Below are 115,343 nucleotides of genomic sequence, written 5' to 3' on the forward strand. Positions count from 1 at the left end.
ATGGCGTGTTGACGAACAGCGCCTTGGTGCGCGGCGTCACCGCAGCCGCAATCTTGTCGACATCGCAGGACCAGCCATTGCCCGACTGGTCGAGCGTGACCGCAACCGGGGTAGCGCCGGAAATACCGGCGGCGGCGGCGAAATTCGGCCAGGCCGGGGAGAGATAGACCACCTCGTCGCCGCTGCCGGCGACCGCGGCTAATGCCAACTGAATGGCATGCATGCCGGAACCGGTGGCGATGAATTCCTCTTCGGCGAAGCTCTTGCCGAAATGCCTGGCATAGTAGCGAGAAAGCGCTTGCCTCAGCTCCGGAATGCCTTTCTGCCAGGTATAGAAGGTCTCGCCATTGGCGAGCCCCTTGGCGGCGGCTTCCGAAATGAAGGCAGGCGTCGGCAAATCGCCTTCACCGGCCCAGAGCGGGATCATGCCCTCGCGCGTACGGCCGTAATTGACGACGGCGACAATGCCGCTTTCGGGGGCGGCCACCGCTTCGGCGCGCAAGCTATCGATCAGGGTCATGAACAGGTCCGTTTTGATGTCTGCTTTGATGCATGTCATTATCCAGAACCGCTGCGCACTTATGGGCGACATGCATTGGCGGATGCTCTTAGCAGATACGGCAACAGAAAACCCCGGCCGCGAACGACCGGGGTTTTGGTCCAGAAATCTGGCCTTGTCTATTTCCTGGCGAGGAGATCGCGAATTTCGGTGAGCAGTGCGACGTCAGCCGGCGGCGGAGCCGCAGGTGCGGCCGGCTTCTCGCGCTCGAGCCGCTTGCGCATGTTGTTCACGGCCTTGACCATAAGGAAGATGATGAAAGCCAGGATGACGAAATTCAGCGCCACGGTGATAAAATTGCCGTAGGCGAACACCGCGCCTTCCTTACGCGCTTCGGCAAGATTGGTCGAATGCACTGTTGATGAGAGGCCTATGAAGTAGTTGGAAAAGTCGACGCCACCAAGTGCGCCGATGAAAGGCATGATGATGTCATTCACAAGAGAATCGACGATCTTGCTGAAGGCCGCGCCGATGATGACGCCGACCGCAAGGTCCATCACATTTCCTTTGGAAATGAATTCCTGGAATTCTTTCAGCATTCGACCCTCCTTGTCATGACGGACCGCGCTGCCGCCGTCCCTCCGGCGTCGGCCCGTGCGCACCATAACAAAAACCTGCGGTTGCAACAGAAGCAAAAGCTGGAAAACACCGCTTTCTCCTTACCTTAGGTCACGGTTCGACAGGGCGGCGTCGCGGCCATGCGCCGGAAAGCCGCGATGGACTTGACCTTAGAGCTGTGATTGCCTCTGGGCAGGCCGGGGTGAAAGCTGGCCTAGGAGGATTTTCGGGCCGTGCAGGGCTGGTTCATCGTCATCATTGCGGTCGCCTATGTAACGCTGCTGTTCGTCATCGCCAGCCTCGGCGACCGGCGTTCAACGGCGTTGGGACCCGGCCGCGCCCGGCCCTTCATCTATGCGCTCAGCCTCGCCATCTACTGCACCTCCTGGACCTTCTTCGGCTCGGTCGGCCTGTCGTCCGAACGCGGCCTCGAATTTTTGGGCATCTACACCGGGCCGGTGCTGGTGTTCGTGTTCGGCTTTCCGCTGCTCAATCGCATCGTGCGGCTGGCCAAGAGCGAGAAGATCACCTCGATCGCCGACTTCCTCGGCGCGCGCTACGGCAAGAGCTTTGCCGTCTCGGCGATCGCCACGCTGATCGCCACCATCGGCGCGGTGCCCTATATCGCACTGCAACTGAAGGCGATCTCCGGTTCGGTCGGCCTGATGGTCGAGCATTATACGGGATCGCCGCCCTCCTTCGATCCCTTCGTCAGCGACATCTCGCTGGTGGTGGCCATGCTCTTGGCGCTGTTTGCGGTGCTGTTCGGCACCCGCCATGCCGACGCCACCGAGCACCAGGACGGGCTGGTGCTGGCGGTGGCGGTCGAAACCGTGGTCAAGCTCGCCGCCTTCCTGGCGATCGGCCTGATGGTCACCTTCCTGATCTTCGGTGGCCCGGGCGACATGATCGACAAGCTGGCCGAAAACAGCCAGGTGCGGCAAGCCATGGGCTACAACACCTCGCTCGCCACCTGGCTGGTGCTGACTTGCCTGAGCGGCTTTGCCATCATCATGCTGCCGCGCCAGTTCTACGTCACCATCGTCGAGAACCGCGGCGAGGCCGAACTGCGCACCGCGACCTGGGTGTTCCCGCTCTATCTCGTGGCGATAAACCTGTTCGTGCTGCCGATCGCCTTCGCCGGCCTGGCGCTGGTCGGCACCAAAACCACCAGTGACCTCTATGTGCTGGCGCTGCCCTTGTTCGGCGGCCATGACTTCCTCGCCATGGCCGCCTTCATCGGTGGGCTGTCGGCGGCGACCGCCATGGTGATCGTCGAAAGCGTGGCGCTGTCAATCATGATCTCCAACGACCTCGTCATCCCGCTGTTCCTGCGCCGCCTGCTCAAGACCACGACCTCGGAGAATGAGGATTGGTCGACGCTGATCCTCAACGTGCGGCGCGGCGCCATCTTCATCCTGTTGTTCATTGCCTTCCTCTACTACCGCGAAAGCACCAACTCGGCGCGGCTGTCGTCGATCGGCCTGATGTCGTTCGCGGCAATCGCCCAATTCGCGCCGGCGCTGATCGGCGGGCTGATCTGGCGCGGCGCCAATGGCCGCGGCGCGGCCCTTGGCATGGTCGCCGGCATCCTCGTCTGGGGCTATACGCTGCTTTTGCCGTCGCTCTCGGCAGCCGACGCGGACATCGTCGTGCAGGGGTTGTTCGGTTTCGAGGCGCTGCGGCCGCAGGCTCTTTTCGGCACCGTCGCCGAACCGTTGAACCACGGCGTGCTCTGGAGCCTGTCGGTCAACACGCTGTTCTTCGTGCTCGGCTCGCTGTCGCGCGCGTCAGTACCGCTGGAGCGTATCCAGGCGTCGATCTTCGTGCCGCGCGAATCCGGCCCGATGCCCAGCCTGCGCCGCTTCCGCACCGCCATCACCGTCAACGTGCTGAAAGACACCATCTCGCGCTACCTCGGCGTCGAGCGCACCGAGCGCTCCTTCCAGTCCTTCGAAAAGAGCACTGGCGTCTCGCTGCACGGCAATGAGCAGGCCAGCATGGATGTCATCCGCTTTTCCGAGCAGCTGCTGGCGAGCGCGGTCGGCTCGTCTTCGGCGCGGCTGATCCTGTCGCTGCTGTTTCGCCGCAACGACCGCGAGTCCAAGGACGCCTTTCGCCTGCTCGACGACGCCACCGAAGCGCTGCAGCACAATCGTGACCTGCTGCAGATCGCGCTCGACCAGATGGAACAGGGCATCACCGTCTTCGACCGCGATTTCCGCCTGATCTGCTGGAACAGACAATATCGCGCGCTGTTCGACCTGCCCGACGAGATGGGCCAGGTCGGCGTCTCGCTCGACCGCATCCTGCGCCACCTCGCCGAGCGCGGCGATATTCCGGCCGACCAGCGCGTGGCGATGCTCAACCGGCTGACCAGTTTCGTCAGCCCGTGGCAGATGGAGTTGAAGACCAGCGGCCGCATCCTCGAACTGCGCTCAAACCCGATGCCGGACGGCGGAATCGTCGCCACCTATGCCGACATATCAGGACGCGTCGAACAGGATTTGGCGCTGAAGCGGGCCAATGAATCGCTGGAGCAGCGGGTCAAGACGCGCACCATCGAACTGACTAGAGTCAACGAGGAGTTGACCCGGGTCAATGAGGAGCTGGCGCAGGCGCAGATGCTGGCCGAGGAGGCTAATCTGGGCAAGACGCGCTTCCTCGCCGCCGCCGGCCACGACATCCTGCAGCCGCTGAACGCCGCCCGTCTCTACTGCTCGTCGCTGATCGAAAAGGCCGGCAAGGGCCCGGCCGGGGAGGCTGCTATCAACATCGAATCCTCGCTCGAATCGGTCGAGACGATCCTGGGCGCCGTGCTCGACATTTCCCGCCTCGACGCCGGCGCGATGAAGCCGGACGACAGCGCCTTCCGCCTGGACGGGCTGCTGCGCCAGATCGGCAATGATTTTCAGCCGCTCGCCGCCGAAAAGAAACTCGATCTGACGATCATAGCCTCGTCGCTCAGCGTGTTGACGGACCGCAACCTGCTGCGCCGGCTGATCCAGAATCTGGTCTCCAACGCCATCAAATACACCCCCCATGGCCGCATCCTGGTCGGCGTGCGACGGCGCGGCGAACTCGCCGAAATCCAGGTGATCGACACTGGCATCGGCATTGCCGGCGACAAGCTGAACACGGTCTTCAACGAGTTCACCCGGCTGGACGAAGGCGTGCGCGAGGCCGAAGGTCTCGGCCTTGGCCTGTCCATCGTCGACCGCATCGCGCGGGTGCTGCGGCTCGAGATCCAGATCTTTTCCAACCCGGGCAAGGGTACGCGCTTTTCCGTTATCCTGCCGGTTGCGGCGGTTGAGGCGCCGCGGCGCGAGGTCGAGCCGAAGGCGCCTGCCCGCACCGCGAATTCGCTGGCCGGCCTGCGCGTCATGTGCATCGACAACGACGCCCGCATCCTCGACGGCATGCGGCTTCTGCTCGTGGGCTGGGGCTGCAGCATCGGCACGTTTTCGGGTTCGGAGGATTTCGCGAAGGCCGATCGTCCCGACATCGTGCTTGCCGACTATCATCTCGATGGCAGAAGCGGCCTCGACATCATCGCCCGCCTGCGTGACATCCATGGTTCCGACCTGCCGGCCGTGCTGGTCACCGCCGACCGCTCCACCGAGGTCCGTGCCGCTGCCGCCGCGCTCGACGTGCCGGTGATCAACAAGCCGCTGAAGCCGGCGGTGCTGCGTTCGATGATGGCAAGGGTCAGGCCGCTGGCGTCCGCGGCCGAGTAGAGTTTCTATCTTTTTGTTTTACGCAATTCCCAAGGGAAAGCGCTACGCACTTTTCCTGGAATAGCTTTAGCCCGCCGGCTGCAGCGGATCGCTGCCGATCTTGGACAGCTGGATCACCGCCTGGGTGCGGCTGTCGACGCCGAGTTTCTGCAGGATGGCCGAGACATGCGCCTTTACAGTCGCTTCGGAGACGCTGAGCTCGTAGGCGATCTGCTTGTTGAGCAGGCCTTCGGCCAGCATGCCGAGGACACGCGTCTGCTGCGGCGTCAGCGCCTGCAGCCGCTTGATCAGGTCGGATATTTCGGGGTCGCGCTCGACGCCGAGGTCGATGCCGACGGGCGCGGCGATATCGCCTGCCAGCACCGATTGCACAGCGCTGCGGATTTCCTCCATGCTGGCCGATTTGGAGATGAAGCCGGATGCGCCGAGATCGAGCGCACGCCGGATGGTCACCGGGTCGTCATGCGCCGACACCACCACAAGGGGCACCGCCGGGTGGATGCCGCGCAGCGCGATCAAGCCGGACAGGCCGCTGGCGCCCGGCATCGACAGATCGAGCAGCACGAGGTCGACATCCTCATGGGCCACGACCAGCGCCTTGGCGCTTTCGAAATCGCCGGCCTCGTGAATGGCGGCGACATCGCCGACGCCGGCAAGCGCCTCTTTCAAGGCGCCGCGGAACAGCGGATGGTCGTCGGCAATGACGAAGGTGTAGCCCGACGGCAAATGTTCCTCCCCAAATCCCTTATTGATTATCGGCTTTTACGGGACCGGACGATTATGCGGCGAAGCGCTTTGTTTCAAGCGGCAATGGCGGACGGGGCATTTCCCCGCCGGGCAGTTCAGGTCTTTTTCGAATTGAGATTGGCGCCGTCATCCTTGTCCATTTCCTTGACGATGCCCATGAAGCCGCGCAGCATGCGCTCCATATAGCTCATCGTCTTGTCGAAATCCTCCTCGCTCGGCAGCTTCGATTCGAGGCGGGCGGACAGCGAGTTCTCGAGCTTGGCGACGCGTTCGTCCATTGCTTTCATCGAGGCCTGCAAACGGTCGACTTCGTCCTGGAAGGCGGCGCGTTCGTCGGCGGCCATCTTGCAGACGAGCTGGCCGGAGCGCTCCTCGCAGATCGACATGGCGCCGGTCCGGGTATCCATGCGGACATAACCGTTGGCGGATTTTTCCAGCCGGTAGCGGTCGGTCTCTTCGGACCAGGCCGATGCCGCAACCAGCGAGACCAGTGCGGCGGGGATCAGTATGTGCTGCAGACGCATGTTCCATCCTCCACGAGCCAGTATGCGCAACCTATCACAGCTTTGCGCCGTAAATGCGGACGAGTTGCCCTTCCCCGCATGATCGGTTCGGATTATAGCGCAACAATGTCTCAGATCATCTACAAGATCGCGCCCGAAGCCCTTTGGCGCGAGGCCGAGAAAAACGGCCGCTTCACCGGCGCTCCGATCGACGTCGCCGACGGCTTCATCCATTTCTCCACTGCTGATCAGGCCAGGGAGACGGCGGCGAAGCATTTCGCCGGCCAGACGGATTTGCTGCTGATCGCCATCGACGGGGCGCTGCTCGGTGACGCGCTGAAATACGAGGTCTCGCGCGGCGGCGCGCTGTTTCCGCATCTCTATGGCGTGCTCGATATGAGCGCCGTGCTGTGGGTGCGGCCACTGCCGCTCGGCGCCGACGGCCCGCACCAGTTTCCGGCGCTGGAGGCCGAATGAGCGTGTTCGACCGCATCGGCCAGAAACTGCTGTTCACCTTCGATCCGGAAACGGCGCATGGCATGTCGATCGCTGCGCTGCGCTGCGGCCTGCCGGTCGGCGCGCGGCTGGTGCGCGACGAAAGGCTGAAGGTCAGCCTCTGTGGCATCGCCTTCCCCAATCCGCTCGGCATGGCCGCCGGCTACGACAAGAACGCCGAAGTGCCCGACGCGCTGCTTGGCCTCGGCTTCGGCTTTGCCGAAGTCGGCACCGTGACGCCGCTGCCGCAGGCGGGCAATCCGAAGCCGCGCATTTTCCGGCTGACGGAGGATGACGCGGTGATCAACCGGCTAGGTTTTAACAATGGGGGCCACGAAGCGGCCGAGATGCGCCTTGCCGCCCGCAAAGGACGCGTCGGCATCGTCGGCGTCAACATCGGCGCCAACAAGGACAGCGCCGATCGTATCCGTGACTATGAGCTCGGCGTCTCCCGCTTTGCGAAATACGCCAGTTATCTCACCGTCAACATCTCGTCGCCCAACACGCCCGGCCTGCGCACCATGCAGGCGCGCGAACAGCTCGGCGAACTGTTGTCTCGGGTCATGGCGGTGCGCGCAGCAGCTTCGGCGCAGCCGCCCCTCTTCCTCAAGATCGCGCCCGATCTGGTCGAGGCCGAGCTGGAGGACATCGCCGCCGAAGTCAGCGAGAAGCAGATCGACGGCGTCATCGTCTCCAACACGACGCTGGCGCGGACCGGATTGCGTAGCACAAGCGGCGAGACCGGCGGGCTCTCGGGAAAACCGCTGTTCGAGCGCTCGACCATCGTGCTGGCCAAGATGCGTCGGCTGCTCGGGCCGGAGCGCGCCATTATCGGCGTCGGCGGCGTCGATTCCACTGATGCCGCGCTGGAAAAAATCCGCGCCGGCGCCGATCTCGTCCAGCTCTACACCGGCATGATCTATGCCGGGCCGGCGCTGCCGGGGCGCATCCTTGCCGGGATGGTGCGATTTGCCGACAAGGAGCGGCTGAAATCATTGCGCGAACTGCGCGACAGCCGGCTCGATCAGTGGGCTGCCAGGCCGCTCTAAAACGCCGTGCGCAACCGGAGCCGCAGGATGGCCAGCAGGCTGAAGCCGCGCACCAGCAGGAAGACGTGCAGCGCCGCCCACAGGCCGTGATTGCCGAGAGACGGCGCCAAGCTGAACAATGCGGCGCTGAAGGCCAGGAACGACACCAGCATCATGTTGCGCATCTCGCGCGACCAGGTAGCGCCGATGAAGACGCCGTCCATCTGGAAGGCCAGCACGCCGCTCAGCGGTGTCAGTGCCGCCCACGGCAGATAGATGTCGGCAACAGCACGAACATCCGGCGACGTGGTGATCAACGAAATCAGGCCGGCGCCGCCGAGCCAGAAGATCAGCGTGGCGGTTCCGGCGAGGCCGAACCCCCAGAATAAGGTCAGACGTACCGCCCGGCGGAACGCCGTCTCGGCACGTGCGCCGATCGCGCGTCCCGCCAACTGTTCGGCCGCGGTGGCGAAACCGTCGAGAAAATAGCCGGCGACGAGGAAGAAGTTCATCAGCACGGCATTGGCGGCCAGCGTCAGCGTGCCGAACTGCGCGCCCTGGCGGGTGAACAGCGCGAAAGCGGCGAGCAGCGAGAACGAGCGGATCATGATATCGCGGTTGAGCGACAGCATGCGCAGGAAAGCGGGCATGTCGAGCAGGCGATGCCGCGGCAGGCGGGGTGCGGCCCGGAAGCGCCAGACAACGATGGCGAGACCCAGCAGCATGGCCAGACATTCGCCGGTGACGGTCGCCCAGGCCACGCCGGCGACGCCCCAGCCAAGCTTCAGGCCGAGCAGGATGCAAAGCACGATGTTGATGCCGTTGAGCACCGCCTGCAGCATCAGCCCAAGCCCGCCCTCGCCGCGTCCAAGGACATAGCCGAGGATGGCGTAGTTGATCAGCGTGAAGGGGGCGGCGAGCATTCTGATGTGGATATAGACGCCCATCGCCTCGCCGACGCGCGCTTCGCCGCCGATGAATTTCTGGCCGGCGATGGCGATCAGCGGCGCAAGGACGACAAGCACGATGCCGGCGGCGACCGCGATCAGCACGGCGCGCCAGAACACCGCCTGCTCCTCGGTTTCGTCGCCGCGCCCAAACGCCTGGGCGACGAGGCCGGTGGTGCCGGAGCGCAGGAAATTGAAGGTGCTGAAGACGACGTCGAAGACCAGGGCCCCGGCCGCCAGGCCGCCGAGCAGGGCGGCATCGCCGAACTGCCCGACCACCGCCGTGTCGACGATGCCGAGCAGCGGCGTCGTCAGATAGGCGAGCGTCATCGGCACGGCGATGGCGAGCACCGAACGGTTGGTGACGGCGAAGGGTCTCGCGTCGGCTGGGGTTGCACCCGTGTCCAGGGGATTGCTGCCTTGCTGGTTGCGGCTTGATCGAACAGCCGATGTGCCCCATTTTCCGGCCACCGCGCAATCACTCTTGCCGTGACGGCCAACCGAAATGTTCTTCTGGCGCGAGCCCGCCGGACCCGAGTATTGGTTTTAAGCAATTCCCAAGGGGAAGCGCTACGCGCTCTCCTGCGAAAACCGCTGCACACTTTTGCTGGAATTGCTTTAGCCATGCCCCTGCAGATCGTCCATCACCCCGACTACGATGCCGGCTTCGCCGTCAATCATCGCTTTCCGATGAGCAAATATCCGCTGCTGATGCAGGCCTTGCATATCAGGGGTCTGATCCACGCCGATGCGCTGTCGATGCCGGAGCCGGCGCCGGCCTCCTGGCTGAAGCTCGCCCATGCGGCTGATTATGTCGACCAAGTCATCACGTGTTCAGTGCCTGAAAAGATCGAGCGCGAGATCGGCTTTCCCGTGGGTCCGCGCGTTTCGCTCAGGGCGCAACTCGCCGCCGGTGGTACGGTGCTGGCCGCACGGCTGGCGCTTATCAACGGCATTGCCTGTAACACTGCCGGCGGCAGCCACCATGCGCGGCGCGCGCAAGGCGCGGGCTTCTGCACCTTCAACGATGTTGCCGTCGCTTCGCTGGTGCTGCTAGCCGAAGACGCGGTGAAAAACATCCTGATCATCGATCTCGATGTGCATCAGGGCGACGGCACCGCGGACATCCTGAAAGACGAGCCACGCGCGTTCACCTTTTCCATGCATGGCGAGCGCAATTATCCGGTGCGCAAGATTGCCTCCGATCTCGACGTTGCCCTGCCGGACGGCACCGGCGATGGCGCCTATCTCGAACGGCTGGGTGTCCTCCTGCCGGAGCTCTCGGCCAAGGCGCACTGGGACATCGTCTTCTACAATGCCGGTGTCGACGTGCATGCCGAGGACCGGCTCGGCCGGCTGTCGCTCAGCGATGACGGCGTGCGTGCCCGCGACGCCATGGTGATCGGTCATTTCCGCGCGCTGGGCATCCCGGTCTGCGGTGTCATCGGCGGCGGCTATTCGACCGATGTCGCAGCGCTCGCCGCGCGCCACGCCATCCTGTTCGAGGTGGCGTCGTACTTTGCCTAAGTGGCCTTGGTTTGAGCATGATCTTTTCCGAAAACCGGTTGCCACTTTTCGGGATCATGCTCCGCTTCACTTGCGGTAGTTCGCGACCCTGAGCAGGATGAACACCGGCACGACGATCGCGGCGCCGAGCAGGATATAGCCCAAGAAGCGATAGACCGCGTTGAAGCCAAGATTCCACAGATCGATGAAGAAACCCTGGATGCGGTAGAAGACGTCCATCGGCGTCCAGCCGAACGCATTCATGACCAGGCCGACGAGGAACGACACGACCAGCAGCTTGATGATCACCCTGACGGGCGAGTCACCGAGAAAGCGCGTCACTGTGGACAAGGGCCTGCCTCCAGATTGGTGTGCCCGGATTCGGGGTACAAACCCACGAATACGCACTTGCTGCGCCCGCATCAAGGCAGGCGGACCGGCGCAATCGGTCGGGTTTCCAACAGCCGTTTCCGAAGAGCTGTCCAAGGGCGATTGCCCGAAGCATGCCCATCATGATATCGAGAGGCCGACGCGGGTATGATGTAATGGTAGCTTGTCAGCTTCCCAAGCTGAACGCGCGGGTTCGATTCCCGCTACCCGCTCCAATACTTAGCCCCCGACTCGGCACAATTTGGCACTGTTTTGGCACGCTTGAGCCAGAAATATGGTAGTCGGGGCTAGTGCAACGCTTTACAGCGAACCCAGGAACGCTATGCCGCTGTAGAGATGCAGTCTGAAAATCCGCGTGTCGGTGGTTCGAATCCGCCTCTTGGCACCATTTTTCTCTAATTATATCAGATATTTAGCCGCCGTTAATGTCTTCGAGGAATCTAGCAAGGTCGTACTGGGTAACGTTCTGGGTTTCAGAGAGAAGATTGCATGCTCAGCGGCCGTAGCTTTAGGTAGAGTTCGGCTTGAACTTGGCCTGTCGAACGTTGTTGCGAATGGCAACTTCGTCCGTGAGGGATACGGCTAGAGGTCTCGAAATTCTGCCTAGTGCCCCCTAGGCATCTGAGGCGTAGCCTCACGCTACGCCTCTTGAGCGGGGGGCTAGATCTTTACCGCCGCCCTAGCCTCTTTCTCACTGGCCGACCCCCTTGCCCACTGCCATGGCGTTCGCGCCTTGCGGGCTTTGGCCAGTTCAGGGAATTTCTTCAAATCCCGAACGGCGGCACGAAGGCGTTCACGGGATTCGCGGGGATCAAGTTTCAATTCGGCGCAGAGTTGCTTGAGGGTCGTGATTTCGGTCGTCTTATCAGACATGATCGTCTCCTTCGAGTTCAGACGATCGTTCTAATAAGATGACCAAGATGGTTTGTAAGGGAAAAGCCTCAGGCTATCGCCGGGATTTCGAAACCAGCAGATCGACGAAGCCGGCGAGAAGTGCGCGATCATGCTCGCCAAGCAGTCCTGACTTATTTGCAATCGCCGTCATCAGCGGATCACGCGCCGGCGGCGCCGCAGCGGTGGAGAAGAAATCGGCGACCGCACAACCAAGATGACGGGCGAGTTCATGGCCATGTTTGTCGCAACTGTTCGACGGATGTCGTGAAGCCGCCAATCGGTTGCCCCAACAACCTTGTCGAGACGATCCTTCAAGCGACCGAAGCCTGAGATTTCGGACGTTCCAGTTGTCGTAAAAACAAAGTCTGAGTTCAGAAATCGCGGTAACGCTTGAAGGACTTCGACAGCGAAGAGAGGAACCGTGTGCATTGTGGCATTCTTCGTACGCTTTGCCGGCGTCGTCCAATTGGCTTTTTCAAGGCTGAGCTCAGACCAGCGCATGCCTGCGACCTCGCCGCGCCGCTGCCCGGTGAGAATTAGCAATTTGGCAAAGGCGTCGAACGGGAAGGCTTCCGCCATCGCCGCTTTCCAACACGCTATCAATTCGGTGTCTTCCAACACGCGGTCCCGGGCAATTTCCTTCGTTGGCACCTTCAGACCGGCTAGCGGATTGTACTCGATCGTGCCTCGATCAACACACCACGCAAACAGCTTCTTCAGGGCAGCAAGCGCGCGATTGGCGCGAACAGATGTTCCGTCGGAGACCATGCCATCCAGGACTTTGACGACGTCTGCGCGCTTGATAGTGTCGATCGTCTTCGGAAAGATGGTGTTGAATTTTTGGAGGATGCTCGCTTTGCCTTTCCAATCACGATTGCGGGTTTTCGCATATAGCTCGATGAACTGGGGGACGATTTCGCCGAGGGTCATAACCGTTATCTCGGGCTCCCGCTCTCGCTTCTGAAAATTACCGAGTTGGATGTCGCGCAAGATTTCGCGTGCCTTTTCACGTGCGTCAGCAAGTGAAATGATCGGATATGCCCCAATCTTGATTACGCCTTGCGACGCCGTCAACACGTGTTGCGACATAGAACACTTTTGCGCCGGTGGACGACACGCGGATATGAAGTCCCGCTAGAAGCTGATCGCGAATCTCATATCGCTTGCCTTCGGCTGCTCGCAGGCTCTCGATCGATTTAGGAGTAAGCTTCTTACGCACACATAACGAATACGACAGAAATGTCTGCGTGTGGGGGTATGAATTGGAGCTAGTTGGAGAGGGATGCGGTGCCAAGGCGGCGACAGCTTTCACGTCAAGAATGATTGATCGAATGCACTGACCGCTAGACTGCTACCCGTTATTTCGAATACCTTTGGCGCGAGCGAGGAGATCAAGCGTTGATGGCATCGGAACAACACCAGGCGGGCCACCTCTCTGTGGAGTTATTGCTGTCGGTCCTTCACCAGATAACGACCAAGTACAGCGTTAGTTTCGATGTACGCCACGCCGCGGAGAGCATAGATAACTCCAATTCCCTCTATGGCATATGGCGAAGACCGGCCACCTGCGTTCGTGAACTGCCGAGCGTACTCGTTAGATTGGCTCCGACCTACGTACATTTAGCTGCATTTGGCCCTGACATCGAGCAACATGTCCCCTGCCCAGAATGTTTTGATCGTCGTCATATTTCGATGCTTACGACACCTGAGCAGGCGTCACTACAAATCGGATTTTACTATAATGTCAAACAATTCACCTATTTTCTGCCGCCGATATTAGATAAGATCGCACTTATTGCGAACTTCATCTTGGAAAGGGAAATCGACTACAAGACGGTGACCGTATACTCGCTCGAATGTCTTTCGCAAGAAATCACGGTCTCTCAACTTTTGACTGATTCTTTCTGTCTCCGATGCAGTCAGATCGACCCTATAAGCCCAGTCGACTCTCTGGCACCAAGCGATACTCCAACCATTGCTCCGGTCCCAAGGTCCCGCCTCAAACCGCTTGAGGAATTCAAACTCCCGCATCGCGCGCTGTTAAATCCCGTCTGCGGCGCTGTTGGCAGTTATACAGTTACCGGTGGTCCGAACTCAATTACGACAGCAACATTCTCCGGTTACGTTCAACGTGCATTTGAGGCTGCTCCGCGCATCGTAACCTGGAGTGGCATTTCAACGCGACTCGCCGACAGCCGCACTGCCGGATTGCTTGAGGCTTTAGAAAGACAGGCGGGGATGTTGGCGCCGCCAGAAAGCGTGGCCGAGGTTGCACCGTACAATGATCTTGTTGGCCGAGCGATGAACCCATCTTTGTCGTTTCGGTATACGGACACAGCATACGACTCCGGCCGAGGGCTATCCAGGTACGCAGCTAACGTCCCCTTGCATTGGTGCGCGGGTCATTCCCTTGTCACCGCTTCTCCTGTTCTTGTTCCTGCCCAGCTTGTTTATTACGCTCGCCTCCCACCCAGTGCCCTGAAGCTCGTGGAAAACAATTCGAATGGATGTGCCGTAGGTGCTTCCTATCAAGAGGCCGTTCTCCGGGCGTTGCTGGAACTCATTGAACGAGATAGCTTTTTTCTTGCCTGGTATGCAGGAATTAGCTTCCAACAAATTGACCAGGAAAGCATACTTGATAGACAATCCCGGCTAGTGCTCGCGCGCCTGCGACTTCTGAATATTCAAGTCTCACTTCTCGATGCCAGGCTCGATGTTGATGTACCGACCGTAATAGCGGTCGCTAGGAGCGACAGGCAAAATGGTGCAATGACAGTCGGCGCCGCCTGCTCATTGGATCCGGTCGAAGCAGTTCGAAGCGCTCTATTCGAGGTTGCAAGCTCGATAGTCGAGCTCCCAGTGTTGTTCGCTAAGAATAGAGCGCGAGCGTTGCATTTATTTGAGGATTTTCGGAGAGTTTCAACCGTCGCAGACCACTCCCTTCTATACGCGCTATCGGAGATGGCCGATATGACGAAGTGGCTAGACGGGAGTAACGTAGTCAAACCGTTCCGTGAAATCTATTCAACTGACATTCGATCGTATCGGAGCGATAGCTTGCTTGGCGACTTGACGTATGTATCGGCCGAATTGGTACGAGCGGGGATTGCCGATGTGGTTGCGGTCGACTTGACCACACGCGAGTTGCGTAAACTCGGCTTGAGGGCGGCGCGAGCCATCGCACCAGGATTGGCGCCTATTGATTTCGGGTTTCCGGAGAATCGCGTCGAGACTTTACCGAGGCTACGGATTGCCAGGGCCAAGTTAGGGTCTAAGATGGTGTCCAGTTCGGTGCCAATACCGCACCCGTTTCCGTGAGCTGGCGAGGTGACCATGTCTAGGCATTCGCCGAAGGGTCTTGACAACTCCTCGGGTGAGCAGAAGATCCTTGACTACGCGCGACGCATTTTCGCGAGGGCCGACGGCCTCGAAGATGTCGTACCGAGCGACTTTAAACCTGACTGGCGTGCGCGCCCTGGCCATATATCGCCACCGGATGGCTCAATACCCATTGCGTTGCCAATTGTTGATCGGTCAGAGGCGGCTGAAATACAGAACGCGCAATGTGCGGTGGTTAACCTGCGGGCACTTTCATTCGTGCTTCATTGCACTTTAGGGTTTTTATCAAAACGATTCGACCTCAACTGGAACGTTCGTGATTGGCGTGTTTCATCCAATGTGCAGGATTACGCCCGCGGAGCCGCATCTGGAGGTGGCCTCTATCCTACTAACATGTATTTCATCTCTTCCGGCATAGACCATTTTCCCGCCGGCGTGTATTGGTATTCAGCCTCGCATCACTCGTTATATTTAACGAAATATGGGGACGTCACTGGCACGGTCGGGGCAGCATTGAGGCCGGGCGCCACCCTTTATACCTCATACTTTGTTTTCTCCAGTGTATTCTGGGTGAACTACTTTAAGTACAATAATTTCGGGTATCATGTTTGCACCCAGGACTCCGGCATTGCGCAATCTACGGCAGCACTGGCTTTAAAGGCCCTCGGCATACCCCATGGCACTTATCGCCTTTTTTCTGATCATCAGGTCAATTCGGCGATTGGGGTTGACGGAGAGCATGAGAGCGTTTTGGGCATCATGGGCTTCGGCTCTGCGCTCCCGACCGATGATCCAGCTACTCAAAGTAGAGGATTGAACGTTCCTGTTCGTTCCGGGCTAATGTCCAGGAAAGGAGTGATTCCGGACTTGGCGAGGGAAATTCATAAGTTAACTATGCTTGATGTTGACGACCTTGAGGCCGTCTCTTCGACGAAAATGGACGCACAACCTCCAGGATCCCGAACTGCCGAGCCTGCATTTTTGCGACTAATAATTGCTGGACTGCCTCAAATCCTGAGGTCTAGGAAATCGGCGTGGAACAGCTTACGTGGCCCTAAATCTCTGATTGACGTCGTTGACATCGCTGAACTTCTACGTACGACTTGCTTCTATCCAATACCCCAGTCGGATGAACGCATCCCTCACGACGGCATTGGAGTTTATCTCTGTGCATCACAAGTAGATGGTTTGTCTGATGGCTTCTATCGTTGGGATAGTATCCATGAACGCTGCGAGTTTTGGAAACCTCGCCCGATCTCATGGAGAACAACCTACGGCATGGATAACTACAACGTCGATGAAGCGGCCTGCACTTTATATATTACTTGTCATCTAAAAAACTTTATCTCAATGTACGGCCCTCGCGGCTATCGACTGTTGAACGCACGAATAGGCGAGATGACGCAATTGGCATATTTATCGGCAGCCGTCCTCAAGTTGGATTGTGGCGCAGCATTGGGAGTGCGAGCGCAGGTGATGAAAGAGCTTCTGGGTCTTGGGCAAGGCGAAGAAGTAGTTTTGGCCTTTTACCTTGGCACCATGCAACGACCGTGTTTTCTCTTTGATTTTCGGCTGGGCTAGGGATCGCCTAGATGAACTTTGATCACAGTGCAGCAGGTGTCTTTATTTCTCCTATATTTATGATTCGCTTGGCGACCTTGCCGATTGGGTTTTCCACTCAGTTCCGGGCACCGGCGGTGGTAGCCGCTGTTGGTCAATCACTTGCAGCGGTCCAAGAGATGGGGGACAGTGCCAAAGGTCTCGCTGGGCGGCTATTTGACTGCATTAAGGCCGCCGGCGGATCAAGAGTGGGTCGAGGTGTCTTGCTGGCGATTAAGCGAGACATCTATAATTGCCGAAGTCCTTCCCCAAAAAACTTGGCGGCGGCACGCGAGTACATCCCGACAGCGCTTTGGGAGGCATTGTGTGACTGGATCGAGTTGGTGGAGAGATCTGCGTTGTGTGACCGCGAGGGTGCCTTGACCCTCGAGACGTGGGTGACGGCCAATCGGTCGCAACTCAAGAAGGTAGCCGCCGATCCGCTTTTCAAACGAAGTGTCTTGCTTGCAAGTCAAGCGTTCCACGCACCCCTGGATTCCTATCTTGCATCGGCAGATCAAGTTCTCAGCAAGCGCGACAAGCGAACAGAGCGTACTCTTCTGTCCTATTTATTGCGGGCGGTTCACAAGACATCACCTTTTGCCCAGTTTACGGCGGTGTCATTTGGCGTGTTCGCAGACGATTGCGTCAGCAAGTTGCCCCTCCAAAATTCAAGCCCGACGTTCTTCAGCCGCTCTCGGCCCAACCTTGAGGTTCTGTCATTGCTTAGGGCAGCAATCGAGGGACAAGTTGGCGGCCATCCTCATTTACTTCTCTCTCTCGGCAGTACATTTGATCTCACCGACGGGCACTATCGCTTTCTGCGTCGTGTGGAGTCTAAACAACAGCTGCGCGGAGGCACAACAGCGATCGTTGAATTAGGGGAGTTTCGACTCCTCGCTACACAGTTACTGGACAAGGTTGTCGAGACCGTTGGAGCTTGTGGCTCAATATCAATCGGGGACCTCAAAAGCGAGCTGACGTATTCTCTCTCGATATCCCCGCCCGTTGTTGACCGATACATACAGTCCTTGGTGGAAACCGGCTTTCTGGTTGTGAAAGGTTTGCGGCCTTGGGTTTTGGATACAGATTATTGGCTACGTTTTGCGAACCAATTATCGACCTTCAAAGGTGACATTGCCACACATCGTTCGGCGAGCGCGCTTCTCAATGTGTTGCGATCTGCTCAGTCTTTTAATGATTCCACCGGAGAAAGCTCTTTTGCCACGCTCACAGCGATTAGGTCCGCTGCCTCCGACGCCCTTCTTCAGTGGCAAAGCACCGACCGTCTACCTGAAACAATTATCTACGAGGATACAGGGCTGGTAGGGCAGCCACTGCGCGCAAATCGTTCATTTTGGGTTCGCGCGTTACAACCTTTTGCCCCGATCCAACGGCTTCTCTCACTTTTCGACCACACCCTGGTTTCACGACTTGCGCTGTCGGCACTATTCGTTCAGCGTTACGGACCTGCCGGCGTCTGTGATGACGTACAAGCGTTCGCAGAATACTTTTTAGACGTATTTTTTCGTGAGTTCGTTGCTACTGCCACCGAAGGATGGCCGCGTTCAATACGTCGTGCCGCGATAGGCGGCGTCACTGAAGTCGACGCGGCACGTGATCGTTTTGTTCAATGGCACAGTGCAGCTTGTAGGAGCGCGGATAGAATTGCCATAGTTCCTGACACTTTGATTGATGAAGTTGGCTATTTCTCTTTTGAGCACTATGACCTGCTTTCAAATTCAGTCTACTTCCAGGCACTAGTGACGAATGACCTACCGACCATTATCTTGAATCACGTATATGGTGGCTCCGGAGCGTCCTTTGCTCGATTCTTGCATTTGGTTGGCGACCGTCCGGAGATAGAAGGTCGTATGCGGCAATCTATTATTGAAATGAATTCATTTGATAGCACTTTAGTTGCCGAACTTCAGGGCGCCTATCACAACAACCTCAATAACCGACCTCCAATCGCTCCCTTCGAAATTGTTCTTCCCAATGAGTCAAGTCGTCGTGCACCGCGATGCAGGTTGTCACTTTCCGACCTGATCCTCCGCCACAATCAGGCTGACGGCAGGATTTCCCTTCATCGTAAGCGGGATGATCGGCGGGTCGTCCCTGTTTACACAGGATCGCTCTATCCGCCCTTGTTGCCTGATCTCTGTAGCTTTTTGTTGCATTTTGGCCCCCCGCATATCTTGGACGGCCATGTCGCCTTGAACAAACCAACCTCGGCTGTGACGGCAAATCACAGACCGCGGATAACTTACCGCAACATCGTAATAGAGCGTGAGGCCTGGCTTCTGGAAGATTCATTTAGGAGGGCGCTGGCACAAGCCGATGGTGATTATGCTTTTATCGTGGAACTAAATAGATGGCGGATTAAGAATGGCGCACCCAGTGAAGTGTTTGTTCACATGCTGCCTGGATTTGGAGGTGACAACGTGAGCCGGGTGGTATCCGGCGGCCAGGCGCTCCGCAAACCATTCTATCTAGATTTCGACAACCCTTTATCCACAAACCATTTTAGGTCGCAGCTATCAGCATTTGACGGTGCTTTGCGCTTTACCGAGTGTCTTCCTAGTAGTCGTCAGGCCGATCAGGCCAGCAGTGGGCTCTCGCGTGTCTCTGAGTATGTTGCCGAAGTAGTTCAGACGTCGCGGAATCTGAGATAGTTAAATGTCACAACAATACATAAGCATGCACGTATTCTACAATGTCGACGACCTTCGCACGATAATTAATGAATGTATTCGACCAACTGTGGAAGAATTACTCAATTCTGGTCTTGTTTCAAGATTTTTTTTTATCAGATATTGGGAGGGAGGTACGCATATCCGTCTCCGTCTTCTACCTTCGTCTGACGCGATGCGCGATGCGGTGATGCATCAGGCTGCCGGCCGTGTCCGCTTATATTTGGATAAATACCCCTCCCTCTTTGAGCCCGATCCTAAAGTGATGATCCCTGCGATGCGGCGTTTGTTTGTCACGGAGTACGGCACGGCCAGCTATTCGATGCGATATGGTGAGGCCGACATTCCTCTAAGACCAAACAACGCCATTTCTTTTGAAACCTATGAGCCAGAAGTCGCCCGCTACGGCGGCAAATACGGAGTTTCCCTGGCAGAGCAGCATTTTCACATTTCGAGTCTCACGGCGTTGAAAATCTTAATGGTTCCGAATAATCGTCGTCGCTCAAGCCTGCTCGGTAATTCTTTTTTGCTGATGCTGCATTTTGCACTTGCCTTCTATGGGGATTTAGGCCGCACTGCTAGTTTCTTTTCAGGCTATAGGAGCACCTTTCGAGAGCTTGAGCTGGATGCGTCTGCGGAGGTTGTGTATATGGATCACTTTCATCGACAACGGTCGCTCTTTCCCACAAGCGTCGTTGAACTTTTGGAGATGAATAGCTATCTGCGGTCCGACACTTCATCTTCTCTTAGCGGTTTAATTGGTCATGCAGACTGGCTTCGGGAACAGGTGAAAGATCTAATTGATCGGGGTCATTTGTCATTTGGCTCGGAGCTACTGTCGCCTGACGCCATGGCGAATCATATGCTCGGGCATTTCCTTCATATGTGGAATAATCGGATCGGTGTTCGAATTTCCGAAGAACTATATATAGCTCACATGATCAGAATTTTGATCTTGCAGCTTTTGGGCGTCCCGGCGCCTCTGTCGAATTCTTCCGTGGTCGGGTAGAATGCATCCAATCGAGGTGACGAGTCTGGAGGTGTCGAATTGCGCGATTATGGATCGTTGACTCCTATTGGTGGGCTTGTGGCTACTAGTTACAGTGATGTGATCACAGCGCTGCCAGACAGAAAGGTATTCGTTGCCGACCTTACTTTAGGCGCATGGAGGCCGCATAGCGTCGCTCAAGAATTCTTGGCGCAGCTAAATCTTGCCCTGCCGCCTCCACGACCGCGAATTGCTTTTAAGCCAGGCACGTTTGACGCGGAGGTGGGGTATCTGGTCGACTTCGAAACGACCGGGGATAACGCTTTTCTGCGCCCTTACGAGTTGGCCCAGAGCGTCTTAGCGGCCTCAGCTGTATCTCTACCCAGCTGCTTCTTAGTGCTCATACCCAACCCGGGGGGGAGATGGGGCGGCGAGAACATAATGTTCCTGGAGGTTCTCTCCCGGTGCTGTGAGGGAACCGATGCCTCAGTTATTCTGGTGGCGGCCGACGTGGAGAGGGTCGAACTTCCGGAGGGCTGGAATGTCAGCTGGCGTATTCTAAAGCCGGCCATGCCCTCGCGGCAAAGCCCCTCGCCTGTGACCCGCCTATTGCCGGGGATAATCACTCCGACAGTCGCATGCTACTTTCCTTCAGATGAATGTTTCCCATTGGCGGGAGGTTGCTGGTTGGTGCCGCCAGAATTGCGAAGCAAAACAAAGCCCCATGACTGGGCTCACTTTCCCCCCTCAAGTGACTTGCCATCGTGGCTGGAGTTCTATCTTGTGAAGCGTCACGTCCGGGTCCCGGACCCGGACCGAACCGGCCTTAAACAATTTGTTTGGCAATGCTTCTTTGAGGGGGCGGACGACCTCGCGAATGAAGTGGCGCGCGTCGCCTATCCGGAAAACCTTCGCGAACTCGCGACGGGGGGCGCTGCCGGCTACAACGCTGTGGCTGAGGTTCAGGGTCTGAAGTTTGCCTTGAACCGCTTTTCCGAACTGGCGCAAACTCCCATTCCTCCCACCGATCTGAGAGGGGCACCTCGCGATCTGCTCCTTCGGCTGAAGGCTTGGGGATGTTTATCCCTAGGAAAGCTACAAGCGGCAGATAAGTTTTTTACCGAAGCGGAAAATGGCGACCGGGCATCGTCCAATACTTCCAGTTTTCAATATCTTCTCAATAGTCATGCGCTTTGCCGTCTAAAACTTGGAGATATTAATGGCGCGATGATCATCGAGGATAGAATCTCATCGTGGATTTCGGATCAAAAGTTCGTTTCTGACCAACTCTTTTACATCAACAAATTGAATACCGCTCGCCTGAAGCAGATATTGTCCTTCCATGAGGAAGCTGACGCCCTGTATCGTGAAGCGTTTTCAACAGCAGACGGTATATCAACGGACACCGATCTCATCTACGAGAATTTTGTTAGAAGTCGAAACTTTCGCAGGCACAGCGCAAAGCAATCTCTGACAATGTTTTTGAGGGCGTGTATCTGTTGGCTTGCCTCTGCCTCCCCCGAAGCGCTTTCGCCGCGCTCCGCTCATTCAATTGCGGGTACCGTCACGACACCCACCACCAGAGTAGAAGTGGTATCAGCTAAACTATTGTCTTTGCTGGAGAATTTTGCGAGTGAACCTGACTTAGGTTTAGAATATTTCGGTGCGTTTAAACGAGGCTGCAATTCGACGGATGATTGCAGCATAGGGTTTGCAAGCGCCTCGAGTACTGCAGAAAGTGTAGTATGGATCCGCCCGCTCGCGGGGGGACTCGGGATATCTCGGGAAACGCGATCGCCCTCAGTTAGATCGCCGTCTTACGACTGTTTAACAGCGGCCGTTCTTTCGCTAGTTCAAGTTGATCTTCCTTTTCGACTAAACTATGAAACGGGCCGACTTATTCTCGTCGACAGATCCGCAGAGGGAGCCTTTCCTAGTACCCCTCAATCCCTGATGCGAAGCGCGGTTCGCATGGCAGCGAAGTCGCTGTTTTGCTATCACGGGAAGCAATACCTCCGGGTTGACTTATCGCCAGAGGCACGTGAGCACATATGGCTCGACAGTATTATCTCGATTTCCCTTGCTGTATCGGGCGTGTATGTCGATTCGAACGAAGGCGCGCTAGTTACGTTCAGGCGATACGTTGATCCGCTCAGAGTCGGACCTGCCGAGTCGGAATTAATTCTAAAAATACTTCATCAAAAGCAGTCTCGACCTTGGCGAGTCCGCGATCTCTCGTCGATGCAAGTCCTTCATGCTCGCCTCCTGATTGCTCAGCACGTTTTCGAGGTCAGCTGCGATCCGAATCTTCTCCGATCAATTCCCACCTCCGCGGCAGCCCAATTTGTAGGCCGCAACGCGTAGCAAAGGTGGCATCGAGGCGAGCTAAAAGAGCTCCATGATTTGCTAACGTGAAACGGCCAATCCCCGAACAACGCGAAACGTGGCGGTGTCGGCGACATCCGGGGGGGTGATGTCACAGTAAAGAAATCTCTCACGGTCCCCTAAAGCGGAAAGAAGCGCAGCTCTGTCTGGTGTTTGGCTATCTTCAACCCGCTCCAGCCAATGATCTACGTTGGGCCGGATATCAAAGACAGCGGGCCGCGCGATCAGTCCTGCAAAGGGCGGGCCATTTATGCCCACCGATTGCACCTGAGCCAAGCAGCACGACAGCAACCGCTTAATTGCCAGAAGTGGTGTAAGACCCGGACAGATCGTGACACTTGTCGAACCCGACGACTGCGTTGGCAGAGTCATCGCTATAGTTGCTCCGTTCGTAACGGAGCTGACAGCCACTGCCGGTGGCCTGGTTCCCAGCACGTCAAACGAAGAGGCGAGAAAGTCAATTTCCGGGTCCCGACTAAAAGCTGCTGGCTTTATCCCGATAACTGATAGTGTACTCTTAAGCACCTCTTGAACAAGCACCTCTCCGCTTAACGATAGAAGAGCGTCATCGATCGCCTCGTCGATGCCAAGCCCTATTCCACATCCCACCGGGCAGAGAGCAAAACATCCAAAACTATCCAGCAAATGATGAACAGCACCTGACGGAACAAACACGTTAGATCTATTTTTTAAATCAGTACATCTGACGTAGTCAGTAATAACGTGATCGTCGTCGCTGCCCACGAATCCGTGGAGCTGGCTAGGGCGCAACCTCACACAATCGTCTTGCGAACGATCTTTCTGCCTCAGATGCCCAGGATATTCCTGCGCTGCTTTTGCCAGGATGGCGTTTGCAATGGCATTGGTCCGAGCCTCATCGCTACTCGTCATGCTCCAGCCTATGGCCGACGCCGTGTAGGTGCTTCCAGCGCCAGATTGGGAGGAAAAAAACACCCTGGAAAGGCGCAAGGGAACTTGTTCAATCAATTCATCGTCAAATCTCTGAAAAATGCCGAAGAGTTCATCGAAGCGGTTCTGCCAAATGTTAAGGGCGCCCACCGCCGTAGTGCGGAAGCCGCCGTCATCAGGAGCAAGACCCATTTCTTGGCTTGCACAGAGAGGGCAAGCAGGATGCGCAAACACTTCCCTTACACTTGTCTCGAGATTCAGCAAATTTTGAGCTATAATCTTTGAATGAGACTCCGGATCTGGACTGTCGACACGCAGCTTAAATGCCTCTAGCGCAACAGTATTTCCCATAATTTTTGCTGCCACCGTCGATGTGCCTAAGCGTTCGACTGGGTGGACCGGACCCAACACCACCTGGCGCCAAAAGTCTGCCGAAATTGAGGGAGGATTGTTATCGAGAAACCTCAACATCGCGCACTGCCAGCAAGGGAGCCCGTTCTTGGCAACTATCGGCCCAACTAAACTGTATCCAGAAAACATAACGGCTGGCAGGAACTGACCGCTGCCCCTTTGGTCGTTCAAGTATTTAACGAGCCTAAAATCTGGCGACTCAGATGCGTAAATAACTAAATCGCATTGCGTGACTTCATCCAAGGAATTTACGAACAGTAGCTCACATTGCGTTCCCTTAGACAACATTTCGTCGCGTGCCTGCACAATCTCGTTCCGAGCCACGTCTTGCTGTCTGAGCAGACACAACGTTGCCAAACCGTTTCGCAGAAGGCCGGCTCCAGCGCACTCGAACGCCAAGCCTGATCCGACAAGTAGTATTCGGCTGTTACGGAACTGGCGAAAGCGAGCGATGGGAGCAAGGCTGAAGTGCTCAAGAAAATCTATTTGCGGTGCGAATGCAGCGCTAACGGGATCGCCGACCTCGTCGTCGCCATCCCAGCGTTGTATAACCACACTCCAAGTTATCAGCGCTCGGATAAAATCAAGCAGCGTGTCGACCTGAGAGCTATCGGTTAGCGCAGTTAATTGGCAAACCTGTATTGACCCATCCAAATACGGAAGCAGCCCAATGAATGTCCCGTAGATATCACGTCCTTTGAGTTCAATGGCTCCTTTGATGGTGCGAAAGATTATTCCATCAGCAGATCGCAGATAAACTGCATCCCGCCTCATTTTTAGGCGAGATTCTAGCAAATCCTGCATTAACCAGACTCAAAAAATGAGGTTTCTCGGTTGGCGCAACCAAGCGTCCGTCACAGCTGTGAGAAGCTCGCAGTTGCTAACTCACATGACATCTAGACACTAGTCGCCCAGAGCGCCACCCTAAGTCGGCGTATGCGGCAGGCAGGTCGCTTAAAGCTCAAGATCGAGCTTCAGCTACCACACGTCGAGGACGTCGTACTACTTGTGCTGCTAGTATTGCCGTTCAACACACCTAGCGTACCCAAACTGGCGACACCAGCAGGACCGCCCAACTCTTCAAGTTTAAACGTCTCGATCTGAAACGCACGCATCCCATTTGCATCCGCTTCAGCTGACGTCCTTATCACTAGATGAGCTCGAAATTCACCCTTAGGATTCTCCACTTCGTCGGCCATTTGAAGTATCTCCCATTAAGGCCAAGTAGCTCCTTAGTTAGAACACGCTTCGCCGTAGGGGTCAATCGACTTTCGATGCGCGAACTGCACATCCTGCGAATGAGGTTGGGGGCTCGAGAGTCTGACCTGGACTTCTATTGCCAAGGGGACAGATACTCGCCAGCAAAAAGCCACGTCCGCCACAGTATTCCTGAGCTAAGGCAGGAAGTTCAGGATCGAGGCTTAGCTCTTCGAGTCTCGAACAATGGTAATTTTTACATTCTCTGTTAGGCTGCGCTTGATCCCAGCCCCGATTGAACCTTGACTAAGAAGCTTCACGATACTCACGGTGCCGCCTGCGTCGATTTCTGCTACGAAATTGAACGTAAGGACTTCCTCTTCTACAATTGCTGGATTGTCCCTAGCATCATCTAGGGCTGACTTAAGGCGCCCAGCAATGCCGAGATCTGCACCGAGCGCCATGCCGTCGTTCGACGGATTGGATCCAGGCCCGTTGCGATCGCAAGCATCGTAGAATGCGCTGCGAGGAAAGCTGTAGGAGGGTGGCTTGCCACCTTCCTTGGAGAGTATTTGTTTGAATGCGAGCAGTCTCTTTCCTTGAATCTGCTGGGAGGACGAGTTCTGAATGGATATGCCCGGAATGCCGCCAGCACCCCCAGCGAATTCCCGATAGTCTGTCTGCACCGGTGAGTTTTTGAAGAGACCCCCAGCCAGGGCGGCCGTGGTTCTGTCGGACTGCTCATAGAGAACGATCGACGCTGTGTAGTTGGCAATGTCGAAAGTCTGCTGTGTCGGACTGTATGAATTGTCACTGGATTTGAGGTTGGCGAGCGTCCGAACAGCCGAGATTAGCTCGCACTCGATTTTCCCCATGACCTTTTCACGGGGAAAATCTGTGTCTGAGCGTAGCGGAGGATAGCCAGCGCAGGCGGTAACAGAAATGGCAGATGCCAGCATCGGCACTGCCGCATGAAATAAACGTCTCATTGCAATCCCCGCCGCCGCAATTTTGACGCCATCCTATTTAACTCATTGCAATCTGCAACAATTATGTGCAGCAATATTTTGGATGGCGACACTTATCTAACGTGGGTATGCGACTGTGAAGCTTGTTGGCCTGAGGATTTTAGTTGTGGCGGCGACGCTAGTCGGTTCTGCCGCCGCGTCTCCGGTACGCTCTGATACAATTGACGAGATTTGTGCGCGCCAAGCGGCTAGTATTTCTCTGAAGGGTGACGCCGCAGCCAAATATATGGCAGCGTGTCGTCGAAACTATTCCAGCAAGAGCCCGCCTGCTACTGTTGTCATACCGGACGATAGCACGGTAGACAAAATTCAGAACTCTGAAAACGGCACTGCGAAGTAGGATACCCCACCATTTCTGTCTGCGCTTGGGTATTTATATCCCATGCACGCACCAACTTGCTATCGCTTCCTCGGCTAATTTCTGGCCCGAGTTTCTAGAGGGATTGAGCCGGTCGTCGGCCGTTGCAACGCGAGGAGCAATTGCGGTGTTCATTGGCGAATGCTTCTCAAGGGCTGCGTGAGCGCCGGGTTTCACATGGGAGTCAAATTTGAACTGGCGGTCGCAAACCACAAGCTGGCCGACGCTGCCACCATCGATCGCTTGGCCATGTGTTTGAACCGGGGTGCATTCTCCACGATGGTGGAAGCAAGGATGTTCCGCCAGAGCGAGGCCGAGCAGGCAAAAGCCAGCGCTTTTCTTGTAATCGACGCTGATCATTTCAAGTCGGTGAACGATCGCTTCGGCCATGATCAAGGCGACGAGGCACTGCGTTTGATCTCTGCCGCGATCCGGTCGCAAATCCGGTCGGGTGATCTTGTCGGAAGGCTCGGTGGCGAGGAGTTCGGAGTATATCTTCCAGGAGCCGACCAGCACGAAGCGGCACTTGTAGCCGAGCGCATCCGCGACCAGGTAAAGAAGGCTGCATTCCGGCCAGGAGGCAAGGAATGCGTGTTAACGGTCAGTGTCGGCGGCGCGACGTTTTCTCAGGCTCCGGCTTTCGCAGAAATGTTCAGGCTCGCTGACGAAAGGCTCTATGACGCCAAGCACGCAGGCCGCGACCGCGTGCGCCTGGTCTCTTTCGATGCAGCCGGCCAAGCCGCCCACGCTTCCTATCTTCACTAGGGGAGTCCGGGGCCGCCGCGTCGAAAATCCGGAATTTCCCCGGAGCGTCAACGAGCTTCCGGTTCGCTTAAACACTTCAGACTGAATGTCAGGCCCGCATCACCGTGCATTGTCGCCATACAGCAAGCAGCCCACACAGCAATACGCCGTCTGGATCCCGTCGGCGCGACGATCCATCAGGCCCGCAGCATCGAGTGCAGGATTGCCTGCATGTGTTCTTCCAGGTCGAGTTCGCCCCGTGCCTCAACAGTTAACAGGTACTCGGCCTTGAGTCGGCGGTCGCCTCCGCTAGTTGCAGGAAAGGCGCAGATGGCCAGCAGTGCTTGCTCCTCAATCCGGTCTGCCCTCATACGGTCGTGCCGGCTGCTGCCCGCTCGATGAACAGCCCGGTGGAGCGCGTCATAGGCGGTCTCGTGGGTTGCGATCAGAGCTTGCAATCCGCGCGAGCTTCCCTCCCCTTCAGCAAATGTCGGTTCAACGACGGACGCAACGGCGGTGAACGCAAGTAGTGTACGGCGGGTGATCCCGGGCATGCCTCATGTCCTTGTCAATTGATGAGTGCAAGGAAACCATAGCACCGGCGCAGCGGCTCGCGGAGATGCCCCGCAATGCGATCACACTTTCTGCTGACAAAACGTCTCCGACTCCCGCAGCTGCCCCGCCTATCGTTGGCTGGTTGAGCACCCGAAAACAAGAACTGCGAGTGGTGTCACCCCGCGAGCGCCCCCTCCCCCTGCTCCAGCCAACCCGGCGGTACGGCTATCGGCCAACCAGCCACCAGCGGCGTGGTCACCGGCTGGGGGTCCCTACTGGCTGCCCGCTTGCGGCCATTCCGCGGATGAGAACGCAAGCCAACACAATCAGCTCGGCGCCAAGGTTTCGGCGCTGAACGGCTTCGACGGCATACCGTCGATCATGAGCTTAATGTAGATGTTGTGGTTTCCAAGGCTCAGTAGGTCGCGTTCTGATATGACCTGACCGAATTCCCGGGAGAGATAGGCAGCGTCCTCGGCTCCCAGCCGAAACGATATCACGGTGCCGGCATTGCCAAGCACGGCATGCCTGATGTCCGGTTCCAATTGATACAGGTACTGGTGTGCAGCGATCATTCCGACTTTGTATTTGCGCAACTCGGAAAGCATGTTGGCGACCGACAATGTCGTGAATGACTGGAACTCATCGACGTAGCAGAAGAAGGGACGGCGCTCCTCCTCTGAAATGTCAGCCCTGCTCATCGCAGCAAGGCCGATCGTCGTCACCAGCAGGGCGCCGAGAAGTGACGCGCTGTCATCGCCAACCTGTCCTTTGGCGAGATTGACCAGCAGGATTTTGCCCCCATCCATCATTGCACGGAGATGGATGTCGTCTTTGGGCTCGGTGAGTATCTTCCGAAGTGTTGGGTCGGATAACATCGCGCCCAGCTTGTTCTGGATTGAGGCTATCCCGTCGGCACGGTAGCCAAATGAATAGCGGTCGTATTCCTTTTCCCAAAACGTCTTGACGGTCGAGTTGCGCAAGGAGCTGGCCACCTCTTTTCGAAACGCCTTGTCCGAGAACAGTCTCAAAACGTCTGACAACGTCGCGCTCTTCTGTTCCAGCAGCGCGAAGACCGCATTGCGCAGGATATGCTCCATGCGAACGCCCCAAGAGTTGCCCCACACTTTTTTCATGGCCTCCAAAATCCCTGAGGCAGCGAGCGGGATGCGATCCCGCCGCACCCGACGGAGGGGATTGTAGCCGAAGGGTTGATTTGAGTCGGGAACGTTCAGGTAACGAATGTCGTCGCGTCGATGATGTGGCACTCTTTCCGAAATCCGTGTGACGACATCGCCATGCGGATCGATGAACGCGATGCCGTAGCCGTGCTCGATGTCCTGCAGCGCCATGGTCTCAAGCAGCGTCGATTTGCCCGTACCGGTTTTTCCGATCACGTAGACATGGGAGAAGCGGTCAGCCTCATTGATCCCGAAGACGCGTCTATCACTCCTGGATGCAACTTTGGCGAATAATATCGGCTGCTGGGAATTGGCAGGTTCCATCTCATAACGATGGCTCAAGGAGCTAGGGACCGCACGGTCTCACTTTGTGTCTGTCTGGCAAGGACCGGCTTTTCGCCTCCGCATTGAGCGGTTCATGGCCCGATGCGAGTGGGCGCTTTCCCCATCGATTGATGACCTGACCGGCAGTCAGCTTTTCCCGTCTCCACCAGTTCTTCCCGACGTCGCATCTTGGGTCGAGGCGGTTCTTTGCCAGCCTCGTGTCCAGTCGGACACGTTCCCTAGCAACCCATCGCGAGATGCCGAACGGGTACTCCCGTCAATGCACTCGCGTGTCATCAAGGAGACTACCATGTCACAGACCTATCTTCCTCTCTCGGCACTGTGTGCCCCGAAGGGCAATCCGCGCCGGACATTCAGCAAAAGCTCCATTGCAGGACTCGCGCAAAGCATAATGCACGATGGCGTTCTGCAGAACCTGACGGTGATACCTCAGGAGGACGGACGCTATCGCATCCACATAGGCAAGCGCCGGTATTTGGCGCTTCAGATGTTGAAGCGAAACGGCGACATCGACGATACCTACGGCGTTCCCGTCATCGTCAAGGAACACCTCGATGGGGGCGACGCGCATCGCATCGCCACGGTCGAAAACATTCAGCGCGAAGCCCTCGATCCGATTGATGAGGCCGAGGCATTCGGCACTCTGTTTCGGGGCGGTGCCTCGCTCGCGGATGTCCCAGCCCAGACGGGGCTCTCGGAAAACACTGTACGCCGGCGCCTAGCACTCGCCAGCCTGTCAAAGGAGGCAAAGGCGATGGTTCGTTCGGGCATGATGCCGCTATCGATAGCCGAGGCACTTACGCTCGGCAACGAGGCCCAGCAACGGCAGCTCGTGGAAGCGGTGAAAGGCGGCGCTCATCTGAACGGAGATTATGTCCGCGCCACCTTGCTGAACGATCGTCCGACCAAGTCCGCCGCCGTGTTCGATCCCGCGCTTTATACCGGAACCTACACGACGGATCTTTTTGGTGATGAGAATGCGACGTTCTTCGATGATGCCGACGAATTCCTGAGACTGCAGAAGAAGGCAGTCGATGAAATCGCCGACAAGCACCGCAAGACCGCCGGGTTCGTTGACGTCTTCAACGGCTACAGCGCACCCTGGTGGCAATACCGACAGGCGGCCAAGGGCGAGGAGCATGGCGTGGTCATCAACTTGTCACCGAGCGGAGCCGTCGAAATCCGCAAGCGCCAGGTACGAAACAAGTCTGATGAAAACGGCTCGGACGAGGAGCAAGAGCAGACCGAACCAAGGCAACGGCCGGAGTTCGGTCCAGGGCTATTGCGCTACTTCGCTCATCAAAAGACCATTGCTTTGATGGGAGCGCTCGCCGAGCAGCCGCGCAGGATGATGGAGGTCACCGCGGTCCTGCTGTTGTCGGCGCATCTTCCCGGCAACCGCATCCGCATCGAGCCGCATTCGAGCTTGCGCGACGGCGACCTGATTGAAGCGCGGCCTAAAGGCTATGCGGCAATGGACGGCACCGCACAGGCGCTTATAGAACGGCTTGGTCTCGTCGACGACGCGGACAAGCCGGACTTGGAAACACTCTTTGCGCTGGCGGGCACCATGGATGAAGCCGGACTCCATGGCGCCGTGAAGAAACTGGCAGATGACGATCTGGTCTTCCTGATAGCGTTCCTGCCCCTGGCCGCGTTTGGCAAGGATGGCATCAGGGAGCAGGACGACCCGAAGGGTCTCTTTGCCAGTGTCGCGCACGATCTCCCGATCGCAATGCGTGATTGGTGGACCCCCGACGGGCGTTTCCTTTCAATGCTTCGGCGCTCACAACTGGAAGATGTTGCGATCGAAAGCGGTGCCTCGATCGGGCTTGGGAAGATCTATCGCTACAAGAAGAAGGACCTGGTCGTGGCACTGGCCAACTACTTCCTCAAGACATCCGACTCGTCGGCCGAACTCGACCAGTTCGACGCGAAAGGCCGCAGCTGGCTGCCTAGGCTGATGCGGCTGGTCGAAGAGGAACAGCCATCTACCGAAGATGCAGCCTGACAAAATTGCCGCCCAACCTGGGCGGCTTCTTTTTGTGCGGCAAACTGACAGGCCGGCCAATTCTGGCGTCGCGCCGCGTCCAAGGATTGATGCGACAATGGCGTCATGCATGACGAGTCAAAAAACCGCTCCCGTTCGGTTGTCTCGGATGTTCTCGCCGACGGCTCGCTGATCGAACTGGTCTATGACCCGCGGCTGCGTAAGACCTCACTGACCCGCTATTTGAATGGCCAAGTGATAACGCAGCCCGCAATAAAGCTCGATGACGGCGACACGCTGATCCCGATTTCGGCGGGCAACAATCTCATTCGGCACGAAGCGGTGTTATTGCCTTCGGAGCCACAGGAATATGGCGACGAAGCCGCGCTGGTGAAGGACATCCAGGCTTTCATTCATCGCTATGTCGATCTCACGGACGCCTTTGAGCTGATTGCCACCCACTACATTCTCCTGTCATGGGTCTATGACGCCTTCAACGAGCTGCCGTACCTGAGGCTGCGCGGCGACTACGGGACGGGCAAGACCAGGGCCTTGCTGATCATTGGATCGATCGCCTGCAAGCCGTTCTTTGCTTCCGGCGCCTCGACCGTGTCCCCGATCTTCCACACGTTGAACGCGTTTGCCGGCACGCTTGTTTTCGATGAGGCCGACTTTCGCATGAGCGACGAGAAAGCCGAGCTGATCAAGATATTGAACAACGGCAATGTCCGCGGCATGCCGGTGCTACGCACCATGATCAACAACAAGCACGAGTTCAATCCGGCGGCATTCAACGTGTTCGGGCCGAAGATCGTCGCAACGCGTGGCGTCTACGACGACCGGGCACTGGAGAGCCGCTTCATCACCGAAATCATGACGGGCCGGCGGCTGCGCAAGGACATTCCAATAAACCTGCCGGATAGCTGGCGCGAGCAAGCACAACAAATCAGAAACAAGCTGTTGATGTTCCGTTTCCGCAACCGCTCGAAGGTCCGTCTCGAAGCTAGTTATGTCGATCCAAAGCTCGAGCCGCGTCTCAATCAGGTGCTGGTCCCGCTGCTTTCAGTTATCTCCGACAAGACGGTCCGAATTGAGATTCAGGAACGCGCGAGCGCCATGCAACAGACGATCGTGCTCGACCGGGGATTGTCGATCGAGGCGGATATTCTGGAAGCGCTGACGGCGCTGATCTCCGACACGTCCCGGACCGCCATCGCGATCAAATCCATTGCCGAGGCCGTCGCCGAAAAACACGCGGTGGAGTATTCGCGACCAATCACCCCGAAGTACGTCGGCTCGCTGCTGCGACGACGCCTCAATGTGGCGATCTACAAGAGTAACGGCTCCTATGTCGTGCCGACGAGCGAGTGGCCGAAGATCAAGGACCTTTGCCGCCGCTATGGCATCGATACCGAGACGCCCTCTCCTTGCTGATCACAGTGGACTTGGGGACATGTGGACATCGCTGGGGCCGAATGAGCCTGAGCCGGCCTGCTAGAAACACGTAAACGTCCAGCCCCATGACGTCCCTACGTCCCCATGTCCTTGCTGTTCGCATGGCGTATGGGACAATAAAATTGCCACGCTGGCAGTTTTTGCCACCTGCTCTTCCTTCCACAACTATCCGATCATGGGCAGACCGCACGCATTGCCGGCGGCCAACTATGTCAAGAAGACTTGCGATCTATCTCAAAACGTTCCGCCGCCAGCATGGCTTGAGCCAGAAAGAGGTGGCGTTCCTGCTCGGACTGAAGAGTGACACCCACATCTCTCGCATTGAACGCTATCTGCGCGAACCTTCGGTCGAAACGCTGATCGCCTGCTCACTCATCTTTGGATGCCCAGCTGAGGACCTCTTTCCCGTTCTTTTTGTCACGTCGCGCCAAGCGGTCAGGGAGCGCGGGCAAAAGCTCTTCGAAGATCTTCAGGGCAACCCACAACGCGTCACCCGCAGCAAGCTCGATCTGCTCGACGACCTGCTGCAACGGCTATCTGACGACCAATCTTCACCAACCCTATGATGGATCGGCGCCGTTACGATTTGGTGTTCTCGATATATCTCAACTCAGAGGGTTTTGGCTGGGTCCTGTTCGAGGGTCCGTCATATCCCGTCGAATGGGGCACCGTGAGACAGCAAGGAAAGGCAAAAAATGCCCGCTGCTTCCAAAAGGCTGTCGAGCTGATCGAGAGGCTCAGGCCAGACGTTATCGTCGTCGAAAAAATCGTCGCGGCATTTTCTAACCGCACGGCACGCGTGGTCAAGCTAAGCGTCATTCTCGAGACCTACCTCGAAGGCCTCGGCATCCCCTTCTTTCGCTATTCGCGAGAGGACATCCGGAAGGCCTTTGGAAATCTCCCCTCGCCGTCCAAGGACGGGATCGCCGAGGCGATCAGCAAGTCGATCCCGGTTCTGTTTCGGTTCGTGCCACCCAAGCGCAAGCCATGGAAAAGCCAGGACGCGCGCATGGGCCTGTTCGATGCTGCTGCGCTCGCCCTGACACACTTTCAAAACATCGATGCCCAGCAGTGACCGCAGGCCTGCAAGGCTTGCCTGGGCCTCCTCCGGCCCATTGGGAAGCATCGGATGTTCCGGTGCTTCCGTCATGGACAGGAGGTCATCATGAACGTTGTTCCTTCACACAGCAGACGCGACATCTATCGCGAAATCACCCAGTCGATCATCAGGGCTATCGAGCAAGGCGCCGGCGAATTCGTCATGCCTTGGAACAACGATGGCACGGTGCGTCGGCCGCAAAACGCCTGCACGGGAAGTCTCTACCGCGGCATGAACGTGCTAGCGCTTTGGGTCACTGCAACGTCGCGCCAATACACCACCGGATTTTGGGCTTCCTATCGCCAATGGCAGGAGTTGGATGCTCAGGTTCGCAGGAGTGAGCGTGGCGCGCCAATCGTGTTCTACCAAAAGCTGGATCGAGGAGAGGACGAGCACGACGAAGAACACTCTCCCCAGATGGTGTTGCGCACGTCCTTTGTCTTCAATGGCGATCAGGTCGATGGATGGAAGGCGCCACACGCGGCCGATGTCGATATGGTGGACCGCGTTGCCGCCGCCGACACCTTGGTTGCCGCCACCGGCGCAGTTATCCGTCACGACGCTGCTGGGGCTTGCTATTTGCCCGTACTCGACTGCATCGACATGCCCAAAAAGTCGCGTTTTCTCAGGCGATCTTCGAGCTCGGCGACCGAGGCCTACTACTCCACTCTGTTCCACGAACTCACGCATTGGACAGGCCATGAGAAGCGCCTCAATCGCGATCTGCGCGGCCGCTTCGGATCGCGAGCCTATGCCGCCGAAGAGCTGGTGGCTGAACTCGGAGCGGCGTTTCTGTGCGCGGACACTGGCATTGCCAACAGCCCACGCCAGGATCACGCTGCCTATGTCGCGGACTGGCTCGCTTTGTTTTCTGATGATCCGCGGGCTCTGATGACTGCTTCTGCCAAGGCCAGTGCAGCGGTAGAGTTCATCGCTGCCTTCCGGACTGCGTGAGTTGTTTTAGAGGCCCCCGTTCACCGGGGCCTTTCATTTGCTCCAATAGGCCAACTGGATGCTTTTGCGGTCTGCAGATCCAGTAGCTGAAAGCTATACGATGACGTCGTTCATCGCGGCCGAGTTGACGAAGCGGACAAACCGATTCGCAATTTGGCGGTGTTGAATGTATCATTTTCCAGCGGGCGGACAGGACAGTTCGGCTTGGTCACGCCCGCCACATTTGTCATGAAATACTTCGTCTATTGCCGGCGCTCCTCCGAGGCGGAGGACCGCCAGGTCATGTCCATCGAGTCGCAAAGGAGTGAGCTGCGGCGCCTTTTTGCCGGAACACCCGGTATTGAAATTGTCGAGTGGTACGAGGAATCAAAGAGCGCGAAAGCGCCCGGACGACCAATCTTCGACACGATAGTGAACCGCATCGAACGGGGCGAGGCCTCGGGTATCGTTGCTTGGGCGCCCGATCGGCTTGCGCGCAATTCCATTGATGGCGGACGCCTGATTTATCTCCTGGATCGCGGAAAACTCGCCGACATGAAGTTCGCGACTTACACCTTCGAGAACAACTCGCAGGGCAAGTTCATGCTCCAGATCATGCTGGGACAATCTAAATACTATTCCGATGCGCTGTCCGACAATGTCAAGCGCGGCAATCGGACGAAGGTGGAGCATGGATGGAGGCCTGGCAACGTACCGCTTGGCTATAAGAACGATGCTGCGACAAGAACGATAGTGGTCGATCCGGTTCATTTCCAGCTCGTCCGAAAGATGTACGATCTCATGCTGACTGGTGCCTATTCGACCAGGCAAGTCGCTCGCGTCGCTCGTGAGGAGTGGGCATTTAGGAGTCCGAAGCGTCGTCGATCTGGTGGGGTTCCGCTCTCGCTGAGTTCGACCCACAGGATGCTGACGAACCCTTTCTACGCGGGCCTGATCCGCTGGAATGGCCAAGTCTACAAAGGCAAGCACGAACCCGTCGTCTCAATCGACGAGTTCGAAGCGGTCGGCCGGCTCATTCGCAAGCCCGGCAAGCAGCGGTCGATAAGATACGCATTTGCGTTCACCGGGATGATCCGCTGCGGAAACTGCGGGCTTCGAGTGACCGCCGAGAACAAAACCAACCGCCAAGGCCACCGTTACGTTTACTATCACTGCACCAAGCGACGCGTAGACATAGACTGCAAAGAGCCTTCGATCGAGGTCAAGGCTTTGGAAGCTCAGATACTCGGCTTCCTCGAAAAGCTCACCATCGAGCAGCAGATTTACGAGTGGCTGATCGAAGAGCTTAAGCACGACCTCGTTTTTGAGGCGACCGCGCAGGAGGCCATCCGAAAATCTTTGGAAACAGGGATTGAAGAAGTCGCCGGCCAAATAGCCGAGATGACAAGCCTGCGGCTACGCAATCTTGTCACTGACGAGGAATTCCTTGCGACGCGCCGCAAGCTTCAAACCGAGAAGCTCCGCCTTGAACAGGAGCTGGTCGGGAATGGGCACCAAGGCGCCACGTTCGAACCTATTCGTGACGTCATTTCGTTCAAGAGCAGAGCCACCGATTGGTTCCGCAATGGCACCCCGGTCACTAAGCGGCTTATCCTCGACACTTTCGGTTCGAACCTGGTTCTGAAAGACAAAAAGCTCTTAACTGACGCCGTAAAACCGTTCTCGGTTTTGCCACCGGACACGCGGTGTCCACGAGGGCGGGCGCTTGGCCACACTGATCGAACTTCTGCATCACATCGAAGCGCGCTGCGGATCCTACGAAAGATGAGCAGAGCACTGAACGCCGAGCCCAAGCGAGAGAAGATTATTCAGAACCTTCAGACGTTGAGAGAGCATCTGGCGGAGGGCGATGAAGCACGTGACACAGGTTCAAAAGCTGCGTGAGACGCTGCTGCGCCACCTCTCGTGGCAGGTCCTCATCATACACCTTCTTCCAGAGAGCGATAAATTCATCGAGCCGTTTTTCTTGATCCATAATGGTTGCTTAGTACTGGACAACCAAGAAATCATGAGGTCGACGAGGGGTCAAAATTGTCCTCTGGGCTAATGCGCTTGCTTCTTTCGTTTTAAGAGGGCACCGAGTTTGTGCTCCCATCCGTCACGATGTTCGATCCGGTCAAAACCCTCGCGGTCGCCTTTTAGGAGATCCACCCGACTTCGCTTGCTCAGGCGCTCCCAGTCCTCATACATGACGTAGATCGCATTCCCGTAGTTGAGATTCTCAAACGCTACAAGATTATTGCCGTATTTTGCTCCGAAATACCGGAGAAACTCATTGGTTCCAGCGATATAAGCTTCAGGTTTGAAACGCGATAATACACGAAGCCTCTGTTCCATAACCTTTTGAACGCTCTCGGATACCGCCCGTTTTCCCTGTAGCATGCGCTTGATCACTTGATCAGCGGCACATGGTGGCAGAATCTCCCAATCTATGTGCACGGTCTGCATATACTCAGCGAGCGTCGCCCTGCTTTGGAAGACGTCGATCGCTCCGACATTTTCCTGCAACAAGTTCAGGTTGTACAAAAGGTCGTTGTCGAAATCAGTTGCCTGCCTGCTTAAGGTCTGATCGATCGCAAATTTGAGGGCGAAATGCCCATCGCTTGTTGTTTCAAGGAGTGAGATGGAGAGCTCAACCTCCTTTGGTGGAATAAAATCACGCTGGAATACGTCGCGGGTCCTTGTGTGAGTATAGTAGCCCTTGGACCAGTCGCCCCAGTTGGGGGTATCCCACGACTCCGTCTTCGTTGTCATCGGCAGATCCTTTCTTATCAGGACCTTCCCTTCTACGTTGGCTCGCGAGTAGCGTCCGGACGATGGCGCCGGGATCTGTGGCGAAGGGAGAATTAGCCTACTGCCCTCGGCCTGTAGGCCCAGATGCGCATAGACCCCGATATCATCACCTTTGATCGTCCGAACACATGCAACGACAATATCGTCCAGTTCGAACGTATGAATACGCTCAAGGATTCGCTTTGGTACGACTCTGATATTCTTTTGCATCGCGTAGATTGTACGCTAAAATCTCGAAGCTGAGAATTTATCAAAGGCAGATATCCCCGTCGTAAGAAGCGGGCAGAGTCGACCGCGGCGCGTGGCTGTTGTGCCCTTATCCAACACAATGTTCGCTACCTTCCATAGGTCGGGGGCAGGTGTGTCGCCTATGGAGACGTGGAAGACGCGACCTGGCGCTGTTCGATGCGCAAGTACATTGCGTACTTCGCGCAATTCTAGGTAGGCACCGTGCACTTCGAGAGCATCCAGAGAAGCAATGATCGGGTCGCTCTGAAACGCGGATCGATACCGCGCGACAGTTTTTGGGGCCGTAACGTTGCGCTGTTCCTTCGCGGTCGTCATCGGAAAAGCCACAGGATCTAGCAAAGCCCCCGCCGCATGGAGGGCATAGAAAAATGCCTCAAACATTGAAAAGCCAGAGTTGAAAAAACCGAACAAATCTCGCTCTTGGTTATGCCGCTCCTCGGCAGGAGGGGCGGTTCCATGCTTTGAAATGGACGCCGTGAAAAGATCGTCGTGCGTCACGAGAGCCTTGAACCTATGCGTGACGGCGTTCCAGGCGCCGGCGAACTCGGCGTAGATTGCCTTATCAAGTCCGCCCTTTCCGGCAATCCTGCGATGGATCGATTCGTATTCCGACAACGGAAAGTCCACAGGCATAAAGAGGCCGGTCGTTGTGGTCGCAATCCCACCTGTCTGAATTCGACTCATTACTGAAGGATACCAGAACGGGGCGAGTCGAGGTAAGGACACAAACAAGCCGCTATTGCGGATATCCTGTTTGATTCCCTGGCCGGGGCGTGCTCTCGCAATAGGAATGAAAGCGAGAGCCTGCGGAAGCAATGCAAACGTAATTTCATCTGACCTGAACAGGAGGTTCACATGGGTTGGTGGAGCAGCGATAGCAGCAGCGGGAACAATGGAACAGAGTCAAACGACTTTGATCCAGGCATAGCTAACAACAAAGCTGAGGCGCAGGCCGCCAAAGATGCCGCAAAAGAATCACTGATCGAGAGAACATATAGCGATTCCAAAGCCAAGGAGGGCGCAGACTCTCTTTGGAGCTCGATCTTCGGCAAGAAATGAAATGTCGCACTGGGGTGGCGGGGTAAACGCCCGCCACTTCCAGTTGCAAGTATTTGTTGTATCCTTGAGAGATGCCGGAGAAACCGAGCGGATGGAGGCCCTCTCAACTAATTCTTGAAGCTTCACAAAACCCAACGTCCAGAGACGAGCTTCGACGATTGCTCCTACCATATGCTACAGACGCCATAGTCAATTACATGGTCAAGCGCGGCATTGTTGGATCTCGAAAGGACGAGTTGGTTGAGATTGGAATGAATCCATTCGAGGACGTTTTCTCAATATTCATCAAAGATCCTGAAAATTTGTCCAAAACTCCGGAATATTTCTTTCAGTATTACAGATGGTGGATGCGGCAGACGCTCACCCGATATCTAAATCCGTAGGTCACCAGGTCTACATCCCTCTAAGAACTCGGCCGATGCTCGTTTTCCTCCTCAGCCGCCTCCAGCAGTAGCTCGATCGCCTCTCCAGCCACAGATGATCGGCTACGCCGCAACGTGCGAGCCAGGTTCTCTAGCCGTTCGGCAATTGGCTTGCGTATCCTGACGGTGACGGCGACAGTGTCGTGCATCTGCATGGATACAGAATAGCGCCGGGGCCAGAGCCGCAGAAGGTGGCAAAACTGTCCAATTTGGCAGGCACCGCGCGTGGACGCGTTCGAACCCGACGGATGTGAAATTGGAAGACTGCGTTGTGGCCACAAGGTTTTCTGCCGATCTGCAGCATTTGTGCACAAATGCATCAAGGCGGGGCGCTTGGCCACACTGACCGAACTTCTACATCACATCGGAGCGCGCTAAGGATTCTGCGAAAGATGAACGAGGCGCTAAACGCCGAGCCTAGGCGGGAGAAGATCATTCAGGACCTGCAGACCCTAAGGGAGCATCTGGCTGCGGGGCACGAAGCACACGACACAGGTTCAACAGCTGCGTGAGGCGTTGCTGCGCTACCTCTCGCGGCAGGCCCTCATCATACACCTTCTTCCAAAGAGCGATAAATTCGTCGAGCCGTTTTTCGTGATCCATGATGTTTGCTTACTGCTAAGCAAACAGAGAATCGCTCCGCAGAGAAAGGCGTCAAATTCTGCCTGGCCAGCCAAGCAAAGATTTTTTGATCGATCCGTGGTAGATTAACAATGGATTCCAACACAGAACCGTTGCCGGCTATGACGCGCATAATTTCCATTCTTTGGACCTGTGGGCCTCCCTCCGGAGTCCGGCTCTTTTTTTGAACTTGCTTTCCAGACACGGCCGTCAGCGGTTCAAAGGGTCGCCTAGGTGCGACCCTTTTTCAACTTCCGGCACTGGATCAACAGGGCCCATCTTCAACCCATAAGCTTGGTTCAGTTTCGCCATTAGCGCCTCATGATCATTTTGCAGGTGGTCGAGATGGATCTTTTCTACTCCCACTTTCTCAGCCTCCAGTTCCAACCACTTCCCTTCAGACCTAAGGTTCGTGCCTATGAAGTCTGTCACATCGCGTATTGCCCGAACAAGGGTGCTTTTAGAACGAACCTTTTTGCCCTCCCTCCAGCGCTCTTCACGATACAGGTACTGATTACCTTTGATCTTGCGGATCCGGTAAAAGGCCATCCGCCTTCATAACACAGGTAACAACTCGGGACCATTCAAACACGGCGCACCATGGCACCACATCTGTGGCCCGAACTAAACCACACCTGTCAAAACTCACGCAGTACGCCTCTCGATTCGAATGAGGGGCTGCTTCGCCGCAGAAGCCGGTTCTCGTTGTCGTCCGCTTTGCGCCTCATAGCGGCTGTAGAGATAAGCTATGCCACTTCCTAAAATCGGTCCGACTGCTACCGGCTTCAATGGCGAGCGGCCTCCTCGTTTTGCCAATCCACGCTCGGACCGACTAATTCGATCACCTGCTACGGTGGACTCTCAAAGGGTCGCCATAAACGTTCATGGCCAAGGCTTTGGCAGGCTCAGCACCTAGCGCCTTCGCAACATGCTGATTAGCCAGAAAATTGGCTTCGGCGAGCGGCTTACCGGCCATCCAGCTGTCGAGGAATGTCGGCAGCCATTGGTAGGTTACGACGGAATCCAATGGCCAAGGCGAAGCTACGACTGCAGAGCAGCCCTGATCGAGGATAGCCTTCGCCAATCCAGTCGTCGTAACGGCGTCGGGAACTTTGTCCGCCCGTCCGCCGCTGCAAATGAACAGAACGACCACACCGACATTGCGGACAGACGCCGCGAGTTCCCTGCCGGTTGTGACAAGGCTTCCTTCATCGCTGACTCGTTGGAAGAATCGTCCATCAAGACCAAGGCCGCCGTGCGCGGTCACTATAACAAGCTCGGATCCCGCGAGATTTCCAGGAATTTCAGGTCCGGTGTCGAGTTCGATTCCGTGTTTGTCGAGTGTCTCGCTTAACCGCCCCGCGATCGCGACGAAGGTCTGACCAAGCCTTTCCTCTTGCGAAATCCAAGCGACCAGCCGACCGTTTGTCTTGGGTGGATTAGCCCGCGCGGCCTTCAGCCAGGAAAGCGAAGGCGCTGAAGCCAACGGCCTTTCCTGACCGGCAAAGTCGTCATTGATCCGAATAATGTTGCTGGGCAGTTGTTGCAGGTCCGCATCGGCAATGACAACAACCGGGCCATTTGGCAAGGCGCTGAGGCGGAGCTGCTCTGTGGTGATGTAGAACAGGTTTGGCGTCTTCTCGTCGATCCCGTAGCGAAAGGGAAACTCATCCGTCCATTTACGAAATTTAGCTACGGAGAAGACGTCGTCAGGTTCGCTCGTAACGCTCTCACGTCCTTCGACCCAATCTACGCGTGTCAGGCGATGTTCGGCATCAACTCCGAGGAGGACGACCGATATACCCTCTCGCGATAGGGTTCTTGCGATATCCGCCGCATCCTCGATCTTCTGCAGCGGGGGAAGTGGTTTCGACGTGACTTGCCAACCCGGTACGGGAATAGCTCTGTCAGCGAGCATTTCGACAGCGAATGTCGATACGATTCCATCTCCCTTTGCCGCTTCAGTCGCTAACAAACGACGCGCAGCCATGGCGGCAAAACGTGCATCGAACCCGCTATCGTCCGCATAGCGGGCGCTCTCGATATTTCGATGCAGTTTAAGAATTTCTTGTGCGTCCGGTTGGCTGGATGAAAACGTACGGGCCATTGCCGCGACCGGCCCACTCGCCTTCGGCAAGAGCTGGTCAAAGGCATCGAGGCTGAGTTTGGGAACATCCACATTCGCCAAGCGCGACCAGAGAATCAATTGTCCAAGCAGGATGGTTGCGGGATCGACAGCGTCGAAACGATCAAGCGCTTCTTGGGCGGCCCGTGTCGACCGATCCAAAAGGCTCGGAAGCTTTGCTTTAAGGTCATCGGACTGCCTTATCGCTTCCGCCACATCTAGGGACAACGACATGAAGCGATGTCGATGCGCATTGGCATCGGTCAACCCCATACGCTCAAGAATTTCTCCTCCCTTGGCGTGAACCTGACGGGCGATGGCCACCATCCCCAAGTCCCTCAACAGACGTACCAAGCCGTTGGTCTCATGCCAGGCTTCCTTGCCGGTCAAAGTTGTATTGCCGGCAGCGGCGCACGCGAAGGCGATCAAACTTTCAAGCTTGTTTCCCAGCCGTTGATAGATGTCCGCCACCGCAAACCAGCTCATCCGCATTCTGGCCGGAGTGTCCTCTCCCAGTCTTAGCGCTTGCTCGGCCATGTCTCGGGCGAGTTGCACACGACCGACCGTTGCAAAAGCACCGGCCGCGACGCGGATCATCGGAAGGTCGTGATTTTGTACCGCTGCGTAAGAATTAATCCCGATGCCAAGGCCGACCCACATCATTATCTGATTGATGTCGGCATCATCCTGAATGCGACCGCTTACATGCTGGATCATCCGCATGACCGCCGGCGCGAGCTTGTCGGCCGACTCAGGTAGCATTTCCTTTGGCAGAACGATGCGATCGAGAGAGATCGGCGATTGCTGGGAAAGCCACAGGAATGCCTGCTTCAGGGCATCAAGCTTCGCCGACAACTCCTCAATGGAGGGGCCCTCCTCAGTGTCGACGTCAATGAGATCGAGCGGCCGCCTCATGAAGTCGAGCGCTATCGTTGCGATCAAGGCCACACCCAAAGTGCCGGTCACATCGAGCGACAACACATGAACCAACCGCGTGCGGGTATGAGCATCGGTCGTATTGCGCGCGAGATATTCGACGACGCGGGCGATCGCCGATTTGAGTTGTTCAGCTGCAACCCGTAACTGACCCTTTTCGTCGCGATCGAGGGCGAGTTCCTCGACAATACTCAGGACTAGGCGCGCGGTAATGGGCGATTCGATCGTTCGGCGGGTCGCGATCTCTAACGCATGCATTGGCAAGCGCCGTAGCCGCGCATCGCGGGTCAGGATGGCGGTGATCTGCTGGAATTGATCCTCGAAGCGTTTCGACAAACCCGCTTCAATCGCAGCGTAGTCCGGAACGCCTTGTTTGGGCAGTGACGCGGAAAGTGCCCTAAAAAGATCGCGCATCCGCGCGTTCCCTTGGCTCTCTGCCAAAGCGGCAAGACCGTCATAGTCTCCTGCAAGGCCTAACAGTCGCCAGGCTCGCTCGACAAGGACCGAATGCTCCGGGAACAGTTTTTCGAGCCGCGCGGCCGCTCGCGCTTCAAGATCCGGCTCCGAGATTTTGGAGGCAGTATCAAGGGCTAGAGCAAGCCCTTCCACGTTGTTTAGACCCTCGATCGCGGGCCTGAGAAATTGAGCAGCCAAGAAGGTCGCGCCGGCGTCGGATGCGATGCGGGCCAACTTCGCCAGAACAAACGGACCTGTGGCATTAATAGGGTACTTTTCTATCTCTTCGAGTGCTTGTCCATGCAAGCCGCCACGATGAAACACTTGAACGCGCAGGAAGGCCTTTTCTTCCGACCTCAAATCGAGCGCTTCGATGTCGCGAATGACAACACCGATGCGTCCTTCCGCGATGAGCTGATCCCACAGGTCGAGGCGATCGCCGAGGATCGATTCCATGCTATCCGCCATCTCGCCAGCAACCAGGCCGACGTCGTCTAGCGATTTCAGCGTTTCGATGTGGACAGATTTTCTGGGTACGAACTCACCCGTGTCCAGCACGACGTAGGAATTCTTGCCGCGCGTCACCGCAAGCAATTCGGAGCACAGGGAATGAACCTGAGGCACCCAAAAATCTTCGGGCAGGCTCGGCTTGTCAGGCTCCAATTCGATCTTGGCGTTCCGAAATGCAGCCGCGTCATACACAATGATCGCGCTTCTTTCTGGAACATCTCGTATCTCGGCGATCACCGATTCAGATCGCAAATCGGACAATTCGACAAATCGAAATCGTTGGTCGGCATCTTCAGCGGCGGGCGGCCGCAGCTCATCCTTCTCTATTCCGTCCTCCAACTGCGCCTTGAGGCCTTTCAGCTTGGGACCTGATCCCGGCGGGGCAATCAGGATAATTTGGCTCAATGGCGAGTTTTTTTTCTCATCATGAAATGAAAGGAGGAGGAGAATCAGATGCCCGACACGCTGGGTTACAGAGCCTCCGCCGATGCAGAGTATGTCTCCTCCTCCAAAGCCTAAGCCGTTTTCGCGATAGAATGCCTCGAGGGTCCGATCAGCGGCTTCGCTCTCCTCTTTATTTGTGGTTTCCTCTCCCATACAGCGCCGGCTCCTTCCATCTCGTCTTGTTGTACCTTTTTGACTGTCTGATCCCCCGTCGCCTTCCCTTTACGGTGCAAGACATTACAGCGGCAGTTAGTATTTCCTGATAGCGGTTGCTGGAAACCCGCCTGTAACCTTGAGCTTTCGTTGACGGGAAATGGCAAGTCGATCCGCTTGGGGTAACGGCGCAAGTGTTAGGCTGTTCGGGGCTACGTCGCTTAGCTAGACGTTCCGCTCGTCCGACATGCCGGCGTCCGCGGCAGTCTGAGCGACAATCTCCCACTCGCCACGAATCCACATCGAGTATAACTCGAACGGATCGTCCGGCTTTTGGACCGGATCGGCGTATGTCGCTGTCTCGACATAGGGTATTCCCACCTTCAGCCGCTTTCCGGGAACCTCGCCGAATAGATGGTCGTAGCAGGCCAGCAGCACCGCAATTGAGAGGAGCTTTGAAGACAGCGGGGATACGAAGGCCTTGCAGCCGCCAAGCGTATTCAGCGCGCGTCGATACCGGTCCATCGCCTCGAACACCTGCTTGTAGGCTTCGAAAGGGTTGTATTCGCATGCGAGGAGAATGTTACGTGGCTCGACCTGGAAGGTGTCGAAGAGCAATTCGCGGTGCTCATAGATGATCTCGTCCCCACGTCGCGGCTCTCGCGACGGGAACGGCACGACCGGGCAAATCTCATCCGGGGTGAGCTTCTGGTGGATCCTATCGAGACGGTCGCGCTGACTCTCCCCAAGAACAGGAAACCAGACGTGCGGTAGGTTCTTAGTTGTCTGCGATGTAAGTTCTCCTGAGAAGCCGCGCACGAACGACACTTGGTCCCGTAGTGAGCCTTGGCCCGCTGCGAGGTCGGCCGTGACGCTCTCCGCCGTAGTGACGTGCAGATTGACGCTCCTGCCGGTCGCCGCTGCGAGGTCGAGGCCACGCAGCAGCACGGCGACGCTCGTCATCGCGACCATCCGAGGCATCGCACTGATGTCCACAATGACGTCGTCATACGCATTTGGATCGCCGGCCCCGCGAATCTTCTCATAGGTTTGCCGCGACGCGACAGGCTCCTCGAATGCGCCCCCAAGGTTGATATCCACCTCCTTTATTCGCTCGGGTGGAAACAGCTTTCCGAGGCCCTCGACGTTCTTCTCCGTCCTGGCACGACGAATCGCGCTGTCCTGCTGGCCGTTGTGGAACGCGAGGAGCCAGACATGGACGTTGGCGCTGAGCTCATGGAGCCTACGAGCGGTCTCCAGTGCGCGGACGTCGAAGCCCTTTCCGACCACGAGGAGTATCCGCCGCTCACGCTCCGCGAGGTGGCGTTTCCAAAAGACGTTGAACTTTGCATCGCCCGTAAGCGAGTACGGATCCCAGCGCATCACCGCTTCGCCATCAGACAAAGGTCGGCTCCTCTTCCTTGCCGCCATGCACTTGCCACGTGATCAGGTCTTTGATTTTCTTTTCCCTCCATCCTCCATACCCTAGCGGGAGTCCGAACTGCACGCAGAGCAGGCGATTGAGGTAAAACACGACGAATTTCTTGTTTTTGTTGCTATGGTCTAGCCGCGGCACCAACAGGTTGTGTGCGACCAAGGACGTGACGACGTCGCGCAGGCCGCGAAGGTGCTTGATCTGATCGTCGGGTGTGTCAATCAAGGTCTCGCGGTCCTGCATTGTGATGCCAATTCCTGTTACGCCGGGCATATACGGCGCGGTCTCACGGAACGTCTGCGCTTGGCAGAAGGAGCAGATCCCTTCGAGGAGCGTCTTCGCGTCCCGACCGAGTGGTAAACGGCGGGTGAGATCGTTCCAGCGGGCTTTGGCGATGCCTGTGATGATGTTGTGCTGCCGTTCGGCAGACAGCGGCATCGGCACGTCCCGAAGGAACTGAATCTTGGCGGATATCTCCTCGAACAGCTCGCCACTAACGGCCAGATACTGCTCAACGTTAAACGAGGACACGTCGGCGATTGCGTCTCGCCCGAAATAAATCGGCGCCCCTATTTCCGTTCGGACGAAGTGCTCGGCGGCGCGCGCCAGCCCGCTGCTCTGCCGCTTGTCGAACTCCTCCGTGGAGAGCGAGATGAAGTCAAACGTCGGCTGCTCATTTCTTCTGTCGCGCGCGACGAGGACCTCGGTCATTCGCCACTGGATGGCGCGCTCGACGACGCTGCCGTGCTTCTTGCGCGCCGTGTCGAGCCACACATCGTATCGCGGCGTCTGGCCCATCTTCGCCAGAATACGTGTCTCAACATCGACGCACGCCTGTTCGAACTTCGGCGCCCAGACAGCAAGGTCGTCTCCGTCAGCGATCAGCGCGAACATGTCCCGGTCGCCAAAGTTGTCGGCCTTGGCTGCCCGCAGCTTGGCGATGTTCTCTACAAATCGGGCGTACACCGCTCCGCGCCGATCACTCCATTGCCGCTCAAGCTGTATCACGCCGTTATAGTCGCGATTTTCCAGCGCACCCTCAGATAGCAGGTCCTTGTGGGTGAGCGTCTCCAGGCGCTCGGCGATCCAGACACCGCACTTCGCGCGGGCGCCGGTCACGAAGTCGAGGAGCGAGCGTCGCTGATTGGCGGACAGCGTCTGGAGCTCGTCGAAGAGCAGCACGCGCCGCGCCTCAACTGGTCCGAGAGGGCTGGAGATGCGAGAGTTGGCGAACCACTTCAGGCCATCGAGCCGCGCGTGGCCGCCTTTTACCGGTTGCGGCTCGCCGAGCACGTCCATCCGTCCGTAAAAGTCGGTTTCGATCTGCGACGCCCAGTCGAATAGTTCACTGCCAGTGGCTGTCGCTGGAATCGTACTGCCGGACTCCGGCTCCCAATCGAAGCTAATCTGCTCAAGATCGCGAGGAAACGGACGGCCGAGCCATTCTAGGACGGCGCGCATAGTTGCGATCACGATGCGCGAGTTGACCAGCTCGCGGAAGAGCGCGTTACCGCGGTCAAACGCCGCCAATTCGCGAAACTCGCTGGTAAACTCCACCATTGTGCCGAGCAATTCCGGCCCGTGGATTCCGATGGCACCCACTTCGCGGAGCGCCTCTTGCGTCGCCTTTACAGTCGAGCTTCCGCTCGCTAGCGAGTTAACGAGGCCTAGTGGACGCGGTGTGAGCAGGCGCAGGAAGGTGGTCTTGCCGCCGCCGGGCGCACTCCGCATAAATACCACGCTCCCCCAGGGATCACCGACGTTCTGGAGCAGATCGATCGCGCCAGCGCCGAAGAGCCGTACAAACTCCTCGTCCGTTGTTGCGCGCTGCGACGCGCTGATACGAAAGGGGTTCCTCACGGCTGCTGTAGCTTCCGATGCCGGCTTACGCGTGGGAACAGGCCGCGCACGGTGTGCACGTCCTCCGCCCAGAGAATGTAGACCGAGTTGTTGGGCGTGTTGTGGTTTAGCACGACTGGCAACCTGCCGTTCGCGTAACCGTAGCGTTTGGTAGTCTTGCCAACCTTGCCATGCTCGTCGTCGGCTTCGGGATCGAAATATCGATCGTCGGCCATGAGCGCGAAGAATGGAGCGTCGCGTTTTTCGTCCAACGGGGCTGCGGCTCCTAGCCGACACACGACCTCGAAGCAGATCTCACCCTTGAAGGGCAGCTTGGGAAGCAGCCCTTGAATATGGTCAATCGCTTGATCGCTCGCGATGTACGCGACGATGGTGACTTTGACGTCCTTCACCACGCATGCGCCAAGTCCGTCGGGCTCGGCCAACGCCTTTATTATGGTCGGGATCTTTCCATCCCAACCTTCCTTCTCGTCGATGCGAATGGCGCTCGTTCCGCTCGCGGTGAAGTCGTCGATAAGGATAACGTTCTCGAATAGCGCGGCATCGTCTTTGGGCTCGGCGCCAGTCATCTTTGTCAGGTCTCTCTTGAGCTTTCCCAGCATGTTTGCTGCTTTGACCTGCGACGGGTCGTAACCGAGGAAGACCTGCTCGTTAGAGATCAAGGGGTTGGCGCGTCGGAACCAGTCGGTACGTGCGCCGTCGCTCATGCCGAGGTATAACGTGCGGCGGTGGAGCGTGCGGTATTCCGTGGTCTCGGTGATCGCCTTGACCCGGTCTACCGGGACGCCACTACGAGCGCTAGCCGTGTCGAGCAGTTTAGGCCTGATGATGGTCGGGAAGGTAAGCTCGACGAGATGGTTTATCTCCCCCGCGCTGAAGAAGATCAGGCGGCTACACACGAAGTCGTAAGCCGTGCGGCGTTCGGCGCCGGCGTCAAACTGGGCGAGCCATAGCGCCAAACTCTCGATGAAGCGCCGGCCGGGCGAGAATTGCTGATATTCGTCGTATTTATAGCTGGCAAACGTCTCCAGCCGTGCGCGTTCCCGAGCCTTCTCTTCATCTGTCCAATCCATGATCTTGGCTAAGAGTGCCTCAGCCAATTCCTTCTTCACGCCTCGCTCCCAATTTAGGCCGGCTGCCGTGTAAGCGACTGGCTCCTCCCACACCACCAATACACGGTGAGTCGGCGGTTGCACCAGTATTTCGGCTATCCGAGTGGATTCCTCACAGATGAAGTATCCACACTGAATTCCTTCCCCCGCTTGCGCGGTTTTATTTTGGCCACCGCGTCGATCACTGCGACCAATCGGTCCGCATCCAGTGACGTCTCGTCCCACGCGCGACGCACCGACGCCTCCAGTTTGGCCCAAGCTGCGCTCCTCCTAGCCTGTTTGCCTGACGGTTCTGCCGGCGCCGCAGTATGCGGATCAAAGCCGAGGGCATTGCAAATTCGCAAGACGTTACCGCTGATCGTCCGGAATTGACCATCGAGGATACGCGAAGTCTGGCCGGGGTCGACACCAGCAAGGGAGGCGAGCTCGCTGTTGGAAAAGCCGGATTTCTGTCGCCTCTTGCGGATCAGCCCGGCCAACTTTTCTCTTTCTTCCCGACTTGGTTTCATGCATATTAGCATGCATAGCTAATGCAAATATGCAATAGGAGTGAGGTGATGACTGAGGACGAGATCCGCTTTTATCGGGCGAGCGAGAAGCCCTACGGCGCCTTTAGCAACCTCTACCGTCGACCAATCGACTTCGAGGATGAGACTTTCCCGACGAGCGAGCACGCTTATCAGGCGGGCAAAGCTAGAAAGCCGGAAGTTAGGGACTGGGTGCTGTCGGCGCCATCTCCTGGGCTAGTTGCGATGGCGGCTCACGGCCTCTACTACTGGGACATCGCGCCGGGTTGGTCGCGAACGAAGTTCGACCGTATGCGCGGTGTGCTCCGCGCCAAGTTTACGCAGCACGAGGACCTCAAGGACTTGCTGCTCTCGACACGCGACGCGCGGCTGGTTGAGAGCGCCACGGTCGACAACGAGGTCAACCGCCTATGGGGCGAGGTCAACGGTGAGGGGCGGAATATGCTCGGTCAGCTACTGATGGAGCTGCGCACGAGTCTCCGCGACGAAGATGGGGGGCTCACCGAACGCGCAGCCTGATGTTAGCCGTCGGCGAGGATCTCGCGAGCTCGGCGGGGTCCGCATTCACGGAAAATCCCACGTGCACCAATATAGGCGCAATTCGCGGCGGCCAGCCGCTGGCCCGATCGGATGCCCGCCAAGACGGTGCTGATCGATAGTGACGCGGGGTGACAGACGCCGTTTTGAATAATCGTGTCGAGCAGGCCCAGTGTAACCATATCGCCAGAGCCGCATGTATCGCGCACGATGTGGGCATCACAAGCCTCGCATCTGTGCACCTCTCCGGCATGCCTAACCTCGAGCCCATGGTGGCCCGCCGTTACGATGGTAAATGCCTCGGGCCTTAGTCGCCCCGCAATCTTTGGGGGCAGGCGGTCCACCGAATATTTAAAGATGTGCGCGATCGAAACGGCGCGATCGAACTGGTCCGGCTCACTGATGACTGATGGCTCGAAGTGTACGATCGCTCCACCCGCCGCCGCCGTCTCCATGGCGTCGCAGATCGTCTCCGATATCCTGTCAGCGTAGAAGATAGTACACGACGCAACTGCGGGGCGAGCGGACTCGAGATCATGGATCGTGATCGGCTGGAAACTGCCGAACAGCTCCGACGACTGTGGGCAAGTGAACGAGAATGTGTGGTCGCTGGAGGTGAGGTCAAGCAACTCCACAATGACTGGCGACCTTACACTCTGGTGACGGCTAACCAGGCGGGTGTCCGCGCCTGCCGTTCGAAGGTCACTTTCGAGCCTGCTGCCGACCGGGTCGTTGCCCAGACGCAGAAGGGGCGTGACGGCCCGGCCTAGCATGGCGAGCGAGATTAGGACGTTTCCGCACGACCCGCCGAGCTCCTCGAAGAGCGGCTCCTGTTGACCCACGTGGATACGGTCTAGGGCAACTAGTCCCGTTCCGACCACCTGGTGCCGGGGAACGTATGTTGTCTGCGCGTGCGTGTTCATGCCGGGCTCACGTCAAGGCAATTGAGGTCAAGGCGAGCATGCCCACTTTCGAAGCGCAACGCTTGCAGAATCCGCAGCAGGGCGGCGGGGCCTGACGAGGATCGCCCGAATAGCGACCAGCTGCCTTCAAGGTGCCCGCACACACCGTTTACGCTCACACTTGGAGGCTGGCCAAGCAACTCCGCGTCGTTTCCGCCCAGTTCGCCACTGTCGCCAATGGCGAGAACCTGGCCTCTGTTGCCCAGTGCCTCGCGCATCCTCGCTGTGACTGTTGTCTTGCTAGTGCCTGCGGGCACGAAGTCAAAGCTGTGATGCGAGCTCAGCACCTTGATACGTCCGTCTGCGATAGCCGGAAATGCGCGGATTGTCGTGACGAAGGTTGCCGGCGCAGGTACCTCGCTATACTTGATCGTGATCTGAGCCCGGCCACGCTTAAGCGAAATGCCGGGAATCAGAAAGCCTTGCTCCTCTATCCAGTCGGCGAGCGCCACGAGCTCCGGATCTGCCGGCGGTTGATCCTTCTCAATATCCACATCCAGCATCCGTATGTGGCTGCCATTGTAGTAACCAATGGTAACTGCGGGATGGAGCCTCTCGGGAAGGGCCTTTCTGAGCGCGACGCCAGCTGAACCTCCGCGGCCCGTGGCGAATCCGATTGCGATTCCAGCATCCGCCAGACGGGTAAGTTCAGCGATCAGTTCGGGCACTGGGGGGTCTAGCCGCGCTTCAGTGGTGACGACGGTGCCATCATAGTCGAGGACGACACCGCCGATGAGCGCGCCGGAAAGAACATCAATCCACTGTTCGCGGGCCGCGGCCGCGGCCGTGAGGGGGCAAGTAGGATCGTCGTGCAACTGCACCGCATCGAGCTTGTGCCTAACGGCTGGCACGAGCTGCTGGGCGAGATCCGACAGGCCGGTATCGTCGTAGATCGCGTCAGCGAAGTCGCCGTGCCCTGGCTTGCCGGGGTCGATACCGGCCGCCTCGCCGAGCATGCGGACGATCTTGAGGCCCTCCGCGATCGAGACCGCGCTTCTGAACCGTCCGGCGTGGCCCAAATCGGTTTCGATCGAGCGGATTGAGGGTGGAAGCGCAACGCGTATGCTTGCCCAGATATCTCTCGACGCGGCGGTGGTGACAGCGATGAGCAACATGCTGTCTGGATGCCGTGCTGCCCAGACATGGCGTCCATGAGCGAAGTTCCGGAAATCAGCGCGTTGAACAGGCGCGATCGCGGTTTCCCAGAGCGACGTCTCGATCAAAGTAGCGAGCGTTCGGCACTGCGGATCATGCAGAACGACGACAGTATCCCCCGGCTTGTAGTCGAGCGATGATATGTCGGCTGAACCTGCGATCCGTTCGATCTCCGCTGCGAGCCGTTCGATGATCGTTGTTTTCCCTGAACGCCTTGCGACGACATCGGCCGCGGCTAGCATGCACGTCGCCATCGCGACCAAGGAATGGGTCGCTAAGAAGCCGTCCTTGCGCTCAGCGACCGGCGCGACAATTATCCTCGCACGCTCACTTTGCGCGGCGCTTATCGCGGTGGCGCCCCGCGGATTCACGGTAAGAAGTGTCACTTTGGCGGCGTTAGAGCCAAGGGCCGCTGTAAGCGCAGCTGCCACGTCTGGATTGTCCGCGCCAGCGCTAAAGATCCAAACGTCAAAACCGGACACGTCGTCCTGCGAGACGACGAAGTCCATCGGGGTCTGTACGATGGTCACGCCGTGGCCTAGTGTTGAGCGGCAGCGGGCAAAGTACTCGGCCATGATAGCCGAGCCGCCAGAGCCAATCGCGACTGCCACACGGCCTGCGCTGTCGCGCAGCGCCTCTGCGACGGTACCGATTGGACCGTTCGCTCCTACATGGACCGTGTCAGCTATCGTCCCGAGCTTTTCCGCAAAGATCGTCATTCTGGTATGCATATCAGGAAATTGAGAACGATTGACCCCCTTCGACGATCTATCACCGCCGTTTTGACATCGCAGAATTGTTCTCTATATGTTCTCCGCCTTGTTGTCTATCTATCCGCTTTTCATTCCGCGCGGAAACCTAGGGCCGCCTGTCTGCTTTCTGCCCCCTTCCCGCCATTCCGAAACGCAAATCCGAAAGGCTGCCTTTGGCTGATGCCGGCTGTCGGCTTTTGCACTCGGCGCGGAGCGCATTTCGGCCTACTGCGACGACACGTATCGGTGAAATCTTTATCGTAGAGCGGTGCGCCGGGAACGAGGAGCTTCAGTGTGAGGAACTGCCCTGCGCTCCGTGGCATTGACGAAGCACAGGAACAAGCTGACCCTCCACCAAACGGGGATTTTCTCATGCCTGCCATTTCCGACGAGACAGTGCAGAGGGTGCTCGGTACGCTCCCTCACGAGCCGCCACCTCCTATTCGCGAGACGATCAAACATCGCAGTATCTCCAATGAAGTGACGCTGGTGCTGTATATCGTGGGCACGCTGGGGCTCGTGGCTTTGCTCTTAGTGGTTCTAATCCTGGTCCTTCCAGGAGGAGAGAGACTGCCGCCTGGGGTGATGGTATCGAGCATAGCGGGGCCGGTGGACCTCACCCGAAACGGCACCCGCCACGTAAACTGGAAGATCATGCGCGAGGGCGATTGCGTACAGATCTACCATGGCCCTGGCCTGGAATCCTCTGGCACTGTCTGCCAAAGGGGGGTCATCCCGGGGTATTGGATGTCATATGTAGGAGTGTGGTACCTCTCCGCCTATGGCGGAAAGCCTGTTGAGATCGAGTACTACACGACGCCAAACTAGGTGAAATAAATAGCGCCTTCATTTAAGCCCAGCGTTAATCGGCGTCGTGAGTCCAAGAGGCAGGCTCACGCACGATCGGCTGCGGATTCGGTCTTTCGAGCTATTGATTTAGATAGAAGCTGTCCTTGCCGGCGCGCTCAAACGGCGTGGTGAACAACTCGGGCATAGGTAGCGGCGGCTTGATTACATGACCGAAACCATCGACCGCTTTGAAGATCACGTAATTGCACCCGCCCGTCATCTCATTGAGGTGAGATTTAATATTCTCTAATTTGCCAGGGGACGTCATGAGGTAAATCAACATGACGCCGCCTTTTACATTCATAGCTTCGCGGTACCTACCTTCTCCGATGAACTCGGTGTACTGGAGCAGATTATCAATGCCGCTCTTGCGGCCCTCGCTCACCTTGTTTTGCTCGGTGCCCCGATCGGCTTCAATGAGGAAACGACGAATGGTGCCGTTCGGGTATTTGATTCCAAACGCACGGTCGGGCTTGAGCAGACGTTTCTGCTGCCAGCCTTTTTCGTCTTTGTATTCCAGGTTAAACGAAAGCGTGTCGCCCAAGGCGGTGCAGATCTCGTCATGGAATATGAATGCAAAGCGCGGGTCTTCAAGGGTAGCGAGTTCAATAGAGGCGGTGAAACAGGAGAGCATGAAGTCGTGCATCCACTGTCTGCCCGTGGCGTGGACAGGTGTGTAGGTGTGAAAGCGGCCTGCATCCTTAAGTGCCAGCTTCGCTTTGTCGGTGATGTCATGCACCATGTAGTTGCTGAGCGCCCGATCGGTCGCTCGTTGTTCCTCGGGGCGAGAGAGATATCGGCCCCTGTGCGGGGTCTTAGTGCGGCGTGTCAGGTGCTCCAGGCGTTCTTGGGCTTTCTGGTCGGACTTGTGGAAAAAGCGGGAGAACCGGTAGAGGTGCCTAGAAGGCAGGGGCCCATGGCGGTGGAGCTTCTCAAACCACATCAAATCGCGCTCGGTGAGCGTGAGTACCTTTCCATCGTCTGATGGTTGAAATCGGGACATGCCAAGTATGTAGCAGCCCCTGAGATGGATCGCATCGGGATCTATGTGGCTCCTTGAAGCAAGGTGATCTGCCGTGTCCTGCTATGCTAGCCCAAAATTATTCTGGCACCGGATCGATATCCGCTTCCCCCTGGCGCTGGGTGGTGGGCTGACGCGGTTCCGGAGTAGAAACCTTGATAGGAGTCGCCACCTTGAACGGGTCGTGGCCAGGAAGGACGCAGTAGCGCTCATACATGGCCTTCTGGTATTCAGCGTAGTTGTCGTGCCTCTCCATTTTCTTGTCGATAAACCGGTGGCGGTTGGTGAGGATCGTCGTCGCCTTCCCCTGGTTAAAAGCAAACTGAAAGGGTGGATCGGCGGGAAAGCTCGTGAGTGTTTCGGGTGACACACCTAAGATACTTGCTACGAATGGTGCGTCTCGTTCACTGCGGCCTGCGTACTTCACACGGGCGGTGGTAAGGGCGTCGCGCACGTCGGGGCTCTTAATATTGTTGAGACGCTGGTGCGCGAAGGTAAACGCAACATTCTGTTTCCGTGCCTTGTCCATGAACTTTTCTATCATCGGCTCATTGGCGATGTAGTCGTGGCACTCGTCCACATACACATACAAGGGCGGCGGGTTCTTTGCGTCCAAACGGCCCTCAATCACCTGGTTTATCAGTGCAAGAAAGTAGCGACCAAACACCTCCGTCCCCTTCGATTTAAGCAGCTTGAGGTTGGTGTTGATGCAGATGAGCTTGCCTTGATCAACTTCCGCCGACAGATTCAAACGATTACGTGGCGAGGAAAACATATCGCGAAAAGTGGGGTCGCTCATGATGGCGTCAAGCCGCCAGAACAACTCGCCACGGGTCGGCTTGAAGTCAGTCGTATTATATCGCGTCTCAAAGAAATCGAGCGTGTAAGGGTCCAGCTTTTGGAGGTGCGGTCGATATCGCAGATAGCCGCCCTCTTTCAGAAATTCCTTAAAGTCGAGAATGGTAGCATCGGGGATGACCTGCATCGCCTGGGCCAAGTAGCGAAAAATGCCCGCCTGCTTTGCGGTCATATCCGCGCCCAGAAGGCTGGTAAGAATGAAGTCAGCCATCTCTAGTGAGGAGCCGTAGTCGATAGCCCGATTGTCGAACAGGTTGAGCGCCAGCGGATGTTTTGGGTTGGGCTCCAGTAAGATAACGCGGTCGGAGTTTACAGGGTGAAAGACAGACAACAGGCGCGGGATCATCTGGTTCTGGCTGTCCATGACAATGACGGACGCGCCTTCATGTATGATCTTCCCTACATCCAGAAGGATGAGGTTTTCGATGAGGCTGGTCTTGCCCGTACCTGTAGGAGAAATAATCCAGGTGTGCTGGAATCGGGCCTTGTCCTCCAAAACAAACGGCACTTTGAAGTTGTTGAATAGCTCTCGGATGCCCTGCTTCTCGTAGGGAGTGTTTTCAAGGGTATGAAGGGAGGCAAACGCCGGGTAGCCGATTTCCTTAATCAGCTTGTCGTCTAGTTTGTCCCATTCCTTTTGGAGCTTGGGGTCTTCGGCACGCAGCGTTGTGTCGTAGGGCGAACCTCGGAACTCAGCCGACATATCACGAAACGGTTTGGCCAAGCTCACCAGCGCATCGAGCCGGCCTTGCTCCTTGATGACATCGAGCAACGGGACTACGAAGATGCTATCAGTGTCCTTAGTCGAAGGCAGCAGCTCTAACGTGAAACCAACCAGGCTCCTGACGCTAGCATCAACATACCGCTGGTACGCCTCCCTCTCGAACTTAAAATGCCGCAGCGCTTTTACCTGCGCGTTGAGAATGGGTTCGTACAACTCATCCGGCAAACCCTTTCCCAGGGTGGCGTTTACCCGTCCTTGTACCGTGGTGAGAAAATCTTCTACGTCAACGTAGCGGTCCTCGAACTCCTGTCTGATGCGTTCCTTCTCGGCTGCTTCTGCGGCGTGGCGCGCTTTCAACGCTTTGTCTTTCGCCCATTCGGAATGGTTGAAAAGCCAATACAGCCATATTCCCAACCCAATGCATACGCTCAGAAAGCCAATCGCGCGAACGTGGGGGGCGCTGCTGACCAGGAACGAAATGCCCAAAATGACGAAGACTACAAGAGCAATGAATGCTGCCATGAGCGGCCCCCCTTGCGAGCGTAACACAAGATCAGGTGGTGAGATATTCGTCGCCGCCGGCTCGAAAACGCGCTTGGGTTCTGTGCGCTTAGTTCAAAAGACAAGCCGCGCTGCATCTACGGTTCTCGTTCTGTAACTGTTCCAAAATCATGTTACGGCACAAGTGTCGTCGGTGGACGCGCAACCACGACCGTAGGGCTGATCCTGCCAAAAAGCGTACTCAATGTAGTGGTAACTACCGAACGACGGGCGGAGACAAGTGGGTTAAAAGGTCGATAGAGCTTTTAAAAGCATTTGGATCGTGGCGGCGAGCCCGACGACATTTATGCGGAACTGAGCCGTTTATTGGCTCTGTGGAATGGTATAACGGGATATACGCAGCCTTATCCCGGCAGGAAGAAGGGCTCCAGTGCTAGCCAGATGCCGCTTTGTGTCCGTTACGCTAGCGCTAGCGACCACTGCGGCCGCCGATTTTGCCGGCCTGAAAAAGGAAGAGCCGGGTTTGGACACCCGGCTCAACTCCCCTTTACGGGGTATCGTCCTTGTCAGTGAAGACAATGCCGAAAGTCTCTAGGGCCTTGAGAACGTCGGTCAGTTTCCATACTGGATGTGAGTTGCGGTGCTTTCCGAGTTTAGAAGCTCTGGGAAACGATCCGCCGCCCATCATTCTCCAGGTATGGACGCGTGAGTACGGCCAACCCATTGCCTTGAGTGACTTCCAATCAACTAACAATCTCACCTGGTTCATGGAACTACTCCGTGTTGGAGCAGCTCATGAGCCGCTGGTTTCGACCACTAGCGGACGATTGAAAGTACTCGTTTTTCCCAAGCGTTCATAGCAGCGACCTGTTCACTCCAATATTCGTGAAGCTGGTACACAGAGATGATTCCACTCTGGGTGCCGCTCACGTGGTTGAGAAGCCGTTCGGTAATGTGGATCGGGACGCCAAGAGCTGCTAGGCCGGTGGCAAAGGTGCGGCGCAGATCGTGCAGTACCCAGCCGGTCACACCGGACGCCTCGTCCAGTTTCCCCTTCTGTCTCTGCCAGTCGTTGAAGACATTAGCTCCGGGAATCTCGCCCAACATTACGGTCCCAAATGTTGACAGTGGGAACGTATGTTCGCGGTCGTTTTTTGTAAGCCATGGCGGGAGTGTCACGCGTTCATCACCTATCATGTCCTGCTCAATGCCGGCGATTTCTCCACGGCGTTGCCCACTAAGAATTAGGACACGAACGATGGTTCCGAAACGTCCCATTGACTCGCATCCCTTCCATACGGCCTTTATCTCCGCGTCGCTGAGGACGCGGGTTCGTGAGGGTTGCTTCCCCATCTTCATCCCTTGGCAGGGGGAATGGGCGAGATACTTCGGAACGGTCCAATTGAAAAACGATCGAATGTCTTTCAGCGCATGAGCACGGGCGGAGGGTCCTTCGATCGCGTCCAGAGCGGTGGCCACATCCTCATGAGTTATCTTGTCGATCGTCTTTGTCCAGGAGAAGTGCCGCAGACTGCTTTCAATGGCAATTCTCGACTTCGGCCGCCACTTTCCTTGGGCTAGAAAGGCCTTCAGAGCTACAGGGAATGTCGGGGCTTCCTTCGCCAACAACGGGCTTCCCAGAGCCACCAGTGCCATCTTCCTGGCATCTGCGAGGCTGAGATCGGGATAGTGACCCAAGCGAACCTTCGTGCGGTTCACGCCTTTGACCACTAACCAGGTCTTGCGATGCTTGCCTATGCGGATGCCGAAAGCGGGCGTACGCTCATCGAAATGCACTCCTTCGGACAAACTCTTGATAAGAAGGTCCGTAAATTTTGGCACAATTTGGCACTCCTTTCATGGGTGCTGCGGTGAACATCCATGTGTCAGTATGTACCCTCAATCCCCTTTAGTCTAAGGGATGTGGGGCCAAAAGGTAGTGCTATGTTTCGCTAAGAAAATGCGGATTTTCTGCTTCCCAAGCTGAACGCGAGGGTTCGATTCCCTCTACCCGCTCCAGTTCCTATCCCACCTCCCGCAAGATAAAATCGTGCAGCATCTTGGCTGCCGGCGACAGGACGCGGTTCTTCACCGTGATCAGGCTGTAGGGGCGGACCTCGATGTCAAACTCGGTCTGGACGACATCGATGGCGCCGGCGAGACCGTCGGGGTTCTGGATGAATTTTGCCACCTGGATCGACACCGGGGCGATGGCGTCGGACTGCGCCACCATGACCAGTGTGAGCAGCAGCGACGAGGTGTTGAGGATGCGGTCCGGCAGGGCGATGTTGCGGTTCAGGAAATTGCTCTCCATCGCCTGGCGCAGCGGCGACCCGCCCGACTGGAACACCCAGTCGAAGGCGGCGGTGTCCTCCAGCCGCACCGCCCTCCCATTGTTAAGAGGATGGCCATTGCTCAGCGGGTGGCCGCGACGCACGATCAGGCAGGCCTTCTCGACGCCGATGACACGGGATTCGAACAGGCGCGGATTGAGGTCTTCGGGAACACGGGCGATGATGAAATCATGGCGCGTGGCGATCAGTTCGCGCGCCAGCACATTCGACGTCTCGACCTGCATGGTAATCTCGATGCGCGGATAGAGGCGGCGTATCTCGCGGATCGCCGGGACCGCCAGTTCGATCGCCGGCGCCGTCACCGCGCCAAGGAACACCGAGCCGCCCTTGCCGGCCTTGAGCTCCGATATTTCGCGGTCGGCCTCGCGCATTTCGAGCAGGATCGAGCGCGCGCGCCGGGCCAGCGCCTTGCCGTAAGGGGTGAGTGTGATGCCGCGCGGCAGCCTTTCGCAGAGCTTCACCTCGAGCACCGCTTCCATCTCGGAAATCATGCGCGAGGCCGCCGGCTGCGAGATGTTCATCACCTGGGCGGCAGCACTCACCCGACCGTGATCGTCGAGTGCTGCGATCATGCGCATGTGACGCAGGCTCAAGCCGCTACGCAGAAGTGTCTCGCCATCGCCCGGCAATTCATCGTAACCGCTTGAAATTCCTTGAGGACCTCGTAAAGCCGCCATGCCTTTTCCCGCTTCCGCCACTGTTCCAGCCCGGTTTAGTCATATACCGGTTTTGGTATAGCAACCACCGAAGATCGCATTTGACAGTTATGGCAAAGGGTCACACTTTCGCGCGTCCTCAAGACTTGACGGTCGATGACGAGCAAAATCGTATCGATTTAAATCAAGACTGAGGGCCGATTGGGAGGATACCGGAGATCGATTATGACGGCGGCGGCGCTTTGGTGCATCCGCCCGACTGCGCGGCCCGCGAAGCCCCGAGGTGTCGCGTCCATCAACCAGGGAGAGTTTTACGTGAAAATCATCAAGACACTGGCCGCCGTCGCGGCCCTTGGCATCGCTGCCATGACCTACTCGGCGCACGCAGCCGACAAGGGTCTTGTCGGCGTGCTGATGCCGACCAAGACCTCGCAGCGCTGGATCAATGACGGCGATGCCGTCAAGTCCCAGCTCGAAGCTCTCGGCTACACGGTCGACCTGCAGTACGCGCAGGACGACATCCCCAACCAGCTCAGCCAGCTGGAAAACGAAATCACCAAGGGCCCGAAGGCGCTGATCATCGCTTCGATCGACGGCACGACCCTGTCGGACGCGCTGCAGAAGGCCGCTGACGCCGGCGTCGTCGTCGTCGCGTATGACCGCCTGATCAAGAAGACCGCCAATGTCGATTACTACACCACCTTCGACAATTTCGGCGTCGGCGTGATCCAGGCGAACTCGCTGGTCAAGGGCCTCAAGGAGCGCTTCCCGAACACCAAGCCGTGGAACGTCGAACTGTTCGGCGGCTCGCCGGACGACAACAACGCCTTCTTCTTCTACAACGGCGCAATCTCGGTGCTGCAGCCGCTGATCGATGACGGCTCGATCAAGATCAAGTCCGGCCAGACCGGCATGGACAAGGTCGGCACGCTGCGCTGGCTCGCCGCCACCGCCCAGGCGCGCATGGACAACCTGCTGTCGGCCAACTACTCGGACGGCAGCCGCGTCGATGGCGTTCTTTCGCCCTATGACGGCCTGTCGCGCGGCATCACCGCTTCGCTGCGCGCCGTCGGTTACGGCACCGACGCCCAGCCGTGGCCGATCGTGACCGGCCAGGACGCCGAGACCGCTTCGGTCAAGCTGATCATCACGGGCGAGCAATACTCGACCGTGTTCAAGGACACCCGCGAACTGGCCAAGGCCACCGTCGAACTCGTCGACAAGGTGCTCTCGGGCGGCAAGCCGGACGGCCTCGATGAAAAGACCTACAATAACGACGTCAAGGTCGTCCCCTCGATCCTTTTGACGCCGCATGAGGTCGACAAGTCGAACTACCAGGCACTGGTCGTCGACTCCGGCTACATCAAGGCCGACGAACTGAAGTAATCCGTTTATAAAGACAGGGGTCCTGCGCGACGCAGGACCCCTTTCCGTTCACAAGCGACCCCGGTATTGTTTCTACCGGACTTAGTTTGCGTGCATGTCGTTGCCTCAAACCGCAAGCACTTTGGAGCGACATGCAACAGGAGGAGCTTGCCCTGATGACGACGATTTTGGAGATGCGCGACATCACCAAGACGTTCCCCGGCGTGAAGGCGCTGTCGAACGTCAACCTCAGCGTCGAAGAAGGCGAGATCCACGCCGTGGTTGGCGAGAACGGCGCCGGCAAGTCGACGCTGATGAAGGTTCTGTCGGGCGTCTATCCCGCCGGCACCTATGACGGCCAGATCATTTTTCAGGGTCAGGAATGCCAGTTCAAAGGTATCCATGACAGCGAACACAAGGGCATCGTCATCATCCACCAGGAGCTAGCGCTGGTGCCGATGCTGTCGATCACCGAAAATATCTTCCTCGGCAACGAAAACGCCCGATACGGCGTCATCGACTGGGATGCCAACGAGGCGCGCACCGCTGCCCTGTTGAAGAAGGTGGGCCTCAAGGAGGACCCCAAGACACTGATCACCAATATCGGCGTCGGCAAGCAGCAGCTGGTCGAGATCGCCAAGGCGCTGAGCAAGGACGTCAAGCTTTTGATCCTCGATGAGCCGACCGCGTCGCTCAGCGAGAAAGACAGCCAGGCGCTGCTCGATCTTCTGCTCGAATTCAAGCGCCAAGGCATGACCTCGATCCTGATCTCGCACAAGCTCAACGAGATCAACCGGGTCGCCGACAAGGTAACCGTCATCCGTGACGGGCGCACCATCGAGACGCTGGCCAAGAAGGATATCTCCGAAGACCGCATCATCACCTCGATGGTCGGCCGTTCGCTCGACGACCGCTATCCGCCGCGCGAGCCCAAGATCGGCGAAGTCGTGTTCGAGGTGAAAAACTGGTCGGTCTATCACCCGCTCCATGCCGAGCGGCAGGTGATCAAGGGCATCGACATCAATGTGCGCAAGGGCGAGGTGGTCGGCATCGCCGGGCTGATGGGCGCCGGCCGCACCGAATTCGCCATGAGCCTGTTCGGCCGCTCCTATGGCCGCCGCATCACCGGCGAAGTGCTGCTCAAGGGCAAGCCGGTCGATGTCTCGTCGGTAAGCAAGGCGGTCCAACACGGCATCGCCTATGTCACCGAGGACCGCAAGACCTACGGCCTCAACCTCATCGACCATATCAAGCATAACATTACGCTGGCCAATCTCGACGGCGTGTCGCGCCACAGCGTGATCGACGACATGCGCGAACTTGCGGTCGCCAACGACTATCGCAAGAAGACCAATATCCGTGCGTCAAGCGTCTATCAGATGACCGGCAATCTTTCCGGCGGCAACCAGCAGAAGGTGGTGCTGTCGAAGTGGTTGTTTGCCGACCCTGACGTGCTGATCCTCGACGAGCCGACACGCGGCATTGATGTCGGCGCCAAGTATGAAATCTACACGATCATCGCGCGCCTTGCCTCGGAGGGTAAGGCGATCGTGGTCATCTCGTCGGAAATGCCGGAATTGCTAGGGATTACCGACCGCATCTACGTCATGAACGAAGGGCGCATGGTGGGCGAAATGCCGGCGGCGGAAGCAAGCCAGGAAAAGATAATGCGCGCCATCGTCCGGGGAGAAGGAAAAGCAGCATGAGCACCGAAAGCGCCCCCGCCCCGCAGGGCAACGTCGCCGACGAACAGCGCCCGCGCATCGCCGTCTCGGCGCTGGCGACGAATTTGCGCGAATACGGGCTGATCATAGCGCTGATCGTCATCATGCTGTTCTTCCAGTTCACCACGTCGGGGACGTTGTTCAAGCCGGTCAATCTCAGCAATCTGGTGCAGCAGAACTCCTTCATCATCGTGATGGCGCTGGGCATGCTGCTGGTGATCGTATCGGGCTATATCGACCTCAGCGTCGGATCGGTCGCCGGTTTCATCGGCGCGCTGGCGGCAAACATGATGGTTATCTGGCAGCTCGGACCGCTGAGCAATCCGCTGGTGGTTTCGATCGTCTGCCTGGTCGCGGGTGGCCTGATCGGCGCCGCGCAAGGGTATTGGATCGCCTATCACCGGATACCGAGCTTCATTGTCACGCTGGCCGGCATGCTGATCTTCCGCGGCATTTGCCAGGCGTTGCTTGGCGGCGGCTCGTCGGTGGGTCCGCTTCCCGACGACTTCAAGATGCTCAGCTCCGGCTTCATCCCGGATGTGATCGGCCCACTGACGCTCGTCCCGCCGGTCGTGAACGCAGCCGGCAAGACCATCATGGGCAGCGGCGTGACCCTGCACATGACGACGGTCGTGCTGGGGCTGATCGCCGTGCTCGCCTATGCCTATTTCGGGGTCCGCACCCGGCGCAAACGAGAACGCCATGGTTATGAGGCCGAGCCCTTCACCCTGTTCGTTGTCAAGACGCTGGTCGCCAGCGCGCTGGCGCTGTTCCTGGTCTATGAGTTTGCCAGCTACCGCGGCCTGCCCGTGGTGCTGCTGGTCATGGGCGTGCTGATCACGCTGTTCGTCTTCGTCACCAAGCGCATGACCATCGGGAGGCGCATCTACGCCATGGGCGGCAATCCCAAGGCGGCGCAGCTGTCGGGCATCAACACCGAGCGGCTGACGCTGATGGTGTTCATCAATATGGGCGTGCTGTCGGCGCTTGGCGGCCTGATCATCGCGGCTCGTCTCGGCCAGGCGGTGCCGGCGGCGGGTCTCGGCTCGGAGCTCGACGTCATCGCCGCAGTGTTCATCGGCGGCGCCTCGGCGATGGGCGGCGTCGGCCAGGTTATCGGGGCGGTCGTCGGCGGCTTCATCATGGGCGTGATGAACAACGGCATGTCGATCATGGGCGTCAATGTCGACTGGCAGCAGGTGGTCAAAGGCCTGGTGCTGCTCGGCGCCGTGATCTTCGACGTCTACAACAAGAACAAGGCCTGACAAGCTTCAGCGAGGCAAGCAGGAGGCATACGGTCGCGGCGCAGCCGGCAAGTTGTCGGCATAAGAAGTCCCCCGAGGGATGGAGCTCGCGAGCGCAATCCGGACGAAGAGTTCAACCCGTGGCGCGGCGAGGTCCGAGCCGCGCAGGTCAAGGTTTGCCAAGGGGCAACCCGGCCAAGGCACATGAGAGAGGATTTCATCATGCTAATCTCCCAGATCCTCGACGACGCCGAGACCATCCGCGTCGTCGCCCGCAATGGCGGCGGCAAGACCAGGATCATCAACGGCGCCCGCAGCGTCTATTCGCTGGCCATGGAAGCCGCGCGCACCGGAACGGGCCTCGCCGCGCTGATCGAGCGCAAGGGGTTCGGTGAAGCGATAGACCTCGACGCCGTCTACAAGAAGGGCCGGCTGGTGTCGCCGATCAACCATCCCGATCCTGCGCATCTGCATCTGACCGGCACCGGCCTGACCCATCTCGGCTCGGCGGCGACGCGCGATTCCATGCACAAGAAGCTCAGCGATGGCGGCGAGGAGCAGCTTACCGATTCCATGAAGATGTTCCGCATGGGGCTCGAAGGCGGCAAGCCGGCCAAGGGCCAGACCGGCGTGCAGCCGGAATGGTTCTACAAGGGCAACGGCACCATGGCGGTGGCGCCGGGCGCCGCACTGATGTCGCCGGCCTTTGCGCAGGACGCCGGCGAGGAGCCGGAAATCGCCGGCATCTATGTCATCGGCGACGACGGCGCGCCGTTCCGCGTCGGCTTCACGCTGTCGAACGAGTTTTCCGATCATGTTACCGAGCGGGTGAACTATCTGTTCCTGGCACATTCCAAACTGCGCAACGCCTCGTTCGGGCCGGAAATCCTGATCGGCGACCTGCCGGCCGACGTCAGGGGCTCATCGCGAATCTATCGCGACAGCAATTTGCTGTGGGAAAAGCCGTTCCTGTCGGGCGAAGCGAACATGTCGCACACAATCGCCAATCTCGAACATCATCACTTCAAATATTCGGCCTTCCGCCAGCCGGGCGACGTGCATGTGCACATGTTCGGCACGGCGACGCTGTCCTTTGCCGACGGCATCAAGACTCAGGCTGGCGACGTGTTCGAGATCGAGGCCGGGGATTTCGGCCTGCCGCTGCGCAACCCGCTGGAGATTGAGCAGCCGGTTAAGGTGGCGGTGAAGGCGCTTTGAGAGCGTAATCTCCCTCCTTGAGGGGGGAGATTGGCAGCGCCCACCGTCAATAAATATCGAAGTCGAAATACTTGGCCTGGATCTTCTTGTAGGTGCCGTCGGCGACGATGGCGTCTATCGCCGCGTTGAGCTTGTCGCGAAGTGCCGTGTCCTCCAGGCGGACAGCGATGCCGGCTTGCGTCTCGGTGCCCTTGACGTCACCGACAAGCTTGCAGCAGCCGTCGCTCGCCTTCTTCAGCCAGTCCATCAGCACGAATTTGTCGGAGATGACGGCGTCGAGACGGCCGTTCTGCAAGTCGGTGATCGCCTCTTCCTGGGTGGGGTAGAGTTTCGCCTCGGCGCCGGCCTTGCCATAGGCGTCCTGCGCATAGTCGGCCTGAGTGGTCGAGGCCTGCGCGCCCACCGTCTTGCCGGCAAGGGCTGCCGGTTCGGTGGAAGTGAGGTCGCTGTCCTTCGGCGCCACCAGCGCCAGCGGCGTCGTGTAGTATTTGTTGGTGAAGGCGACCTGTTTCTTGCGCTCCTCGGTGATGCTCATCGAGGCGATGATGGCGTCGAACTTTTTCGCCTGCAGCGCCGGGATGATGCCGTCCCAGTCCTGGGTGACGATCTCGCACTCGACCTTCATCTGCGCACACAGCGCATTGGCAATGTCGATGTCGAAGCCCTCGATCTTGCCGTCCGCGGTGATGGTGTTGAAGGGCGGATAGGCGCCCTCGGTGCCGATCTTCAATTTCTCCTGCGCCTCAGCCAGCGAGCCGGCCGATATCACCAGCATGGCAGCGCTCGCTGCCGATATGATCCATCTTGAAATCTGCATTTCGGTTCCCCTTGCGCGCCGTTCTCTTGCCGGCCACCGAAAGGCAGCCAAGCATGGTGAGGCAGCGCAGGCAAGTATTTTGCCTGACGGTGATCGAAGGTTCAGCCGGCGGGGCGGAAATGCTTGGAGAGCTTGAGGCCTTGCGCCTGGTAATTCGAGCCGAGATCGGTGCCGTAAAGCGCCTGCGGCCGCTTCAGCATGTGTTCGTAGACCAGCCGGCCGACGATCTGGCCGTGGTCGAGGATGAACGGCACTTCGTGGCTGCGCACTTCGAGCACCGCCCGGCTGCCGGTGCCGCCTGAGGCCGAATGGCCGAAGCCCGGATCGAAGAAGCCGGCATAGTGAACACGGAATTCGCCAACCAGCGGATCGAAGGGCGTCATCTCGGCGGCGTAGAGCGGCGGCACGTGCACGGCTTCGCGGCTGACCAGGATGTAGAACTCGTCCGGGTCGAGCACCAGTTCGCCGGCGCCGCTCTTATAGAGCGGCTCCCAGAAATCGACGGCATCCTGGGCGGCGCGCTTGTCGACATCGACCAAGCCGGTGTGATGCTTGCCGCGATAGCCGACCAGGCCGTTCTGGTCGCCGTCAAGATCGATCGACAGCGCAATGCCGCCGCCGGAAATGTTGGGCGGCTCGGTCGCCACCAGCATCTCGGCGCGGTGCAATTCGTTCAGTTCTGCCTCCGACAACAGCGCGTTGCCGGTGCGAAAGCGGATCTGCGACAGCCTCGATCCGGCGCGTACGACGATCGGGAAGGTGCGCGGACTGACTTCGAGATAAAGCGGCCCGTGATAGCCGGGGGCGATCTTGTCGAACTCATGGCCGCGATCGGTCATCACCCGGGTGAAGATGTCGAGCCGGCCGGTCGAGCTCTTCGGGTTGGCCGAGGCCGACACGTTTGCGGGCAGCGCCAGGCTTTCGAGCAGCGGCACGATGTAGACGCAGCCGGTTTCCAGCACCGCGCCCTCGGCGAGACTGAACTCATGCAATTTCAGCCGGTGAAGCTTGTCGGCCACCAGATGATCGGGACCCGGCAGGAAGGAGGCGCGCACGCGAAAAGCCTTGTCGCCGAGCCTGAGATCGAGGCTCGCCGGCTGCACCTGGTCGACATCGAGCGCGCGCGGCGACTTCAGCGCGCCGGACTGAAACAGCGCGGAAATGTCCTGATCGGGAAGAATGCCTGTCTGCCGCAAAAGGCTGGCTCCGCTCCAAGGTCGGTCTCTTTGTGGCAGGTTCTTGCCGCAAAACCGCTGGATATTATTGCGGAACCTGCCTGGTACAAACCTCTTAATGAAGCCGGCAATTGACGCAAGCGCAGGTGAGGTCTAAAGGGTCGTTATCCCGTGGTGATTTGGCCGGTCGGCTTGCAGCCACGTTAAACAAGTCGCTAAAGGACCGTCGGGCCGCAAGGCCATATGGACCGGTTGCGACTTTCGCGGCCGGTTTTTTTGTGTCTGGAACAAAAGCGATGAGCACCAAGAAGCGTAACTGGAAACCTCAGACCGCACTCGTGCACGGGGGAACGCTGCGTTCCCAGTTCGGCGAGACGTCCGAAGCGATGTACCTCACCCAGGGCTATGTCTACGAGACGGCGCAGGCTGCCGAGGCCCGTTTCAAGGGCGAGGAGCCGGGCTTCATCTATTCGCGCTATGCCAACCCTACCGTCGACATGTTCGAAAAGCGCATGTGCGCGCTGGAGGGTGCCGAAGATGCGCGCGCCACGGCGTCCGGCATGGCGGCGGTGACGGCAGCGCTCCTGTGCAGCGCCAAGGCCGGCGACCATATCGTTGCGGCGCGCGCGCTGTTCGGCTCCTGCCGCTGGGTGGTGGAGACGCTGGCGCCGAAATACGGCATCGAGGCAACGCTGGTCGACGGCACCGACATCGCCAACTGGGAAAAGGCGGTGCGGCCGAACACGAAACTGTTCTTCCTGGAAAGCCCGACCAATCCGACGCTGGAAGTGGTCGACATCGCAGCGGTGGCGGCGCTCGCCACCTCGATCGGCGCCAGGCTGATCGTCGACAATGTCTTTGCCACGCCCTTGCAGCAGAAGCCCTTGCAGCTCGGCGCCCATATCGTCGTCTACTCCGCGACCAAGCACATTGACGGCCAGGGACGCTGTCTCGGCGGCATCATCCTGTCGGACAAGAAATGGATCGACGAGAATTTGCACGACTATTTCCGCCACACCGGCCCGAGCCTGTCGCCGTTCAACGCCTGGACGCTGCTCAAGGGCCTGGAGACGCTGCCGGTTCGGGTGCGCCAGCAGACGGAAAGCGCGGCCAAGATCGCGGATTTCCTGGCAGGACGGCCGGAAATCGCCCGCGTCATCTATCCCGGCCGCGCCGACCACCCGCAGGCCGACATCGTCAAGAAGCAGATGACGGGCGGATCGACGCTGATCTGCCTCGACGTCAAGGGCGGCAAGCAGGCGGCCTTCGCCTTGCAGAACGCGCTCGACATCGTGCTGATCTCCAACAATCTCGGCGACGCCAAGAGCCTGATCACCCATCCGGCGACCACCACGCACAAGAACCTCAGCGACGAAGCTCGCGCCGAGCTTGGCATCGGGCCGGGAACGCTCAGGCTGTCGGTCGGTCTTGAGGATACGGACGATCTGCTGGAGGACGTTGCGCAGGCGCTGAAGGCAGCCGGATAGGCCGCGAGGCGTCACGCTCCCGACGAAACCTCTTCCAGTTCGGCCGTCTTGGTGCCGATGGTCATGATGTTGCCGCGCCAGTCGACGGCGCCGCTCAGCCAGCCGCGCGCCCAGATGGCGGGAAGCATCATGTCGCGGACCATCATCGCCGGGACCAGGCGCAGCGACAGATGCCAGCCCTTGGCCGCGGCCAGCGCGCATTCGGGAATGTAGGCCGCCGTCAGCACGGCCAACACCGTGGCCGGCAGGCTGATGCCGGCACTTGCGGCCGCCACCAGTGCCAACGCCAACGGCACGGCGACGCCGGTCAGGATCTCGGGTGCGAAAAACAGCGGGAAGGTGACGCGGCGCAACCGCGCCCAGCGCGCCTGGCGCGACCAGATGTCGGCAAGTCGGCGCTGCCCCAGTGGTTGCTCGAAAGGCGAGGCAACGAGATTGACGCGCAGGCCCAGTCCGTTGACCAGCTTGGTTGCAGCAGCATCCTCGGCGATCTCGGCGGCCAGCGCGCGGATACCGCCACTGGTATCGAGCATCGGCTTGTTCCACAGCATGCTCTTGCCTTGGGCAAAGCCGAGACCGAGCGCCTCGCCGGCATATTGCCAGCGCGCCTGCAGCGTGTTGAGGAACGCGCATTCGACCTCGGCCCAAAAGCCATCCGGCCGAGAGCCGATCGGCGTCGAGCAGATAAGCCCGGTATTGGTCCGCCAGGCCGCCATCAGGTGCTGGACGTAATCCCTTGGCATCAGCACGTTGGAATCCGCCAGAATAACCCAATGATAGCGCGCCGCTTCCCAGCCCTTGACGCAGTTGTTGAGCTTCGGGTTGCTGCTGACGCGGTCGTCGCCGATCAGCAGCCGGGCCGGCACGTTGGGAAACAGGACGATCGCCCTGTTTATCAGTTTGACGACGGGATCGTCGGCGTGAGCGACGCAGAAGATCAGTTCGTAGCGCGGCCAGTCGAGCGAGAAGGCTCGCTGCAGCGTCTCTTGTGTGAACGGCTCCACGCCGCGCGACGGCACGACGATCGAGACCGGTGGCTGCTCGTCGGACGGCGGAGGGATAAGGCGACGCGCTTGCAGTTTCGACGAAGCAAGCAGGATGCTGGCGAGATTGGAAAGAAGCAAAGCGGAGGAAGCGAAGGCGGCTGTGAGAGCTAGTTCCATGAGATCTGGTCACTCCGGAAAGGCCGCTCGCGGCTGCTTTGTCAGTCGACAGATGGGCCTTGAGTCGCCGGCAAGGTTTGCGCACACCAACACTGTCATGTGTCACTTAAATGACATTGTTTGTCGGCACCTCCGCTTTGAGGCTGGCAGGACATGCCGTTGTGCGCGTATCAAACCGCATAGCGCGACAAATGTTCCTTGCCGCGCAACCGGAGCAGCCCATGTATCGCGCCGTCACGCGCAACATCGAAGTGCAGGTCAGACCGTTCTACCTGGAGGACCGCTCGGACCCGGCGGAGAACCGTTATGTCTGGGGCTACCAGGTGACGATCGACAACCAGTCGGACGATTTCGTGCAGCTTATGTCGCGTTACTGGCACATCACCGACGGCAGCGGCCGGGTCGAGGAAGTGCGCGGCGCCGGCGTGGTCGGCGACCAGCCTGAGCTCAATCCCGGCGACAGCTATCAATACACGTCAGGCTGCCCGCTCTCGACGCCGTCCGGCTTCATGGTCGGCCACTACACCATGCGCAACAAAAAGGGCGAGACGTTCGACGTCGCTATTCCCGCGTTTTCGCTGGATCTGCCGGGGACCCGACGGACGGTGAATTAGGGGTTTTCTCCCCGTCACTATACGGGGAGAAATGCCCGGCAGGGCGATGAGGGGCAGCGCCAGACTCATGAGGTCATCTTCCACGCACATGACGTAGGCTATGCGCGGCCATTCACCAAAGTTCGCGCTGCCCCTCATCCGCCCTTCAGGCACCTTCTCCCCGGGAACGGGGAGAAGGAAGAGATGCTACTGAGCTGCAAACTCCGCCGGGTCGAAGTCGTACTGCTTCGAGCAGAACTCGCAGGCGACGTGGATGCCGCCATCTTCGGTGCTGTCCTTGATCTCCTGCGCGGAAAACCCCTCGAGGATGCCGCGTATCTTGTCCCTTGAGCAGGAACATTGGTCGGCAACCGGCACGCCGCCGAAGACGCGCACGCCATGTTCGTGGAACAGCCTGTAGAGCAGCCGCTCGGCGCCGATGGTCGGGTCGATCAGCTCGGTCGGCTCGATGGTGCCGAGCAGCGCCACCAGCTCGCGCCAAGAATTGTCGGCCGGCTCGTTCATCACGTCGCGCGGATCGCCGTCGCCCCCCGAAATGTCGGGCACGCGCATGCGCTCGGGCGACTGCGGCAGGAACTGCGCCAGGATACCGCCGGCGCGCCACTGCTCGCGCGCACCGCCGGGGCCGGGCGTCAGCAGCTTGGCCACCGACAGCCTGAGGTCGGTCGGGATCTGCTCCGACTGGCGGAAATAGGTGCGCGCGGCGTCTTCCAGCGTCTCGCCGTCGAGCTGGACGATGCCCTGATAGCGCTGCGTGTGCGCCCCCTGGTCGATGGTCAGCGCCAAAACGCCGCTGCCCAGCAGCGTCTGCTGCGAGGTCTGGCCTGCGGCCACCAGGGCCTCCAGCCGGTCGGCATCGAAGCGCGCATAGGCGCGCAATGCCGAGGGCGTGGAGAAATCCGCGACCAGCATGTCGACAGGCCCGTCGGTGCGGGTCTGCAGGATGAACTTGCCCTCGAATTTGAGCGAGGTGCCGAGCAGCACCGTCAGCACACAGGCTTCCGCCAGCAGGCGGGCGACCGGCTCGGGATAGTCATGACGGTTGAGGATGGCGTCGAGCATCGGCCCGAGCTGCACGGTGCGGCCGCGCACGTCGAGCGGGCCTACCTCGAAGGGCACGACATGATCGTCGCCGGCATAGCCGAACTCGCCGAGTTTGGGGTGATGTTCAGTCACTTGATGCGTTTCCAACATGACAAAGCTCCAGGGCGCGGCCATGCGGCCCGGAGGGGTGCATGCGTCCAAACGCGCTTGATTTGCGTGATGGGGCGCAAATAGGCATCGCGTCGCCCCGGATCAAGCGCTTGGAGATCAAGCGCCTGGAGATCAAGCGCCCAGACACCAGGCCAAAACCGCCTTCTGGGCGTGGAGCCGGTTCTCGGCTTCGTCGAAGACCACCGAATGCGGACCGTCGATGACCTCGTCGGTGACTTCCTCGCCGCGATGCGCCGGCAGGCAGTGCATGAACAGGGCGTCGGGCTTGGCCCTGGCCATCAGCGCCGCATTGACCTGATAGGGCGAGAAGACATTATGGCCGCGGGCGCGGTGTTCCTGGCCCATAGACACCCAGCAGTCGGTGACGATGCAGTCGGCTTGGTCGACGGCCTCTTCGGGCGAGCGGGTGAAGTGCAGCTTGCCGCCATTGGACTTCGACCAGTCGATGTGCTTTTGCGCCGGCTCGCTGCCTTCCGGCACTGCGACGTTCAGGTTGAAGCGGAACCGCGCCGAGGCCTCGAGCAGCGAATGCAGCACGTTGTTGCCGTCGCCGGTCCAGGCGATGGTCTTGCCGGCAACCGGACCGCGATGCTCCTCGAAGGTCATGATGTCGGCCATCAGCTGACAGGGATGGGTGTCGTCGGTCAGCCCGTTGATGACCGGAATCGTGGCATTCTCGGTCAGCTCGAGCAGCCGCTCATGCGACGTGGTGCGGATCATGATGGCGTCGACATAGCGCGACAGCACCTTGGCGGTGTCGGCAATGGTCTCGGAGCGGCCGAGCTGCATTTCGGTGCCGGTCAGCATGATGGTCTCGCCGCCGAGCTGTCGCATGCCAACGTCGAAGGACACGCGCGTGCGCGTCGACGGCTTGTCGAAGATCATGGCCAGCACCTTGCCTTCGAGCGGTTTGGTCCGTTCGCCGGCCTTGAGGCGCGCCTTGCGCACCACCGCATCGTCCAGCATCAGGCGCAGATCGCCTTCGGAAACGGCGGAAAGATCGGTGAAATGGCGAAGGCTCATCGGGAATGGTTCTCGGGATTACTTCGCGGCGGCCGCGGCGATGGCGTCGGTCAGGCCCTTGGCGCCGGCGCGGATGCGATCGAGCGCTTCGCCGATCTCGGCGTCGGTGACGGTCAGCGGCGGCAGCAGACGAATGACGTTGTCGCCTGCCGGCACCGCCAGCAGATGCTGGTCGCGCAGCGCCATGTTGACCTTGGTGTTGGGCATGGCGCATTTCAGGCCAAGCATCAGGCCGCTGCCCCTGGTGCCTTCGATGACATCAGGAAATTCGTCGGCGACCGCCGCCAGGCCCTGCTTCATCAGCAATGCCTTGCGCTGGACGTCTTCGAGGAAGCCGTCTTCCAGCACGACGTCGAGCACAGCGTTGCCGACCGCCATGGCCAGCGGATTGCCGCCGAAAGTGGTGCCATGCACGCCTGCCGTCATGCCGACGACAGCGTCGTCGGTGGCGAGGCACGCGCCCATCGGAAAGCCGCCGCCAATGCCCTTGGCAATCGCCATGATGTCGGGCGTCACGCCGGTCCATTCATGCGCGAACAGCTTTCCGGTGCGACCGATACCGCACTGGACCTCATCGAAGATCAGCAGCAGGCCGTGCTGGTCGCAGAGCTGCCGCAGCCGTTTCAAGGATTGCGTCGGCACCGGGCGGATGCCGCCCTCGCCTTGCACCGGTTCGATCAGGATCGCGGCGGTCTCTGGTGTGATCGCCTTTTCGGCGGCGTCGATGTCGTCGAAGCCGACCTGGTCGAAGCCTTCGACCTTGGGCCCAAAACCTTCGAGATATTTGTACTGGCCGCCGGCGGCGATGGTCGCCAGCGTGCGGCCGTGGAAGGCGCCTTCGAAGGTGATGACCCGGAAGCGCTCGGGATGGCCCTTGACGAACTGGTAGCGGCGCGCCGTCTTGATCGCGCATTCGAGCGCCTCGGCGCCGGAATTGGTGAAGAACACCTTGTCGGCGAAGGTGGCGTCAGCCAGCCGCTCGCCGAGCCGGGCCTGCCCCGGGATCTCGTAGAGATTGGAGACGTGCCAGAGCTTGGCCGCCTGTTCGGTCAGCGCCGAGACCAGATGCGGATGGCTGTGGCCCAACGAATTGACCGCGATGCCGCCAGCGAAATCGAGATATCGCTCGCCCTTGTCGGTAACCAGCCAGGTGCCTTCGCCATGGTCGAAGGCCAAAGGGGCGCGGGCAAAGGTCTCGTAAAGCGCCGAACCGCTCATTATATGCGTCTCCGGTACCGGAAAAATCAAAAAAGCCGCCAAAGCGGCGGCCTTTGCGGCTTATCGTGTTTTTCGGCCATGAAGTCAACGAAAACGTCGTGCAGAGGCGCGTGGCCAGCTCCCGACGAGACGCCGGCTCATAAGCGACCGGGCAAGTTGGGGAAAACCTAAAAAACCGATTCGTGTTGCACCTGGGACTCTTGTCACCGAGTCAACACATGAGGTAATTGTAGTCGGGAAATAACTAGATTTCGTGCGGCGGACCTAATCACCTAATATATGTGGTGTCTGCCCCGGCAAAGATTGCCGGGTCGGGAACGGATTCCGGCTGCCGCACACATAGCAGGAGCGCGGTCTCATGAACTGGACTGACGAGCGGGTCGAACTTCTCAGGAAACTGTGGTCGGAGGGCTTGAGCGCAAGCCAGATCGCCGCCCAACTCGGCGGGGTCAGCCGCAACGCGGTCATCGGCAAGGTGCACCGGCTGAAGCTGTCGGGCCGCGGACGCTCGACTGCAACGCCGGCGCGTCAGAAGAAGACAACGCAGGGATCTTCGATCCAGAAATCGGTGCCGCGCGCCGCAACCACGCAGCGCCATGTCACGACTTCGATCGGGGCGAACGCGCTGCAGGCGCAGTTCGACGCCGAGCCAGTGGCGCGCCACTACATCCGCCCGGTCGAAAACGTCGTCGTGCCGATCTCGCGGCATCTGCAGCTCACCGATCTCACCGAGCGCACCTGCAAATGGCCGAATGGCGATCCGCTGTCGGAAGACTTCAACTTCTGCGGCAACGAGGCGGCCGAAACCGGACCTTACTGCAAGTACCACGCAAGGGTGGCGTTCCAGCCGGCTTCAGAGCGGCGCAGAAGCCGGTAGTTAGGAATAGGGATTGGGGACTGGGCAGTAGGGAATGGGGTAGCGCTCGTGAGGCGCTACCTTATTCTGCCTACTGCCTACTGCCTACTGCCTACTGCCTACTGCCTACTGCCTACCATCACAGCCACCCACTCTTCCGAAATCGCCAATACAAAAACGAGCAGATCAGCGCGATCGAGACCAATACGACGGGATAGCCGTATTGCATCTTCAGCTCCGGCATGTCGTCGAAATTCATGCCGTAAATGCCGGCGAGCGCCGTCGGCACCGCCAGGATCGCGGCCCATGAGGCCAGCTTCTTGGTGTTCGCGGTTTCCTGGCTCTGGCCGACCAGCAGGCTGGCTTCGAAAGCGAAGGCCAGAACCTCGCGCAGGCTGTCGATCTTTTCCTGCACGGTGCGGATATGATCGGTGACATCGCGAAACAGCGGATGCATGGCGGTATGGATCTGCGGCAGGTCGGCGCTGGTCAGCCGGCGGCAGACCTCGACCAGCGGCAGCGCCGCATTGCGCAGGCGCAACAGATCGCGGCGCAGCATATAGAGCCGCTCGATGTCGGGACCGGTCATCGGCTTCAGCAGCACCCTGTCCTCGATCGCCTCGACCTCGTCCTCGATCTGCTCGAGCACCGGCATGTAGTTGTCGACGATGAAGTCGAGAATGGCGTAGAGGACGAAATCCTCGCCCTTGGCCAGTGAGTGCGGACAGCTTTCCCAGTGCTGGCGCACGGCGGCGTATGAGGTCGAGGGACCATGCCTGACGCTGACGATATAGCCTGAGCCGACGAACAGATGCGTCTCGCCGAAGGTGACGCGTCCGTCGATCAGCTGTGCAGTGCGGGCAACGATGAACAGCGCATCGCCATATTGCTCGATCTTCGGCCGCTGGTGCGGATGTTCGGCGTCTTCGATCGCCAGTTCGTGCAGATGAAATTGCGCCTTGACGCGCAGCAGAAGCTCGCGGTCGGGTTCGAGCAGCCCGATCCAGACGACATGGCCCGACTTCTTGGCCCATTCGCCGGCCTCCTCGATCGGTATGTCGGCGATGCGCTTGCCGGCGGTGTAGACGCTCGACGCGATGATGCCGGACGATGCCGGCGCCGGCTTGAACTCTCGGACATATTCCATCGCAGCCTCCTGAGCGCCTGGCCTTGGCCAGGAACCGAGACGCTAACATCCGGGCAGTTTAGCGCAATATGATTAAGCGTTCGAGGGGCGCGCGATCACTTCACCGGCAGCGCCGGCAGGGCAACCTTGTCGGTCTTGTCGCCCTTGGGACGCTCGGCCGGCAACTGCTCGCCGGTGACGATGTAGTAGATCGTCTCGGCAATGTTGGTGGCGTGGTCGCCGATGCGCTCGATGTTCTTGGCGCAAAACAGCAGATGCGTGCACGGCGTGATGTTGCGCGGATCTTCCATCATGTAGGTCAGCAATTCGCGAAACAGCGAGGTGTACATGGCATCGATCTGGTCGTCGCGGTCGCGAACGAAGCCTATTTTCTCGACCGAGCGCGAGGCATAGACGTCGAGCACTTCCTTGAGCTGGGTCAAAGCGAGTTCGGCCAGCGCCTCGAGGCCGCGAAACAGGCTGGTCGGCTGGCGGCCGTCAATGACGCTGACCACACGCTTGGCGACGTTCTTGGCGAGGTCACCGACCCGTTCGAGGTCGGCCGAAATGCGGATGGCGCCGACGATCTCGCGCAGATCCGTCGCCATGGGCTGGCGCTTGGCGATGATGACGATGGCTTTGTCGTCGATTTCGCGCTGGCCATCGTCAAGCACGATATCGTCACGAATGACCTTCTGGGCGAGGCCGGGATCGGCATTGACCAGCGCCTGGATCGCCTGCTCGACCATGCGCTCGGCATGGCCGCCCATCGCAGCGATGCGCTTCGCCAGGTATTTCAGCTCTTCGTCATAGGCGCTGACAATGTGTACGGACTGCATGGGCGAAATGCCTTCCTTAAATCTTTGGCCTTTTGAGTCGTTTTCCTCGACCCTGTGCTGATACGCTAGCCGGATGACAGAAAGAAGAAACAGGCAGTTAGCAGATAGTACCGCCTCAGCCTGCCGGCAAATGGACCGTGAACGCCGCTCCCTTGCCAACTTCCGACTTGATCGAAAGCCGGGCGTTGTGGCGCGTCAGAATATGCTTGACGATGGACAGGCCAAGACCGGTGCCTTTCTGGGTGCGGCTGCTCTCCACGTCGACGCGATAGAAGCGCTCGGTAATGCGCGGTATGTGCTCTTCCGGGATGCCCGGGCCATAGTCCCTGATGGTGACATCGATGCCCGGTTCCGGGCCGGCCTCGCCCCGCGCGATCGACACCGTGACGCGTCCGCCAGGCTGGCCGTATTTGCAGGCGTTTTCCAAGAGATTCTCGAACACCTGGAACAGCTCGTCGCGGTCTCCGGGCACGTCGAGCGGCCCCTCGGCGTAGTCGCGTTCGACGACGACGCCGTTCTCGCTGGCGAGCGGGCCCAGTGAATCGATGACGCTGTCGATGGTCTGGCGCAGATCGACCTCGGTTCCCGGCCTCAGGTAAGGCTTCATTTCAAGCCTCGACAGCGACAGGAGATCGTCGATGAGGCGCGCCATGCGGCCGGTCTGGTTCTGCATGATCTGCAGGAACTGCTCGCGCGCCGCCGGATCGTTGCGGGCCGGGCCGCGCAACGTCTCGATGAAGCCCGAGATCGAAGCAAGCGGGGTGCGCAACTCGTGGCTGGCATTGGCTATGAAGTCAGCGCGCATGCGGTCGATGCGGCGCGTCTCGCTCTGGTCCTTGAATACCAGCACATAGAGATCGGTGGCGTGGCCGACCGAGGACGCGCTGACCCGGTAGGCGCGTTCCACCGGCAGCTTCTCGGTGTAGTCGACGGCATCGGAGGCGACGGCTCCCGACAGCACGCCGCCCAGCAATGCCTGCATTTCCGGGGCGCGGAATTTCAGCGACAGCGACAGGCCGGGCGCGATGCCGCCAAAGGCGGCATAGGCGGCGGCATTGGCGTGGACGATGGTGGCGGTGCGGTCGAAGATGATCAGCGGATCGGCAACGGCAGCCGCAAGATATTCGCCGGAAAGCCGCTGCAGCCCGCTCGCCTCGACCGTGGTAATGGTCTCAGCAGACCGGCTGGCGCCACCGGTTGGCAGAAGCGCGGCGGCCAGCAGCACCGTCAACGCAGCCAGGACGACATAGGCGGAGATACCGGCAAACCCATAAACGGCCATGATGGCGATCGCACCGGCGGCAAGCAGCCATCGGCTGTTCCACAGCCGGCCGGCGACGGCCTGCCCCGTGGTTGTCCGCTCTGCGCCGGTGTCAGCCATTCGTGCTTTCCGTGCTTCTGCGCCGGTCCCGCCGAAACTTCCGCTGGACCGGGTTTGAGGCCCCCCATAGCATGAGTCCGCAAGCTGGAAAGGTTCGTCTCGATGAAAAAAGCCAAGGAAAGTCCCGCCGCAGAGCCGGCAAAGGGGCCGCTGAAGATCAAGGTGGACGGCAAGGAGCGGGAGTTCGACATCGAAAACCCCGAGCTTCCCAGCTGGATCGAGGACCACAAACTGACCGCAGGCGACTACCCCTACGACAAGAAAATGAAGAGCGAGGAGTATGACGAGACGCTGGAGCGGCTGCAGATCGAACTGGTCAAGGCGCAGGCCTGGCTGCAGGCGACCGGCAGCAGAGTGATGTCGCTGTTCGAGGGGCGCGATGCCGCCGGCAAGGGCGGCACCATCTCGGTGCTGCGCCAGTATCTCAATCCTCGAACCGCGCGCAATGTGGCGCTGACCAAGCCGACCCCAACCGAAGTCGGGCAATGGTACTACCAGCGCTACGTCGCCCATTTCCCGACATCGGGCGAATTCGTCACCTTCGACCGGTCCTGGTACAACCGCGGCGGCGTCGAGCCGGTGATGGGCTTCTGCACACCGGAACAGCATGCAAAATTCCTCGACGAGACGCCGCATTTCGAGCGGATGATCTCCAACGACGGCATCTATTTCTTCAAATTCTGGCTCAACATCGGCCGCGAAACCCAGCTCGAACGGTTTCACGACCGCCGCTGGTCTCCGCTGAAGAACTGGAAGTTCTCGCCGATCGATATTGCCGGCATTACCAAATGGGACGACTACACCAAGGCGCGCGACCAGATGGTCGAGCGCACGCACAAACAGTTCGCGCCCTGGATCATCGTGCGGGCCAATGACAAGCGACGCTCGCGGCTGGCCGTCATGCGGCGCATCCTGTTGTCGCTGCCCTATGATGGGCGCGATCTCGACGCCATCGGCAAGGAAGATAAGAAGATCGTCGGCGACGGGCCGTCGTTTCTCGAGAAGTAGAGACTGGCCTCGATGCAGAGGCTGAAATTACAGAGCCCACCCCCACACGGAGGTGGGCTCTGTGGCCATTGTCTAAAGCGCGTCGCATTTGAACGGATTCACGCGACGCGCTTTAGGTCTTTGTTTCATGCATGTCGTTCTCTCAAAACCGGGGCCACTTTGAGCGACATGCATTAAAGCGCGTCGGGTGAAGACAGTCTCACGACGCCTGCCGCATGCCGAGCATGTGGGGGGTGCCCCTGACCAACACCGGGGCGTGATGGTTGCGGCGCGAACGCACGACATCCAGCGTATGCTCGTTGAAGGTCAGCAGTGTGGCGACGACCTGCTGGTTGCCATAGGTGCGCTGGTAACCGAGCGGCGTCGCCAGGAAGTGCAACTGCAGCGTCCGCAGCACCCACACCGGCTCGACCTCGATAATGACCTGATCGACATTGCGAGCAAGGCCCCATTCGACGAAGCCGGCGATCAGTTCGGTGCCGACCGTAGACACGCCGCGCTTGCCATCGCGAAAGCCTGGCGCCACCGCGTAACGGGTTAGCTCCCAGACATTCGGTCCCGAAGGGCGCTTTCCCTCGCAGAGTTCCGGCATCACATCGCTAAGGAGATGCGGCCGTGTGGTCGGCAGCATCCGATGATAGCCTGCAAGCTCGCCATTGCGTATGACAAGGTGGTGTTCGGCCTCATCATGGTCGAATTGATCGATTTCGAGGCCGTCCGGGCGATCGAGATCGGTCCACCGCATCTCATCGACGAAGACCTTGTAACGCAGGCGATGGACGGCCTCCCATAGGTCGGGACGTTCCATCAGTTGTTGAGTGGTAAGGGAAAATAGCATTAGCCGTCTCCTGGGCTTAAGAGGAAGATACGGCCGGGCTTTCCCGAAAAAATTGCGCGAAGGTGTTGGCAAGGATTTCCAGGCTGCCACAGCCGACATGGCTAATATAGCTGCGCCTAAACGCCTCCGCGATGGCGTGCACCCTGTTGGCGACGCCGAGTCTGCTTTTGGCGTTAAGAAAGCATTAGCCGTCTCAAGAGGACGACAGGGGCCGGTCTTTTCTGAAGATATGACGCCGACAATGCGGCCATAAATTTCGGGCCGCCAGAACCGGCCTAGCTGATATAGCCGTGCCTGACTGCTTCGGCGACTGCCTGCACACGGTTGGCGGCGCCTAGTTTGCTCTTGGCGTTGAGAAGGTGTTTCTCAGAGGTATGCTCCGAGATGCCGAGGATCTGCGAAATCTCCCACTCGGATTTTCCGACCGCCGCCCATTGCAGGCATTCGCGCTCGCGCGGCGTCAATTCAATGTGATCGATAGATTTGCCGGCCGTCGTTTGAAGCTGCATGGCGCGGCCGATGGCATAGGTGGAGGCCAGCGAGACCATTGCGAATTCGGCTTCGGACAGTTCGACCGCCTCACCGCCCAGCGAGACCAGCGCGATCTGGCCTTCGAGCGTGATCAGCGGGAAGGCGAGGCCGTCACGCAGCTTGAACTGGCGGGCGTCGCGCATTACCTCGGCGCTGCTCTTGTCGGCGGGCATGCTTTGAACGGCATCGCGCCATTGGAATGGCGCCCGAAACTGCTTCAAATGGCTGACCACCGGATCGTGGTCGACGTAGTTGCGCGATAAGTAACGCTCCAGCCATTCGCTAGGCCAATCGCAGAGCAGCACATGGTCCTTCGTCTGGCTGCTTGGTGTACCGGGCTGCGGCACCGTTGCGGCTATCAGGGCCGTCAATCCGAAATTCGAGGTGACACTAAGTAGCTGCTCGCACACCGCAGCCGACGTGTCGGCACGCTGCACCCGGTCAATATATTCAAGTGTCCGGTCAAAATAACCCATCGCAACATCTACCCCATGTTGCCTACCGCTCTTGAGACCGATGCTACGTGCCTGCCCCGCACTTAGCCATCAACCCCGGATTGCAAAGCCACATCCTTAGCTTTTCTAACGCCAGCGACCGCCAACCCCGGGCCGACTCTGTGCGGCTATTTGCAACCTCGCCAAAGCATAACCCGAAATTTGCCCTTTGAAATCAAAAACAATTGTGCCTGCGCCGTTTTCGTATCACAAGCCAACGGCCAAGACGGGCGGAGTTTTTTGTGACATCACGCTGGATAACCATCGCCTTGCTGTCGATGCTGATCGGAGTGCAGCCGTTTGCCGGCGCTGTGCGGGCAGCGGAACCGCAGGTGCCGGTGCATTGGGATGCCAAGGAGCGGCTGCCGAAGCCGGACCTTGCGGCGCTGCCGAGGCTCAGGTTCCTCACCACAACCGATTTCCCGCCCTTCAATTTTCTCGACGGCACGGGCCGACTGTCCGGCTTCCACATCGACCTGGCGCGGGCGATTTGCGCCGAACTCGACATCGCCGACAAATGCCAGATCCAGGCGCTGCCCTGGGCCGAACTCGACGACGCGTTGCAGAAGGGCGAAGGCGAGGCGATCATCGCCGGCATCGCCGCAACGCCGGAGACGCGGGCGAAGTACAGCTTTTCGCGCTCCTATCTACAGTTTCCGGCGCGCTTCATCATGCCGAAGACCAAGGCCTTCGCCGAGCCGATCCTCGACAAATTGCGCTCGAAGCGGGTCGGCGTGCTGGCCGGCTCGGCGCATGAAAAGATGCTGCGCGATTATTTCGGCACCGTGCAGATCATCCGCTTTCAACGGCCGGAAGACCTCTACAGCGACTTGAAGAGCGCCAAGATCGATGCCGCCTTCGGCGACGGCATGCGCTTTTCCTTCTGGCTGGGCGGCACGGACGCCGCCGGTTGCTGCCGCTTCGCCGGTGGACCCTACCTGGCGCCGGAATATCTGGGGTCCGGCATGACCATTGCCACCCGGGCCAGCGACCCAGCGCTGGCCGCAGCCATGGACTACGCGCTGCAGGAGATATCGGTGAAAGGCACCTTCGCCGAATTCTACCTGCGCTATTTCCCGGTCAGTTTCTTCTGATCCGGTTCCCGGTCAGCTTTTTCTGATCCGGTCCCGGTCAGCTTCCTTTAGGGGCTGGATCAGGTCAGCGTGCGCAGGCGGGCCTTCGCCCCGCGCGCGATGGCTGCGGCGGTCAGCGTGTCGAGATCGAGCTCACGCCGGATCAACTGCAGCACCCGCAATTCCTCCATGCGCATTTCTAGATCGACGGCGGCAACCTCGAAGGCCGCGGCATAGGCGGTGTCGTGCAGCCGTTCGGGCAAAGTCTCGGCGACACGCTCGAGCACGCCTTCCAACCCATCCTTTTCATGCAGCATCTTCTGGCAGTCCTGCGCAATGGCGATCAGCCTGTCCTGCTTGAAATCCTCGAACACCGGCCAGCTGCGGACGACGTCGCCGATGCGCGCCAGTTCGATATCGGTCATGTCGCGATCGGAAGCCGAGGTGATGACCATCAGGTAGATCAGGGCTTCATGGGTGGACGGCAACGGCATTCAAAACTCCTTGATAGTGAGGGTCGAAGGTAGGGACGCCACGGCGCCGTCGCAACGAAAACGCCTGATATCGTTGACGCTCCGCCCTGTCGCGCCTAGAGACCCGGTTGAAAAATCTTACCAGCCGCGAAAGCCGGCCATGACTGGAACTTTGACATGACGGGATCAAACATCGCCGATCTCAACCCCGAAATGCTTGCGGCAGCCGCCGAAAGCAAGGCCTGGCCGTTCGAGGAAGCCAAAAAGATCATCGAGCGCTACAAGGGCGGCGACTTCCCGGAGATCGTCCTGTTCGAGACCGGCTACGGCCCGTCGGGCCTGCCGCATATCGGCACGTTCGGCGAGGTCGCGCGCACCTCGATGGTGCGCCATGCCTTTCACGTGCTGACCGGGAACAAGGTCAAGACCAAGCTGCTCTGCTTCTCCGACGATATGGACGGCATGCGCAAAATCCCCGACAATGTGCCGGATCGCGCAGCGCTCGAGCCCTATCTGCATATGCCCCTGTCGGCGGTGCCCAATCCGTTCGGCGGCGACTATCCGAGCTTTGGCGACCACAACAACGCGATGCTGTGCCGCTTCCTCGACACGTTCGGCTTCGACTACGAATTCGCCAGCGCCACGCAGTACTACAAGGCCGGCCGCTTCGATGCGATGCTGGTGCGCGCCGCCGAGCGCTATGAGCAGATCATGGCGGTGATGCTGCCGACGCTGGGGCCGGAGCGGCAGGCAACCTACAGCCCGTTCCTGCCGATCTCGCCGAAGAGCGGGCGCGTGCTCTACGTGCCGATGAAGCATGTCGACGCCAAGGCCGGCAACATCACCTTCGACGATGAGGGCACCGAGACCACGCTTTCGGTGACCGGCGGGAAGGTCAAGCTGCAGTGGAAGCCGGATTTCGGCATGCGCTGGGCAGCGCTCGGCGTCGATTTCGAAATGTTCGGCAAGGACCACCAGACGAACGCGGTGATCTACGACCGCATCTGCAACATTCTCGGCGGGCGCGCGCCCGAGCATTTCGTCTACGAACTGTTCCTGGACGAGAACGGCCAGAAGATCTCGAAGTCGAAGGGCAACGGGCTGACCATCGACGAATGGCTGCGCTACGCGCCGACCGAAAGCCTCGGCCTCTATATGTATCAGCGGCCAAGGCAGGCGAAAAAGCTCTATTTCGACGTCATCCCACGCGCCGTCGACGAGTACTACACCTTCCTCAACGCCTATCCGCGCCAGGACTGGAAGGAGCGGCTGGGCAATCCGGTCTGGCACATGCATGACGGCAAGCCGCCTTCCATCGACATGCCGGTGCCGTTCTCGCTGCTGCTCAACCTGGTCAGCGCCTCCAACGCGCAAAACAAGGATGTGCTGTGGGGCTTCATCTCGCGCCATGCATCTGGCGTGACGCCGGCGACGCATCCCGAACTCGACCAGCTGGTCGGTTTCGCCATCCGCTACTTCGACGATTTCGTGAAGCCGACGAAGACCTTCCGGCCGGCCGACGATGTCGAACGCGTCGCGCTGGAAGCGCTTGGCAACGCGCTTGCTGGCCTGCCGGCCGGCGCCGACGGCGAAGCGATCCAGAACGCTTCGCTCAACGTGGCGCGCAAGATCGAACGCTATCAGGACCATTCGAAGAAGAGCCCGGACGGCGGCCCTGGTGTCTCGGGCGCTTTCTTCCAGATGATCTACCAGGTGCTGATCGGCCAGGAACGCGGACCGCGCTTCGGTTCGTTCGCAGCCCTCTACGGCATCGCCGAAACCCGCGCGCTCATTGAGCGGGCGCTGGCTGGTCAGCTGGCGGCGTAATTTCCGTCCCGGCCAGCGGCGTGTCTATCGCCGGGGCATCGAGGATCGGTTGCGACGCCGTCGGTGCCACAACAGGCGTTGGCGCCGGTGGCAGGCCGCCAAGATCGGTCGCGGCGCCGAAGACGCCCTTCTTGGCGGCGCGCGCCTTGTCGCCCGCTTCGACATAGGGGCCGGCTGCCGTGGCGCGCGCCCAGCCGTTTTCGACCAGCCACTGGCCGACATCCAGCTTGCCGATGCGGCATTCGGCGGCGATCAGCGCACGGTCGGCCTCCGGCGGCACCTTGCAGGCAACGGCCCGGCCGCGCAGGAAAGACCGGAACGCGGTGCGCGCCCTGATACCGCAAGCCCAGGACTTGCCGCCCTCGGTGCAGGTCTCGTCTTGCCTGACGATGTCGATGCCGGAGACCGTCACGGAATAACCATTGGCTTCGATCAGGCCGGCGGCGGCCGCGACCGGCTGGAACAGTTTTGTTCCTCCCCAGTCGTCGACCGCTCTGCGCCCACGCGGCTTGGGCGGCCCGGCCAGCGCCAGGTCGCTCAGCGGCGCGCGTGGCTCAACCCGTTCAAGTTCTTCTGCCGGCAGCGGCGGCGGAGCGATGGCCTCGGGATCGATCGCCCTCGAATGCACCGGAGGCGAGTGCGCCGGAGGCTTGACGGGCTGGACCTCGGGGATCGCCGACGTCGCCGGCTCCTCGGGCACGGCCTCGGTGTCCGGGTCGATCTGGTCGACAGTAATGGCGGGGCCGTCGCGATGCAGCGCGCGACCGCCGGCGACGACAATGGCGACCATCACCGGGATCGGCAGGAGGGCTATGAGGATTTGAAGCAGACGCACCGCGAGACCTACTGGCTTGCCCAGACGATCCGCGCCACCCATTCGACATCGCGCATCGCGATGTCGCGGTCCGGGTGGTCGGGGTTGAGCGAAATCAGCACGATCGATTTCGTCGTCTGGCGGTCGAGCACCTTGGCCATGACTTCGCCGGCATTGGTCTTGACGACGACGCGGTCGCCCTTGCGGGTAGCGGCGCCCGGCTCGACGATCAGCACATCGCCATTGCGGTACAGCGGCAGCATGGAATCGCCCTGCACCTTCAACGCATAGGAGGTTTCGGTCGCCCGTGCCGGAAGCTCGACAAGGTCCCAGCCCTGGCCTGAGGGATAGCCGGCATCATCGAAGAAGCCGCCGGCGCCGGCCTGGGCAAAGCCGAGCAGCGGCACCGCCGAACGCTGCGCGGCTACCGAGCCCGAAGCGGCCTTGGCACGGCCTTCGACCAGCCCGGTGAATTCGTCGAGCGAAGCGCCTGTCGCCTCGATGATCTTCGCCAGCGATTCGGTCGACGGCCAGCGCGGCCGTCCATCCGAGGACAGCCGCTTCGATTTGTTGAACGCGGTCGAATCAAGACCCGCGCGCCGGGCCAGGCCGGAGGCCGACAGCGAATAGCGCTCGGCGAGAGCGTCGATGGCTGCCCAAACTCGGTCATGCGAGAGCAATTCGCTCTCCTCAAAACAGGAAAAAATACCTTTTCCTTCTAACGCGCGGTCATCCGATTGTCCACCGGCGCGCGGCCCGATCTCTCAAAAAAGCTGCGTGCGGCGAAGTCGTCATGGATGCCTCAAACTGCCTTGGGCAGGCTGCGCAATCCCTGGTGGGAGGTCATGCAAACCCGCTCGGCCTCGGTCGGCGGCCTCGGTCGGCGGCCGCGGTTGAACGGAGCGGGCAAGCGTCCTATTGGACGCGCCAAAGGACGCTGTAGCATTTTGATTTGGCGCATGATCCTTTCCGAAAATCGATTCCGATTTTCGGGGTCATGCGCGAGGTCGGCGAGCATCATGTAGCGGGCGTTGTTGAGATGGAGGTTGAAGTCGATGTCGGCAGGCAGCGAAAAGCCAGCCGACTTTCGCTGCCGACCGCGTAAGGGCCACGGCGCCTTGTCGTGGCCATCATGCAAGCAAGGCGCCCTCAGACGTACATGGGGCGCTAGCTCAAGCGGCCTTCTTCACCTCGCCTTTCGCATAGGGATCGAAGCGCTGGTAGAAGGTCTCGCCCTTCTCGGCCAGGTCGAGCAGCAGCTTTGGCGCCTTGAACTCGGCGCCGTATTTCTTCTGCAGGCCCTTGGCTATTCTGACGAACTCCCCGGCGCCGATGCCGTCGATATAGGACAGCGCGCCGCCGGTGAATGGCGCGAAACCGAAGGCGAGGATCGAGCCGACATCGGCCTCGCGCGGATCGGTGACGATGCCTTCCTCCATCACCCGCGCGGCTTCCAGCGCAATGGTTACCAGCAGGCGCTGCTGCAGTTCCTCATAGTCGACCTTCTCGGCCTCCAGCTGCGGATAGAGATCCTTCAGGCCCGGCCACAGCTTCTTCCTGGCGGGCTTGGCGGGATAGTCGTAAAAACCCTTGCCGTTTTTGCGGCCGAAGCGGCCATGGGTGTCGACCAGCGTGTTGATCAGCGCCATCTGCCTGGGGTCGACAGACTTGTCTCCGAGGTCCCTGATGGTCTGCTTCATGATCTTCTGGGCAAGGTCGATCGCCGTCTCGTCGGTCAGCGCCAGCGGGCCGACCGGCATGCCGGCGGCCTTGGCGGCGTTCTCGATCATCGGCGCCGGAACGCCTTCGATCAGCATCTTGTAGGCTTCCGACATGTAGCGCAGCACGCAGCGGTTGACGTAGAAGCCGCGCGTGTCGTTGACGACGATCGGCGTCTTCTTGATGGCGCGCACGAAATCGATCGCGGTGGCCAGCGCCTTGTCGCCGGTCTTCTTGCCCAGGATGATCTCGACCAGCATCATCTTGTCGACCGGCGAGAAGAAGTGGATGCCGACGAAATTCTTCGGCCGCGCCGAATTCTTGGCCAGTGCAGTGATCGGGATGGTCGAGGTGTTGGAGGCGAAGACCGCTGACGATTTCAGCACGGCTTCGGCCTGTTCGGTGGCAGCCTTCTTGACGGCCGAATCCTCGAACACCGCCTCGACCACCAGATCGCAGCCGGCGAGATCGGCATAGTCGGCCGTCGGCGTGATCAGCGACAGAAGTCTGTCCTTCTCCTCGGGCTTGGCGCGGCCCTTCTTGACCTGATCGGAGATCAGGCTGTCGGAATGCGCCTTGCCCTTTTCGGCCGACGCCATGTCGCGGTCGAGCAGGACGACCGGGATGCCGGCCTTGGCGGTGACAAAGGCGATGCCGGCACCCATGAAGCCGGCGCCGAGAATACCGATCTTCTTGAACTTGGTCTCCGGCACGCCGGCCGGACGGCGGGCGCCCTTGTTGAGCTCCTGCAGCGAGACGAACAGCGAGCGGATCATCGCTGCTGCTTCCTTGGACTGCATGATTTCGGTGAAATAGCGCTGTTCGATGCGCAGACCGGTGTCGAACGGCACCAGCAGGCCCTCATAGACGCATTTCAGGATGGCCGCGGCGGCCGGATAATTGCCGTAGGTCTCGCGGCGCAGGATGGCGATGGCCGGGGGCCACAGATTGAAGCCGGCCGGCGTATAGATTTGGCCGCCAGGCAGCTTGAAGCCCTTCTCGTCCCAGGGCTGGACGGCTTTCAGGCCGTTCCTGATCATCGCTTTGGCGGTCTCGATCAGCTTGCCGGGTTCGGCGATCTCGTGGATCAGCCCCATCGCCTTGGCTTTCTGCGGCGACAGCGTCTGGCCGGTGGTCAGCATCTGCAACGCCTGCTGCTGGTCGGTCAGGCGCGGCACGCGTTGGGTGCCACCGGCGCCAGGGAAGATGCCGACCTTGACTTCCGGCAAGGCCATCTTGACCTTTTCGGAGTCAGCGGCAACGCGGCCATGACAGGCCAGCGACAGCTCGAACGCGCCGCCCATGCAGGTACCGTTGATCGCCGAGACCCAAGGTTTGCCCGACGTTTCGAGCTTGCGCCACAAGCCACCCATGCGGCCGGCATTGTCGAACAAAAGCTGTGCCGCCTTCTCCGGGTCCTTGGTCTTCTCCTTGGCAAATACGGCCAGCATCTTCTGCAGCATGGTCAGGTCGGCGCCGCCGGAGAAGCTGTCCTTTCCCGAGGTGATCACCGCGCCCTTGATGGCGGCGTCGGCCACCACCTGGTCGATGATCTTGTCGAGCTCGTTCATCACCTCTTCGGTGAAGACGTTCATCGAGCGGTCCGGCATGTTCCAGGTGACCAGCGCGATGCCGTCTGCGTCGGTGTCGACCGTGAAGTTTGTATAAGTCATGTCTCTCTCCTTCCGGCCGAAAATCAGACGCGTTCGATAATCGTTGCGGTGCCCATGCCGGCGCCGATGCAGAGCGTCACCAGAGCGGTGTTCAAATCGCGGCGCTCGAGCTCGTCCAGCACCGTGCCCAGGATCATCGCGCCGGTGGCGCCGAGCGGATGGCCCATGGCGATGGCGCCGCCATTGACGTTGATCTTGTCGTGCGGGATTTCGAATGCCTGCATGTAGCGCAGCACCACCGAGGCGAAGGCCTCGTTAAGCTCGAACAGGTCGATATCCGACAGCTTCATCTTGGCGCGCTTCAGAAGCTTCTCGGTGACGTCGACCGGACCGGTAAGCATCAGCACCGGCTCGGAGCCGATGTTGGCAAAGGCGCGGATGCGGGCGCGTGGCTTCAGGCCCATCGTCTTGCCGGCCTTCTTCGAGCCGAGCAGTACGGCGGCCGCACCATCGACGATGCCGGACGAGTTGCCGGCATGGTGGACGTGGTTGACCTCTTCGACTTCCGGATGCTTCTGCACGGCGACCGCGTCGAAGCCGCCCATTTCGCCAGGCATGACGAAGGACGGGTTGAGCGAGGCCAGCGACTGCATGTCGGTCGACGGCCGCATATGCTCGTCATGATCGAGGATGGTGAGGCCGTTCTGGTCCTTGATCGGTATGACGGAGTTCTTGAAGCGGCCATCGGCCCAGGCCTTGCCCGCACGCTTCTGGCTCTCGACCGCATAGGCATCGACGTCGTCGCGCGAAAAACCGTATTTGGTGGCGATCAGGTCGGCCGAAATGCCTTGCGGCACGAACCAGCCGGGCAGGCCGACGGACGGGTCCATGAACCACGCGCCGCCCGAGGCGCCCATGCCGACGCGCGACATCGATTCCACGCCGCCTGCAATGACGATCTCGTCGGCGCCTTGAGCGATCTTGGCGGCGCCGAAATTGATGGCGTCGAGGCCTGAGGCGCAGAAGCGCGAGATCTGCATGCCCGGCGCCTTGTTATCGTAGCCGGCCTCGAAGGCGGCGGCACGCGGAATGACGGAGCCGGCTTCGCCGACCGGATCGACGCAGCCGAAGATGATGTCGTCGACGTTTGCAGTGTCGAGGCCGTTGCGGTCGCGCAACGCTTCAAGCGTCCTGGCCGCAAGCCGCACCGCCGGCACCTCGTGCAGCGAGCCATCCTTCTTGCCCTTGCCGCGCGGTGTGCGCACGGCGTCATAGACATAAGCTTCAGCCATTTGCTTGCTCCTTGCTTTGCCGACGTCGCTCTCAGAGAGAGCGGCCGATCAGCAATTTCATGATCTCGTTGGTGCCGCCGTAGATGCGCTGGACGCGGGCGTCGCGGAACATGCGGGCGATCGGATATTCATTCATGTAGCCATAGCCGCCATGCAATTGAAGGCATTCGTCGACGACTTTTCCCTGCAGGTCCGAGAGCCAGTATTTCGCCATCGACGCCGTCACCGGATCCAGCCCGCCATTGATGTGGCGGGTGACGCAATCATTGTAGAAGACGCGGCCGATGGTGGCCTCGGTCTTCAGTTCGGCGAGCTTGAACTGGGTGTTCTGGAACTCGATGATCGCTTTGCCGAAGGCCTTGCGGTCCTTGACGTAGTCGATGGTCAGAGCAAGCGCGCGCTCGATCATTGCGATCGCGCCGGTGCCGATCTGCAGGCGCTCCTGCGGCAATTGCTGCATCAGCTGGATGAAGCCCTGTCCCTCTTCGTGGCCAAGCAGGTTCGAGGTCGGCACGCGCAGATCATTGAAGAACAGCTCCGACGTGTCGTTGGCCTTCAGGCCGATCTTGTCGAGGTTGCGGCCGCGTTCGAAGCCTTCGGCCTCGTCGGCCTCGACGACGATCAGCGAGGTGCCCTTGGCGCCTTTGGCCGGATCGGTCTTGGTGACGACGATGATGAAATTGGCCAGTTGGCCATTGGTGATGAAGGTTTTCGAGCCGTTGATCTTGTACTGGTTGCCGTCCTTCTCGGCGCGCGTCTTGACGCCTTGTAGGTCGGAGCCGGCGCCCGGCTCGGTCATGGCGATGGCGCCGATCAGTTCGCCGGTTGCCAGCTTCGGCAGCCATTTCTTCTTCTGCTCCTCGGAGCCGTAATGAAGGATGTAAGGGGCAACGATCGCATTGTGCAGGCCGATGCCGAAACCGTCGACGCCGACATGGCCGATCGCCTCGATGATGGCGCTCTCATGCGCGAAGGTGCCGCCGGAGCCGCCATACTCCTCCGGCATCGAGGCGCAGAGCAGGCCGGCGGAACCTGCCTTGCGCCAGCTCTCGCGGTCGACCATCTCGTTCTTCTCGAACTCGTCGTAGCGCGGCGCGATCTCTTCCGACATGAAGCGATGCGCCATGTCGTAGAGCATGCCGACTTCGTCCGCCGCCCAGGCTGGCTTCGGCAAAGAGAGCACTTCTGATGGATTTGTCATGCCGTTTCTCCCGCGCCAACGTCACCCTCCCCCTTGAGGGGAGGGTGGCCGCGAAGCGGTCGGGTGGGGTCGCCGATGACGTGCTCGACCTTATCTTCGGAATTGACGCGGGTTTGGGGCATTGCGATCATCTCCTACCAAAGCGCCAACCAGCCGGCGCACTGCACGCAGGACCCCTCCCGGCCCTTCGGGCCCGGGAGGGGGACGCCAGCCATTTCTAGAACGCTTCCGCAGGCAGCGCCATTAGCGTGTCCGCACCACTGGAAATGCGGGCCAGATGTGCCGACGTCTCGGGCATGATCCGCTCCATGAAGAAGCGCGCCGTCACCACCTTGTTGTCGTAGAAAGCCCCATTTTCGTGGACAGACTGCGAGCCGTTGGCGCCGGTCTTGCCGAGCGCGGCCTTGGCCATCTGCGCCCACATGTAGCCCAGCGCCACAAGGCCAAAGAGATGCATGTAATCGGTCGACGCGGCGCCGGCATTGTCGGGCTTGGCCATGCCGTTCTGCACCAGCCACATGGTCGCCGCCTGCAGATCGTTGAGGCCTTTCTTCAGCGCCTTGGTGAACGGCGCCAGCTTGTCGTCGGCACGGTTCTCCTCGCAGAACTCGCCGACGTCCTTGAAGAAGGCCTGCACGGCGCGGCCGCCATTCAGACCAAGCTTGCGGCCGACGAGGTCGAGCGCCTGGATGCCGTTGGCGCCTTCATAGATCATGGCAATGCGGGCATCGCGCACGAACTGGCTCATGCCGTGTTCTTCGATGTAGCCGTGGCCGCCGAACACCTGCTGCGCCATGACGGCATGGTCGAAGCCCTTGTCGGTGAGCACGCCCTTGATCACCGGCGTCAGCAGGCCCGTATAGTCGTCGGCCGCCTGGCGATCCTTGTCGTCGGCGGAGCGGTGGGCGATGTCGGACTTGATCGCCGTCCACAGCGCCAGCGCGCGGCCGGCCTCGTTGAAGGCCTTCATGGTCATCAGCGAGCGGCGGATGTCGGGATGCACGATGATCGGATCGGCTTGTCTGTCCGGCGCCTTGGCGCCAGACAGCGAGCGGCCCTGCAGCCGGTCCTTGGCGTAGGAGACCGCGTTCTGGTAGGCGATCTCGGACAGCGACAGGCCCTGCAGGCCGACGCCGAGCCGGGCTTCGTTCATCATCGTGAACATCGCCTTCAGGCCGCCATTGGCCTCGCCGAGCAGCGTGCCTTCGGCCTCGTCATAATTCATGACGCAAGTCGAATTGCCGTGGATGCCCATCTTCTCCTCGATCGACCCGCAGGAGAGCGTGTTCTTCTCGCCCGGATTGCCCGAGGCATCGAGCTTCAGCTTTGGCACGATGAACAGCGAGATGCCCTTCACGCCTGCCGGCGCGCCTTCGATGCGGGCCAACACGAGATGGACGATGTTTTCCGACATGTCGTGCTCGCCGGCCGAGATGAAGATCTTCTGGCCGGATACCTTGTAGGTGCCGTTGCCGTTCGGCACCGCCTTGGTGCGCAGCAGGCCGAGATCGGTGCCGCAATGCGGCTCGGTCAGGTTCATGGTACCGGTCCAGGACCCCTCGACCAGCTTCGGCAGCCATGTCGCCTTCTGCTCGTCGGTGCCGTGTGTGATGATAGCAGCGATAGCGCCTTGAGTCAGGCCGGGATACATCATCAGCGCCATGTTGGCCGAAACCATGTATTCGGCAACCGCGGTGTGCACGGCATAGGGCAGCCCCTGGCCGCCGAACTCGATGGGCGCCGCCAGTCCCATCCAGCCGCCTTCGCGATACTGGTCGTAGGCTTCCTTGAAGCCCTTCGGCGTCGTCACCGAGCCGTCCTCATGGCGCACGCAGCCTTCCATGTCACCGACGCGGTTCAGAGGATGCATAACGTTTTCGGCAAGCTTGGCGCCTTCGGCGAGGATCGCCTCGACAACGTCGGGCGTCGCGTCGGCAAATCCGGGAAGGTTGGAATATCGCTGATAACCCAGCACCTCGTTGAGCACGAACAGCGTGTCCTGGACCGGCGCCCTGTAGATCGGCATGTGTTCCTCCACCATGCGGGTCTTGGCCGCGAGATCGGGCCCCGAACATGAGGTTGGGGCGGCACGCCGGCCAATGTCGAAAGCGAGATAGCAAAAATTGACGTTTGCGTAAACGTCAATTTTGTCGCCGGGACAAAATTTACCTGTGCCAGCCTATCGGCACGCGCGGTGCATAGCTTTGCGCAAAGCGAGGGGGGTCAAACAAAAAGAGCCGCGCGGGCGGCCGCGCGGCTCTTAAGTTCAAAGCTTTCGCCGGGAGCTGCGGAGCAAAATCAGCTGGCGGCGCTGGCCGGGGCCGAACGCTCGGACAGCATCTGGCGCACGGCCGACATCGAGCCGCTCAACTCGTTGATGGCGTCGTCGATCAGCGCGCGCTGCTTCTGCAGGCGGGCAAGCTGCTTCTCCGACTTGTCGAGAGCCAGCCGTAATTGCTTGGTGTTGGATCCCGTGGGATCGTAGAGATCCATCATCTGCTTGACGTCGCGTAGCGAGAACCCGACCTTGCGGCCGAGCAGGATCAGCTTCAGCCGCGCCTTGTCGCGACGCGTGTAGAGCCGCGTCGCCCCATCTCGCTTTGGATTGAGCAGGCCCTTGTCTTCATAGAACCGCAGCGTGCGCAGAGTCACGCCGTATTTCTTGGCCATCTCGCCGATGCGCACGAGCTCCTCACCGGCTTCGGCAGACATATTGTTGGTGTTGGCCGCGGCTTCGCCGGGCGAAACAAGTTTCATAGTCACTGGCTTTCCCCTGTCGTGGCATCGCGGTCTTGGACCTTGCAACGCCTGAGTGGAAGCGGGGGCATGCTTCCAGTCGTGGTTTCAACTAATTCATCGCAAAAGGCACGAACGGCGCCCCTCTTACGTTTACGTCAATTCTATATCGATAGCCGCCGCATGACGCAAGGGCGTTCTGGGATTGCGAAACCTTATGCCGCACCCCCGGCGCCGGGTCCGAACGGGCACCGCCTGTATTTCAGCAATGCCGTAACTTCTTAAGCTTGGTTAACACCTTGTTTACCACGATGGGTGAAATGTGCGGATGTCGGTCACCCGTGTTTATCCTGTAGCGAATTTTTCACGGTTTTTCGGAGAGCGGGCCTGGCCCGGGAAGCTCGTCTTCCGCCGCAGCAGTGCCGCGCGGCCGCCTTCGTTCCCGACAAGGACTTGGAAACTGGCAGCAAGCCGGCCATTCTGAAAAACGGACGCATCGATGAACAGCAAGCGGTCCTATCTCGATACACTCAACGCCGGCAGGCCGCGCAGGCCGAACACCACACTTGACGAATTGAACCGCTCGCTGGAAACGCTGGAGCAGCGGCTGGAGCGCAAGCGCGAGGACGCCGCCGAGCGCTTCGATCCGCGCCGGCCGCCCGCAGAGCCGCGCTACGCAAGCGCCCAGCCCTACGCCCCGCCGCGCTGGTACGAGGACCCGCAGCCCACGCCGCGGCCGAAAGGCGCCGGGCCGGCCGGCTTTGACCAGAACTATCAGGCGATCGCGCGCGACATCGACCGCGTGCGCGGCCAGGAAGACAGCGTCGCCGTGGTCGGCAAGATCGCCGGCGAATTGCGTGGCCTGCGCGAGGAACTGCGCCATCAGATGACGGCCGGCCTGCAGCGCGAATTCGCCGCGTTGCGCAAGGACATCGAACGGGCCTTCCAGGCGAGCAACCAATCGGGTGGTCAGGCAGGCGGCTTGCCCGGCAAGGGCAGCGCCGAACTCGGCGTCGAATTCGAGCGGCTGTCCGGCGCCATCCAGACGCTGGCCGAGAAGAGCGACGACCGAAGCGTCAACATGCTGCGGCTCGAGCTCGAGCAGGTAAAGACGGCGCTCGACACATTGGCGCGCGAGGAAAGCGTGCTCAAGGTCGACCGCCGCTGGGACGATTTCGACCGCCGCTGGAGCGCGTTCGAGGACCGTGTCGACGCCGACCAGCGCAACCGCGCCGACGGCCCCGGATTTTCGGCCCTGACCGACCGGCTCGAACAGATCAGCAATGCGGTCCACAATCTGCCGGAATCGCTGTCGCTGCGCTCGATGGAAGAAAAGGTCCGCACGCTTGCCGGCGCCGTCGATCATTTCGTCAGCCAGCAGAGCAACCGCGGCGGCGACACGCTTGGCCTGATCGATGAACGGCTCGACGAGATTTCGCGCGCCATCGTCGCCTCGACCGTCGCCGCACAGGCCAATTCCTTCGACCCCGAACCGTTCGAGCGCATCGAGAAGCGGATCGCCTCGCTGGCGCAGCAGATCGAGGAAGTCGTGCAGGTTCGTCCGAGCGGCGAGGTTCTCGACCGTCTCAGCACGCTGTCGAACAGGGTCGACGAGCTTGCCGGCCGCGCCAATCTGCCGGAACAGGCGATGGAGCGCCTCGGCAAGCAGATCGCGATGATCGCCGACAAGATCGACCGCGCCCCGGCCATGCCCGACGCCGACTATATCTTCCAGGGTCTGGAACAGCGCTTCGACGTGCTGTCGGGCATGATGGAACGTCGGCAGGGCGATGCCATCGAACAGGGCAACATGCTGTTTCGCGATCTCGAGCGGCGGCTGGACGAGGTTGCCGACCGGCTGGACCAGCGCCAGCCGCAGGCTGACAGCGCCGGCATCATGGACGCCATCGATGCACGCTTCACCGCGCTCGCCCAACGCATGGAGACGCGCATTCCCGATCCTGCCAACGAGGCGGCGATCCGCGGCCTGGAAAGCCGGCTCGAAGACATTTCAAGCCGGCTGGAATCGTCGGCCGCGCAGGTCGCCGGCATCGATCCGGCACTGATCCGCAGCCTTGAGGCGCAGGTCTCCAGCCTATCGGCGCATCTGTCGAAGCCCGGCACGCCGCTGCCGGAATTCGAGGACATCAGCCCGCGCCTCAACGAAATCGAGAAGTCGCTGGCCGGAACCCGCGAATCCATCATGGGCGCGGCACGCGAAGCAGCCGAGAGCGCCGTGCGCTCGCTGGCAGATTCCAACGCCAACACCGCGGCCGTTACCGGCCTTGCTCAGGATCTGAAGACGCTGGAAGCGCTGACGCGCCGTTCGGACGAGCGCAATTCACGGACATTCGAGGCGATCCACGACACGCTGCTCAAGATCGTCGATCGTCTGGGCTCGCTGGAGACCAGCGAACCGGCCGAGGCGGTGAGCGAGCTTCTGGATGCCCAGGCCGAGCCGGCGCGGCGGGCCCGCGCTGCACGCGCCTCCAAGATTTCGGTGCAGGACGCGCCATCGATGGATATCGACCAGCCGCTGCCGCTGACCGGAGACATGGCCGATCTCGACGGCCGCGCCGCCGCCATCATGCGCAGCGAGCCGGATATGCGCAGCGACCCGGGTACGCGTAGCGACCCGGGTACGCGTAGCGACCCGGTCATGGGCAGCGAACCCGTACGGCGCTCGCCAGCCGAGGCTGCCGCGGCCGCTGCCCAGGCAGCGCTCGGTTCCGACAGGATTGCCGAGAAAGGCGAAGCCACGGCCAAGAAGTCGCTGTTCGGTGGATTTGCGCGCGCCTTCAGGGGCAAGAAGCCGGCTGACATGCCGCCGCTTGCCGGCTCGGGGCCCAATGTCGACCTGCCGAGCGTCGATCTCGACGAGCCGCTCGATCCGAAGCTCGCCAACCGGCCGTTGGAGCCGGGCTCCGGCGCGCCCGACCTCAACGCCATCATGAAGCGCGTACGCGACGAACGTGGCCCACCGGTGCGCCAAAACTCCGGCGATGCGTCGAAATCCGACTTCATTGCCGCGGCCAGGCGCGCGGCGCAGGCCGCGGCCGCCGAGGCCGACGCGTTGAAACGCCAGTCTACCATGAAGGGCCCGGTCAAGGCGCTTCGTATCGGCGACCTGCTCAAGGCGCGGCGCAAGCCGATCCTGATGGGAGCGGTCGCGATCATGCTGGCGCTTGCCGGCCTCCAGTTGGGCAAGGCCTTCTTCGCCGACCCGGTCGAGGTCGCAAGCAACGATACAGCGCCGATCGTCGCCTCGCAGCCGGTCGAGACTGCCTTGGTCAACGCTGCCAGCCGACCCAAGGCAGAACAGCAGGTGGCCGTTCAGGACGTGCCGGCCCGGATCGTCAGGCAGGCGGAGCCCACGGAACCGCCAGCTGGCAACGATGCGCCAATGAATGCGGCCTCGGTCGCTGGGCCCGAAGTGCCGGCGGTGGAGCCCGCGCCAGCGCCGATGGCTTTGGCCGATCCGGCCCCCGCGCCAAATGCAATGCTGCCGACCACCGCCACTGCGGAACCGGCGGCTGCCGACGCGCAGCCTGCGGCCGCCGTCATGGCGCCCTCGGCCTCGGATACGACGGCCTCGGATACTACCGGCGCCGTTCCGCCGGCTGATGCCGCGGTAGCACCTGTCGTGGCCAAGATAGACGTTCCGGCCGATGCCGGCCCGCAAGCCTTGCGCGACGCGGCTGCCGGCGGTGACGCCAAGGCGCTGTTCGAGCTCGGTTCGCGCTATGCTGAATCGCGCGGCGTCAAGGAAGACATGGCGGCAGCGGCCAAATGGTACGAAAAGTCGGCCGAGCTCGGCTTCGCACCGGCGGAATACCGCATCGGCAATTTCTACGAGAAGGGCATCGGCGTCACGCGCGACGTCAAGAAGGCAAAGACCTTCTACCAGCTCGCCGCCGCGCAGGGTAATGCCAGCGCCATGCACAATCTGGCCGTTCTGTTTGCCATGGCCGCCGACGGCGTGACCGACAATGAATCGGCCGCGCACTGGTTTCAGGCGGCGGCCGATGTCGGCGTCAAGGACAGCCAGTTCAATCTCGGCATCCTGGCGGCAAAGGGCGTCGGCATGAAGCAGAGCCTGGAGGAATCCTACAAATGGTTCGCGCTCGTCGCCAAGACCGGCGACAAGGATGCGGCTGCAAAGCGCGACGAAGTCGCCACTGCGCTGCGCCCCGAACAGCTGGAGCGGGCGCGCGCCGCCACGGAACTGTGGAAGCCGAAGCCGCTCGACCCGGCGTCCAACTCGGCCGACATTCCTGAATCCTGGCAGGAAGGCACGCCGCAGACCACCGCCAGCGTCGACATGAAGAAGGCGGTCAAGAACATCCAGCTCATCCTCAACAAGAACGGCTACGATGCCGGCGGCGCCGATGGCGTGATGGGCGGCAAGACCAAGACCGCAATCATGGCTTTCCAGACCGACAACAAGATGCAGGCGACCGGCGAAATCGACGAAAAGCTGGTGAAGGCGCTGCTGGCGCACAAATAACGGCAGATGCGTCGCTAACGCGACGCCCTTGCCATACATTTGCCTGTTAACTGCTTGAGATGTTTTTTGTTTCGGTAGGGCGACGGGGTTTGATCCCACTGCCCCGGCGGTGCAAGAAAGAATTGGCTTTTCGGTGCGACAATGCCCTGGAATGGCTGCAATCGCCGACAGGCAAACTGATCGAGACTGACGGGTGGGCATCTATCTCCCGATCGCGGAAATTTCCGTCAACGTCTTCGTGCTGCTGGCAATGGGCGCGGCGGTGGGTTTCCTGTCGGGCATGTTCGGGGTCGGTGGCGGCTTTCTGATCACGCCGCTCTTGATCTTCTACAACATCCCGCCGGCAATCGCCGTTGCTACCGGCGCCAACCAGGTTATCGCCTCCTCCTTCTCCGGCGCGCTGTCGCACATGAAGCGCGGCACGCTCGACTTCAAGCTCGGCGGGGTGCTGCTGGCCGGCGGCATCGTCGGCTCGACCGGCGGTATCTTCGTCTTTGCCTTCCTGCGTCGGCTCGGCCAGCTCGATTTGTTTATCTCACTGCTTTACGTCGTGCTGCTTGGCACCGTCGGCGGGCTGATGCTGGTCGAGAGCGTCAATGCGCTGCGCGCGACGCGCAGCGGTGCGGCGCCGGTCTTGAAGAAATCCGGCCAGCACAACTGGATCCACCGGCTGCCGCTGAAGATGCGCTTCAGGGCCTCGAAGCTGTTCGTCAGCGTCATTCCGGTGCTGGGGCTCGGCGCCGGCATCGGCTTCCTGTCGTCGATCATGGGTGTCGGTGGTGGCTTCATCATGGTGCCGGCGCTGATCTACCTCCTGAAAGTGCCGACCAACGTCGTCATCGGCACCTCGCTGTTCCAGATCATTTTCACCTCGGCCTACACCACGCTGGTCCACGCCACCACCAACCAGACGGTCGACGTCATGCTTGCCTTCCTGCTGATGGCGGGCGGCGTTGCCGGCGCGCAATATGGCGCCAAGGCAGGACAGAAGCTGCGCGGCGAGCAGCTCAGGGCACTGCTGGCGCTGCTGGTGCTGGCGGTTGCCATCCGGCTTGCCATCGATCTCTTCGTCACGCCGCCAAACCTCTATTCGCTGACCGCCGCGGGCCTGAACTGATGCCGCGGTGGGGGATTTTTTCGGCCGCCGTTTTGCTTTTCGCCCTCGCTCTGCCGGCGGCAGCGCAATCGCCGAACCCCTTGCCGGAAGGCATCCAGATCGGTCTCTCCACCGACGCCGTGTCGATCACCGCCGGTTTTTCCGGCGCCGACCTGACCATTTTCGGTTCGCTGGAAAATCCCGACCCGCTGGTCGCGCGACAGGGGCGCTACGACGTCATCGTCGTGCTCGAAGGCCCGCCGCGGCCGGTGGTGGTGCGCCGCAAGGACCGGGTGCTCGGCGTCTGGGTCAATCTGGAATCCGAGACCTTCGAGAACGTGCCGGTATCCTACTCCGTCGCCACGACGCGGCCGCTGCAGGACATCACCGAACCCAACAGCTACAAGCAGCTGTCGCTCGGCGCCTCCAACCTTTACATGCAGCCGGCCGAGGTAACCGACAGTCCGGCGACGATCGAGGAATTCACCGTGGCGCTGCGCGAGCGCAAGGCGGCGACCGGCCTCTATAGCGAGAATGTCGGCGGCGTGCAGTTCTTGTCGCAGAACCTGTTTCGCGCCACGGTGCGGCTGGCGCCCAACGTCCCGGTTGGAACCCATAAAGCCCGCGCGTTCCTGTTCAAGAGCGGTCTGTTCCTCAAGGAAAGCTCGGCCCAGCTCGAAATCCGCAAATCGGGCTTCGAACAGTCGATCTTCCGCGTCGCGCATGATTACTCGTTTCTCTACGGCGTCTTCTCCGTGTCGCTGGCCATGATCACCGGCTGGCTGGGCAGGCTGATTTTCCGCAGGGATTGACGCGCAGGACCCATTTCCGGGGAAAAGGGGTTCCCCTTTTCTCAGTCTTGCGATAGACCGCCGCCTCCCAACCCTCGGGTAACACGCACAATCATTCGGCAGAACGGTCAGGCCTCTGGACGGCGCGCGTCTTGCGGACGCCTGCCACAGCGACGACCCAATGACAGGAGGCTGCAATGCACCAGGCATTTGGCGGCATCGATTTCGGCACGTCCAATTCTACGGTGGGCGTGATCCGCAACGGCCAGGCACGGCTGGTGGCGCTGGAAGGTGAACAGCCGACATTGCCAAGCGCGGTTTTCTTCAACTTCGAGGACGGTCACACCTATTTCGGCCGCCGCGCCATTGCCGACTACACCGATGCCATCGAAGGCCGGCTGATGCGGTCGCTGAAGAGCGTGCTCGGCAGTTCGCTGGCGCATGAGAAGACGCGGATCAAGGCCCGGCAGATCGGTTTCATCGACATTGTCGGCATGTTCGTCGGCCATTTGAAGAAGCGGCTTGAGGAAGATGCCGGCGCTCCGGTGGAGAACGTTGTGCTCGGCCGGCCGGTGCAATTTGTCGACGACGATGTGGAAGCCGATGCCAAGGCGCAAAGCGAGCTTGAAAAGGCGGCGCGCGCGCAAGGCTTCAAGCACATCGCCTTCCAGTTCGAACCGATCGCGGCAGCGCTCGACTATGAGCAGGACGTGAAGCGCGAGGAACTGGCGTTGATCGTCGACATGGGCGGCGGCACGTCCGACTTCTCGATCGTGCGCGTTTCGCCGCAACGCGCCCGCTCAAGCGACCGCAAGGACGATATCCTGGCCAACCGCGGCATCCATATCGGCGGCACCGATTTCGACCGGCTGCTCAGCATTGCCCATGTCATGCCCAAGCTCGGCTATCTCTCGCCCACAAAAGACGGCAAGCGCAACCTGCCGGCGAGCTATTTCATTGATCTCGCGACGTGGCAACGCATCAACCTCGTTTACACCGCCAAGGCGATGACGCATCTGAGGCAGATCCGCTTCGAGGCCGTCCGCGCCGACCTAGTCGACCGCTTCATCCATATTGTCGAGCACCGTTACGGCCATGCGCTGGCCGGCCTCGTCGAACGAGCCAAGATCGCGCTGACGGATCAGGCTTCGGCTGATGTGACGGTGGCGCTGCCCGGCGCGCGTTTTGCAGCCGAGATCACGCGCACTGGCCTGGAGAAAACGATTGCAGCCGACATCGAGCGGGTGTCCGCTACGGTGCGGCAGACGATTGCCGATGCCGGCATAACGGCCTCTGCGATCACCGCCGTATTCCTCACCGGCGGTTCGACCGCGATCCCGCTGGCACGGCGTGAAATCCTGTCGCTGGTGCCGCAAGCCGCCGTTATCGAGGGCGACATGTTCGGCTCGGTCGGCCTTGGCCTGGCGCTGGATGCGCAGCGGAAGTTCGCCTGATCGCTTACGCCGGATTGCTGACGGCTTCAGCGCCGAGATGCGCCTTGAGCGCCATCTGGGCCAGGCTTGCCTGGCGGTCACGATGGGTGATCATGGCGAAGTCGCGCTTCGGCAGTTCGAGCGGCACCGACCGGAGACTGCCCTCGGCGACGGCGCGTCCGACGACGAGGTCCGAGATGATGGTGGCGCCGGCGCCGGCCTCGACCGCCTGGCGAACCGCCTCGTTGCTCGGCAGCACCAGAAATATCTGCAGGTCGCCAAGCGATATCCCCTCGCGGCGGGCCAGGTCCTCCAGCACCTCGCGCGTGCCCGAACCACCCTCACGGATGATCCAGCGCAGCCCTCTGATATCCGGGCGGCCCGGCGCGATCTCGGCGATTTCCGGATGCGAGGCGGCGACGACCAGCATCAACCTGTCGACGTCGACCTTGGTGCGGCGGAGGATGTCTGACTCGGTGCGCCCCTCGACCAGACCGAGATCGGCGGTGCCGTCGAGCACATTGGCCTCGACCTGCCTGGTGTTGCCGATGCTGACGCTTAAGCGCACCGCCGGGTAGGCTTCATGGAAAGAGGCCAGCCTGCGCGGCAGCCAGTAGCTGGCGATGGTCAGGCTGGCGGCGATCGACAGGCTGCCGGCGACCGTCTGCGAGACATGCTCCAGCACATTTCGGGCGGCGGCGGCGCGTTCCAGCACCGCCTTGGCCTCGGGCAGGAAACGGTGGCCGGTCTGAGCCAGCTCGATGTTGCGGCCGACACGGTTGAACAGATGAACGCCATGCTGCTCTTCCAAAGCGCGGATGGCCGCCGACGCCGCCGACTGGGAGATGCCCAAAAGCTCCGCCGCCTTGGTCATATGGCCGCGTTCGGCAACGGCAACGAAAATGCGCAACTGGTCCAGCGTCATGTGTGCATTAAGAACCAATTCCGATCGAATTTACAAGAACAACTGATTAGACGGATCGATAGCTTTATTCTACTTTTTCAGTCGAAGTTAGAAAAAATTCGCCAACAAGTCGCGGCCAACAAAATGATCGGGCGGTTCAGATCCCTGTTTGCGCATTGGACCCGTGGCCTCAGGCGGCGGCTGGCCGGCGATCGATATCATCCTGAAGAACACTATATGCGTGGCCCCGGACCGAAGACGCGGGCCAAATTCGCAGGTAGCAAAAGCACGCCGGCATCATGAACCCAGCTGCGCCGCGCGGAGCCAATTCCGCACCGTCGCAACGGCCGCTTGGCGACACGCGCGCGCCTGATGAAGGCGACGGCGTCGACACCTCGCCCGCTATCTCCGACAGCATCGCCAAGACCACCTGTTATATGTGCGCCTGCCGGTGCGGCATCGACGTCCACATCAAGGACGGCAAGGTGCGCTACATCAACGGCAACAAGGACCATCCGGTTAACCGCGGCGTAATCTGCGGCAAGGGCAGCTCCGGCATCATGCAGCACTACAGCCCGGCGCGGCTGAAGAAGCCGCTGTTGCGCAGCGGCCTGCGCGGCTCGGGCGAATTCCGCGAGATCGAGTGGGAGGAAGCGTTTTCGATTGCGACCGGGCGGCTATCGAATATCCGCCGGGCCGATCCGAAAAAGCTCGCCTTCTTCACCGGGCGCGACCAGTCGCAGTCGCTGACCGGCTGGTGGGCGAGCCAGTTCGGCACGCCGAACTTCGCCGCCCATGGCGGCTTCTGCTCGGTCAACATGGCGGCCGGCGGGCTCTACACGATCGGCGGCTCGTTCTGGGAGTTCGGCGAGCCGGACTGGGACAATACGAAATACTTCATGCTGTTCGGCGTCGCCGAGGACCATGATTCCAACCCGATCAAGATCGGCTTGGGTAAACTCAAGGCGCGCGGCGCCAAGGTGGTGTCGATCAACCCCTGTCGCACCGGCTACAACGCCATTGCCGACGACTGGATCGGGATCCGGCCCGGCACCGACGGCCTCTTCGTCTTCGCCCTAATCCATGAACTGCTGAAGGCAGGCCGCGTCGATCTCGATTATTTGTTGCGCTACACCAACGCCCATGTGCTGGTCGTCCAGGAGCCGGGTGCGGCGGACGACGGGCTGTTCCTGCGCGACAGCGACAACAATCTTCTCGCCTGGGACAGAGTGGCGAAGACAACCGTCAACGCAGCCGATGCGGATGCGAAACCGGCGCTGACCGGCAGCTTCGCGTTCGCCGGCCGCCGTTGCGTGCCGGTGTTCCGGCTTATCGCCGACCGCTACATGGACGACAGCTACGCACCCGATGCGGTCGCGGCACGATGCGGCATTCCGGCCGACACCATCCGCCGGATCGCTGCCGAACTCGCCCACGTCGCCTTCGAACAGACGATCGAACTGCCGGTTGCGTGGACCGACTGGGCCGGACGGCGGCACGAGACGATCAAGGGACGGCCGGTGTCGATGCATGCCATGCGCGGCATCTCGGCCCACTCCAACGGCTTTCACTCCTGCCGTGCCATCCACCTGCTGCAGGTGCTGCTCGGCACGGTGGACGTGCCCGGCGGCTTCCGTTTCAAGCCCCCCTACCCGCGCTCGGCGCCGCCGGGACCGAAGCCGGCCGGCAAGGTGGTCAGGCCGATGACGCCGCTCGACGGCATGCCGCTCGGCTTCGTCTGCGGGCCGGACGATCTCCTGGTCGACGAGGCCGGCACGCCTTTGCGCATCGACAAGGCTTATTCCTGGGATGCGCCGCTCGCCGCGCATGGGCTGATGCATACGGTCATCCGCAATGCGTGGGCCGGTGACCCGTACCCAATCGACACGCTGATGATGTACATGTCGAACATGGCGTGGAATTCCTCGATGAACACCGTCGAGACCATTGCCATGCTCACCGACCATGACGAAGCGGGTAACTACAAGATCCCCTTCATCATCTATTCCGACGCCTATTATTCCGAGACGGTGCCGTTCGCCGACCTGGTGTTGCCCGACACCACCTATCTCGAACGTCACGACTGCATCAGTCTGCTCGACCGGCCGATCAGCCATGCCGACGGGCCGGGCGACGCGATCCGCCATCCGGTGGTCGAACCGGACCGAGATGTCAGGCCGTTCCAATCGGTGCTGATCGAACTTGGCGCTCGGCTTGGCCTGCCCGGCTTCGTCGAGGACGATGGCTCGGCCAGATATGCCGACTATGCCGACTACATCGTCAATCACGAACGCACGCCGGGCATCGGCCCGCTGGCCGGCTGGCGCGGCAAGGACGGCACTTCCGTCGGCAAGGGCGAAGTCAATCCCGACCAGTTGCAGCGCTACATCGGCAATGGCGGCTTCTGGCACCAGGATTTTGCTGAGGACCAGCGCTATTACAAGATGGCCAACCGCTCCTATCTCGACTTCGCAGAGCAGATGGGGTTCATCCCCAAGGCCGAGCCGATCGTGTTCCAGCTCTATTGCGAACCGATGCAGCGCTTTCGCCTCGCCGCGCGCGGTCATGGTCGCGTCCAGCCGCCCGAGAGCGAACGCCGGCGCATCGAGACCTATATGGATCCGCTGCCGTTCTGGTTTACCCCGTTCGAAGAGGCCGCCGTCGATCCGCAGAAATATCCGCTGCATGCGCTGACGCAGCGGCCGATGCACATGTATCATTCCTGGGGTTCGCAGAACGCGTGGCTGCGGCAAATCACCAGTCAGAACCGCCTGTTCGTGCACCGCAAGACCGCGGCGGGCCTCGGCCTTTTCGACGACGACTGGGTGTGGATCGAAAGCATCAATGGCCGGGTGAAGGGGCAGATCAAGCTGGTCGACGGGGTCAATGCGGATACGGTCTGGACATGGAACGCCATCGGCAAAAGGCGCGGCAGCTGGGGGCTTAAGGACAACGCCGCCGAGAGCAATCGCGGCTTCCTGCTCAACCACATTATCGGCGACCAGACATCGGCTGACGCGAAAGGCAAACGCTATTCGAATTCCGATCCGGTGACCGGCCAGGCGGCGTGGTTCGACCTCAGGGTACGCATCGTCAAATGCTCTGATGAGGAAGCCGGCTTCACCGAACCGCAATTCGAGCGTTTCAGCCAGCCGCCAAATGTCGAGCCTTCGCCCGACATCCTTCGCTTCGGCGCCGAGTTCCGCGTCAATAGGGAAGCCGTGGAATGACCTGCCTTCCCGCCCATACAGACAAGAAGCTTGGCCTGGTCATCGACCTCGACACCTGCGTCGGCTGCCAGGCCTGCGTCACCGCCTGCAAGGAGTGGAACACCGGCGGCCACATGGCGCCACTGACCGACATCGACCCCTATGGCGGCCATGTCGACGGCGTCTGGTTCAACCGCGTGCACAGCTACGAGCACACGACCGAGGCGGGCGGGCGCACGGTCAACTTTCCGCGCTCCTGCCTGCATTGCGAGACGCCTGCCTGCGTCACTGTCTGCCCGACCGGCGCGTCCTACAAGCGGGCGTCGGACGGCATCGTGCTGATCGACGAAAGCAAATGCATCGGCTGCAAACTGTGCAGCTGGGCGTGCCCCTATGGCGCGCGCGAATTCGACACCGATGTCGGCGTGATGAAGAAATGCACGCTTTGCGTCGATCGCATCTACAATGACAATCTGGCCGAGGAAGACCGCGTGCCGGCCTGCGTTGCCGCCTGCCCGACCAGCGCCCGGCATTTCGGCGATCTCGGCGATCCCTCGTCGGCTGTCTCGCAACTGGTGGCGGAGCGTGGCGGCGTCGACCTGATGCCGGAGATGGGCTACAAACCGACCAACAAATATCTGCCGCCGCGCGCCCAGCGCGCCGCATGGGTGCCGGCGCCAAGGCTCGAGCCAGTCACGGCCGAAGGCGGTTTTCTCGGCTGGATCGACCGCATGCTTTCGAACTGACCAATGCATCCAGCCTTTTCCGTCGTCTTCTTCACAACTGCCACAGGAGCGGGCTATGGCCTGCTGGCGCTGCTTGGCGTGCTTGGCGGACTGGGTTTTATCCCGGCCCATTTCTGGCTCGGCCTTATCGGCATGGGGCTGTCGCTCGGCCTGATCGCCGCCGGCCTATTGTCCTCGACCGGCCATCTCGGCCGCCCCGAACGTGCATGGCGCGCCTTCTCGCAATGGCGCAGTTCCTGGCTGTCGCGCGAAGGCGTGGCCTCGGTCGCGACCTTCATTCCCGCCGGGCTGTTCGGCATCGGCTGGGTGTTTTTTGGCCGCACCGGAGGCTGGATGGCCATCGCCGGGTTTCTCGCAACTATCGGCGCAATCGTCACCGTCTGCACCACCGGCATGATCTATGCCTCGCTGAAGCCGATCGCGCAGTGGCATAGCCCGTATACGCTGCCGGGCTATCTCATCTTTTCGGCGATGACCGGCAGCGTGCTGTTGAACGCGCTGCTGCAGGCTTTCGCCATCAGCGCGACCGCCGTTGCGGTAGCCGCCCTGCTGCTGACCTTGCTCGGCTGGGGCTGGAAGCTGGCGACGTGGCGATACAATGACGCGCTGGAGATCGCGACCACCGCTAACACGGCGACAGGCCTCGCCGGAGGGACGGTGCGCTCGCTGGAATGGCCGCACACCGAGGAGAACTACCTGCTCAAGGAAATGGGCTTTCGCATCGCCCGCAAGCACGGTGCAAAGCTGCGGCTGATCACGCAGTTGCTGGCTTTCGCCTTGCCTGCCCTGCTGCTGCTTTCTGTCTTATTCGCTTTGCCCTGGCCATTCGCAGCGGTGCTGTCGGTGCTTGCGGCAACCGTCCAGTTCGCCGGCATGCTGGTCGAGCGCTGGCTGTTCTTCGCCGAGGCCAAGCACACCGTCACCCTCTATTACGGCCGGTAGAGCGTCCCGCCGTCAGGCGGCTCGTGGCGCCGCCGGCAAATCCTTAAGCAGGATTTCGATCGCGGCATCGATTACAGCTGTCCTGCGGTCGTGCGCGTAAAGGCCGTATTGGACCGTGAGCGGCTCGGGCAGGCCGGCTGACGTCTTCAGCACCCGCATCGAAGCGGTGCGCACGGATTCGGGCGGAAGCAGTCCAACGCCCAGTCCATTCTCGATGGCGGCCTGAAGGCCGGTGACGCTCTGGCACGACAGGACGATCCGGTGCTCCCGGCCGGCGGCGACCAGCGCCTCGATCATCCGCCTGCGCCAAGGGCAGGTTGCGCCGAAGGCGGCGAGATCGAGTGGCCGGTCATGGTCCAGCACATAGTCCTGGGCGCAGACCCACTGCAGTTCGACGTTCCATGTCGTCACGGCATCGGCCGCGACGACGGATGTCGGGGCAATCATGACATCCAGCGCATCCTCGCTCCACAGCCGTCCCAGCGCGACGCTGTGCTCGACCATCGCGTCGAGGCTGATGTCGGGATAGGTGCGATGCAGCCGCCCAAGCGCGGCCGAAAGCGCGGCCGTGGTGACCTCTTCGGCAAGACCAATACGCACGCCGCCGCCAATGCTAGCCTGCTGCAGACGCGCCACCGCTTCGTCCCCGAGAGCGAGGATGCGGGTCGCGTATCCCAGAAAGAGCTCTCCCGCCGCAGTCGGTACGACACCGCGGCCGGTGCGCTGGAACAAGTGCCGTTGGAGCAGGCCCTCCAGCCGGCGCATCTGCATGCTCATCGCCGATTGGGTCTTGCCGGTCTGCGCGGCGACCCTGCTCAGGCTACCTTGCCGGCAGACCGCGACATAGGTGCGGAGAAGGTCGAGGCCGATCTGCTCAGATATCATTTTGTTTGAACTCTGATGTCATAGGTATCAGTCTACAATGATATCTCGCCACACGCTATCTCACACTCAAGAGAACAGCGCAGGGGAGAAAACCATGAAAGCGATCCGTGTTCACCGCCATGGGGGGCCAGATGTGCTCGCCTACGAAGATGTCGACATCGGCCAGCCCGGACCGGGCGAGGTGCGCGTGCGCAACCGGGCGGTCGGTCTCAACTTCGTCGACATCTATTTTCGCACCGGCGAATACGCGCCGCCCGCTCTGCCATTCATTCCCGGCAATGAAGGCGCCGGCGAAATCGTCGCCGTCGGTGAAGGCGTCAGCGGCTTCGCGCCTGGCGACCGAGTCGCCTATGTTGAGACGCTCGGCGCCTATGCCGAAGAACGCATCGTGCCGGCGCATTTCGTCGTGCATCTGCCCGACGCCATCGATTTCGAGACGGGCGCGGCGATGATGCTGAAGGGGCTGACGGCGCAATATCTGCTGCGCCGCACGTTTCGCGTCGAGGCGGGCCATACCATCCTGGTGCATGCCGCGGCGGGCGGCGTCGGCCTCATCCTGACGCAATGGGCCAAACATCTCGGCGCGACCGTCATCGGCACGGTCGGTTCACCCGAAAAGGCCGAACTTGCGCGCGCCAATGGCTGCGACCATGTCATCGAATACAGCAAAGAGAATTTCGCCGCACGGGTGAAAGAGGTCACCAACGGCGAAGGCTGCCACGTCGTCTATGACGGCGTCGGCAACGCGACCTTCCCCGCCTCACTCGACTGCCTGCGGCCGTTCGGCACCTTCGTCAGCTACGGCACAGCGTCGGGGTCGATCCCGCCATTCGACATCATGCTTTTGATGCAAAAGGGTTCGCTGTTCGCCACCTGGCAGTTGCTGTTCCATCATCTCGCCAGGCGTGAGGACGTCGTCGCCATGAGCGAGGATCTGTTCAGCGTCGTCCTCAGCGGCGCAGTGAAAATCCCGGTGCACACAAGCATGCCGCTTGCCGAAGTGGCGGAGGCGCATCGCCGGCTCGAGGCACGGCAGACGACAGGCGCAACCGTGCTTATACCGTAGAAACTTAGCCCGGCCGCAGCATCGAACCGGAAATGGCGAAGATGCGCGCGGCGCCCATCATATAGGCCATCAACGTCTCGCGGCGGAACAGGCCGGCATAGGCGCGGTCGAGCACGTTGAGCGAGCCGGTATAAGCGCCGAAGGCCGGCATGATCATGCGGCCGCCATCGCCGGCAAAGCAGCGCCGCCGCACCGAGCGGCCCTGCTGGACGATGCGGGCGCAAGGGTGAAGATGGCCGGCAACTTCGCCCTCGGTTCTTATCTTCGACGGCTCGTGGCGGAACAGCAGCGAGCCGATGGCGAGTTCGCGCACCGTCTCGCCGGGCAAATCCGCCGGCGCTTCCGGGTCATGGTTGCCGGCGACCCAGAACCAGTCGCGGCCGGCCATCAATGCTTCCAGCCGATCGCGGAAGGTTTGATGCATGCGCTCGGCGCCGCCGCCGTCGTGGAAGGAGTCGCCCAGGCTGATGACGATGGCCGGCTGGTAGTCCGCGATTACCGCCTGCAGCCGGAGCAGAGTGGCGCCGGTATCGTAGGGCGGGATCAGTGCGCCGCGCCTGGCGAAGGACGAGCCCTTTTCCAGATGCAGGTCGGAGACCGCGAGCAGCCTGAGATCAGGGAAATAGAGCACGCCGCGCGAATCACAGATCGCGCGCTCGCCCGCGATGCCGACAAAGTCGGCCTCGGCGATCAGCGATGCCCGCGCCAGCGAAAAATTCATTCCTCAACCATCCCAGGACCCATGGCTTCCTCGACCAAAGTCGCGGCATCCATCAGCAGCGTTTCGTCGGCCTCGCCGTTCACCGGCATCTTGCCGATTTCGAGCATGATCGGCACGGCCAGCGGCGATATCTGTTCGAGTGCCTTATGCACGATTCGACCCTGGATACGCGAGAGCATGTCGGCAAGTCTGCTGACATCGAGCAGACCGGTCGCCGCGTCGGCGCGCGTCGCCTGCAGCAGGATGTGGTCGGGCTCATGGCTGCGCAGCACGTCATAGATCAGATCGGTCGAGACGGTGACCTGGCGGCCGCTTTTCTCCTGGCCGGGGTGACGTTTCTCGATCAGGCCTGAAATCAGCGCGCAGTTGCGGAAGGTGCGCTTGAGCAGCCAGCTGTCGGCCAGCCAAGCCTCGAGGTCGTCGCCCAGCATGTCCTGGTCGAACAGAGCGCCAAGCGAAGGTTTCCGCGATTTGAACATCGCGCCCATATCGCCCAGCGACCAGATGGCCAATGTGTAGTCGGTGGCGACGAAGCCAAGCGGCCTGGCGCCGGCCCTGTCCAGCCGGCGGGTGAGCAGCATGCCGAGCGTCTGGTGCGCCAGCCTGCCCTCGAAAGGATAAGCGACGAGATAGTGACGGTTGCCGCGCGGAAAGGTCTCGATCAAGAGGTCGTCGCGTTTGGGCAATACCGATTTGTCGGCCTGGTAACGCAGCCAATCCGACACCTGCTCGGGCAGCTTCTTCCAGCGCTGCGGGTCGTCCAGCATGGCGCGCACCTGCTCGGCGAGGTAGGTCGAAAGCGGAAATTTGCCGCCGCCATAATAAGGCACCTTGGCGTCGCTTCCCGGCGCATTCGAGACGAAGCATTCGTTCTCGCGGATGCCTTCGAAGCGCAGGACTTTGCCGGCAAACATGAAGGTGTCGCCATGCGTCAGCGTTTCGAGGAAGGCCTCCTCGATCTTGCCCAGAACCCGGCCGCCGTGCGAAGCCGAGCCTTTGCTGCCGGCCTTGACGTAACGCACATTGAGCGCCGGCACCTCGATGATCGTGCCGACATTCAGCCGGTATTGCTGGGCAACGCGCGGATTGGAGACCCGCCACATGCCGTCCTTGTTGAGGCGGATTCGGGCGTAGCGCTCGTAGTTCTTCAGTGCATAGCCGCCGGTGGCGACGAAATCGATGACGCGGTCGAATGCCGGCCGGTCGAGGCTGGCATAGGGCGCTGCTGTCAGCACTTCCTCGTAGAGATCGTCGGCGCGAAACGGCGCTCCGCAGGCGCAGCCCAGCACATGCTGGGCCAGCACATCGAGCCCGCCATTGACCAGCGGCGGCGTATCCTGGGCGCCCAGATAGTTGGCGTCCAGCGCTGCCCGGCACTCCAGCACTTCGAAACGATTGGCCGGGATCAGGATCGCCTTCGACGGCTCGTCCATGCGGTGATTGGCGCGGCCGATGCGCTGCGCCAGCCGGCTGGCGCCCTTGGGCGCGCCGACATGGACGACCAGATCGACATCGCCCCAATCGATGCCAAGGTCGAGCGTCGAGGTGGCGACGATGGCACGGAGCGCGTTTTCCCCCATCGCCTTCTCGACGCGTCGGCGCTGGGCGACATCGAGCGAGCCGTGATGCAGCGCGATCGGCAAGGTATCCTCGTTGACCCGCCACAATTCCTGAAACAGCAGCTCGGCCTGGCTGCGGGTGTTGACGAACAGCAGGGTGGTCTTGTGGCGCTTGATCTCGCGATAGATTTCCGGCGTCGCATAGCGCGCCGAATGGCCGGCCCATGGCACGCGCTCTTCCGAATCGAGGATCGAGATTTCGGGCTTCGCGCCGCCGGTTACGACGATGAGTTCAGACATATCGGGACTTGCCAGGCCTTTGGGCGGATTCTGGCTCACCAGCCAGCGCCGCAACTCGTCGGGGTCGGCCACCGTTGCCGACAGACCGATCGTCTGCAGGCCGGGCACGATGCTGCGCAGCCGCGCCAGCCCGAGCGCCAGCAGATGGCCGCGTTTCGATGTCACCAGCGAATGCAACTCGTCGAGCACGACATAGCGCAGATCCTCGAAGAAGCGCCCGGCATCGCCGGCCGCAATCAGCAGCGCCAATTGCTCGGGCGTGGTGAGCAAGATATCGGGCGGCGCCAGCTTCTGGCGCTGCCGCTTGTGGGAAGGCGTGTCGCCGGTGCGCGTCTCGATGGTGACGGGCAGGCCGATCTCCTCCACCGGCTTGCCGAGATTGCGCTCGATGTCGACGGCCAGCGCCTTCAGCGGCGATATGTAGAGCGTATGGATGCCGCGCCGCGCCATACCGGCTTTGCGTCTGGGGCGGTTGGCCAGTTCGGTCAGCGACGGCAGGAAGCCGGCCAGCGTCTTGCCGGCGCCGGTCGGTGCGATCAAGAGCACCGATTGCCCGGCTTGAGCCTTCGCCAGCAGCTCGATCTGGTGAGCGCGCGGCGACCAGCCTTTTTCGCCGAACCATCTGATGAATGGTTCGGGCAGAAGGACGGCGGCATTCTGTTTGGCAAGGCGCGGCTGCTCGGTCACGCGAAAGAGGTAGCGCGATGGCGCGCGATCGCCAAGGAAAATCGGAACAAAAGGTGATCGGGTGAGCTATCCCTCGCCGCGTTTACGGGGAGAGGATGCCGGCAGGCAGGTGAGGCGCAGCGCGACCTTTCAGTCGCTGTCGTCGCCCCTCATCCGCCCTTCGGGCACCTTTCCCCGTGAACGGGCGAGGAAGAGGCGCTAGGGCCGCCGAAACCCAGTCGGCCCGCCATAGAGATACCCAATCCGATCAACCGCATCCTTCAGCCCTTCGCGCGAGACCAGCATGGTGTGGCCGTTGGCGTGGATCATTGTCTCGGCGTCGGTCATAACGGCGACATGCCCCTTCCAGAACACGAGGTCACCGCGTTTTAGCCCGGCATAATCGGATCCCGGATCGAGCGGCTCGCCCAGGCCTGCCGCCTGCATGTCGGAATCTCGAAGCACATTGCGGCCGGCCATGCGCATGGCCAGTTGCACGAGGCCAGAACAGTCGATGCCGAAGCCGGAGGTGCCGCCCCAGAGATAGGGCGTGCCGATAAACATCTCGGCGACCGAGACATAGTCGGCGGCGATATCGCTGACCGGGCGCACATGGCCGGCGATCAGCGCCTCGCCGGAAGGCAACAGCGCATAGTGCGTGCCGCGCGTTTCGGCAGCGCCCCTCACCGTCACCGTCGAGCCCATCGACAATTGCCCGCTGATCGGAAAGCGCAGATCCGGGCCTGGATAGAGAAAAGTGCGCGGCGCCGTGACGATGTGGGTTGGCGCATGCTCGCGTGCGCCCAGCATGGTGGCGCCGACGTAGCCGACATAGCCGTCGCGTTCGGCCTGGACCCAGGCCCAGCCTTCGGCTTCCTCGAAGACAAGCACATCGTCGCCGAACAGTACCTGCGTGTTGACGCCGGCATCCGAGCGCGGTGCCTTGCGCACGTCAGCCACGGAGGCCGTGATCCGAGCCCGACGGCCGGTGACGAAGCGATCGGCCGAAACCTCCCCTTTCAGCCTTGCATCGGCGAGGTCGGAACGGAAGGCGTGGAGGCGGGCATCCCTGGCAGTCAAATCGGTACTCGTTCTAATTCATGGATTGATCAGATGGGCAGTTCATGAGCCCTGGCAACGATACCATCCCCGAAGCGCTCGACAAAGAGCGCGCCTTCGACCGTGCGCCGGATCAGCACATTGCGCTTGTCGAGCTCGTCGCGATGGCGTGACACCAGTTTCAGCGCACCCATCGTGTCGAGGGCGCGGGTGATAACCGGCTTGGTAACATTGAGGCGGGCGGCTAGACCGCGCACCGTGTGCGGCGGCGGGTCGAGATAGATGGTGAACAGGATCGCCGTCTGGCGCATGGTGAGATCTGGCGCGCCGGCGCGCACCTGCGACAGCATCACCTGCTGCCACAGCCGCATCGCCTGGCTCGGACGCATCGAAATCGACATCGCCCGAGCATGACGGCAAATTGTTTCGGTTCCGTTTCAGTTTTGGTGGCCGTCTCAGGGCGTCAGGCATAGCGCCTCGAAATGACCCGCTCCAGTGCACGGATGCCTTGCGCCTCGCCGCCGGCGGGTCCGTAGGGGCGATCGGACGGGTTCCAGGCGAAGATGTCGAAGTGCGCCCAGCCCGTTGTCCGTTCGACAAAGCGCTTGAGGAAAAGCGCCGCGGTGACCGAGCCGGCGAAACCGTCCGTGGTGACGTTGTTGATGTCGGCGATCTTCGACGCCAGCCTGCCGTCATAGGGCCGCCACAACGGCATGCGCCACAACGGATCCTCGACGGCCACCGAGGCCGCAGCCAGTTCGGACGCCAGCGCTTCGTCGCCAGTGTAGAAAGGCGGCAGATCGGGACCGAGCGCGACACGCGCTGCCCCGGTCAGCGTCGCCATGTCGATCAGCAGTTCCGGCTCCTCGTCATCGGCCAGCGCCAGCGCATCGGCCAGCACCAGCCGCCCTTCGGCGTCGGTGTTGCCGATCTCGACGGTGAGGCCCTTGCGGCTGGTCAGTACATCTCCAGGCCGGAAGGCGTTGCCGGCAATCGAATTCTCGACCGCCGGGATCAGGACGCGCAGCCGGATCTTCAGCCCGGCAGCCATGATCATCGAGGCCAGGCCCAGCACATTGGCGGCGCCGCCCATATCCTTCTTCATCAAGAGCATGCCCGACGACGGTTTGATGTCGAGGCCGCCAGTGTCGAAACAGACACCCTTGCCGACCAGCGTCACCTTCGGCGCGCCTTCCGGTCCCCAAACCATGTCGATCAGTCGCGGCGCTCCGACCGAGGCCCGGCCGACCGCATGGATCATCGGGAAATTCTGCTTCAGGAGATCATCCCCCTTGATCACCGACACCTCGGCCTTGTGAGTGGCCGCCAGGGTCCGCACGGCCTTCTCCAACTCGTCCGGTCCCATGTCGCTGGTCGGCGTGTTGACGAGGTCGCGCGCCAGGAAGACGCCGTCGGCGATTCGCCGGACATGACCCGCATCCGCGCCGGGCGGCAGCGCGAAACGCAACGCCTTGCCTGATTTCTTGCCGTAGCGAGTGAAGACGTAACCGCCGAGCACCAAGGCTATGGCCGCGAGTTCCGGCTCGGCTGGAGCGGCGGCAAAATGCCAGTCGCCTTCCGGCAAGGCTCTCGCCAGCATGCCGACGGCCAGCGCCCCCTCGCCATCACCGACGCCGAACAAAGCGCCGGCAAGGGAACCGTTGTCGCCGGGCAGGGCCAGCGTCCTGCCGGCTTCGCCGGAAAAGCCGT

Annotated in this window: 90 protein-coding genes, 1 tRNA gene, 1 pseudogene and 1 riboswitch (2 of these 93 only partly in view); of the genes and pseudogenes, 39 read left to right on the top strand and 53 right to left on the bottom strand. The window is 60.2% G+C overall.

All coding sequences use genetic code 11. From position 1 onward, the window contains the following. Positions 1–520: the 5' portion of a pyridoxal phosphate-dependent aminotransferase gene (locus NLY42_RS02665; RefSeq protein ID WP_023669650.1), read on the bottom strand. Its footprint begins 647 nt before the window's first position; 520 of the gene's 1,167 nt are visible here — the first part of the coding sequence; the start codon lies at positions 518–520; the stop codon falls past the left edge of the window. 158 nt (positions 521–678) lie between these two features. Then, complete coding sequence (gene mscL / locus NLY42_RS02670; RefSeq protein WP_023726824.1) at positions 679–1,098, bottom strand: large conductance mechanosensitive channel protein MscL; 420 nt, start codon at positions 1,096–1,098, stop codon at positions 679–681. A gap of 252 nt (positions 1,099–1,350) precedes the next feature. Here mscL and NLY42_RS02675 point away from each other — a divergent pair, with 252 nt between their 5' ends. Continuing rightward, positions 1,351–4,854, top strand: a complete 3,504-nt coding sequence (locus NLY42_RS02675; RefSeq protein WP_023755091.1) for a PAS domain-containing hybrid sensor histidine kinase/response regulator — start codon at positions 1,351–1,353, stop codon at positions 4,852–4,854. Positions 4,855–4,920: 66 nt separating this feature from the next. Here NLY42_RS02675 and NLY42_RS02680 read toward each other — a convergent pair whose 3' ends face one another. Together NLY42_RS02680 and NLY42_RS02685 are read right to left on the bottom strand one after the other, a co-directional pair. After that, entirely contained in the window at positions 4,921–5,580 is a 660-nt protein-coding gene (locus NLY42_RS02680; protein WP_023688678.1) for a response regulator transcription factor, read from the bottom strand. Between the two features lie 116 nt (positions 5,581–5,696). Further along, positions 5,697–6,125 carry a hypothetical protein gene (locus NLY42_RS02685; RefSeq protein WP_023745304.1) on the bottom strand — a complete coding sequence of 143 codons (429 nt, stop codon included), beginning with the start codon at positions 6,123–6,125 and terminating at the stop codon, positions 5,697–5,699. A gap of 105 nt (positions 6,126–6,230) precedes the next feature. Here NLY42_RS02685 and NLY42_RS02690 point away from each other — a divergent pair, with 105 nt between their 5' ends. Together NLY42_RS02690 and NLY42_RS02695 are read left to right on the top strand one after the other, a co-directional pair. Next, positions 6,231–6,581 (top strand): DUF952 domain-containing protein, encoded by a 351-nt coding sequence (locus tag NLY42_RS02690; RefSeq protein WP_023755092.1) that lies wholly within the window; start codon positions 6,231–6,233, stop codon positions 6,579–6,581. Beyond that, complete coding sequence (locus tag NLY42_RS02695) at positions 6,578–7,648, top strand: quinone-dependent dihydroorotate dehydrogenase (protein WP_023755093.1); 1,071 nt, start codon at positions 6,578–6,580, stop codon at positions 7,646–7,648. The genes NLY42_RS02690 and NLY42_RS02695 overlap by 4 nt, the downstream gene beginning before the upstream one ends. On the opposite strand, the gene NLY42_RS02700 is transcribed toward NLY42_RS02695, so the two are convergent. After that, positions 7,645–8,982 carry an MATE family efflux transporter gene (locus tag NLY42_RS02700; RefSeq protein WP_023746699.1) on the bottom strand — a complete coding sequence of 446 codons (1,338 nt, stop codon included), beginning with the start codon at positions 8,980–8,982 and terminating at the stop codon, positions 7,645–7,647. The two genes, NLY42_RS02695 and NLY42_RS02700, sit on opposite strands and share 4 nt — an antisense overlap. 216 nt (positions 8,983–9,198) lie before the next feature. Between NLY42_RS02700 and NLY42_RS02705 the strand changes: the two genes are divergently transcribed. Continuing rightward, positions 9,199–10,101, top strand: a complete 903-nt coding sequence (locus NLY42_RS02705) for a histone deacetylase family protein (protein ID WP_023755094.1) — start codon at positions 9,199–9,201, stop codon at positions 10,099–10,101. A 66-nt stretch (positions 10,102–10,167) separates the two neighbouring features. On the opposite strand, the gene NLY42_RS02710 is transcribed toward NLY42_RS02705, so the two are convergent. Then, positions 10,168–10,431 (bottom strand): DUF6460 domain-containing protein, encoded by a 264-nt coding sequence (locus NLY42_RS02710; protein WP_023669641.1) that lies wholly within the window; start codon positions 10,429–10,431, stop codon positions 10,168–10,170. A 180-nt stretch (positions 10,432–10,611) separates the two neighbouring features. Here NLY42_RS02710 and NLY42_RS02715 point away from each other — a divergent pair. Further along, positions 10,612–10,685: transfer RNA gene (locus NLY42_RS02715), tRNA-Gly, on the top strand. A gap of 445 nt (positions 10,686–11,130) precedes the next feature. Here NLY42_RS02715 and NLY42_RS02720 read toward each other — a convergent pair. Together NLY42_RS02720 and NLY42_RS02725 are read right to left on the bottom strand one after the other, a co-directional pair. Beyond that, entirely contained in the window at positions 11,131–11,343 is a 213-nt protein-coding gene (locus tag NLY42_RS02720) for a hypothetical protein (RefSeq protein WP_023755095.1), read from the bottom strand. Positions 11,344–11,514: 171 nt separating this feature from the next. Then, positions 11,515–12,453 (bottom strand): tyrosine-type recombinase/integrase, encoded by a 939-nt coding sequence (locus tag NLY42_RS02725; protein ID WP_050591121.1) that lies wholly within the window; start codon positions 12,451–12,453, stop codon positions 11,515–11,517. Between the two features lie 312 nt (positions 12,454–12,765). On the opposite strand from NLY42_RS02725, the gene NLY42_RS02730 reads away from it, so the two are divergent. The 5 genes from NLY42_RS02730 to NLY42_RS02750 all read left to right on the top strand — a co-directional run bounded on the left by NLY42_RS02730 (position 12,766) and on the right by NLY42_RS02750 (position 22,347). Beyond that, the gene (locus tag NLY42_RS02730; protein WP_084779840.1) at positions 12,766–14,682 is read left to right on the top strand and encodes a YcaO-like family protein; all 1,917 of its coding nucleotides are present in this window, start codon (positions 12,766–12,768) and stop codon (positions 14,680–14,682) included. A 15-nt stretch (positions 14,683–14,697) separates the two neighbouring features. Further along, positions 14,698–16,284, top strand: coding sequence for a SagB family peptide dehydrogenase (locus NLY42_RS02735; RefSeq protein ID WP_084779838.1), 1,587 nt, complete (start codon positions 14,698–14,700; stop codon positions 16,282–16,284). Positions 16,285–16,295: 11 nt separating this feature from the next. Then, entirely contained in the window at positions 16,296–18,977 is a 2,682-nt protein-coding gene (locus tag NLY42_RS02740; RefSeq protein WP_084779836.1) for a lantibiotic dehydratase, read from the top strand. A 25-nt stretch (positions 18,978–19,002) separates the two neighbouring features. Then, on the top strand, positions 19,003–20,004 hold the full coding sequence (locus tag NLY42_RS02745) for a thiopeptide-type bacteriocin biosynthesis protein (protein WP_198022207.1): 1,002 nt from the start codon (positions 19,003–19,005) through the stop codon (positions 20,002–20,004). A 762-nt stretch (positions 20,005–20,766) separates the two neighbouring features. Then, positions 20,767–22,347 (top strand): hypothetical protein, encoded by a 1,581-nt coding sequence (locus NLY42_RS02750; protein ID WP_156933833.1) that lies wholly within the window; start codon positions 20,767–20,769, stop codon positions 22,345–22,347. Between the two features lie 42 nt (positions 22,348–22,389). On the opposite strand, the gene NLY42_RS02755 is transcribed toward NLY42_RS02750, so the two are convergent. Continuing rightward, entirely contained in the window at positions 22,390–24,492 is a 2,103-nt protein-coding gene (locus tag NLY42_RS02755) for a TOMM precursor leader peptide-binding protein (protein WP_023755105.1), read from the bottom strand. 617 nt (positions 24,493–25,109) lie between these two features. Continuing rightward, complete coding sequence (locus NLY42_RS02760) at positions 25,110–25,874, bottom strand: hypothetical protein (protein WP_156933832.1); 765 nt, start codon at positions 25,872–25,874, stop codon at positions 25,110–25,112. A gap of 538 nt (positions 25,875–26,412) precedes the next feature. Here NLY42_RS02760 and NLY42_RS02765 point away from each other — a divergent pair. Continuing rightward, positions 26,413–27,036, top strand: a complete 624-nt coding sequence (locus NLY42_RS02765; protein WP_031252996.1) for a GGDEF domain-containing protein — start codon at positions 26,413–26,415, stop codon at positions 27,034–27,036. Between the two features lie 176 nt (positions 27,037–27,212). Here NLY42_RS02765 and NLY42_RS02770 read toward each other — a convergent pair whose 3' ends face one another. Both NLY42_RS02770 and NLY42_RS02775 read right to left on the bottom strand, forming a co-directional pair. Further along, the gene (locus NLY42_RS02770; RefSeq protein WP_023755108.1) at positions 27,213–27,569 is read right to left on the bottom strand and encodes a hypothetical protein; all 357 of its coding nucleotides are present in this window, start codon (positions 27,567–27,569) and stop codon (positions 27,213–27,215) included. Between the two features lie 327 nt (positions 27,570–27,896). Next, positions 27,897–29,093, bottom strand: a complete 1,197-nt coding sequence (locus NLY42_RS02775) for a type IV secretory system conjugative DNA transfer family protein (protein ID WP_245263565.1) — start codon at positions 29,091–29,093, stop codon at positions 27,897–27,899. Between the two features lie 292 nt (positions 29,094–29,385). On the opposite strand from NLY42_RS02775, the gene NLY42_RS02780 reads away from it, so the two are divergent. From NLY42_RS02780 to NLY42_RS02805, 6 genes are all read left to right on the top strand, one after another. Next, positions 29,386–31,107: a ParB/RepB/Spo0J family partition protein gene (locus NLY42_RS02780; protein ID WP_023755110.1), complete on the top strand. Its 1,722-nt coding sequence runs from the start codon at positions 29,386–29,388 to the stop codon at positions 31,105–31,107. 105 nt (positions 31,108–31,212) lie between these two features. Continuing rightward, positions 31,213–32,520, top strand: coding sequence for a hypothetical protein (locus NLY42_RS02785; protein ID WP_023755111.1), 1,308 nt, complete (start codon positions 31,213–31,215; stop codon positions 32,518–32,520). A 230-nt stretch (positions 32,521–32,750) separates the two neighbouring features. Further along, a complete protein-coding gene (locus NLY42_RS02790; protein ID WP_023755112.1) occupies positions 32,751–33,107 on the top strand; it encodes a helix-turn-helix transcriptional regulator in 357 nt (118 codons plus the stop codon). Between the two features lie 104 nt (positions 33,108–33,211). Continuing rightward, positions 33,212–33,616 carry a RuvC family protein gene (locus NLY42_RS02795; protein WP_156934601.1) on the top strand — a complete coding sequence of 135 codons (405 nt, stop codon included), beginning with the start codon at positions 33,212–33,214 and terminating at the stop codon, positions 33,614–33,616. A 90-nt stretch (positions 33,617–33,706) separates the two neighbouring features. Next, positions 33,707–34,594: an ArdC family protein gene (locus NLY42_RS02800; RefSeq protein ID WP_023755114.1), complete on the top strand. Its 888-nt coding sequence runs from the start codon at positions 33,707–33,709 to the stop codon at positions 34,592–34,594. Positions 34,595–34,798: 204 nt separating this feature from the next. Then, positions 34,799–36,478, top strand: a complete 1,680-nt coding sequence (locus NLY42_RS02805; protein ID WP_023755115.1) for a recombinase family protein — start codon at positions 34,799–34,801, stop codon at positions 36,476–36,478. 159 nt (positions 36,479–36,637) lie between these two features. Here the strand turns inward: NLY42_RS02805 and NLY42_RS02810 are convergent, their stop codons facing one another. Then, positions 36,638–37,348: a hypothetical protein gene (locus NLY42_RS02810; RefSeq protein WP_156933830.1), complete on the bottom strand. Its 711-nt coding sequence runs from the start codon at positions 37,346–37,348 to the stop codon at positions 36,638–36,640. Positions 37,349–37,612: 264 nt separating this feature from the next. Next, positions 37,613–38,491: a hypothetical protein gene (locus tag NLY42_RS02815; protein WP_023755117.1), complete on the bottom strand. Its 879-nt coding sequence runs from the start codon at positions 38,489–38,491 to the stop codon at positions 37,613–37,615. On the opposite strand from NLY42_RS02815, the gene NLY42_RS02820 reads away from it, so the two are divergent. After that, the gene (locus NLY42_RS02820; protein ID WP_023755118.1) at positions 38,492–38,695 is read left to right on the top strand and encodes a hypothetical protein; all 204 of its coding nucleotides are present in this window, start codon (positions 38,492–38,494) and stop codon (positions 38,693–38,695) included. A 1,253-nt stretch (positions 38,696–39,948) separates the two neighbouring features. On the opposite strand, the gene NLY42_RS02825 is transcribed toward NLY42_RS02820, so the two are convergent. The 6 genes from NLY42_RS02825 to NLY42_RS02850 all read right to left on the bottom strand — a co-directional run bounded on the left by NLY42_RS02825 (position 39,949) and on the right by NLY42_RS02850 (position 49,248). Further along, positions 39,949–40,287: a hypothetical protein gene (locus NLY42_RS02825; protein WP_023755121.1), complete on the bottom strand. Its 339-nt coding sequence runs from the start codon at positions 40,285–40,287 to the stop codon at positions 39,949–39,951. A gap of 292 nt (positions 40,288–40,579) precedes the next feature. After that, positions 40,580–44,362, bottom strand: coding sequence for a CHAT domain-containing protein (locus tag NLY42_RS02830; RefSeq protein ID WP_023755122.1), 3,783 nt, complete (start codon positions 44,360–44,362; stop codon positions 40,580–40,582). A 225-nt stretch (positions 44,363–44,587) separates the two neighbouring features. Continuing rightward, positions 44,588–45,766: a hypothetical protein gene (locus NLY42_RS02835; RefSeq protein ID WP_156933828.1), complete on the bottom strand. Its 1,179-nt coding sequence runs from the start codon at positions 45,764–45,766 to the stop codon at positions 44,588–44,590. After that, a complete protein-coding gene (locus NLY42_RS02840) occupies positions 45,759–47,657 on the bottom strand; it encodes an ORC-CDC6 family AAA ATPase (protein WP_023755124.1) in 1,899 nt (632 codons plus the stop codon). The genes NLY42_RS02835 and NLY42_RS02840 overlap by 8 nt, the downstream gene beginning before the upstream one ends. Then, positions 47,654–48,769 (bottom strand): phosphoribosyltransferase-like protein, encoded by a 1,116-nt coding sequence (locus tag NLY42_RS02845; protein ID WP_156933827.1) that lies wholly within the window; start codon positions 48,767–48,769, stop codon positions 47,654–47,656. The genes NLY42_RS02840 and NLY42_RS02845 overlap by 4 nt, the downstream gene beginning before the upstream one ends. A gap of 95 nt (positions 48,770–48,864) precedes the next feature. Continuing rightward, on the bottom strand, positions 48,865–49,248 hold the full coding sequence (locus tag NLY42_RS02850; protein ID WP_032903275.1) for a helix-turn-helix domain-containing protein: 384 nt from the start codon (positions 49,246–49,248) through the stop codon (positions 48,865–48,867). A 78-nt stretch (positions 49,249–49,326) separates the two neighbouring features. Between NLY42_RS02850 and ybiA the strand changes: the two genes are divergently transcribed. Continuing rightward, positions 49,327–49,815, top strand: a complete 489-nt coding sequence (gene ybiA / locus NLY42_RS02855; protein WP_023755127.1) for a riboflavin biosynthesis intermediates N-glycosidase — start codon at positions 49,327–49,329, stop codon at positions 49,813–49,815. A gap of 2 nt (positions 49,816–49,817) precedes the next feature. Here ybiA and NLY42_RS02860 read toward each other — a convergent pair whose 3' ends face one another. Together NLY42_RS02860 and NLY42_RS02865 are read right to left on the bottom strand one after the other, a co-directional pair. Further along, positions 49,818–50,756, bottom strand: a complete 939-nt coding sequence (locus tag NLY42_RS02860; protein ID WP_023755128.1) for a PfkB family carbohydrate kinase — start codon at positions 50,754–50,756, stop codon at positions 49,818–49,820. After that, entirely contained in the window at positions 50,753–52,669 is a 1,917-nt protein-coding gene (locus NLY42_RS02865) for an HAD family hydrolase (RefSeq protein WP_023755129.1), read from the bottom strand. The genes NLY42_RS02860 and NLY42_RS02865 overlap by 4 nt, the downstream gene beginning before the upstream one ends. A gap of 405 nt (positions 52,670–53,074) precedes the next feature. On the opposite strand from NLY42_RS02865, the gene NLY42_RS02870 reads away from it, so the two are divergent. After that, the gene (locus NLY42_RS02870; protein ID WP_023755130.1) at positions 53,075–53,530 is read left to right on the top strand and encodes a hypothetical protein; all 456 of its coding nucleotides are present in this window, start codon (positions 53,075–53,077) and stop codon (positions 53,528–53,530) included. A 100-nt stretch (positions 53,531–53,630) separates the two neighbouring features. Here NLY42_RS02870 and NLY42_RS02875 read toward each other — a convergent pair whose 3' ends face one another. From NLY42_RS02875 to NLY42_RS02890, 4 genes are all read right to left on the bottom strand, one after another. Beyond that, entirely contained in the window at positions 53,631–54,554 is a 924-nt protein-coding gene (locus NLY42_RS02875; protein ID WP_023755131.1) for a replication-relaxation family protein, read from the bottom strand. 97 nt (positions 54,555–54,651) lie between these two features. Then, positions 54,652–56,676, bottom strand: coding sequence for a type IV secretory system conjugative DNA transfer family protein (locus NLY42_RS02880; protein ID WP_023755132.1), 2,025 nt, complete (start codon positions 56,674–56,676; stop codon positions 54,652–54,654). A gap of 795 nt (positions 56,677–57,471) precedes the next feature. Beyond that, a complete protein-coding gene (locus NLY42_RS02885) occupies positions 57,472–58,497 on the bottom strand; it encodes a tyrosine-type recombinase/integrase (RefSeq protein ID WP_031244760.1) in 1,026 nt (341 codons plus the stop codon). 181 nt (positions 58,498–58,678) lie between these two features. After that, a complete protein-coding gene (locus tag NLY42_RS02890) occupies positions 58,679–59,686 on the bottom strand; it encodes a LysR family transcriptional regulator (protein ID WP_023669640.1) in 1,008 nt (335 codons plus the stop codon). A 294-nt stretch (positions 59,687–59,980) separates the two neighbouring features. Here NLY42_RS02890 and chvE point away from each other — a divergent pair, with 294 nt between their 5' ends. From chvE to araD1, 4 genes are all read left to right on the top strand, one after another. Continuing rightward, the gene (chvE, locus tag NLY42_RS02895; RefSeq protein ID WP_023681943.1) at positions 59,981–61,051 is read left to right on the top strand and encodes a multiple monosaccharide ABC transporter substrate-binding protein; all 1,071 of its coding nucleotides are present in this window, start codon (positions 59,981–59,983) and stop codon (positions 61,049–61,051) included. Between the two features lie 152 nt (positions 61,052–61,203). Next, positions 61,204–62,736 (top strand): multiple monosaccharide ABC transporter ATP-binding protein, encoded by a 1,533-nt coding sequence (mmsA, locus tag NLY42_RS02900; RefSeq protein ID WP_027049369.1) that lies wholly within the window; start codon positions 61,204–61,206, stop codon positions 62,734–62,736. Next, positions 62,733–64,019, top strand: a complete 1,287-nt coding sequence (mmsB, locus tag NLY42_RS02905) for a multiple monosaccharide ABC transporter permease (RefSeq protein ID WP_023669637.1) — start codon at positions 62,733–62,735, stop codon at positions 64,017–64,019. The genes mmsA and mmsB overlap by 4 nt, the downstream gene beginning before the upstream one ends. Positions 64,020–64,220: 201 nt before the next feature. Continuing rightward, complete coding sequence (gene araD1, locus NLY42_RS02910) at positions 64,221–65,216, top strand: AraD1 family protein (RefSeq protein WP_023669636.1); 996 nt, start codon at positions 64,221–64,223, stop codon at positions 65,214–65,216. 46 nt (positions 65,217–65,262) lie between these two features. On the opposite strand, the gene NLY42_RS02915 is transcribed toward araD1, so the two are convergent. Continuing rightward, complete coding sequence (locus NLY42_RS02915) at positions 65,263–66,033, bottom strand: ABC transporter substrate-binding protein (RefSeq protein WP_023699518.1); 771 nt, start codon at positions 66,031–66,033, stop codon at positions 65,263–65,265. 101 nt (positions 66,034–66,134) lie between these two features. After that, positions 66,135–67,229: a 2'-deoxycytidine 5'-triphosphate deaminase gene (locus NLY42_RS02920; protein ID WP_023699517.1), complete on the bottom strand. Its 1,095-nt coding sequence runs from the start codon at positions 67,227–67,229 to the stop codon at positions 66,135–66,137. A 140-nt stretch (positions 67,230–67,369) separates the two neighbouring features. Beyond that, positions 67,370–67,447: riboswitch (SAM riboswitch) on the top strand. 57 nt (positions 67,448–67,504) lie between these two features. Here NLY42_RS02920 and NLY42_RS02925 point away from each other — a divergent pair. Then, positions 67,505–68,695 (top strand): O-succinylhomoserine sulfhydrylase, encoded by a 1,191-nt coding sequence (locus tag NLY42_RS02925; RefSeq protein ID WP_023669633.1) that lies wholly within the window; start codon positions 67,505–67,507, stop codon positions 68,693–68,695. Positions 68,696–68,706: 11 nt separating this feature from the next. Here the strand turns inward: NLY42_RS02925 and NLY42_RS02930 are convergent, their stop codons facing one another. Beyond that, complete coding sequence (locus NLY42_RS02930) at positions 68,707–69,858, bottom strand: ceramide glucosyltransferase (RefSeq protein WP_023755134.1); 1,152 nt, start codon at positions 69,856–69,858, stop codon at positions 68,707–68,709. 221 nt (positions 69,859–70,079) lie between these two features. On the opposite strand from NLY42_RS02930, the gene apaG reads away from it, so the two are divergent. After that, positions 70,080–70,472 carry a Co2+/Mg2+ efflux facilitator ApaG/CorD gene (apaG, locus tag NLY42_RS02935; protein WP_023738215.1) on the top strand — a complete coding sequence of 131 codons (393 nt, stop codon included), beginning with the start codon at positions 70,080–70,082 and terminating at the stop codon, positions 70,470–70,472. A gap of 186 nt (positions 70,473–70,658) precedes the next feature. Here the strand turns inward: apaG and NLY42_RS02940 are convergent, their stop codons facing one another. From NLY42_RS02940 to NLY42_RS02950, 3 genes are all read right to left on the bottom strand, one after another. Further along, positions 70,659–71,690 carry an Hsp33 family molecular chaperone gene (locus tag NLY42_RS02940; RefSeq protein ID WP_031202777.1) on the bottom strand — a complete coding sequence of 344 codons (1,032 nt, stop codon included), beginning with the start codon at positions 71,688–71,690 and terminating at the stop codon, positions 70,659–70,661. A 108-nt stretch (positions 71,691–71,798) separates the two neighbouring features. Continuing rightward, entirely contained in the window at positions 71,799–72,710 is a 912-nt protein-coding gene (gene argF / locus NLY42_RS02945; RefSeq protein ID WP_023669629.1) for an ornithine carbamoyltransferase, read from the bottom strand. A gap of 18 nt (positions 72,711–72,728) precedes the next feature. Further along, on the bottom strand, positions 72,729–73,928 hold the full coding sequence (locus NLY42_RS02950; protein ID WP_023755135.1) for an aspartate aminotransferase family protein: 1,200 nt from the start codon (positions 73,926–73,928) through the stop codon (positions 72,729–72,731). Between the two features lie 358 nt (positions 73,929–74,286). Here NLY42_RS02950 and NLY42_RS02955 point away from each other — a divergent pair, with 358 nt between their 5' ends. Beyond that, positions 74,287–74,805, top strand: coding sequence for a GcrA family cell cycle regulator (locus tag NLY42_RS02955; RefSeq protein ID WP_023669627.1), 519 nt, complete (start codon positions 74,287–74,289; stop codon positions 74,803–74,805). A gap of 118 nt (positions 74,806–74,923) precedes the next feature. Here the strand turns inward: NLY42_RS02955 and NLY42_RS02960 are convergent, their stop codons facing one another. The 3 genes from NLY42_RS02960 to NLY42_RS02970 form a co-directional block, all read right to left on the bottom strand. Beyond that, positions 74,924–75,931, bottom strand: coding sequence for a magnesium and cobalt transport protein CorA (locus tag NLY42_RS02960; protein WP_023669626.1), 1,008 nt, complete (start codon positions 75,929–75,931; stop codon positions 74,924–74,926). 95 nt (positions 75,932–76,026) lie between these two features. After that, positions 76,027–76,749, bottom strand: coding sequence for a phosphate signaling complex protein PhoU (phoU, locus tag NLY42_RS02965; RefSeq protein WP_023692535.1), 723 nt, complete (start codon positions 76,747–76,749; stop codon positions 76,027–76,029). Positions 76,750–76,864: 115 nt separating this feature from the next. Beyond that, positions 76,865–78,130 carry an ATP-binding protein gene (locus NLY42_RS02970; protein WP_023755136.1) on the bottom strand — a complete coding sequence of 422 codons (1,266 nt, stop codon included), beginning with the start codon at positions 78,128–78,130 and terminating at the stop codon, positions 76,865–76,867. Between the two features lie 102 nt (positions 78,131–78,232). Between NLY42_RS02970 and ppk2 the strand changes: the two genes are divergently transcribed. Next, positions 78,233–79,138, top strand: a complete 906-nt coding sequence (gene ppk2 / locus NLY42_RS02975; protein ID WP_023738211.1) for a polyphosphate kinase 2 — start codon at positions 78,233–78,235, stop codon at positions 79,136–79,138. Between the two features lie 199 nt (positions 79,139–79,337). Here ppk2 and NLY42_RS02980 read toward each other — a convergent pair whose 3' ends face one another. Together NLY42_RS02980 and NLY42_RS02985 are read right to left on the bottom strand one after the other, a co-directional pair. Next, the gene (locus NLY42_RS02980) at positions 79,338–79,976 is read right to left on the bottom strand and encodes an acyl-homoserine-lactone synthase (RefSeq protein ID WP_023692538.1); all 639 of its coding nucleotides are present in this window, start codon (positions 79,974–79,976) and stop codon (positions 79,338–79,340) included. Positions 79,977–80,251: 275 nt separating this feature from the next. Next, positions 80,252–80,983: a helix-turn-helix transcriptional regulator gene (locus NLY42_RS02985; protein WP_023669621.1), complete on the bottom strand. Its 732-nt coding sequence runs from the start codon at positions 80,981–80,983 to the stop codon at positions 80,252–80,254. A 296-nt stretch (positions 80,984–81,279) separates the two neighbouring features. Here NLY42_RS02985 and NLY42_RS02990 point away from each other — a divergent pair, with 296 nt between their 5' ends. Beyond that, positions 81,280–82,095, top strand: coding sequence for an ABC transporter substrate-binding protein (locus NLY42_RS02990; protein ID WP_050591125.1), 816 nt, complete (start codon positions 81,280–81,282; stop codon positions 82,093–82,095). A 59-nt stretch (positions 82,096–82,154) separates the two neighbouring features. On the opposite strand, the gene NLY42_RS02995 is transcribed toward NLY42_RS02990, so the two are convergent. Further along, positions 82,155–82,568, bottom strand: coding sequence for a tellurite resistance TerB family protein (locus tag NLY42_RS02995; protein WP_023688697.1), 414 nt, complete (start codon positions 82,566–82,568; stop codon positions 82,155–82,157). A gap of 156 nt (positions 82,569–82,724) precedes the next feature. Here NLY42_RS02995 and NLY42_RS03000 point away from each other — a divergent pair, with 156 nt between their 5' ends. Then, complete coding sequence (locus NLY42_RS03000; protein ID WP_023732412.1) at positions 82,725–84,374, top strand: lysine--tRNA ligase; 1,650 nt, start codon at positions 82,725–82,727, stop codon at positions 84,372–84,374. Here the strand turns inward: NLY42_RS03000 and NLY42_RS03005 are convergent. The 8 genes and pseudogenes from NLY42_RS03005 to NLY42_RS03035 form a co-directional block, all read right to left on the bottom strand. Then, complete coding sequence (locus NLY42_RS03005) at positions 84,337–85,209, bottom strand: thermonuclease family protein (protein ID WP_023755138.1); 873 nt, start codon at positions 85,207–85,209, stop codon at positions 84,337–84,339. The two genes, NLY42_RS03000 and NLY42_RS03005, sit on opposite strands and share 38 nt — an antisense overlap. Before the next feature lie 8 nt (positions 85,210–85,217). Beyond that, positions 85,218–85,868, bottom strand: a complete 651-nt coding sequence (locus tag NLY42_RS03010) for a S24 family peptidase (protein WP_023681959.1) — start codon at positions 85,866–85,868, stop codon at positions 85,218–85,220. A 326-nt stretch (positions 85,869–86,194) separates the two neighbouring features. Then, positions 86,195–86,322, bottom strand: a pseudogene (locus NLY42_RS31990) (thioesterase family protein); the annotation flags it as partial. 38 nt (positions 86,323–86,360) lie between these two features. After that, a complete protein-coding gene (locus NLY42_RS03015) occupies positions 86,361–88,580 on the bottom strand; it encodes a 3-hydroxyacyl-CoA dehydrogenase NAD-binding domain-containing protein (RefSeq protein WP_023755139.1) in 2,220 nt (739 codons plus the stop codon). 23 nt (positions 88,581–88,603) lie between these two features. Further along, positions 88,604–89,812, bottom strand: coding sequence for an acetyl-CoA C-acetyltransferase (locus NLY42_RS03020; protein WP_023669613.1), 1,209 nt, complete (start codon positions 89,810–89,812; stop codon positions 88,604–88,606). A gap of 31 nt (positions 89,813–89,843) precedes the next feature. After that, positions 89,844–91,013: an acyl-CoA dehydrogenase family protein gene (locus NLY42_RS03025; RefSeq protein ID WP_023751947.1), complete on the bottom strand. Its 1,170-nt coding sequence runs from the start codon at positions 91,011–91,013 to the stop codon at positions 89,844–89,846. Between the two features lie 217 nt (positions 91,014–91,230). Beyond that, positions 91,231–93,039 (bottom strand): acyl-CoA dehydrogenase, encoded by a 1,809-nt coding sequence (locus tag NLY42_RS03030; protein ID WP_023751946.1) that lies wholly within the window; start codon positions 93,037–93,039, stop codon positions 91,231–91,233. A gap of 272 nt (positions 93,040–93,311) precedes the next feature. Then, the gene (locus tag NLY42_RS03035) at positions 93,312–93,770 is read right to left on the bottom strand and encodes a MerR family transcriptional regulator (RefSeq protein WP_023755140.1); all 459 of its coding nucleotides are present in this window, start codon (positions 93,768–93,770) and stop codon (positions 93,312–93,314) included. Positions 93,771–94,248: 478 nt separating this feature from the next. Here NLY42_RS03035 and NLY42_RS03040 point away from each other — a divergent pair, with 478 nt between their 5' ends. The 4 genes from NLY42_RS03040 (at position 94,249) to NLY42_RS03055 (ending at position 101,597) form a co-directional block, all read left to right on the top strand. Beyond that, positions 94,249–98,256, top strand: coding sequence for an SEL1-like repeat protein (locus NLY42_RS03040; protein ID WP_023755141.1), 4,008 nt, complete (start codon positions 94,249–94,251; stop codon positions 98,254–98,256). Positions 98,257–98,449: 193 nt separating this feature from the next. Beyond that, positions 98,450–99,373, top strand: a complete 924-nt coding sequence (locus tag NLY42_RS03045) for a sulfite exporter TauE/SafE family protein (protein ID WP_023669608.1) — start codon at positions 98,450–98,452, stop codon at positions 99,371–99,373. Then, a complete protein-coding gene (locus NLY42_RS03050; RefSeq protein WP_023669607.1) occupies positions 99,373–100,164 on the top strand; it encodes a TIGR02186 family protein in 792 nt (263 codons plus the stop codon). The genes NLY42_RS03045 and NLY42_RS03050 overlap by 1 nt, the downstream gene beginning before the upstream one ends. Positions 100,165–100,340: 176 nt before the next feature. Continuing rightward, positions 100,341–101,597, top strand: a complete 1,257-nt coding sequence (locus NLY42_RS03055; protein ID WP_023755142.1) for an Hsp70 family protein — start codon at positions 100,341–100,343, stop codon at positions 101,595–101,597. A gap of 4 nt (positions 101,598–101,601) precedes the next feature. Here NLY42_RS03055 and NLY42_RS03060 read toward each other — a convergent pair whose 3' ends face one another. Next, positions 101,602–102,501: a LysR substrate-binding domain-containing protein gene (locus NLY42_RS03060; protein WP_023699495.1), complete on the bottom strand. Its 900-nt coding sequence runs from the start codon at positions 102,499–102,501 to the stop codon at positions 101,602–101,604. A gap of 278 nt (positions 102,502–102,779) precedes the next feature. Between NLY42_RS03060 and NLY42_RS03065 the strand changes: the two genes are divergently transcribed. The 3 genes from NLY42_RS03065 to NLY42_RS03075 are packed head-to-tail and all read left to right on the top strand — an operon-like array spanning position 102,780 to position 107,377. Beyond that, entirely contained in the window at positions 102,780–105,710 is a 2,931-nt protein-coding gene (locus NLY42_RS03065) for a molybdopterin oxidoreductase family protein (protein WP_023755144.1), read from the top strand. Next, the gene (locus tag NLY42_RS03070; protein ID WP_023688707.1) at positions 105,707–106,435 is read left to right on the top strand and encodes a 4Fe-4S dicluster domain-containing protein; all 729 of its coding nucleotides are present in this window, start codon (positions 105,707–105,709) and stop codon (positions 106,433–106,435) included. The genes NLY42_RS03065 and NLY42_RS03070 overlap by 4 nt, the downstream gene beginning before the upstream one ends. A 3-nt stretch (positions 106,436–106,438) precedes the next feature. Further along, positions 106,439–107,377 carry a dimethyl sulfoxide reductase anchor subunit family protein gene (locus NLY42_RS03075; protein WP_023755145.1) on the top strand — a complete coding sequence of 313 codons (939 nt, stop codon included), beginning with the start codon at positions 106,439–106,441 and terminating at the stop codon, positions 107,375–107,377. A gap of 12 nt (positions 107,378–107,389) precedes the next feature. On the opposite strand, the gene NLY42_RS03080 is transcribed toward NLY42_RS03075, so the two are convergent. Then, positions 107,390–108,262 carry a LysR substrate-binding domain-containing protein gene (locus NLY42_RS03080; RefSeq protein WP_023755146.1) on the bottom strand — a complete coding sequence of 291 codons (873 nt, stop codon included), beginning with the start codon at positions 108,260–108,262 and terminating at the stop codon, positions 107,390–107,392. A gap of 94 nt (positions 108,263–108,356) precedes the next feature. On the opposite strand from NLY42_RS03080, the gene NLY42_RS03085 reads away from it, so the two are divergent. Further along, positions 108,357–109,328: a quinone oxidoreductase family protein gene (locus NLY42_RS03085; RefSeq protein ID WP_023755147.1), complete on the top strand. Its 972-nt coding sequence runs from the start codon at positions 108,357–108,359 to the stop codon at positions 109,326–109,328. Between the two features lie 4 nt (positions 109,329–109,332). Here the strand turns inward: NLY42_RS03085 and pdeM are convergent, their stop codons facing one another. Together pdeM and NLY42_RS03095 are read right to left on the bottom strand one after the other, a co-directional pair. Continuing rightward, on the bottom strand, positions 109,333–110,049 hold the full coding sequence (gene pdeM / locus NLY42_RS03090) for a ligase-associated DNA damage response endonuclease PdeM (RefSeq protein WP_023692555.1): 717 nt from the start codon (positions 110,047–110,049) through the stop codon (positions 109,333–109,335). After that, positions 110,046–112,550: a ligase-associated DNA damage response DEXH box helicase gene (locus NLY42_RS03095; protein WP_245263566.1), complete on the bottom strand. Its 2,505-nt coding sequence runs from the start codon at positions 112,548–112,550 to the stop codon at positions 110,046–110,048. The genes pdeM and NLY42_RS03095 overlap by 4 nt, the downstream gene beginning before the upstream one ends. Between NLY42_RS03095 and NLY42_RS03100 the strand changes: the two genes are divergently transcribed. Next, positions 112,458–112,652 carry a hypothetical protein gene (locus tag NLY42_RS03100; RefSeq protein WP_245259898.1) on the top strand — a complete coding sequence of 65 codons (195 nt, stop codon included), beginning with the start codon at positions 112,458–112,460 and terminating at the stop codon, positions 112,650–112,652. The genes NLY42_RS03095 and NLY42_RS03100 overlap by 93 nt on opposite strands. Before the next feature lie 141 nt (positions 112,653–112,793). Here NLY42_RS03100 and NLY42_RS03105 read toward each other — a convergent pair whose 3' ends face one another. The 3 genes from NLY42_RS03105 to NLY42_RS03115 form a co-directional block, all read right to left on the bottom strand. Then, entirely contained in the window at positions 112,794–113,654 is an 861-nt protein-coding gene (locus NLY42_RS03105) for a C40 family peptidase (protein WP_023755149.1), read from the bottom strand. A gap of 29 nt (positions 113,655–113,683) precedes the next feature. Continuing rightward, the gene (locus NLY42_RS03110) at positions 113,684–114,034 is read right to left on the bottom strand and encodes a MarR family winged helix-turn-helix transcriptional regulator (protein WP_023669596.1); all 351 of its coding nucleotides are present in this window, start codon (positions 114,032–114,034) and stop codon (positions 113,684–113,686) included. 62 nt (positions 114,035–114,096) lie between these two features. Then, positions 114,097–115,343, bottom strand: the 3' portion of a protein-coding gene (locus NLY42_RS03115; RefSeq protein WP_023755150.1) for a leucyl aminopeptidase family protein. It continues 115 nt past the right edge of the window; the window shows 1,247 of its 1,362 coding nt (coding positions 116–1,362); its start codon lies beyond the right edge, outside the window — the gene reads right to left on this strand; it ends in the stop codon at positions 114,097–114,099.

It is taken from the genome of Mesorhizobium sp. C372A, assembly GCF_030323245.1.
In the GTDB taxonomy this organism is placed as follows: Bacteria; Pseudomonadota; Alphaproteobacteria; order Rhizobiales; family Rhizobiaceae; genus Mesorhizobium.

Excerpts from the sequence above, each read along its gene's own strand:
- NLY42_RS02790 (WP_023755112.1), top strand. The coding sequence starts at position 32,751 with ATGTCAAGAAGACTTGCGATCTATCTCAAAACGTTCCGCCGCCAGCAT.
- NLY42_RS03085 (WP_023755147.1), top strand. The coding sequence starts at position 108,357 with ATGAAAGCGATCCGTGTTCACCGCCATGGGGGGCCAGATGTGCTCGCC.
- NLY42_RS02875 (WP_023755131.1), bottom strand. The coding sequence starts at position 54,554 with ATGTCCCGATTTCAACCATCAGACGATGGAAAGGTACTCACGCTCACC.
- NLY42_RS02930 (WP_023755134.1), bottom strand. The coding sequence starts at position 69,858 with ATGGAACTAGCTCTCACAGCCGCCTTCGCTTCCTCCGCTTTGCTTCTT.
- NLY42_RS02880 (WP_023755132.1), bottom strand. The coding sequence starts at position 56,676 with ATGGCAGCATTCATTGCTCTTGTAGTCTTCGTCATTTTGGGCATTTCG.
- NLY42_RS03035 (WP_023755140.1), bottom strand. The coding sequence starts at position 93,770 with ATGAAACTTGTTTCGCCCGGCGAAGCCGCGGCCAACACCAACAATATG.
- apaG (WP_023738215.1), top strand. The coding sequence starts at position 70,080 with ATGTATCGCGCCGTCACGCGCAACATCGAAGTGCAGGTCAGACCGTTC.
- NLY42_RS02770 (WP_023755108.1), bottom strand. The coding sequence starts at position 27,569 with ATGCCCGGGATCACCCGCCGTACACTACTTGCGTTCACCGCCGTTGCG.
- NLY42_RS03050 (WP_023669607.1), top strand. The coding sequence starts at position 99,373 with ATGCCGCGGTGGGGGATTTTTTCGGCCGCCGTTTTGCTTTTCGCCCTC.
- NLY42_RS03080 (WP_023755146.1), bottom strand. The coding sequence starts at position 108,262 with ATGATATCTGAGCAGATCGGCCTCGACCTTCTCCGCACCTATGTCGCG.
- NLY42_RS02925 (WP_023669633.1), top strand. The coding sequence starts at position 67,505 with ATGAGCACCAAGAAGCGTAACTGGAAACCTCAGACCGCACTCGTGCAC.
- NLY42_RS03025 (WP_023751947.1), bottom strand. The coding sequence starts at position 91,013 with ATGACAAATCCATCAGAAGTGCTCTCTTTGCCGAAGCCAGCCTGGGCG.
- NLY42_RS02820 (WP_023755118.1), top strand. The coding sequence starts at position 38,492 with ATGGGTTGGTGGAGCAGCGATAGCAGCAGCGGGAACAATGGAACAGAG.
- NLY42_RS02995 (WP_023688697.1), bottom strand. The coding sequence starts at position 82,568 with ATGCCGTTGCCGTCCACCCATGAAGCCCTGATCTACCTGATGGTCATC.
- NLY42_RS02740 (WP_084779836.1), top strand. The coding sequence starts at position 16,296 with ATGAACTTTGATCACAGTGCAGCAGGTGTCTTTATTTCTCCTATATTT.
- NLY42_RS02915 (WP_023699518.1), bottom strand. The coding sequence starts at position 66,033 with ATGCAGATTTCAAGATGGATCATATCGGCAGCGAGCGCTGCCATGCTG.
- NLY42_RS02960 (WP_023669626.1), bottom strand. The coding sequence starts at position 75,931 with ATGGAATATGTCCGAGAGTTCAAGCCGGCGCCGGCATCGTCCGGCATC.
- mscL (WP_023726824.1), bottom strand. The coding sequence starts at position 1,098 with ATGCTGAAAGAATTCCAGGAATTCATTTCCAAAGGAAATGTGATGGAC.
- NLY42_RS03015 (WP_023755139.1), bottom strand. The coding sequence starts at position 88,580 with ATGACTTATACAAACTTCACGGTCGACACCGACGCAGACGGCATCGCG.
- NLY42_RS03070 (WP_023688707.1), top strand. The coding sequence starts at position 105,707 with ATGACCTGCCTTCCCGCCCATACAGACAAGAAGCTTGGCCTGGTCATC.
- NLY42_RS02730 (WP_084779840.1), top strand. The coding sequence starts at position 12,766 with ATGGCATCGGAACAACACCAGGCGGGCCACCTCTCTGTGGAGTTATTG.
- NLY42_RS02865 (WP_023755129.1), bottom strand. The coding sequence starts at position 52,669 with ATGACGATCTTTGCGGAAAAGCTCGGGACGATAGCTGACACGGTCCAT.
- NLY42_RS02755 (WP_023755105.1), bottom strand. The coding sequence starts at position 24,492 with ATGCAGGATTTGCTAGAATCTCGCCTAAAAATGAGGCGGGATGCAGTT.
- NLY42_RS03055 (WP_023755142.1), top strand. The coding sequence starts at position 100,341 with ATGCACCAGGCATTTGGCGGCATCGATTTCGGCACGTCCAATTCTACG.
- NLY42_RS02685 (WP_023745304.1), bottom strand. The coding sequence starts at position 6,125 with ATGCGTCTGCAGCACATACTGATCCCCGCCGCACTGGTCTCGCTGGTT.
- argF (WP_023669629.1), bottom strand. The coding sequence starts at position 72,710 with ATGAGCCTTCGCCATTTCACCGATCTTTCCGCCGTTTCCGAAGGCGAT.
- NLY42_RS02745 (WP_198022207.1), top strand. The coding sequence starts at position 19,003 with ATGCACGTATTCTACAATGTCGACGACCTTCGCACGATAATTAATGAA.
- NLY42_RS03030 (WP_023751946.1), bottom strand. The coding sequence starts at position 93,039 with ATGCCGATCTACAGGGCGCCGGTCCAGGACACGCTGTTCGTGCTCAAC.
- phoU (WP_023692535.1), bottom strand. The coding sequence starts at position 76,749 with ATGCAGTCCGTACACATTGTCAGCGCCTATGACGAAGAGCTGAAATAC.
- NLY42_RS02705 (WP_023755094.1), top strand. The coding sequence starts at position 9,199 with ATGCCCCTGCAGATCGTCCATCACCCCGACTACGATGCCGGCTTCGCC.
- NLY42_RS03040 (WP_023755141.1), top strand. The coding sequence starts at position 94,249 with ATGAACAGCAAGCGGTCCTATCTCGATACACTCAACGCCGGCAGGCCG.
- NLY42_RS02990 (WP_050591125.1), top strand. The coding sequence starts at position 81,280 with ATGCTGATCGGAGTGCAGCCGTTTGCCGGCGCTGTGCGGGCAGCGGAA.
- NLY42_RS02725 (WP_050591121.1), bottom strand. The coding sequence starts at position 12,453 with ATGTCGCAACACGTGTTGACGGCGTCGCAAGGCGTAATCAAGATTGGG.
- ppk2 (WP_023738211.1), top strand. The coding sequence starts at position 78,233 with ATGAAAAAAGCCAAGGAAAGTCCCGCCGCAGAGCCGGCAAAGGGGCCG.
- araD1 (WP_023669636.1), top strand. The coding sequence starts at position 64,221 with ATGCTAATCTCCCAGATCCTCGACGACGCCGAGACCATCCGCGTCGTC.
- NLY42_RS02890 (WP_023669640.1), bottom strand. The coding sequence starts at position 59,686 with ATGGCGGCTTTACGAGGTCCTCAAGGAATTTCAAGCGGTTACGATGAA.
- NLY42_RS02980 (WP_023692538.1), bottom strand. The coding sequence starts at position 79,976 with ATGCTATTTTCCCTTACCACTCAACAACTGATGGAACGTCCCGACCTA.
- pdeM (WP_023692555.1), bottom strand. The coding sequence starts at position 110,049 with ATGAATTTTTCGCTGGCGCGGGCATCGCTGATCGCCGAGGCCGACTTT.
- NLY42_RS02690 (WP_023755092.1), top strand. The coding sequence starts at position 6,231 with ATGTCTCAGATCATCTACAAGATCGCGCCCGAAGCCCTTTGGCGCGAG.
- NLY42_RS02760 (WP_156933832.1), bottom strand. The coding sequence starts at position 25,874 with ATGAGACGTTTATTTCATGCGGCAGTGCCGATGCTGGCATCTGCCATT.
- NLY42_RS02720 (WP_023755095.1), bottom strand. The coding sequence starts at position 11,343 with ATGTCTGATAAGACGACCGAAATCACGACCCTCAAGCAACTCTGCGCC.
- NLY42_RS02765 (WP_031252996.1), top strand. The coding sequence starts at position 26,413 with ATGCTTCTCAAGGGCTGCGTGAGCGCCGGGTTTCACATGGGAGTCAAA.
- ybiA (WP_023755127.1), top strand. The coding sequence starts at position 49,327 with ATGACTGAGGACGAGATCCGCTTTTATCGGGCGAGCGAGAAGCCCTAC.
- mmsB (WP_023669637.1), top strand. The coding sequence starts at position 62,733 with ATGAGCACCGAAAGCGCCCCCGCCCCGCAGGGCAACGTCGCCGACGAA.
- NLY42_RS03065 (WP_023755144.1), top strand. The coding sequence starts at position 102,780 with ATGAACCCAGCTGCGCCGCGCGGAGCCAATTCCGCACCGTCGCAACGG.
- NLY42_RS02785 (WP_023755111.1), top strand. The coding sequence starts at position 31,213 with ATGCATGACGAGTCAAAAAACCGCTCCCGTTCGGTTGTCTCGGATGTT.
- NLY42_RS02735 (WP_084779838.1), top strand. The coding sequence starts at position 14,698 with ATGTCTAGGCATTCGCCGAAGGGTCTTGACAACTCCTCGGGTGAGCAG.
- NLY42_RS03110 (WP_023669596.1), bottom strand. The coding sequence starts at position 114,034 with ATGTCGATTTCGATGCGTCCGAGCCAGGCGATGCGGCTGTGGCAGCAG.
- NLY42_RS02870 (WP_023755130.1), top strand. The coding sequence starts at position 53,075 with ATGCCTGCCATTTCCGACGAGACAGTGCAGAGGGTGCTCGGTACGCTC.
- NLY42_RS02800 (WP_023755114.1), top strand. The coding sequence starts at position 33,707 with ATGAACGTTGTTCCTTCACACAGCAGACGCGACATCTATCGCGAAATC.
- NLY42_RS02955 (WP_023669627.1), top strand. The coding sequence starts at position 74,287 with ATGAACTGGACTGACGAGCGGGTCGAACTTCTCAGGAAACTGTGGTCG.
- NLY42_RS02810 (WP_156933830.1), bottom strand. The coding sequence starts at position 37,348 with ATGACAACGAAGACGGAGTCGTGGGATACCCCCAACTGGGGCGACTGG.
- NLY42_RS02780 (WP_023755110.1), top strand. The coding sequence starts at position 29,386 with ATGTCACAGACCTATCTTCCTCTCTCGGCACTGTGTGCCCCGAAGGGC.
- NLY42_RS02985 (WP_023669621.1), bottom strand. The coding sequence starts at position 80,983 with ATGGGTTATTTTGACCGGACACTTGAATATATTGACCGGGTGCAGCGT.
- NLY42_RS03060 (WP_023699495.1), bottom strand. The coding sequence starts at position 102,501 with ATGACGCTGGACCAGTTGCGCATTTTCGTTGCCGTTGCCGAACGCGGC.
- NLY42_RS02950 (WP_023755135.1), bottom strand. The coding sequence starts at position 73,928 with ATGAGCGGTTCGGCGCTTTACGAGACCTTTGCCCGCGCCCCTTTGGCC.
- NLY42_RS02825 (WP_023755121.1), bottom strand. The coding sequence starts at position 40,287 with ATGGCCTTTTACCGGATCCGCAAGATCAAAGGTAATCAGTACCTGTAT.
- NLY42_RS02695 (WP_023755093.1), top strand. The coding sequence starts at position 6,578 with ATGAGCGTGTTCGACCGCATCGGCCAGAAACTGCTGTTCACCTTCGAT.
- NLY42_RS02940 (WP_031202777.1), bottom strand. The coding sequence starts at position 71,690 with ATGGCCGCGCCCTGGAGCTTTGTCATGTTGGAAACGCATCAAGTGACT.
- NLY42_RS03020 (WP_023669613.1), bottom strand. The coding sequence starts at position 89,812 with ATGGCTGAAGCTTATGTCTATGACGCCGTGCGCACACCGCGCGGCAAG.
- NLY42_RS03075 (WP_023755145.1), top strand. The coding sequence starts at position 106,439 with ATGCATCCAGCCTTTTCCGTCGTCTTCTTCACAACTGCCACAGGAGCG.
- NLY42_RS02830 (WP_023755122.1), bottom strand. The coding sequence starts at position 44,362 with ATGGGAGAGGAAACCACAAATAAAGAGGAGAGCGAAGCCGCTGATCGG.
- NLY42_RS02970 (WP_023755136.1), bottom strand. The coding sequence starts at position 78,130 with ATGGCTGACACCGGCGCAGAGCGGACAACCACGGGGCAGGCCGTCGCC.
- NLY42_RS03000 (WP_023732412.1), top strand. The coding sequence starts at position 82,725 with ATGACGGGATCAAACATCGCCGATCTCAACCCCGAAATGCTTGCGGCA.
- NLY42_RS02860 (WP_023755128.1), bottom strand. The coding sequence starts at position 50,756 with ATGAACACGCACGCGCAGACAACATACGTTCCCCGGCACCAGGTGGTC.